The sequence below is a fragment of the Ochrobactrum sp. C6C9 genome (genome assembly GCF_022627935.1).
GTDB lineage: Bacteria > Pseudomonadota > Alphaproteobacteria > Rhizobiales > Rhizobiaceae > Brucella > Brucella teleogrylli.
In genome coordinates, this window is record NZ_JABXGB010000005.1 from 112,835 (window position 1) to 226,845 (window position 114,011).

The following is a 114,011-nucleotide window of genomic DNA, read 5'->3' on the forward strand; positions in this document are numbered from 1 at the left end:
CGGCCGGAGCGCGAGCATGAAGGCGGCACGATCTTCATCGACCCCGCCACGCGCGCCAGTCTGGAACTGGTGCGCACCATGTCGGGAAATCGCGATGGCAGCCTGCTCAAATCCATCGACCGCACGGTCACTGGCGGCGGGGCGCGGCTTCTGGCGGAGCGGCTCACCGCGCCGCTGACCGATCCCAAGGCAATCGCATTGCGGCTTGATTCCGTGTCATTCTTTCTCAGCGAGCAGACGCTTTGCAACGGAATGCGGGCAGAGCTGAAAGGCGTGCCCGACATGCCGCGCGCGCTGTCGCGTCTGGCAGTGGGGCGCGGTGGTCCACGTGATCTGGGCGCGTTGCAGCGCGGTTTTGAGGCAGCGGGCACGCTGGTCTCGCTGTTGGAAGGCGCGCTTTTGCCGGAAGAGCTGGCTGCGGCGCGGGATGCGCTCGACGCCATGCCTGCGGCTTTTGCCGTGCATATCGACCGGGCGCTGGCCGACGAGCTGCCGCTGTTGAAGCGCGACGGCGGTTTCGTGCGCGAGGGCTACAACACCGAACTGGATGAAATGCGCGCCTTGCGCGACCAGTCCCGCCGGGTGATCGCCGGTTTGCAGGCTGACTATATCGAGGAAACCGGCATCAAGTCGCTGAAGATCAAGCACAACAATGTGCTTGGCTATTTCATCGAAGTGACGGCGAATAATTCCGGCGCGATGACCGATACGGATGCCGCCAAGGGGCGCTTCATCCATCGTCAGACCATGGCCAATGCCATGCGTTTCACGACGACGGAACTGGCCGCGCTTGAAAGCAAAATCGCCAATGCCGCCGACCGCGCGCTTTCTATCGAACTCGCCATCTTCGAAGAACTGACGGCGGAAGCCGTCTCTCATGCCGATGCGATCCGCGCTGCTGCAGCCGCTCTTTCGGTCTTCGACGTTTCGGCAGCGCTTGCCGTGCTGGCCGAGGAACAGGGCTATTGCCGCCCGATGGTCGATGCCAGCCTGTCCTTCAACATCGTGGCCGGTCGCCATCCGGTGGTGGAACAGGCGCTGCGCCGTCAGGCGGCCAATCCATTTGTTGCCAATGATTGCGATCTCTCGCCGCAAAGCGACGCTGGCAATGGCGCGATCTGGTTGCTGACCGGGCCGAATATGGGCGGTAAATCGACCTTCCTGCGCCAGAATGCGCTGATCGCGATCCTCGCCCAGATGGGTTCCTTCGTGCCTGCGGGCGCCGCGCAGATTGGTGTGGTAGACCGGCTGTTCAGCCGCGTCGGCGCTTCCGACGATCTGGCGCGCGGACGCTCGACCTTCATGGTCGAAATGGTGGAAACGGCGGCAATCCTCAATCAGGCGGGCGAACGTTCGCTGGTCATCCTCGATGAGATCGGTCGTGGCACTGCCACCTTCGACGGGCTTTCCATCGCCTGGGCGGCGGTGGAATATCTGCATGAGAAGAACCGCTGCCGGGCTTTGTTCGCGACTCACTTCCACGAGATGACCGCACTTTCGGAAAAGCTGGAGAGGCTTTCCAATGTCACGATGCGGGTCAAGGAATGGGACAATGATGTCGTCTTCCTGCATGAAGTGGCCAAGGGGGCTGCCGACCGGTCCTATGGCGTTCAGGTGGCACGGCTGGCCGGTCTGCCGGAAGCAGTCGTCAACCGCGCGCGTGATGTGCTGCACCAGTTGGAAGCTGGCGAAACATCCGGCAAAGCCGACAAACTGATCGACGATCTGCCGCTCTTCTCCGTTGTGCTGCAACAGGAAAAGCCGAAGCCGCAGGCATCGGCAAAGGACAGCGAACTGGCAAGGGCGGTGGCAGGCATCAGCCCCGACGAGCTGACGCCCCGTGAAGCGCTCGACCTGATCTATAAGCTGAAGGAACTGGCCGGGAAGGCGTGAGGGCTTTCGGAAGCCTCGCCCTTCGATCCTTCGACGGGCTCAGGATCGAAGGGCGAGGGGAAATAGCTACAGACTACACGAAGCGGTTTGCTTCAGCGCCGTAATAGGTGATGTAGCGGCTGGAGATGCGCTCGATCGGCAGGATGATGAACACATCGGTTGTGCCGAAGGCCTCATCGATCACCGCGCCGTCGCCGATCATCGCGCCGAGGCGCAGATATCCCTTGACCAGTGGCGGCATGGAGAACAGCGCAACCTTGTTGTTGATCGCTTCCTTTGGCATCAGGTCCATCGGCTGATAGCGATGCGGCAGTGCGCGCACATCCCAGTCGGGCGTGGCGCGGCAATTCTGGTGCAGGAACGACAGGCCGAGCGCGTGGGCGGCAGGAACCGCGCCATGAAACGAAGCGCAGCCGAACATGACGTCAATCGAATGGCGGCGGCAATAGGCCCATGCGCCCTGCCACAGCAGCTCGACGGTGCGCTTTGAACGATATTCCGCCTTCACGCAGGAGCGGCCAAGCTCAAGCAGCTTGAGATTGGGGCGGGACAGCGCCAGGCGCTGCACGTCATATTCATCCGCCGAATAGAAACCGAGCGCCTTGTCGGCCTGATCGCTGCGCATCAGCCGGTAAGTGCCGACGATCTGCTGGTGCTCGGGGACTGGCAGGGCCGTGTCATAGACGAGAAGGTGATCGCAGATCGTGTCGAAACGGTCGGCATCGCGAAGCTCCACGGCCTCGATGGATTCCTTGCGCGCACCCATTTCCTCGAAGAACACGCGGAACCGAAGTTCCTGCGCGGCCTCGATGGCCTCACGGGAGTTTGCAAGTCGCACTTCCAGCGAGCCGATACGTCCGAGAACGATCGGGTCTTCACCGGTTGCGAATAGCGCCTGTTGTGCTTCTAAGCCTGACATGACCGTATCATCAATGATTTGCTGGCCCATTCCAAGCAGTACTGTCATGATGATTCGCTCCTGATTTGTCTATTCACGTATTCCTGAACCTTTTCCCACCGATTAGGCAGTGGAATTGGCCTTCTCATTTATAGGTCGGCGGCGCAACCTGAACTGCATCTGGCCGACGTACTAGAGAGCGAGTGCTACGTGAGGATGACAGAAGCGTGTCACCAATGTGTCATTTCGGCTGGGCGCCGCTTATCCCCTTCAAAAGTCTTTAAAATTACAGCCTTCACGTTATGCGAAAGCCCAATAACGATCAAGTTACCCGGGTGCCCGCAATATATTGGGGGTCATATGAGTGGCTTATCGGGCAGCGCGTTCGCGCCGCCAGCCGAGGAATTCTTCCAGAATGATCAGCGCCGCGCCGATGGTGATAAAGGTGTCAGCAAGATTGAAGACGGCAAACGACCATGTCGGCAGGTGGAACAGGATATAATCCACCACATAGCCATGCATCACGCGGTCGATCAGATTGCCGATGGCGCCGCCGATCACCAGCGCAAAACCATAGCGCGCAAAGACGCGGTCATGCGCATTCGTCCACCAGAGATAAAGCACGAAGACGATGACCGCAGCTGTCAACGCCAGCAGACCCCAGTCGTGCAGCCCGGCGAGCATGGAGAAGGCGATGCCTTCATTATGCGTGCGAAACAGCGCCAGAAACGGCAGCAGGTCGATCTGCTGGGCGTAGTCCATGCGGGTTTCGACCAGATGCTTGACGCCCTGATCAATCAGAAACGTGAGAATGACGACGAAAAGCGAGGACAGAACCGCGTGGCGCTTCATGACTAACCTCTTTCGTCGAGGGTAAGCGCCTCACGGCGGATTTCATAGAGCATGACGCCGGTGGCGATGGCGAGATTGAGCGAATCGGCGCGGCCTGCCTGCGGAATGCGCGCAAGCTTGTCGCATGCATTGGCGAGATTGTCCGGCAGGCCCTGCTGCTCATTGCCCATCATCAGCACGACAGGCTTGTTGGCATAGGGAATGGTGCGGTAATCGACAGCGCCCTTCAGATGCGTGCCGACGATCAGACCGGAGAAACCCTTGCGCCAGTTGAGGAAGTCATTTTCCGTCGTCTTGTAGAGCGGTACGGAAAAGACCGACCCCATGGTGGCGCGCACGGTTTCGAGCGAATAGGGATCGGTGGTGTCACCGATCAGGATGACGCCTTTTGCCCCGACTGCGTCGGCGGTGCGGATGACCGTGCCGAGATTGCCCGGATCGCGCACGCGGTCGAGCGCGATATAAACATCATTGTGCTTCGGTCTGAGGCTCGCCAAATGCTGGTATTGCTGTTCGAAAACGCCAACCACCACCTGGGGATTGTCGCGGCGGGTGATCGCGGCAATCACCTTTTCGGTCACTTCCAGCACCAGTCCGCCCTTGGCGAAGGTGCGGGCGGCGACCTGCTCGACCATTTTGTTGCCCTTGCCGGATTTGGCGAAAACCAGCGTCTTGATGCGCCAGTCCTGCTCCAGCGCGTCGATGACGAGCTTCAGCCCTTCGGCGAGGAACACGCCCTGCTGATCGCGGAATTTCTTCAGCGCCAGCGAGCGCAGATCCTTGACGATCGGGTTGGTCAGGCTGGTGACTTCCTTCACCTGACCGACTTTGGAGTGCTCACCTGAATGATTACCGCGCGAACCGCTGTTTCTGGAAAAATCGTCGTTACGGCTCATTTGGCTACCCAGCGGCTGAACATGGATGTTGAAAGCGCGCGCCCAGCAGAACGCTCACGCAGAATAAGTTCGCCCGATTCGACTGTGCCGCCAAGGCCGGTGAAGCGGTCGCGCATCAGCTCATGAATCGCGAAAAACGATGCGCGGATCGAATAGGCTGTCAGGATCACGGCGAGCGGCTTCGGCGTCAGGATCGAACGGCACGTATCGACCATGGCGGGCAGATGCTCGAACAGTTGCCAGACTTCGCCGCTCGGTCCGCGCCCGTAGGCGGGCGGGTCAAGCAGGATAATGTCGTAGAAACTGCCACGGCGTTCTTCGCGCGCCACAAATTTCATCGCGTCTTCGCAAATCCAGCGGATCGGCTTGTCCGACAGGCCCGCCATTTCCTGATTTTCGCGCGCCCAGATGATGGCTTTTTTCGACGCGTCCACATGAGTGACTTCCGCACCGGCGCGGGCTGCAACCAGCGAGGCAACGCCCGTATAGCCGAACAGGTTCAGCACCTTCACGTTGCGTCCGGATTTCACGCCATCGCGGATAAGGCCATCCATGAAAGACCAGTGCGCGGCCTGTTCGGGAAATACGCCGACATGGCGGAAAGAGGTGAAGCGACCGTGGAAGGAAATGCCGTCATGCTGCATCGGCCATGTTTCGCCGAGCGGCACTTTCGGGAACGCCCAGCGTCCGATGCCTTCCTCGTCCGTATTGCCGGTGAAGACCGCATCGGCCTGATCCCATTCCTTTTGCGGCAGGCTGGGCAGCCAGATCGCCTGACCTTCCGGGCGAACGATGCGGTAGAGACCGTATTGCTCAAGCTTCAGCCCGTTGCCGCTGTCGAGCAGCGCATAATCGGCGGACGGTTCTGTTTCGAGGATGACCGGGAGTTTTTCGCCCGGGCGAGGGCCGGTATAGGGCTTGATTTCGCGCTGCGGGGCGGCGGGACGTTCGCGTTCTTCGGCGGCTACCGGCTTTGGGCCTGCCTTGGCAAATTGCGGACGCGGCTTTTTGAACGCCTGGCCTTTACCCGGATTGGCGGATTCAAACTTGTTTTCATGACGCGGCGCATCATGCTTCGCGCGTTCAAAACCGCGATCCTGTTTGCCACCCGACGGCTTTTTGCCTTTTCCCTTTGGCGCTTTCACCCGAAACTCCAATCACAGTGATTGCGGTCTAGGTAGGATAAACAAGGCCGGTGTGGAAGGGGAAAACGACGTTCTTTCCCGTGCGCAGGCCTTTTCAGGGCCGGAAAACCCGGAAGTTTCGCTTCCGGGCTTGCGAAGAGGGGGCGTTTCAGGTGTTCGCGACCGATGTGTTGCGCCTCTCGGCGGCTTCTGCGCGTTCCAGCAGACGGGCTGCTTCCTGCTTGCTGTCACGAACGCGGCGGCGGTGCTTGCCCTGCGTTAGCCAGGTCACAGCAGAGCCGATCACCACGCCGACGAGCAGCGCGCCAAACAGCCAGACGAACAGCGGCGCGCTGTAGGACAAGGCCGGATTGCCCGGATTGAACGGATCAACCGTCAGGATCGTGGACGCACGATTGGCAACCGACAGCGCGATCAGAATGACCGCGAGCGGGACCAGAATGACGATTGCGACAATACGTTTTGCCAGCATGATCTTCTATCAGACGGCGCCGTTGAGACGGTCGCGCAGCTCCTTGCCGGTCTTGAAGAAGGGAACCCACTTTTCTTCCACATCCACCGTTTCACCGGTGCGCGGGTTGCGACCACTGCGGGCGGGGCGGTTCTTGACCGAGAAAGCGCCGAAGCCACGCAGCTCGACGCGGTTACCGTCCGCGAGTGCATTGGTGATCTCGTCGAAAACCGCGCCGACGATGTTTTCGACATCGCGCTGAAAGAGATGCGGATTGCGGCTGGCGATAATCTGAACGAGTTCCGATTTGATCACGGCTTTACCCCTGTTTCCTGTTATGTGCTGTCAGGCCTTGACGCCGGACATTGTTAGTTTGCTGAATTTGCATCTGGCGTTCCGTCAACGTGCCAAACCGAGAGAAGTCCGTCAAGAAAGATGCGATCCTTTGCTATCCCCTTGAGCATACTATCGGCTTCCTGCGGCAGACCGATCAGCCGCGCACCGGCATGGATGATGAGATCGCGCAGCGAAAAACCCGTTTCGGAATTGACCGGCTTCCATTCAAGGCGTGGCAAGGTGGTGGAAACGCCCTTGGTGCCAAGCCAGGCCACGGCTTCGTCCTCACCGCCAAGCCCATCGATAAGTTTTTTCTCCAGCGCCTGACGGCCTGTGAAAACCGCGCCATTGGCGAGCGCCAGCGCCTGTTCATGCGTAAACGAGCGGCGCTTTTCCACAATGTCCACGAACCAGGCATAGGAATCCATGATCATGTTGCGGATCATGCCCTTGGCTTCGTCGCTGGCCGGGCTGAAATAATTGGGTTCCGCTTTCAGCGGCGCGGATTTGATGGTTTCGACTTTGACGCCGATTGTGTCGAGAAGCTTCGAAAGGTCGGGATACTGGAACAGCACACCGATGGAGCCGATGATGGAGGTCTGCCGCGCCACGATATGGTCGGAAGCGCTGGCGATCATATAGCCGGCAGAGGCAGCCAGTGTGCCAACCTGCGTGACGACCGGCTTTTTCTCGGCGATCTTGCGCACGGCTTCAAAAATCGCTTCGCCGCCCACCGTTGTGCCGCCGGGCGAATCGAGAACCAGAATCACGCCCTTCACCGCATCGTTCTTGGCGATCCGGTCGAGACGCTTCAGAAGCTCCTCATTCTCGAAAATAGTGCCTTCGATGCGCACCTTGGCGATATGCGGCTGGGTGAGATTGGCGCCGCGCATCGACCATGAGGCGAAACCGGCGATCAGAACGGCGAGCAGAAGCAGAAAAGCCACGCGCCAGACGGTCAGCTTGCGGCGCAGCTTTCGTCTTTCTATCAGTGCTTCGGCGTCCTGGGCCATATTTGTCCATCCAATCGTCTTTATCAATATGAGCGGCCCCGAGGGGCGATCCCGAAAACTCTGGCGATCTTTGTGCCCCCAATTCAGTCGGGCGGCAAGAGCTTCGATCTTGCTACAGATTTCAAAGAGATAGTGCTGCAGAACTGCATTGTCATGACATGGGGACGAAAGATTCTGTCTTTGGTCAAAAAACCGGGCTCATTTGCAAGTTTAGCGGCCCTGCGACGCGCTGTAATTCAAGAGCAATTTGTGGTATCAAAGAGTTGATTAGCATTCTACCTAATTAAGGTAGGTGCTGATTGTGATGAAATATCAATGGGATAGGCGTGCTTGTCTTTCAGTTTGAGGCAGGTGCGATATTTTGTGTCGCCTTCTTGCTATTGAGCATCCGATCAAATTATCCCAAATAAACCATATTAAAATGAAAAAGCGCCTATTGATTGCAGGGAATGGACCTTACATCGGGCGTGCGCCTGTCTTCTGGGCGGGTGTTTCTCGACCGTAAGTTTATTGACCGGAAGTTTCTTGAATTGAGTGCCGTGGATTATCTGAAGGACGTCATGACAACCGACACCACAAACAGCCCCGTTGCGCAGACCGCAGCCCCTTCCGGGCGCGGCAAGGGCGGCGTGCGTTTTGGTGCGTCCCAGAAGGCCGAGTCGCTTTTTCATGCCGCGCAGCGCCATTCGATCCGGGTGCGGGTATTGAAAACCGCCCTGCCGGTCGCGGCCGTCGCGCTTGCAGCGGTGTTTTCCTGGTACACATTTCTGGCAACGCCGGCGACCCCGATCAAGGTCGAGATGAATACGGGCGGCGAGAACGGCAAGCTCGTCATGGCCAGCCCGCATCTCAACGGTTACACCAAGGACAACAAGCCCTATTCGATGACCGCCTCCAAGGCGACGCAGGATGCCAAAAATAGCGGCGTCATCACCCTGGAAGGCATTCAGGCGGAACTGCCGGTCGGTGAAAGAGGCACGGCAAAGGTCGAGGCGGCCTCCGGCATTTACGATAATGCCAATGGTCGTTTGCAACTTGATAAGGACTTTGTCGTAACCACGAATGAAGGTTTGCGTGCGGTGATGCGTTCGGCAGATGTCAATCTGAAGAGCGGACAGATCACAACCGACAAGCCGGTCGATATTCGCAGCGGAAATACGCGTATTCTGGCCGATACCATGCAGGTCAAGGACAACGGCAAGGTTCTGATTTTTGAGAACCGCGTTCAGATGACCGTTGACGGCAGCGTGGTTTCGGGAAACAAGGCGCCCTGACCGGGTGCAAAAGAACGGCATATCCGGCGTTCAGCCCCATTTTCGGGCCTGGCGCGGATTTGTTTTTTATACGCATTTTGCAAAGCCTTATGTTCCCATTTGGCGTCAAAGTGCTTAATGTTGCATCTGGAGGCAGGTTGTTTACATCATGACGCCTGCATTCGGGGACTGAATTTATGGAACGTGAGACGGGCAAGATGATCAAGGGCACTATGGCTCGCACGATGCGGGCAGGATTCGCAGTTCTGGCGCTTGGCATCGTTGCCGCTCCTTTTGCCGCTTCCGCACAGGAAGCCGCAGGCGGCGCAGTGAACGGCCTCAAGCTTTCCAACAGCAAGGCACCGGTCAAGATCGATGCCGACAAGCTGGAAATGCGCGACAAGGAAGGCGTTGCGGTTTTCACCGGCAATGTTTCTGTGGCGCAGGGCGACGCGCTGTTGAAGGCAGGTCTGATGACTGTCTATTACAACAAGGCGGCCAAGGACGGCGAAGCCCCGAAGGAACCGGCAAGCGCCGGTGTCGGTGGCCTCGATTCGTCGAGCATCGATCACATCGATATATCCGGCAAGGTTTACCTGAAGTCGGGCACGCAGGTCGCGACCGGCGATACCGGTCGTTACGACGCAAAAAACCAGATCATGATTCTCGAAGGCTCGAAGGTCGTTCTGACGGATGGTGACAATGTCGTCACCGGTTGCAAGCTGACGGCGCATCTCGATACGGGCCGCGCCAATGTCGAAAGCTGCAAGAGCGGCGCGAACAGCAAGGGCCGCGTGTCGATCATCATGGCGCCGAAGGATCAACAGCAGGGCGGTGCCGCGCCCAAGCAGAACTGACCGGAGCACGTGTGGGATTGTTCTGGAACAAGAAAGACGGCGAGCCGCAAGCGGTTGCCGAGAGTGTCGGCTCTTCGGGTGAACCTCATGGCGCCATGCCAGCACAGCCGGGCAAGACGGCGCGCCTGAAAGGCACGCTGGTCGCGCGCGGCCTCTGCAAGAGCTATCGTGGCCGTCAGGTCGTCAATGGCGTGTCGTTTGGCGTGCGCGCTGGCGAGGCGGTTGGCATCCTCGGCCCTAACGGTGCGGGCAAGACCACCTGTTTCTATATGGTGACGGGTCTGGTTCCAGCCGATGCCGGTTCTATCGAAATCGACGGTTTCGACGTGACATCCATGCCGATGTATCGCCGTTCGCGTCTTGGTATCGGCTATCTGCCGCAGGAAGCCTCGATTTTCCGTGGCCTTTCGGTCGAGAACAATATCAAGGCCGTGCTTGAAGTGGTCGAAAAGGACCGCAAGAAGCGCGCTTCCGAACTCGACGCGCTGCTGGAAGAGTTCCATATCGCGCATCTGCGCAAGGCGCCCGCCATCTCGCTGTCGGGCGGTGAGCGCCGTCGTCTGGAAATTGCGCGCGCGCTTGCCTCGCGCCCGAATTTCATGCTGCTCGATGAGCCTTTCGCGGGCGTCGATCCCATCGCGGTTTCGGATATTCAGCAGCTCGTGCGCCATCTGACCAGTCGCGGCATCGGTGTTCTCATCACCGACCACAATGTGCGTGAAACGCTCGGTCTGATCGACCGCGCCTATATTATTCACGCCGGTCAGGTGCTGACCCATGGCCGCCCGGCCGAGATCGTCGCCAATCCTGACGTCCGTCGTCTCTATCTTGGCGATCAGTTCACGCTCTAAGTTTTCCCTGACGACACAATAATCTGGCCCGAAAGCTTCGGCTTTCGGGTCTTTTAAAGCTGGCGCCGTTACAGCCGGTCTAAAAAATCCGTCAATATTGCGACTATTTTCCTCATTTGTCCCAAAACTGCACATTCTGAATTGACAAGCAAGGTTCATACCAGTTTTGATCGGGAAGAAGCGCCGGTCAGAAAGATCGGCTGAAAATAGCGGCTCAGGGTTCGGTCGACCAGTCGTTCGCAGGGGGAATTAACGCGTCGTATGGCTCTGTCGCCTAAGCTCGATTTTCGTCAGTCACAATCGCTGGTGATGACGCCTCAGCTGATGCAGTCGATCAAACTGCTGCAGATGACGCATCTTGAGCTTGAACATTTTCTCGATCTGGAAATCGAAAAAAATCCGCTGCTGGACAGAATAGAGGCAGCAAATGATGATTTTTCCGGCGCTGACGCGGCGCGGGATGATGACCGTTCTGCCGCAAGTGATGATGGAACGGATGATGGGGCCTTCGACGAAGCGCAGGCGGATTGGTTCAAGACCGACGCGCCGGACGCAGCTGAAAATCTCTCCACCACCTTCGACAGCTCGCTGGAGAATATCTTTCCCGATGATCCGGGGCGCTATGACGAGATCAATCCAGACCTCGCCGCCCAGTGGAAATCGTCGACCCTCGACGCCTATAGTGGCGGCAGCGGTGGCGGATATGATCTCGATCAGGTGACGGCGAGCCGGGTCTCGCTGGCTGACTTTGTGGGTGAACAGATTGCCCTGACTTTTCCGAAAACCTCCGACCGTTTCATCGCGATGGCTCTGGCCGATGCGCTGGACGAAAGCGGCTATCTGCGGGGCGATATTATCGGTCTGGCGCAAAATCTCGGCGTCGAGACCTCGGAGGTCGAACGGGTGCTGGCGATCCTGCAAAGCTTTGATCCGCCTGGAATTTTTGCACGCGATCTGCGCGAGTGCCTTGCGATTCAGCTGCGCCTGAAAGACCGTTTCGATCCGGCCATGGCAGCGCTGGTGGACAATCTCGACCTCCTGGCGCGACGGGATTTTGCGACGCTGAAAAAGCTCTGTGGGGTCGATCAGGCCGACATTCTCGACATGCTGTCTGAAATCCGTACGCTGGACCCGAAGCCCGGCGCTTTGTTCGAGGTCGCGGTGGCCGACGCCATCGTGCCGGATGCGGTGGTGACGCCTTCGCGTGACGGCGGCTGGGCGATTGAACTCAATCCGGCGGCCATGCCGAGGCTCATCGTCAACAATGAATATTATGCGGAAGTCAATGCTTCCGTGAAGGCTGAGGAAAAGACGTTTCTGGCCGATTGCATGCAGACGGCAAGCTGGCTGGTGCGCAGCCTCGATCAGCGCGCGCGAACCATATTGAAGGTGACGCAGGAAATTGTGCGCCAGCAGGACGGGTTTCTGCGCCACGGCGTGACCCATCTCAAGCCCTTGAACCTGCGCATGGTCGCCGATGCGGTGGGTATGCATGAATCCACCATCAGCCGCGTGACCGCCAACAAGTTCATGGAAACGCCGCGCGGCGTGTTCGAATTGCGCTATTTCTTCACGGCTTCCATCGCCTCTTCGGAGGGCGGTGACGCCCATTCTTCTGAAAGCGTGCGGCATCGTATTCGCCAGATGATCGACGCCGAAAAGCCCGATGATGTGCTGTCTGACGATGCAATTGTTGATGCCTTGAAGAAGGACGGTGTGGATATTGCGCGCAGAACGGTCGCAAAATATCGGGAATCGATGAATATTGCTTCATCGGTTCAGCGCAGGCGTGAAAAGAAAGCCAAGCTTTCTGTTTCTTAGAACGCATCCCGGAACGCGAAGCAGTTTTCGGAAAAGATGTGTGTCAAAACAACTGTTTAAACCACCGGTTCCCCGGTGGCCTGGAATAGACGATTGTACCTCCAGAGCGTTTTCGACCAGTTCAAGCCCCAGGAGAATGCTCTGAAATTTTGAACTTGAAGCACCGCACGATCAGAAAAAATCGATGATGATCGTGAGAACCGGCAGCGTTTCGAGTTGGCCTACTGGCAGGAGGACCAATTGACAAGCGCCATTTCAATCAATAGAAGCCCCGCTCGCGCTGCGACGCTGGCCCGAAAATGCCGGAATTCTTCGGTTTTGCGGGCTTATGCGTATGTGGCACGAAATATGCATCGGCTTTTTCTGAAAGAGAATGCGGATGTCCGATTGCTTAAAGGAAAGGCAGTTTAGCAGAAAGGGCAACGATCACGCGTTTGGGGCGTTGCATAAGACAAGGGATGTTCGGGGTGCCGTTTGACCGGTTTTAAACCGGAAAAGCGTGGATTTCGAAGGTGTTTCAAGGCTCTGACCGGCGATCCGGATCAAGGCTGAAAAACCCGTAGGATGAAAGCCATCTTTGATGACGGTTCGCTTTGCGCTTCGCTTGCCTTGTGATTAGACTAAGCCCTGTGGTGTAACGCAAATGAGGTGTGCCAATGACTCTGCGTGTATCTGGAAAGCATATGGACGTCGGTGAAGCTTTCACAACCCGGATCGTGGATCGGGTGAATGAAACGGTCGGCAAATATTTCGATCATGGCTTTTCCGGGCAGGTAACGGTCACGAAGTCCGGTTCACGATTCAGTGCGGATTGTACATTGCACCTCGACAGTGGTGCGACGCTACAAAGCACTGGCGATGCGCAGGATCCGCAGCTGGCTTTTGATGCGGCAGCGGACAAGATCGAAACCCGCCTTAGGCGCTACAAGCGCCGTCTGAAGTCGCGTACGGCTACCCAGCCAAATGCGATCTATGACGACGTGGCATATCGTGTTATGGCACCGCTGCCGGAGGAAGAGGAGGAGCTTCCGGCCGATTATGCGCCAACCATTGTGGCGGAAACGTCCGTCGCCCTGCGCACCATGTCGGTGGCTTCGGCGGTGGTCGAGCTTGATCTGATTGAAAATCCCGTTCTGGTTTTCCGGAACGCGGGCAATGATGAAGTAAACATCGTCTATCGTCGAGCGGACGGCAATATCGGCTGGGTTGACCCATCGACGGTTACCCGCCAGGCCGCGCCTCGCGTCTGACGGCAAACCCGAAGCGCACGTTACGCGTTATCGCCAGTGAAGGGCGAGCCCATTTATGGGTGGTTGCGTGCGCTTCCCAAAACCGGGCCGCAAACGGTCTGATTGAAGAAGGAACGGAGAGAATGGATCTTAGTGATCTGATTCAGCCGGGGGCGATTATCCCCGCGCTGAAAGCCAGCTCCAAAAAGCAGCTTTTGCAGATTTTGTCTGAAAAGGCTGCGGAACTGACCGGTCTCCCTGAGCGTGAAGTTTTCGAAACAATTCTCCAGCGTGAACGCCTCGGTTCAACCGGGGTGGGCAGCGGTGTGGCCATTCCACACGGCAAGCTGGCGAATATCGGCAAGATTGCCGGCATCTTCGCGCGCCTTGAAACGCCGGTTGATTTCGAGGCGCTGGACGATCAGCCTGTCGATCTCGTTTTCCTGCTGTTGGCTCCGGAAAATGCCGGGGCCGATCATCTGAAAGCCTTGTCGCGCATTGCGCGTATGCTCCGCGACCCGGATATGGTCGCCAAGCTGCGAGGCACCCATGATGCACAGGCGCTCTATTCATTTTTGACAGCCCAGCCGGCGTCCAACGCCGCCTGAGCCACTAAGCATAATCCGACCCGCATGAGATGACGGTCGGATTATGCTCCTAATAAGAGATTTTAGAGCGCCGGTCCGATGCAATCGGATTAAACGGCGCTCCACTATGCCGGATTTGTTTGTACCCGCGCTTTGAGAGTTGTTTTAAAAAAGCCGCCGCTCGGTCAGAGCGGTGGCCTTTCTGTTTCTGGCGGGGCAAAAAATACGTTTCAGTATTGATTGCTATGATGATCGCTTTGGGTGTCGTCTCCGCTGGAGAAACGGAAACACCTGTCTGGATCGCGTTTGCTGAATCCAAAGCCGTGCATGGCGCGGATTCCGGAATTTGGAGAGTAAAGCAACGTATAATGTTAGTTGTGCAATTGTTATTTTCGTTTATCTTCTTCAAGAAAGAGAACTAACAAAATATAGTATTTTCGAATCGGCGTATTTTTATATAGAATCAATCTCGTCAGAATATAAATTAGGAAGAATAAATTGAAGAAAGTCATTCTTGCATGGATTTCTTTGGCGTCTTTCACCAATGTTGCGCCGGCCGTCGACAATGAAGTTTGTAAAGAACGGGCAAGAAGTGATTGTACAAATAAGCCAGAGCTCGTAAAAACTACTTTTGATGCGTGTTTTCAAAATAAATATAAGTGGTGCATGGCAGAAAAATTTCAGCCAGGCCATGTAAAGTAAATAAGAGCGCGGTGGTGGAGGATTTTGTCGCGACGATCTTCTATCGCTTACATCGAGAATTGAAGCATAATCCGACCGGAGTGAAACGAGGATCGATAAGATTAGAGCCTGAATCAAAAAGCGGCATGTCTGTGCGAAAATGGTGATTTTCGAGTACCGGAGCGGAGCGTACTATTGGTACGAGAGCACCGGAATGGAGAAAACTGCCATTTGCAGCCACACAGGGCGACTTTTGGAACAGGCTCTTATGTTTGAAATATAAAAGCTTAGAGCGCCGACCTGATTCATTCAGATCGAAACGCGCCCTAGCATTACAGTTGCGTTTTTGATTTTAGATGAGCCCGTCTTGTTATGGCTTGGTGGCCCCTGCGCCAGCAAGACCATGCGATGACGTATGCCGGGTTTATACGTCGTTGGGCAAGTTTGTTTGCGATGCGTCGAATTTCTTGAACAGACCACCAGATCAAATCGTGATAGTCGGCATCCGCCGTCTTTTTGGGGTGTCGCGTCATTGGCCCGGTATCGGATCACCGCCATCATGGCGAAGGCGAGCATGACCAGGGAGACGTGGCGATGCCAGCCATGCCATGACCGGGTTTCGTTGTGATCAAGGCCAAGCTGGTTCTTGGTAAGCGCGATTTTCGATGCGCCTGGACGGCCTCTTCAGGCGTAATCGCGCACGGGTTCTAGCGGTACGCAGCTTTATTGGGCATTTGCCTTGGAGAAGTTGAACGGCAGCAGGTCGCCAATGTCGGCCGTTTCTTCGCGCTGAGGTAGCTCAGTAAGCACGTGGCGTAGCCAGGTGAGCGGGTCGACACCACAGGCGCGGCAAGTCAGCATCAGACTGTAGATCACAGCACTGGCCTTGGCCCCGTCAGCGGTATCGCTGAACAGCCACGATTTTCTTCCAGTGGCAAAAACTCTGATCTCGCGTTCCAGAATGTTGTTATCGATCGGCATCCTGCCGTCGCTGGTGTAACGCGTCAGGTAACTTCATTGGTTCAGGGTGTAGGACACCGCATCGCCGAGCTTGGTATCCGGCACGATCTTTGGCGCGATATTGTCGAGCCACGCCTTTAGGGCGTTCAGGATAGGCAGACTGTGCTGCTGGGGGAAACGGCGAATGCAATCGGCGTTTGTCTCCCTCGGATCTGGGGTCTTGTCTCTCGCCTGCCTTTCGATCCGGTAGAGCTGTTCGAAGAACCGGAGAGCTTGCTCCGGCGGGCCGCCACCATTCTTTCTCGCCTTGAGAGCATCAACGAAGCGCCGCCTGGAGTGAGCCATGCATCCGACATGGGTTGCGCCATTCAATGTGCGCCAGGCGGTGTAGCCATCAGTGACGAGTATCCCACGGTAGTCACCAAGGAAGGTCTGCGGGTAAATCTGACCGCGGCCGGGCTGGTAGTCGAGAAGCACGATCGGCTCGTCACTGTTCTCGCTGCTGCGGTACGCCCATATGTACGACGTGCTGGTGGCTTCCTTGTCCTTTTCCTTCAGCACCTGAACCGTCGTCTCATCGCCATGGATGAGAGACTGCGATTGCAGCCGCAGCTTCAAAGCATCGTAGATGCGATGTAAATGCTTCTCGCTCGAGCCGATGACCCAATGCGCAAGAGCGCCACGGCTAATCGGAACGCCGGCACGCTCGAATGTCTGAGCCACGCGGTAGAGCGGCGTGCCATCTACGTATTTGTGGACGAGAGCAAAGGCGAGCGTCGACGCGGTGGCGATGCTGCCCGGCAGGGGTTGCGTGGGCATGGGCGCGATTACGACGGGCGTGTTTATCCCCTTTTGGTCACAGTGCCGGCAGGCGTATTTGAACCGTACGTTCTGCAGGACCTTTGCCTTGATCTCGATATGGAGCTGCTCGCTAACGGCTTCTCCCATGCGATGCATTTGGCTTTTGCAGCACGGGCAAGCCTTCTGATCGTCAGCAAGGTCGTATTCGACACGCTCGCGCGGCAGGTCTGCTGGTAGGGGCCTGCGCCCCCGTTTTTGCCCGTAGCGCCCCCGGCCGCAGGCAAGCCAGTATCCGGAAGCTCGACGTCATCGTCTTCCTCGCTACCACCTTCGACCGCAGCCTCTTCGGCCTCGTTGAAGAGACGATCAATGTGCTTTTCACTGCGGGGGGCAAAGCGGTGCAGCTTTGCCAGTGCCAGTTCTTCTTCAAGCTTGATGACCCGCTGCGAGAGCGCTTCCTTCTCGGCTTTGAGTGCGGCGATTTCGGCAGCATTGGCTGCCAATTGCGCCATCAGTTCTGCAATGCTCGGTTCGCCGGTGCGCGTCATCAGATTCTTGAATCTGAACCGCCCCTGCGCGTCAATCGCAATTTGTCATCCTCAGCCAGCAATCTGATACTGCCGCACGGGATGGCGGACCATCGCATCTATATCGATGCCATCGAGGATCCAGTGGAGTTGCTCTGTCGTCAGCGTCACCACCGCAGTTTCCCGGCGGGGCCACCTGAACCGATCTTCTGGTAGCTTCTTCAGGACCATAACAAACCCGGACCGATCAAAGAACAAGAGCTTCACCCGGTCACGCCTGCGATTGCAGAAGGCAAACACCGATGGAGCAAACGGGTCCAGCTCCATCACCTCTTGCACAAGGACCGCGAGGCTGTTGATGCCCGCGCGGAAGTCGATGGTTCCCGATGGAGGTAGACCTTCAGATCAGCGCCCAGTCTGAACATGGCTCAACGCTCCTATGATTGCCGCCAGACCATCGACATCGCTGCATTCCAGCGTCAGGCTGATACCGTTCGGCAGCACCACGCTCAGCTTGGATGCATGACATCGCTTGCCGACCGGCTCCACATTCGTCGGTGGACCGCTGGCAGATGACGACTGCATATCCGTAGCTATCTGAACCGGCACGAACGTAGATACCGCAGGTAAAGCACTATCTTCTTTGGCTCTCTTTACCCACTTGCGAACGAGATTGGCGTTGACGCCGTGCTCCAGAGTTAGACGCGAAACCGAAACGCCGGGCTCTAAACACGCTGCGACAAGCCGATCTCGGGAGGCAGGGTCATATCGACGGCGGCCGTCGCGGCCAACAAGCCGCACCTGCAGTTTAGGAGTATCGTCCATGATTTGGTGTCCACCTGTTTTGGTGGACACTTCATGCATCAGAGCACTGTGCTTCAGAAGGTGCACAGAAATTCGCGCTTACGGTTCTTGGCGGTCTCGAAGCTGTCTTCGATTGCCCAGCGATGGCCTTCAACGGAAACGAGCGTCTGGATGTCCGTCCCGGCCGGACAGCATGTGGTGAAGAAGGCAAGCTCACCGTCGCTGATATTGCGCCGGATCAGCAGGCCACGGGTCCAAAGCCCGGAAGCTGTCTCATTATATTCGTCAGCATCAAGATCGGCGAGTTCACAATAGGCCCAGTCATGAAGTCGTGGGCCTTTCGTGCCTTCGCCAGCGGACAGACGCTGCCATGCATCTGAAGCCAAATCACAAGCGATCTTCTGCGCGGTGCCAGCAACCTGAGGCTTGCCAGCCCAGGATCCGAAGTGATGATCGGATTTTACACCAAGAACATAGCCTTTACAGGCACGGCGCAGACAACCTTCAATTTCCCCGACGCCATACACCGCATCGCCAGCCACCCATGAAAATGGCACATCCGCTGCCAGTGCACGCTGTATCATATCGATAGCCAGCCCTGGTTTGGTAGTGAAGGCTACATTCTCAGGAACATGGGTTGCTGCAAGCCTTGACGGATCGCCGGTCCAGCTCTTCGGCAAGTACAGGGCCCGATCGATAAAGGCATGACCGCGAACGGACACATAGGCGGCGAATACACCGATCTGGCAGTTCGTTATCTTGCCAGCCGAACCTGTATACTGACGGGCAACACCACATGATGTCTTGCCCTGCTTGAGGAAGCCTGTTTCGTCGATGACCAGGACCGCATCATCCGTGGCGAGGTTTTCTACGACATACTCTCGTACGATGTTGCGCAGCTCATCTGCATCCCAGCGCCCGCGTCCCAGAATGGCTTGTGCCGCCACGGACCGGGATCACCGGCCGCCTTAGCACGCATCCAACCAGTCTTCCGCCGCTCGTCACCCAGCAAACCGTCCAGGAAAAGGTTCGCAGAGGCTGCAACGCGCTCCTGCGTAAACAGTCCGCGCATACGAGCCTTCACGTCGCGCAACGATGATGCCCAAAGCTCAAGCGTCGTCTCGATTGATGCACCTGACATCCATGACCTCCGATTCATGGAGACCCATAGATTCAGACATTGAATAAAATAGGCAACTGTAATGCTAATGCATTTTGCGTGTAGATGACCATAAAAATAAGAGCCTGTTCCAAAAGTCGTCCTGTGTGGCTGCAAAGGGCAATTTTCTGCGTTCCGGTGCTCACGTACTTTGAGTACGCTCCGCTCCGGTCCTCGAAAATCACCATTTTCGCACAGACATGCCGCTTTTTGATTCAGGCTCTAAGAAAAGTATTTTTACGCTGATTGTTCTTATTGCTGCTTCCGGTTCTGCTTTAGCGGATATCAAGGCCTATGAAGAATGTGTCAGGAATGAGCAGGCGGCGGCTACCGAGGCTTATCAGCAAGAAGTTCAGAATGGGCATGGCTCTTGGGTTTACACGACATATGTAAAGCGCTTTAAAAACGCTCCGTTGTTTTGCTCAAAGCAATAAATATTAGCGGGCAGATTCTCTGCAATAACCGCACAATAATGACGATAGCGACTCTGCATGGGGGAGCCGCTCAAAACATGCTTTAAAAAAGGCTCGCTCATTATTAGGCTTTCATAATCTAAATATTTATATAGAGATATTTATGTGACTGAAATATGAAAGGAAAAATATAAATGAATAAGTATGCCTATGTATTGGTTTCTTTGATTGCTTCTTTTGGTGCTATAGTTTCGCCTGCTTCTGCGGCGGACAATCGGTTGATGTGCTGGAATAAGGCTAAGGAAACTTGTAAGAACCATCCGGAAGGTTCTGGTGCTTATAGGATATGTTTCAATCGGGAATACAATAACTGCTTGAAAAATAACCAAGATTAATTCCATTGTTATGACATGATCTATAATAATATAGGTATTGTATCAAAATGCGAACGGTTTTATATCAAATTACACTCAGCGTAAAATTTATTTTTATTTGAATTGTGCGTCATTCAGTGTAAATATTGTGATTTATAAAAATAAATCACTTATTTTTATGTAGAATCCGTTTCTGATATAGTTGCACTATTAATCTTGAGATCAATATTTCGTATCTGTTTGGAGTGATGATTTTTAGGGAAATATAGGTGAATATATGAAGAAATATGCTTTATTACGAGTGCCTCTTTTTGCTGCTTCCGGTTCTGCTTTCGTGGATACCAAGTCCTTTTAAGGATGTGTCAGGAATGAGCATGCGGCGGCCACCGAGGCTTATCAGCGAGAAGTTTAAAACGGGCATGGATCTTGGGTTTACACGGCACATGTAACGCGTTTTTAAAACGCTCCGGCGTTTTGCTCAAAGCAGTGAAGATTAGCGGGTAGCCTCTCGCTCTAACCGCGCAATGAGGACGATAGCGGCTTCCTTACAAGGCGGGCCGCTATCGCTACATATTCGACAGGGCTGCCATTTTAGTTGAGCAGCACCGTGCGTAATTCGTGTTCATGGGCGCCTTGCAGCGCGGTGGCGCGGACATCGGAGAGCACGATAGGCTCGCCGCTTGCGCCAAAGAGGGCCCAGAGCTCAAGGCCCGGCTCGATTGGTGGGAGGGCAGGGAAGCTGCGAGCAAGGTCGTCGGAGCGAATCTTGCGCACGTAGGCAATTTCACCTTCGCCCAGATGAGCGAATTCATTTTCGGTGAGAACCTGTTGTCTGTTCATGGTCTTAGCCTCCATTTGAGCGGCACACCATTCACGGCTATGCCGCACCAGAGCTTCACGATAGTTATCATAGCCTTAATGACTGAACGAAACCTGAACGTTTTTCAGTCTTTCACAGCTATGTTGATTTTCTTGATCAGCCGTTCCGGTTCCGGTCGGTCGAGATCGACAGCGAGAAGACCGTTTTTCAACTCGCAACCCAGCACCCGCATACCATCGGCCAGCACGAACACACGCTGAAACTGACGCGCCGCGATGCCGCGGTGCAGATATTCGCGTTCGGTGTCGTCGGTCTGTCGACCGCGGATGACAAGCTGGTTGTCTTCCGTCATGACGTCGAGATCGTCGCTGGCAAAACCTGCCACGGCAAGCGTGATGCGCAAGCGCTCAGAGCCTGTTTCGCCGCGCAGGCGTTCGATATTATAGGGTGGGTAGCCATCGCCGGATTTTGCAATCCGTTCGAGTGTCTTTTCCATCGTGTCGAATCCGAGCAAGAGAGGGCTCGAAAACGGAGTCATTCTTGTCATTGCATCAGTCCTTGATGAGAAGCGACCGTTATGAAGAGAACCCGTTCGGCGTATCTCTTCGCTAACTGATATGGCTTGTGAAAAGCCCGACTTCAAGGGCCAATGCCGGAATCCCCCTTCGTTCTATCGTAAAACGACGATGGGGAGGGCGATACCCGCCACTGTTGCGGGGCGGGCAGTGTCAAACTTAGCATATCGAGAAATGTGTTCTACCGTCTTGCTTCGGCAAGCGCTGCGCGAAAAGCGGTGGCGAAATCCTCACGGTCGTCGGGGTTCAGAAAGCTGCCGATGGCGACATGCTTGTCGCGGCTTTCAACGCTCATATCCGTGATGCCGATGTCCGGCTTTCGCGCCACGCGAAAGCGTGTCCAGAACGGATTGAACTGATGTGCGGTCAGTTTGCCGGATGGTGCGTATTGGCGGATGTGCAGGGCTGCACGCGAAACGGAAATCTCTTCGCGGGCCTGCGCCGCGCGATAATTCCAGCGAAATGCCAGATAGATCAACAGCACGTCGAGGCCGAAAAAGCCGAAGATCGGCCAAGCGCCGATGGACCAGAACAGAATGCCGACAGAAATCCAGCAGGCGATGAGGGCTGCCATCAGAACGGTAAAGCCCGTGCGCCCCAGCGAGCGATAGGGTCTCAGCAAGGCTTCAAAAATAGGGGTCTCGAACCTGTCCGGTTCCGCGCCATCTGGATGGTGCATGGGTGTCTGAGCCTTTGAACGCCGCCTGCGTCAAGCTGCGGGTTGTCTTCCAGGAACAGACCTCAGTATAGAGACAGAATGCAAAAGGCCAAAATCAAATCGCCCGTGACTGTTTCCGCCGCCCCGCCAGCACGGCGTCCGCGCCGCGTGGCTGGTACGCTCTATACGGCTGATGAGATTCACGAAATCTTTCGCCGCTTCTCCGTGCAGCGCCCGGAACCGAAGGGCGAACTGGAGCATGTGAACGCCTTCACCCTGCTGGTCGCGGTGGTGCTGTCGGCGCAGGCGACGGATGCGGGCGTCAACAAGGCCACGCGCGGCCTGTTTGCGGTTGCCGATACGCCGCAGAAAATGCTGGCGCTGGGCGAGGAAAAGGTCGGCAGTCACATTCGCACCATCGGCCTTTGGCGCAACAAGGCGAAGAATGTCATCCTGCTTTCGGAAGCACTGATCCGCGACTATGGCGGCGAGGTGCCAGGCGACCGTGACGAGCTGGTCAAACTGCCGGGCGTCGGGCGCAAGACCGCCAATGTTGTGCTCAACATGTCGTTCGGCCAGCCGACCATGGCGGTGGACACGCATATATTGCGTATCGGCAACCGGATCGGTCTGGCGCCCGGCAAGACGCCGGAAGCGGTCGAGGCGATATTGGTGCGGGTGATACCGGCGGAATATATGTTGCACGCCCATCACTGGCTGATCTTGCACGGGCGCTATACCTGCAAGGCGCGCAGGCCCGAATGCGAACACTGCGTCATCGCCGATATCTGCAAGTCGCCGGAAAAGACCTGCGACGTGCCCGCCGCACTGGTTCCGCTTCCGCCTCAGGCTTAAGTTCTGACAGGCTTTGCGGCCTCGCGCTGCGATATGGCCTTGTGCAGATGCACCATCATGGTTGCCGCAAAAAGCGGGGTCAGAAGATTGACCAGCGGAATGGCCATGAAACCGGCGATCAGCAAGCCTGCCAGAAAGACCGTCACGCCATAATGCGAGCGTAGCGCCCTGGCTTCCGCTTCGGTGCGATGGCGCATGGCGGCGAATTCGAAAAATTCGCGTCCGAGCAGATAGGCGTTGATGACGAAAAAGGCGATCAGGTTGATCCCCGGTACGAAAAGCAGAGCTAGCGCCAGCAGGTTGCCAAGGATCACCACGCCGAGGAATTTCAGCGACGTCACAATTGAACGTCCAAGCGGCAGGGCATTGCCCGCAGGATCGTTCGGATAATCCGTGCGCTCGACCACTTCCGCCACATCGTCGAGGAACAGACCGGCCACAAGAGCGGTCACCGGCGCGATCATCAGCGCCAGCACAAGCGCAAGCCCCAGTCCCGCCGCGACAGCGGCGACGATTCCGAGCCAGCCTGCCCATGCGGGCATGCCCGGCAGCAATTGCTCCATCCACGGCCAGGCATAGGTAAAAAAGATTTGACGAATGCTGACCCAGAGACCGGCCAGCAGCAAAAGCGTCAGACCCAGCGTTTTCCAGAAAACCGAGCGAAACTCCGGCGTCAGCAGGCGGGAGAGGGCTTTCAAGGCAGCGTCTATGATCATTCTTTTTCCGTTTTGCGCCTGTTTTGGCTGTGGACGAACTGAAAATAGGAACGAGCCGTGGGCTGTGCAAGCCGGACTACCCACATCCCGGGATTGGCGCGGGGTAGCCAAAAGGGCGGCAAAAGGCTAAACCCGCACGCGCATATTTGCATAAGCGTATCAATTCCACGATACGCAGCTGGCGCCAAAGCCTCCTCCTGCCATATCGAGGGCGGGCTGGAGAACTGAAAAAAGGGGAGCTTCTCGCGCTCATGGCCACATTCGACGTTCTTTGCATCGGCAATGCCATTGTCGATATTCTGTCGCGTACGGACGACTCATTTCTCGAAACCAACGGTATCGTCAAAGGCGCAATGAACCTGATCGATGCCGATCGTGCAGAATTGCTCTATAGCCGCATTGCAGGTCCGGCGACTGAAATGTCGGGCGGCAGCGCGGGCAACACGGCGGCAGGCGTCGCCAGCCTGGGCGGACGCTCCGCCTATTTCGGCAAGGTAGCGACTGACCATCTCGGACGTGTCTTCGCGCATGATATCCGCGCGCAGGGCGTGGCCTTCGATACGCGTCCGCTGGAAAAGGGGTCGCCGACCGCCCGCTCGATGATTTTCGTGACGCCGGATGGCGAACGCTCGATGAACACGTTTCTCGGCGCTTGCGTCGAGCTTGGACCGGAAGACGTCGAGACCTCCAAGGTCGCCGATGCCAAAGTCACCTATTTTGAAGGCTATTTGTGGGACCCGCCGCGCGCCAAGGAAGCCATCGTGATGGCGTCAAAGATCGCGCATGAGGCGGGCCATGAAATGGCCATGACGCTCTCCGATCCGTTCTGCGTGGACCGCTATCGCGAAGAGTTTCTCGACCTGATGCGCCAGCGCACGGTCGATATCGTCTTCGCCAATGAAGACGAAGCCAAATCGCTCTATCAGACCAAGTCGCTCGAAACGGCGATTGCCTCAATGCGGATGGATTGCAAGCTGTCGATCATCACGCGCTCGGAAAAGGGCGCTGTCATTGTGACGCCTGATCAGACGCTCGAAGTTCCAGCCATCGAGATCGACGAACTGGTCGATACGACCGGTGCGGGCGATCTTTATGCGGCGGGTTTCCTCTATGGCTATACCAAGGACCGCTCGCTGGAAGATTGCGCACGGCTTGGCTCGCTTGCCGCCGGTCTCATCATCCAGCAGATGGGCCCGCGTCCGCTGCTCAGCCTTGAGGCTGCTGCAAGTCAGGCTGGCCTGATTTGATCTGATCCGGTTATTCGGACCGAATGATCCGGTCGCGCTGGAGTTCTTCTTCGGTGCGACCGGGACGGCTTTTATATACCGGCAGGTTCCAGCCGAAATAAAGCGCCCCGCCGCGCACGGTAAAACTGGTCAGCGCCGCGACCACTGCCGAGAAGAACGGATCGACACCAAGGCGCGCCAGCCCGACATAGAGGCAGGCTCCCGCCAGTGCCGCCGTGATATAGATTTCCCGCCGCATGATCACCGATGGCTCTCCGGCCACCATATCGCGCAGGATACCGCCCAGCGTGGCGGTGAAAATGCCCGTGACGATGGCAACCGGCGCGCTGACGTCAAGCGCAAGCCCCTTGGCGGCACCCATCACCGTGTAGGCCGACATGCCGATGGCATCGAGCCAGAGCAGCACGCGATAGCGTGATTCCACCCTATGGGCGGTGAAATAGACCGCGAAGGCGGCCAGTGTGCCCGCCAGCAGATAGATCGGTTCCTGAACCCAGAAAACCGGCGTGCTCAGCATCAGATCGCGCAGCGTTCCGCCGCCGATGCCGGTGATATTGGCAAGAAAGATAAAGCCCACAATATCGAGCTGCCGCCGCGAGGCGGCAAGCGCGCCTGTTGCCGCGAAGACGAAGACACCCGCAAAGTTCAGAAACTGCACGACGGTCACGCGGGCTCCCCCCAGCAAGATACATGAAGCGATTTTCTATTGCTCTGCGCGCCTTGGCAATATGTGTGTATGAGCGCAGGTCAGCAGATACAAAAAAGCGGCGGATAAACCGCCGCTCTGATCGTCTATCTCAGTAGATAGGCTTTATCAGCTGTTGGCTTCCGCGCCGCCATTTTCGGCAGCAGCCTTGGGGCCACCCTTGGATACGCCGACCATGGCCGGGCGCAGCACGCGGTCGCCAATGGCGTAACCAGCCTGCACAACCTGCACGACGGTATTGTTCGGCAGATCCGGGTTCGGTACCTCGAACATGGCCTGGTGGAAATTCGGGTCGAATTTCTGGCCTTCCGGCTCAAGCTTGGTGACGCCGTGGCGTTCCAGCGCCTGCAGCATGGCGCGTTCGGTCATTTCCACGCCTTCGGCCAGCGACTTCAGGCTGGCATCGGCTTCCAGCATTTCGGCTGGAATGGTGTCGATGGCGCGGCGCAGATTGTCGGAAACCGACAGCATGTCGCGGGCGAAATTGGTCACCGCATAGGTGCGGGCATCCTGCACGTCGCGCTGGGTGCGCTTGCGCAGATTTTCCATTTCGGCAGCAACGCGCAGAACCTGGTCCTTGAGTTCCTTGTTATCGGCTTCGAGCGCGAGAATACGGTTTGCGGTTTCATCGACCGCATTGTCCGCTTCGTCTTCCGCAACTTCGGCGCTGGCTTCCGCCTTGCGCGCTTTCAGGAAATCGGCGGCAGCCCGGTTCAGCGCCTCACGATCCCGTGGATTGTTGATGTCGCGCTGCTCAAGATCGGGGTTCTCGGTTTTGTTCTTTTCGTCAGACATAATGCTTCTTCCGTCTTGAATATCTTCTGGGGCGGATATCGAGTTTCAGGCCATTAAAATCAAGGCTTAATTTCTGCTGACCCGGTAAGATTGACACCTCACCGCAACAGCCGCGACACGATCTGTGCCGTATAGTCCACCATCGGCACGATACGCGCATAATTGAGGCGGGTCGGGCCGATGACGCCAAGAGCCCCGACCACGCGCTGTTCGCTGTCGCGATAGGGCGCAACCACCAGCGACGAGCCGGACAGTGAAAACAGCTTGTTTTCCGAGCCGATGAAAATGCGCACGCCCGAACCGGTTTCGGCCAGATCGAGAAGCTGGACCATGCCGTCCTTGGTTTCCAGATCGTCGAAGAGATGGCGCAGGCGCTCGATATCTTCCTGCGCGTGAATATTTTCGAGAAGATTGGCGCGCCCCCGCACGATCAGCCGTGACGGCTGGTCGGAACCGGTGCCGCCCCAGACGGCGAGGCCCTGTTCGACAAGTTCCTGCGAAAGCTGGTCGAGTTCCTGACGGGTTTCCTCCATCAGCACTTTCAACTCGGCCTTGGCTTCGGAAAGCGTATGGCCGTGAATATGCGCGTTGAGGAAATTGGACGCTTCGACCAGCTGCGAAGCGCTGATGCCGACTGGCAGATTGATGACGCGGTTTTCCACATCGCCATTCTGCATCACCAGCACGGCCAGCGCGCGGGTCGGCTCAAGCCGCACAAACTCGATATGTTTCAGCGCGCCTTCGGTCTTGGTGGCGAGCACGAGACCAGCCCCCCGCGACAGGCCCGACAGGACCTGACTTGCCTCGGTCAGCACGTTTTCAACCGAATTGCTGTTTCCGGCGGCGCGCACCTGCGCCTCGATGGACGAGCGCTCGCCGGGCGCCAGATCGCCGACTTCCATAAAGGCATCGACGAAAAAGCGCAGGCCGATCTGCGTCGGCAGACGGCCCGCCGACACATGCGGCGCATAGATCAGGCCCAGATGCTCCAGATCGCTCATCACATTGCGAATGGTGGCGGGCGAGAGCGAATGTGGCAGAAGACGGGACAGATTGCGCGAACCAACCGGGTCGCCGTCGTTGAGATAGCTCTCGACGACCAGCCGGAAAATTTCGCGCGACCGCTGGTCGAGCGAATTCAAAAGCTGATGTTCAGGCGATTTCATCATGATAGAGCGGCGAACCTGTTGATTGCTTGCCTTGAATATAAGGTTGCTGCGCCAAGCGTCAAAGGCTTTAGCCTCACACTGGCAATCCTCTCAACATATCTTTGGCCCCGGAACGATGTGAAATGCCTTTCTATTTGTGCCCGGGGGGCCTAAAAAGCCGCACGGAAAACTTTGAATCCCAAAAAACTCGATCAAGGAATTTACTATATGCGTCCATCCAAGCGTGCTGCCGACGAAATGCGCGCCGTCTCTTTCGAGCGCGGCATCTCCAAACATGCGGAAGGCTCCTGCCTGGTCAAATTCGGCGACACCCATGTTCTGTGCACGGCAAGCCTTGAGGAAAAGGTGCCGGGCTGGATGCGCAATACCGGCAAGGGCTGGGTTACGGCGGAATACGGCATGCTGCCGCGTTCGACCGGCGACCGCATGCGCCGTGAAGCAGCCACCGGTAAGCAGGGCGGACGTACGCAGGAAATCCAGCGTCTGATCGGACGCTCCTTGCGCGCTGTTGTCGATATGCAAGCGCTGGGCGAAGTGCAGATCACGGTGGACTGCGATGTCATTCAGGCCGATGGCGGCACGCGCACGGCAGCCATTACCGGCGGCTGGGTGGCCCTGCATGAATGCCTGCGCTGGATGGAAGCGCGCCAGATGGTACGGGTCGAGAAGGTGCTGAAGGACCACGTTGCGGCTATTTCCTGCGGCATCTATGAAGGCGCTCCTGTTCTCGATCTCGATTATGCGGAAGATTCCGTCGCCCAGACCGACAGCAATTTCGTCATGACCGGCGCAGGCGGCATTGTTGAAATTCAGGGCACCGCCGAGGGTGCGCCTTTCTCGGAAGAAGAGTTCCTGAACCTGATGAAGCTGGCGCGCAGCGGTGTGGATCGTCTTGTGTCGTTGCAGAAAATGGCGGTCGCTTAAGAGCCTCACTCAAAAAAGCGTATTTGCAGCCGCACAAGACGACTTTTGGAACAGGCTCTGCTAGGACAGTGTCTGCTCCATCTGAATAAGGAGACCTGATCCATGCGCGCTGCACGTATTCTTGAAACGGCTCTCTATGTTCGCGACGTCGCCGAGGCGGTAGAATTCTATCGCGACACGATGGGGCTGGAGCCGGTGGGCCAGCTTAGCGAGCGCAACGCTTTCTTCCGCTGCGGCGAGGGCATTTTGCTGCTTTTCAAGGCGGAAGAAACCTTGAAGCCGCCTTTGCCCGGCCATCTGCCTGTGCCACCACATGGCACGACGGGGCCGGGTCATGTATGTTTTGCCGCAAGTCGTGCCGAGATCGACGACTGGCGGGAACATCTGCAACAACATGGCGTCGCCATTGAGGCCGGTTTCGATTGGCCCAATGGCGCACATTCGATTTACTTCCGCGATCCATCCGGCAATTCGCTGGAGATCGCCGAACCCAAACTATGGAACTGAAAATGAGAACGCTGGAAAAGGGCAAGCTGATTGTCGCCTCGCACAATGCGGGCAAGCTGAAGGAATTCGACGGGCTGATCGGCCCGTTCGGCTTCGATGTCAGCTCGGTCGCGGCACTTGGCCTGCCGGAGCCGGACGAGACCGGCACCACGTTTGAGGAAAACGCCTATATCAAGGCGCTTGCTGCGGCTGAAGCCACCGGCTTGCCCGCTCTTTCCGATGATTCCGGCCTGATGGTCGATGCGCTGGACGGCGAGCCGGGCGTCTATACCGCCAACTGGGCCGAGACCGAAGACGGCACGCGTGATTTCAACATGGCGATGCGCAAGGTCGAAGATCTGTTGCAGGAAAAGGGTGCGACGAGCCCGGACAAGCGCGGCGCACGTTTCGTCTCCGTCATCTGCCTTGCATGGCCGGATGGCGAAGCGGAATATTTCCGCGGCGAAGTGGAAGGGGTGCTGATCTGGCCGCCACGCGGCACGACCGGCTTCGGCTATGACCCGGTGTTCTTGCCGGATGGCCATGAGAAAACCTTTGGTGAAATGTCCGCCGACGAGAAGCACGGCTGGAAGCCCGGCGACGCCGAGGCCCTGTCGCACCGCGCCCGCGCCTTCAAGCTTTTTGCCGAAAAGGCGCTCAATGTGGAACAGGCTTCCGTGAAATGAACAGGCTCTTTCCCCCTTTGCAGGCGAAAAATGCTGCCAGCGCGATCCCCATCGCGCGTGCGAATGGGGAAACCGCGTTCGGCGTTTATGTGCACTGGCCGTTCTGTCTGGCCAAATGCCCGTATTGTGACTTCAACAGCCATGTCCGTCATAAGCCGGTGGATCAGGCGCGGTTTTCTGAAGCGTTTCGCCGCGAGATGGAAACGCTGCGCGAGCGCACCGGCCCACGCACGGTCACCAGCATTTTTCTGGGCGGCGGCACACCCTCGCTGATGCAGCCCGAAACAGTGGGTGCGCTTCTGGATAATATTGCGTCGCATTGGTCTGTCGTGCCCGACATCGAAGTGACGCTGGAGGCCAATCCGACCAGTGTGGAAGCCGACCGTTTTCGCGGCTATCGCGCCGCAGGCGTCAATCGCGTGTCGCTCGGCATTCAGGCGCTGAACGATGCCGATCTGCGCCGTCTGGGGCGTATGCATTCGGTCGATGAGGCAAAGGCGGCCATTCGCTTAGCGCGTGAGATTTTCCCGCGCCTGTCCTTCGATCTGATCTATGCGCGTCCGAACCAGAGCATCGAGGCATGGCGCGAAGAGCTGAAGGAGGCCATCGGACTGGCTGCCGATCACCTCTCGCTCTATCAGCTGACCATTGAGGAAGGCACGCAGTTCTATAATCTCTGGAAGGCTGGGAAGCTGACCACGCCGGAGCCGGACCACGCCGCAGCGCTCTATGAAGAAACGCAGCGGGTGACGGCAGAGCATGGTCTCCCGGCCTATGAAATTTCCAATCACGCAGTGCCGGGGCGCGAGTCGCAGCACAATCTGGTCTATTGGCGCTATGGGCAATATGTCGGCATCGGCCCCGGTGCACATGGGCGTTTCGTGGAAAACGACGTGCGCACGGTTACGATTACCGAAAAGCATCCGGAAACCTGGCTCGATCACGTTGAACGGCGCGGCCACGGTATTGTCGAGGAGGAATATCTCGATGGCGGGCAGGAGGGTGACGAGTTCCTGATGATGGGGCTTCGTTTGCGCGAAGGCATTGATCTGGATCGCTACAAGCGGCTGTCGGGCCAGAGCGTTGACCAGAAGCGTCTGGCGAAACTGATTGCCGAGGGCATGATCGAGCCGATGGGCAGTAGCATCATTCGCGCAACACCGGACGGTGCGCTGGTGCTGGATGCGCTGGTGGCCGATCTGGCCGCATGAGGGGTAAGCAATGACTGAGGATATGGGCGACGCACGGCGCGATTATGTGGTGGGTGGCACAGCCATGCGCGCCCGTCCGCTGGAACCCGCGCTTTATATCGTCTCGACGCCGATCGGCAATCTTGGCGATATGACGCTGCGCGGCATCGAAACGCTCGCCGCAGCCGATGTTTTGGCCTGCGAGGATACGCGTGTGACCCGTGTTCTCCTCGACCGCTACGGCATTTCCCGCCGCCCGATCAGCTATCACGAGCACAATGCCGCCGAAGCCGGAGAAAAGCTGATTGCCGCGCTGTCAGCGGGCAAAAGCGTTGCGCTGGTGTCGGATGCGGGCACGCCGCTCGTTTCCGATCCGGGCTTTCGTCTGGTCGGCGAAGCACGCGAGGCGGGTATTCGTGTCGTTCCCATTCCGGGTGCTTCCGCCGTTCTGGCCGCACTCGCCGCTTCGGGCCTGCCGACCGACGCCTTCATGTTCTGCGGCTTCCTGCCATCCAAGCATGGGCAAAAGCAGACGAAGCTGGAAAGCCTCAAGGGCATCGACGCAACGCTGGTCTTCTACGAATCGCCAAACCGGACAGCGGCGACGCTGGCCGAAATGGCCGAAGTGTTCGGGTCGGATCGTCTGGGCGCGCTCTGCCGCGAACTGACCAAGGCCTATGAAACCATTCGCACTGCTCCGTTGGGCGAACTGGCGAAGGAATTCGACGGTGAGGATCGCATTCGCGGCGAAGTGGTTCTGCTGGTCGGCCCGCCGACAGGCAACACAATTCCGCAAAGCAAGGAAGACATCGACAAGCTGCTTCTGTCGCTTGCCGCCGAACTGCCGCCATCCAAGGCTGCAGGCGAGGCGGCGCGCATGACAGGCGGGCAGAAATCGGTTCTCTATCAGCGTCTTATGCAACTGAAATCGGATCAGCGATGACAGACCTCCGCGAGAAAAAGCGCGTTGCTTTCTTTCGCGGACATAGCGCCGAACGCTTTGCGGCGATGGTGCTTCTTTTGAAAGGTTTTCGCATTGTCGCGCGGCGCTATCGGACACGGCTCGGCGAAATCGATCTGATCGCCCGGCGGGGCAATCTGGTGCTGATCGTCGAGGTCAAGGCGCGCAGCAGTCTCGAAGCAGCGCAATTGGCCGTCACGCCGCAGGCGATGCGCCGTATCGAAGCTGCAGCTGATCTCTGGCTGCAACGCCAGCCCGACCTTGACCGTCTGTCTCTTCGTTTCGACCTGATTGCCGTGCTGCCGCGCCGCTGGCCAAAACACGTTCCGGCCTTCTTCTCGAGTGGCGCTTATCGATAAGCCTATGTAAATCCTATAAAAATTGTGGGATATATTTCCGGCCTTACGGGAAATTAAAATCCCGCAAACGGCTGTTTTGAGAAAAAGTGATGCTCGCCATCATTTTCGCGCGCAAGCCCGTTTCTTATAAATCTCCCGCTCTCCATGGATAATGGCGCCAACTTTCACAAGACGCATTTCCGCACGCGAAAACGGTATCCGCGTTCGCTGGAAATGCTCTCAAGGATGGCATCGTGTCTCTACCGCAAAAGCGTTTACTGGCTGATTTTCCTGCCTTCTTCCGGGTGTCGGAAGAGGTGGTTGTCGTCGTTGGCGGCGGCGAGGAAGCTTTGAACAAGGCGCGCCTTGTGGCGCAGACATCCGCACGCCTTCGCATCGTTGCCGAGGAAACGGAACATCATCTGGCCGAGTTCATCGCAAGCCATGGTGTGGAGCATGTGGCGGCACCTTTTGCGCCGGAACATGTCGCGGGCGCAAAGCTTGTTTTCGTGGCGACTGGCGATGAAGCGCAGGATCGCGCCATTGCCGCTGTGGTCAAGGCCGAGAAGGTTCCGGTCAATGTCGTTGACCGTCCTGCCCTTTGCGATTTCCTGACGCCTGCCATCGTCAACCGCGCGCCGCTGACGATTGCCATCGGCTCGGAAGGAAGCGCTCCGGTTCTGGCGCAGATGGTTCGTGCACGTATCGATGCCGCCTTTTCGCCGCGCCTTGGCGAGCTTGCGCATTTCGCCGAAAGCTGGCGTCCGCTGGTCGAGCGCGCATTGCCCAAGGGGCTGGCGCGCCGCAGTTTCTGGCGCGGTTTCTTTTCGGGCCGTGTTGCCAGCGCCATTGAAAATGGCGACCGCGCGGAAGCTTATAAGGCTGCGAGCGACCTGATCGAGCAGCGCGACAATGCCGCCGGTTATGTCTGGCTGGTTGGTGCCGGACCGGGTGCTGAAGACCTGCTGACCTTGCGCGCCCACCGCGCTTTGATGGAAGCCGATGTCATTGTGCATGATGCGCTGGTGCCGGAAGGCGTGATTGCCATGGGCCGCCGCGATGCCGAACGCCTTGCCGTCGGCAAGCGCAAGGGCTGCCATTCCAAAAGCCAGGAAGAGATCAATCGCCTGTTGGTTTCGCTGGGGCGACAAGGCAAGCGCGTTGTGCGGCTGAAATCCGGCGATCCGCTGGTGTTCGGACGCGCAGGCGAGGAAATGGCGGCGCTGCGTGCCGCTGGTATCGGTTTCGAAATCGTGCCCGGTATCACCTCGGCCTTTGCCGCCGCTGCCGATATGGAATTGCCGCTGACGCTGCGCGGTGTCGCCTCGTCGCTGGTGTTCACCACTGGTCACGATATGACGGGCGATGTGCTGCCGGGCTGGGCCAAGCTTGCCGTCTCCGGCGCAACGATTGCCGTCTATATGGGCTCGACGGTCGCGGCATCGGTTGCCGCACGCCTGATTGGTGCGGGCCTGCATGAAGATACCGCCGTGGCGGTGGTGGAAAATGCGAGCCGGCAGGACAAGCGCCTGTTCCACGGCACGCTGAAGGATTTGCCGGATCTGGAAAGCCGCAAGGAGCTTTCCGGCCCGGTCATGGTGATCATTGGCGATGCGGTCGCCGGTGCCGCAATCGACAAAGCCGAAGCGCTGGCCCTCAAGCCGGTTTCCGTCGCAGCCTAAACCCGCAGGATGCGCGGTCAACAAAAGTTTGGAGTTTGGAAATGGTCGTAAAAGTTCTCACTGCAAACCGGCTGATCGACGGGCAGGCTGTGTGGCTCGGTGCCGACGGTTCGTGGCAGGAGACCATCGAAGGCGCGCTGGTTGCGCGCCACGCCGAAGCCGTGACGGCGCTGGAAGACGCGGGCAAGGTTGCAGCGAAAGCCAATCTGGTTGTCGATGTGAATGTGATCGATGTCGAGGAGCGCGAGGAGGGGCTTTACCCGATCCGCCTGCGCGAGCGCATCCGCCTTTCCGGCCCGACCATCGTAACCTTTGGTGATCTGCCCCTCGACAAGCCTGCTTTGAAGCGCGCCTCGTAATATCTGTTGACGCATTTCCGGACCCAAAACCGGTTCGCACTTTTGCTGGAAATGCTCTGATCTGGATTTAGACTATGTATCGTTATGATGAATTCGACCGCGATTTCGTTGCGGCCCGCGTTGCCCAGTTCAAGGATCAGGTCGAGCGCCGCCTGACCGGAGAGCTGACGGAAGAACAGTTCCGTCCGCTGCGCCTGATGAATGGCCTTTACCTGCAATTGCACGCCTATATGCTGCGCGTGGCCGTTCCCTATGGCACGCTGTCGAGCCGCCAGTTGCGAAAGCTCGGCCACATTGCGCGCGTCTATGATCGCGGCTTTGGCCATTTCACCACGCGCCAGAACATCCAGTATAACTGGCCTGCGCTGAAGGACGTGCCGCGCATTCTGGAAGAGCTGGCGGAAGTCGAGATGCACGCCATCCAGACCTCCGGCAATTGCATTCGCAACGTGACTGCCGATCACTTCGCAGGCGCTGCCGCCGACGAAGTGGCCGATCCGCGCCCCTTCGCCGAAATCCTGCGCCAATGGTCGTCGCTGCATCCGGAATTTTCCTATCTGCCGCGCAAGTTCAAGATCGCCATTGTCGGCTCGGACCATGACCGCGCCGCCATTCAGGTACATGACATCGGCTTGCAGCTGAAGAAGAACGAGGCGGGCGATCTGGGCCTTTCTGTCTATATCGGCGGCGGTCAGGGCCGCACGCCGATGGTGGCGAAGAAGATTCGTGACTTCCTGCCCATCGAGGACATGCTGACCTATGTGACGGCCATCGTGCGCGTCTATAATCTGCATGGCCGTCGCGACAACAAATATAAGGCGCGCATCAAGATCCTCGTCCATGAAACGGGCGTTGAAGAACTGACCCGCGAGATCGATGCTGAATGGGAAGAAATCCGCAATGGCGAGCTGAAGCTGCCGCAGCGCGATATCGACTCGATTGAAAGCTATTTCCGCATGCCGAAGTTGCCGCAACGGCCGGAAGGCTGGGAAGTGCTGGCTGTTACCCAGAAGGCCGATGCGGAATTTGCAAGCTGGGTGGCGCGCAATGTCACGCCGCACAAGAACCCGGATTATGCGGTCGTCACCATTTCGCTGAAGCCCATCGGCGGTATTCCCGGCGATGCGAGCGCCGAGCAGATGGAACTGGTGGCGGATATTGCCGAAACCTATTCGTTCGATGAAATCCGCGTCAGCCACGAGCAGAATCTGGTCCTGCCGCATGTGGCTAAGGCCGATCTTGCAGCCGTCTATGATCTGCTGCAATCGGATGGGCTGGTGACGCCGAATGCCGGTCTCATCACCGATATCATCGCCTGCCCCGGTCTCGACTATTGCGCCCTTGCCAATGCGCGCTCCATTCCGGTGGCGCAGCGCATTTCGGAGCGCTTCGGCGACCAGCAGCGTCAGCTCGAAATCGGCGATCTCAAGATCAAGATTTCCGGCTGCATCAATGCCTGCGGCCATCACCATGTCGGTCATATCGGCATTCTGGGCGTAGAGAAAAAGGGTGAGGAACTCTATCAGATCACGCTTGGCGGTTCGGCGGACGAGCATTCGACCATAGGAGAAATCACCGGTCGCGGCTTTTCGTCGGAAGAAGTGGTGGATGCCATCGAAACGGTGGTCGATACCTATCTCGCCTTGCGTGAAAGCCCGGAGGAAAACTTTCTGGCCGCCTATCGCCGCGTTGGCATGGAACCGTTCAAACGCGCGCTTTATGGAGAAATAAGCCGTGCAGCTTGATGCTGAAGAAAGTGCTGCCGCCGAAGCCCGCCTTCTGGAGGCAAGCCACGGCGCGTCTACCCCGCAGGAAGTGATCGCGCTCGTCACGCGCGAACTCTATGACGGGCAGATCGCGGTTGTGTCTTCCTTCGGGGCGGAATCGGCTGTGCTTTTGCATATGATCTCGGAAATCGATCCGGCGATACCGGTACTATTTCTCGATACGGGCAAGCATTTCCGGGCCACGCTCGATTATCGTCACGATCTGGTGGACCGGCTGGGGCTGACCGATGTGCGGGATATCCTGCCGCTTGAGGACAGTCTTAAAAGCGATGATCCGTTCGGCGCGCTGTCGATGACCGATAAGGACCGCTGCTGCTTCATCCGCAAAGTTGAGCCGATGGCGCGCGCCGTCGCGCCCTATCGCGCCTGGATGACGGGCCGCAAGCAGTTTCAGGCATCGACACGCGAAAGCTTGCCGGTGTTTGAATCGGTCGGCCCGCGCATTCGTATCAATCCGCTGGCGCGTTTGCAGGCAGCAGACCTCAAGGCCTACGCTGAAAAGCACGATCTGCCGCCGCATCCTCTGACTGCGCAGGGCTATCGTTCCATCGGCTGCATGCCTTGCACGCGGCCCGTGAACGACGGCGAAGACCAGCGTGCCGGACGCTGGGCGGGATCAGAAAAGACAGAATGCGGCATCCATCTGACTGGCCTTGCCGACAGCCTTAAAACATTGGGAGCCACCGAGCGGAAATGAGCGATATCAACGAAACCAAACTCTGGTCCTCCGATGGCTTTCGCGAAGACGATTATGTCTTTGCCGACGATCTTGAAGCTGCGGGCGATGCCCCGGCGATCATCATTCCGCTCGCCGTCTGGCTCGGCCTAGATGAAGAGCGCCGCCGCGCCTCCAACCGCCGCATCGGCGTTTCGGTTGCGCCGGGCGAAGCGATTGAACCGCTGTTGAATGATCTGGGCAGCCTGCCGCTGATCGCCTTGCAGTTCCCGGCTTTCAACGATGGTCGCTCCTATTCCAAGGCCGAGATTCTGCGCCGCGAAGGTTTTGCGGGTGAGTTGCGCGCCGTCGGCGATGTGCTGATCGATCAGGCGGCGCTGATGCTGCGCACCGGCTTCGACAGTCTTCAGGTGACCAACAAGGTCGCCCAGAGCCGTCTTGGCGAAAACCGTCTGGTCGATACACCCGGTTACTATCAGCCGGGGCGCGGTTCCATTCCGGCGGAAGGTGGGTTCGCCTGGCGGCGGGTAAAGGCTAGTTAGACACATCGCTCAAACTTGCCATTTTTTTGGCTGTCTTGATGCGCTAGATACGCCTTGTCATTTACAGGGAGTCGATGCGTGATCCGGCACATTGTTTTCTTCAGCGTCAAGCAAGGTCAGGATATCGAGACAGTCAGAAAAGGGCTGGAGCAGCTTGCCACCATCCCGCATTCCGAAGTCTTCGAAGTTCTGCCGAATTCCAGGGTCGATCCGATGTGCGACCGCATCGATCTCGTCGTCTATGCCGAGTTCAAGGATGAAGAAGCGCTTTTCGCTTTCAAGAAACATCCGACCTATGACGCCACGACGCAACTCGTGCGCCCGATGCGCGAATTGCGTTTTTCCGCTGATGTTGTCACTGATAAAGAGTAGTTACCACTCCGCCTGTGGTCGTTCCTGAAGTGGCAGGCCGCCGAATAGATCTGGCTCGCTGGAGATTTTGGCGCGCTCGATATTGAGAAGCTTGAGCTTCGTCGACGTACCGCCCGCCGCTGAAAACCCGCCGACCTTGCCGTTGGAACCGAGCACCCGGTGACAGGGCACGATGATCGGAAACGGGTTTTTGCCAAGTGCATAACCGACCGCTTGCGACAGGCTCACGTCACCAAGTCGTCTGGCAATCGCGCCATAGGTGGTGGTTTCGCCCGCCTTCAGTTCGAGAATAATCTCGTAAACCTGCCGGTTGAGGTCGGGGAGCGATTCGAACGCTAGCGGCGTTTGCGAGAAATCCGGCGATCCGCCGTCGAGAAGCGCGCGCACTTTTTCGATGGCTTGCGTTACAAAGGCTGGCACATCGGCCTGAGCATCGGAAAACTGTTCGCCCACCCGCTCACCAAGGCGGTAACGGGTTTCTTTCTCGTCCGTATCGCCGATTTCGACACCAATGACTTTTGCACCGCGCCAGGCAATGCCGCACGGGCCAATCGGCGTCTCAAAGATGGTGATTCCGGACGGTTCCATACGTATCAATATAGCACGGATTTCGCGACGAACGGCGACTGGAAACGATAAGTTGCAACATTTGCAGCGTATGGCGCTGCGAAATGGTTGAAGAACGTTCCGAATAATGATTGTGTGAGCGGGAAGGTCAGGATCGTGGCATGAGAGATTCCATGCCCTTAAATGGCCAAACGGGTCGATATAAGTTTCCGTCGCAGTTTTCGCGAGATCGGAACCGAGGAATTTAAATGGACGATTATGAGCGTTATGCCACGGGGTTAATGATCGTTTTCGGCGCGCTGATCATCGGCGGGCTGATGGCGGCAAACCTTTATCATGGCGACAAGCCGGGTTTTCTCTTCGCGCTTGGTGCTGCGGTCGTCGGCTGGTTTTCAGCTTTCGCCGTTCTTTTCGACAAGCCGCGCGTTTATGGCGTGATGATTGCCGTTGCAATCGGCCTTGTCGCGGCTTCTATCGGTGCCTACGTCACCTGAGAGCCATCAATATTTCGAAGCAGTTGAGAGAAAAGCCCCGCAATGCGGGGCTTTTTCGTTGGTCGCGGCCTTATAGATAAGGCGAATAGCACTGGCGGCGCGGACCGTAATTGGGTTGGAACGTATTGTCATAGGCGCGGTATGACCGATAGCGGCTGTAGCACCAGCGGGTATGCGGGTTGCGGCTGCGGTAAGTCGGTGCCGGACGGTAGGCAGGACCCGGACCCCAGTAACGCCGGTCATGTCTGTAATAGGGCCGGTAACGCGGACGGTCGTAGCGCCAATAGCGCCGGTCGTCGCGATAATCGTAATATTGCACCGTTTGCGCAGTAGGTGCCGATGCCTGAGCCGGTGCCGGGGTAGGGGCCGCCATCAGCGAGGGCTGCGCCGCATTGGCTGTTCCGGCAGCGGCGGACAGGCCCATGCCCAGCGACAGACACGCGGCAAAAACGGAATAACCAAACCTTTTCATAGGTCTCTCCTAATCAAAGCAATCGTTTATGTGCGTATTTTTGCTCGCCCATTGTGGCGGAGCGGTGGCTTTCACCAGTCACGATTTCTTCTGTGCTGCAACAGACCAGGGAGGGAACACAGAGCTGCCTGCAGCCCAAAGCGAGCAGTTTATAGCGGGTACATATAATGCTTCGAGAGCTGAACAATAATTGACATAAAGATATGTTTATGTCATTAAGCGACCTCCTGCGATTGTGCATATCAGAATACAGGCGGTACTCTTATGGCGTCTTCCCTCGACGATCTTTTCGGTGCAACGGCGGCTCAGCCGGATGGTTCGGAGGTGCTGGCCGCGCTGACCAAAGCGGCGCGCGAGCGTATTCTGATCCTCGACGGGGCGATGGGAACGCAGATTCAAGGGCTTGGCTTCCATGAAGAGCATTTCCGCGGTGAGCGTTTCGGCGCCTGTGATTGTCAGCTTCAGGGCAATAATGACCTTCTGACGCTGACGCAGCCAAAGGCCATTGAGGAAATCCACTACGCCTACGCCATTGCGGGCGCGGATATTCTCGAAACCAATACATTCTCCTCCACGACGATTGCCCAGGCCGATTACGGCATGGAAGAGCAGGTCTATGAGCTGAACCGCGACGGTGCGCGCCTTGCGCGTCGCGCTGCCCTGCGCGCCGAGCAGAAGGACGGTCGCCGCCGTTTCGTCGCAGGCGCTCTTGGACCGACAAACCGCACTGCATCGCTGTCGCCGGATGTCAATAATCCCGGCTTCCGCGCCGTCACCTTCGACGATCTGCGTGTTGCCTATGCCGAGCAGATCCGGGGGCTGATCGACGGCGGTTCCGACATCATCCTGATTGAAACCATCTTCGACACGCTGAATGCGAAGGCCGCCGTCTTCGCTTCGGAGCAAGTGTTCGAAGAGAAGGGCATTTTCCTGCCGGTGATGATTTCCGGCACGATCACCGATCTTTCCGGCCGCACCCTGTCCGGCCAGACGCCAACGGCATTCTGGCATTCGCTGCGTCACGCCAAGCCGTTCACCATCGGCCTCAACTGCGCACTCGGCGCCAATGCCATGCGCGCGCATCTGGACGAATTGTCGACCATCGCCGATACGTTCATCTGCGCCTATCCGAATGCCGGTCTGCCGAACGAGTTTGGCCAGTATGACGAAACGCCGGAGGCGATGGCTGCCCAGATCGAGGGCTTTGCCCGCGACGGCATGGTTAATGTGGTTGGCGGTTGCTGCGGCTCGACGCCGGATCATATCCGCGCTATTGCCGAGGCTGTTGCAAAGCACCCGCCGCGCAAACCTGCCAAGGTTGCGCCACTGATGCGCCTTTCCGGCCTCGAGCCTTTCACGCTGACCGAGGACATTCCCTTCGTCAATGTCGGGGAACGCACCAACGTGACCGGCTCCGCCCGGTTCCGTAAACTCATCAAGGCTGGTGACTTCGCCGCCGCCCTTGATGTGGCGCGCGATCAGGTCGCCAATGGCGCGCAGATCATCGACATCAATATGGATGAGGGCCTGATCGATTCCGAAAAGGCGATGGTCGAATTTCTCAATCTGATCGCCGCCGAGCCGGATATCGCCCGCGTGCCGATCATGATCGACAGCTCCAAATGGGAAGTGATTGAGGCTGGCCTGAAATGCGTTCAGGGCAAGCCGGTGGTCAACTCGATTTCGATGAAGGAAGGTGAGGAAGCCTTCATTCATCATGCGAAGCTCGTCCGTGCTTATGGTGCGGCGGTCGTGGTCATGGCGTTCGACGAAACCGGACAGGCCGATACCGAAGCGCGCAAGATCGAAATCTGTAGTCGGGCCTACAAGATTCTGACCGAGCAGGTTGGTTTTCCGCCGGAAGACATCATCTTCGATCCGAACATCTTCGCGGTGGCGACCGGCATCGACGAGCACAATAATTACGGCGTCGATTTCATCGAAGCGACCCGGAAAATCATGGCGACCCTGCCGCATGTCCATGTGTCGGGCGGCGTGTCGAACCTGTCCTTCTCGTTCCGCGGCAATGAGCCGGTGCGTGAGGCGATGCATGCCGTGTTCCTCTATCACGCCATTCAGGCGGGCATGGATATGGGCATCGTCAATGCGGGTCAGCTGGCGGTCTACGATGCCATTGATCCGGAACTGCGCGAAGCCTGCGAAGACGTGGTGCTGAACCGCCGTTCCGACGCGACCGAACGCCTGCTGGAGATTGCCGAACGTTTCCGCGATTCAGGCTCGAAGGAAGCCAAGGCGCAAGATCTGGCCTGGCGCGAATGGCCGGTGGCAAAGCGTCTCGAACATGCGCTGGTCAACGGCATTACCGAATATATCGAAGCCGACACGGAAGAAGCGCGCAAGGCTGCCGAACGGCCGCTGCACGTCATCGAAGGCCCGCTGATGGCCGGTATGAATGTGGTTGGCGATCTGTTCGGGGCGGGCAAGATGTTTCTGCCACAGGTGGTGAAATCCGCCCGCGTGATGAAACAGGCTGTGGCCGTCCTCCTGCCTTACATGGAAGAGGAAAAGCGCCGCAATGCCGAAAATGGCATTGAGGGCGGCGAGCGTCAGAGCGCCGGCAAGGTGCTGATGGCGACCGTGAAGGGCGACGTGCACGATATCGGGAAGAATATCGTCGGCGTCGTGCTGGCCTGCAACAATTACGAGATTATCGATCTCGGTGTCATGGTGCCTTCGCAGAAGATTTTGCAGGTGGCGCGTGAAGAGAAGGTCGATGTCATCGGCCTTTCCGGCCTCATCACGCCATCGCTTGATGAAATGGCACATGTGGCCGCGGAAATGGAACGCGAAGGATTCGACATTCCGCTTTTGATCGGCGGGGCGACCACGAGTCGCGTCCATACGGCGGTGAAAATTCATCCGCGTTACGAGCGCGGCCAGACGGTCTATGTGATCGATGCCAGCCGCGCGGTGGGTGTCGTGTCCAGCCTGCTGTCGCCGGAAGCCAAGGGCAATTATGTCGATGGCATCCGCGAGGAATATGCCAAGGTTGCAGCCGCCCATGCGCGTAGCGAAGCGGAAAAGCAGCGCCTGCCGCTTGCCCGCGCCCGCGCCAATGCGCACAAGCTCGACTGGGACGCATTTGCACCGGTGAAGCCAAGCTTTACCGGCACGAAGACATTCGACGATTACGATCTGGCCGAAATTGCGCGCTATATCGACTGGACGCCATTCTTCCAGACCTGGGAGCTGAAAGGGCGCTATCCGGCAATCCTTGAGGACGAAAAGCAGGGCGAGGCCGCGCGCCAGCTCTGGTCTGATGCGCAGGCTATGCTGACGAAGATCATCGACGAAAAATGGTTCACGCCGAAAGCCGTGGTTGGTTTCTGGCCCGCCAATGCGGTGGGCGACGATATCCGGCTGTTCACCGACGAGAGCCGGAAAGAGGAGCTGGCCACCTTCTTCACGCTGCGTCAGCAGCTTGGTAAGCGCGATGGCCGCCCGAATGTCGCCATGTCCGACTTCGTGGCGCCGGTCGAGAGCGGAAAGCAGGATTATGTCGGCGGCTTCGTCGTCACGGCGGGCATCGGCGAGGTGGCGATTGCCGAGCGTTTCGAGCGGGCCAATGACGACTATTCCGCTATTCTTGTGAAGGCGCTGGCCGACCGTTTTGCCGAAGCCTTCGCGGAACTGATGCATGAGCGCGTGCGCAAGGAATTCTGGGCCTATGCGACCGAAGAAACCTATACGCCGGAAGAACTGATCGGCGAACCTTACAAGGGCATCCGCCCGGCTCCGGGTTACCCGTCACAACCCGACCACACCGAAAAGACCACCCTGTTCCGTCTGCTCGATGCAACGGCGGAGACGGGTGTGGAACTGACCGAAAGCTATGCCATGTGGCCGGGCTCGTCGGTTTCGGGCCTCTATATCGGCCACCCGGAAAGCTATTATTTCGGTGTCGCCAAGGTGGAGCGCGATCAGGTCGAGGATTATGCAAACCGCAAGGGTATGAGCGTCGGGGAGGTGGAGCGCTGGCTCGCGCCGATTCTCAATTACACCCCCGGCAATGTTACGGACGAAGCGGCATAGCCGACGCAGCTGTCACAACCTCAAGAAGAAGGGCCTCGCACGTTGCGAGGCTTTTTTGTTTGCAATATTTCTTATCCCACGATGGCATAACTGTTTAAAAACAGAGGTTTTGCGAAATTCACGCTGCTTTTTGGAAGCAATCCTTCTGGAGAGAGTTACAGGAAAATGCTATTTAAGGCTGTGCGTTCGAAATTTTGTGAGCGTTAAAGTTGTATTGTGCGTAAGTTATTGAAAACAAAATATTAGGATGGCAGCAATGAAATGGGAATTGTTATGCGATGCCATGCAGTCCGCCGGTAATGCGGACAAATTGTTTGAATATGTAAAAAAATATGCCCGCGAAATCGGCTTTGATCATGTTTCTTATGTCATGTCGGTTCCGTCCTTGAATGGGGCGGTCAAATGGGTGCGTTACGAAGATATGCCGAAAGGCTGGACTGCACTCTATGCCAGCAAAAAATATGTTGAGATCGATCCCCTTGTCCGGCTGGGCCTGCACAGCATCGACCCGCTGGTCTGGTCGCCGAAGCTTTTTGCCGAAACGCCGCAATTATGGGCCGATCTGCAAGCGTTTGGCCTGAAGGTCGGTATTTCACAACCATGCTGGGCGGCACAGGGCGTGTTTGGAATGTTGACATTCCTGCGCAGCGGCCAGCCGCTGACCGCAGCCGAAGTCACCGCCCTGCGGCGTCAGTTGCAGATGGTGACCAATCTCCTGCATCTGTCGATGTTCGAACTGGTCAATGTGCCGCGTCTGAATTGCGCCGGTGAAGTCTGTCTGACGGCACGGGAGCGTGAAATCCTGCGTTGGACGAGTGAAGGAAAAACCGCCGAAATTATCGGTGCGATCCTCAATATTTCGACCCGTACCGTCAATTTTCATATCAGCAATGTACTGACGAAGCTTGTTGCAGTGAACAAGGTTCAGGCAGTCGCCAAGGCGCGTACCTTCGGCCTGCTCTGATCCACTCTAAGCCCCACGGCGGTTTGGCCCGTTGGGTGCTTTCAAAAATCTCCCTCCAAAAACCGTTCCATCCTTATCGCGCGCGGCAGAAGATGCCCGGCGGTGGCCGCTCTTTTGAGCAAGAATTTGCCCGGCGTGAACGCTCCAAAACTGCTAAATATCACAATTTTAGTAGGATTTTCCGACATTTACGCCAAATTTCACTTTTTGCCGGCGGCGCAAGTTTGTTCCGGCCTTGTGCGAAAGACTGCAAGTTTTTGGCGCAGGCAATCGCGAATACGCGAAAGCATTCTTTCACTTTTCGGCTTCTTTTCACGACAATGCGCGCAACTTAGCCAGGGTGCCGATTTCGCTCCGTCAGAACCGTAATCCTGCTTTCTCGTCTCTATCCGGTTTCCGGGAGTTAATGTCGTGCATCATGCATCCCTGACCAAGAATTTGACGCATCTGCAACGTCTCGAAGCAGAAGCGATCCATATCTTTCGCGAAGTCGCAGCAACCTTCTCCAATCCGGTGATGCTCTATTCGGTGGGCAAGGATTCGTCGGTCATGATGCATCTGGCGATGAAGGCGTTTTATCCCGCACCACCGCCCTTTCCCTTTCTCCATGTCGATACGACCTGGAAATTCCGCGAGATGATCGAATTCCGCGACGCACAGGCGCGCGAAAAGGGTTTCGAGCTGCTGGTACATATCAATGAGGATGGCGTGCGCGAGGGCGTCGGCCCATTCACCCATGGTTCGAATGTCCATACCCATGTCATGAAGACAGTCGGTCTGCGGCAGGCGCTCGACAAGTACAAGTTCGATGCGGCTTTTGGCGGCGCGCGTCGCGATGAGGAAAAATCCCGCGCCAAGGAGCGCATTTTCTCATTCCGCAATGCGCAGCATGGCTGGGACCCGAAGAACCAGCGGCCTGAAATGTGGAAGATTTACAATACGCGCGTTGCGGCGGGTGAATCGATCCGCGTCTTCCCGCTCTCCAACTGGACCGAGCTCGATATCTGGCAATATATCCTGCAGGAAAACATCCCCATCGTGCCGCTCTATTTCGCCGCCCGCCGTCCGGTGGTGGAGCGCGACGGCATGCTGATCATGGTCGATGACGACCGCATGAAGCTGCGCGATGGTGAAAAGGTGGAAGACCGGCTGGTGCGTTTCCGCACGCTTGGCTGCTATCCCCTGACCGGGGCAATTGAATCCAGCGCCTCCAGCCTTTCGGATATTGTCGAGGAAATGCTGATCGCCCGCACGTCGGAACGTCAGGGCCGTGCCATCGACCGCGATGAAGCCGGTTCCATGGAAAAGAAGAAGCGCGAGGGCTATTTCTGATGAATGCCGTGTTGAAGCCTTCCGTAACCAGCGCAGCGGTGACCGAGTTTCTGGCCGATCAGGAGCGCAAGACGCTCTTGCGGTTTCTCACCTGCGGCTCCGTCGATGATGGCAAATCCACGCTGATCGGGCGTCTGCTCTATGACACCAAGCTGATCTTCGAAGACCAGCTTGCAGCGCTTAAGAATGACAGCCGCAAATTCGGCACGACAGATGACGATTTCGACTTCGCGCTTCTGGTTGACGGTCTGGAGGCCGAGCGCGAACAGGGCATCACCATCGATGTCGCCTATCGGTTCTTTTCCACGCCGCGCCGCAAGTTCATCGTCGCCGATACGCCGGGCCATGCGCAATATACGCGCAATATGGCGACGGGGGCTTCGACCGCCGATCTGGCCGTGGTGCTGATCGATGCCCGGCAGGGCGTTCTGACGCAAACGCGCCGCCATTCCTTCATTGCCTCGGCGCTCGGCATTCGCAATATCGTGCTCGCGGTCAACAAGATCGACCTTGTCGATTTCTCGCAAGAGGCCTTCGACCGCATCGTTGCCGATTATATGAGCTTCGCCAAAGATCTCGGTTTTGCCAGTATCCAGCCGATCCCGCTTTCGGCCCGCTATGGCGACAATGTCACCAGCCTGTCGCCGCGTATCGACTGGTATGACGGCCCGCATCTGCTCGAACATCTGGAGACCGTGCGCATCGATACGGAAACAGCAGCCAGGCCATTCCGCTTTCCGGTGCAATATGTGAACCGGCCCAATCTCGATTTTCGCGGTTTTTCCGGCACGGTAGCTTCCGGCTCGATTGCGGCAGGCGACACGGTCGTCGTGGCTAAATCCGGCAAGCAGTCGCGGGTAAAGCGCATCGCGACCTATGATGGCGATCTGCCCCGCGCCTCGGAAGGACAGGCCGTCACGCTGGTGCTGGAAGACGAGATCGAAGTTTCACGCGGCAATATGCTGGTCGGCGCGGAAGCACGGCCGGAAGTGGCGGATCGTTTCGCAGCCAATATCGTCTGGTTCGGCGAGGACGCCTTGCAGCCCGGACGGTCCTATCTCCTGCGCACCGAAACCGACCAGACGCCGGTGACGGTCAGCGAGATCAAATATCGGACCGATGTGAACACATTCGCCCGTGAGGATGCGGCCCATCTGGACCTCAACGAGATCGGCTTGTGCCACCTCCAGACGGCCGACCCGATTGTGTTCGACGCTTACGCCGAGAACCGCGTCACCGGCGCTTTCGTGCTGATCGACCGGGTGTCCAACGCGACCGTTGGTGCCGGAATGATCGACAGCGCGCTGCGTCAGGCAACCAATGTGCATTTGCAGGCTTTCGACCTCGACGGAAAGGCGCGGGCCGCGCAGAAATTCCAGAAGCCAGCGGTGCTGTGGTTCACCGGCCTTTCGGGATCGGGCAAGTCCACCATCGCCAACCGGCTGGAACAGCGCCTGCACGCGCTGGGCAAGCACACCTATCTGCTCGATGGCGACAATGTCCGCCATGGCCTCAACAGCGATCTTGGTTTCTCCGATGCGGATCGGGCGGAAAACATCCGTCGCGTCGGCGAAGTGGCGCGGCTGATGGCCGATGCCGGGTTGATCACGCTGGTTTCGTTCATTTCCCCGTTCCGCTCGGAGCGCGACACGGTTCGCGCGCGGCTGCCGGAAGGGGAGTTCATTGAAATCTTCGTCGATACGCCGATTGAGGAATGCATTGCGCGTGACCCAAAGGGTCTTTATGCGCAGGCGCTGCGTGGCGAAATCAAGTCCTTCACGGGCATCGATTCGCCTTATGAAGCGCCAGCCTCGCCGGAACTGCGCCTCGATACGACGGGGCGCAATGTTGACGAACTGGTCGCGGAAGTAGAAAAGTATCTGGCCGAGCGTGGTATCATCGGCAGTTATGGTAGCGATTCCTGGTCGATCTGAGCGATGAACATTCCAGCCTCTCCCAAAGCAGACCCGAATGGCGCAGCCCTGCTGGCCGTTTTTGAACAAGCAGCGCTTGAGGCTGGCCGGGTCATCATGAAGCATTATGTCGATGGCTGCGCCGTCGAACATAAAAAGGATGAATCGCCCGTCACGGAAGCAGACCGCGCCGCCGAGGCGATCATCCTTGCCGCACTTTCGTCGGTCGCGCCCGATATTCCGGTCGTGGCCGAGGAGGAGGTTTCCGCGGGCCGCCTTCCAGCCCATATCGGACGGCGCTTTCTGCTGGTCGATCCTCTGGATGGCACGCGGGAGTTTCTGCTGCGCAACGGCGATTTCACAGTCAATATCGGCCTGATCGAAGATGGCGTGCCGGTCACGGGCATCGTCTATGCCCCGGCGCGCAATCTGCTTTTTACCGGCACGGGCAACCGCGCCGAGGAAGCGGAAACCACTGCGGATCACAAGATTGCCCGCCGGCGTGCAATCCGAGCGCGGGAAGGTGCCGCGGAACGCATTGCCGTGTGCAGCCGTTCGCACAACACGCCCGAAACCCAGCGCTTTTTGCAGGCAAATCAGATTTCCGGCCATGTTTCGGTCGGTTCGTCGTTGAAGTTCTGTCTGATCGCGCGCGGTGAGGCGGATATCTATCCGCGCTTTGCCCCGACCATGGAATGGGACACGGCGGCTGGCGACGCTGTGCTGCGTGCCGCAGGCGGCATGACCGCCACCCTTGACGGCAAGCCGTTCGCTTATGGCCAGCGCGCCGGACAGGGCGTGAAGGGCTTCGCCAACCCGCATTTCGTCGCCTATGGCGCGGGCTTTACGCCCGTCTTTCCGGCGGAAGTGCTCTGATCCTGTGACATTTATGAGCAGGTTTGAGTGTGGCGGCAAAAAAACTGCGTCATGCACTTGCGGCATCAAAAATGCAGCGTTATAAGCCGCCTCAACGGTTGCGCCACTGGCTGCGACCGACTGGTTCGGAGTGTAGCGCAGCCTGGTAGCGCACCTCGTTCGGGACGAGGGGGTCGGAGGTTCGAATCCTCTCACTCCGACCATTCAGATGCTGGAAGCTGTTCCCGATTTTTCCAGAAACTCTTCCCTTCGCACATATTTTTCTATTGCTGGCGACCGAAAACCGACATGCGCATGAATTCGCCGTCATATTCGGCAAGCGCCACCAGACGCGCGCGATCCAGAATCTCGACCCGGTTGGAACGGAACAGCACAAGCCCTTCCTCGCGCAGATCCCGCAACATGCGATTGAGGTGGATCGGCGTCAGGCCAAGCGCATCGGCCAGCTGATATTGCGTCAGCGGACAATAATAGGAATCGGGATCATCGACGCAGCTGGCCTTGACCCGGTCAGACAGTTCCAGGAGCAGATGCGCGGTGCGGACATAGGCGCTGCGGCGTCCGACATTGGTGAGATGCTCGATCAGCATGGCGCGCTGTCGTGACAAAAGCTCAATGAAGATCATCGCCAGACGTGGCACGCGCCGAATGGCGCTTTCAAGCGAAGCCACTGGAATTTCAATGACTTTCATCGGCGTAATGGCCGATATCGTATTGTAGCTATAGCCGTCGGCGGTGCGAAGGCCGATGAAATCGCACCGCATCGGAAAGTCGATGATCTGCCTTTGCCCGCCGGACAGGTCGCGATAGACACAGCCCCAGCCGGACACGACCATATGCACGTTTCTGACGCGCTCGCCCTGTTCGATGATGATGGTATCGGAGGTAAAACTGTTCTCGGTGACGACAAGCGAAGCCAAAGCACCAATGGCATGTGCGTCGAGGTCCGCCAGAATCGGCGAAGATTCCAACAAGTCGATCAGCGCCCCCACGGAAGGTGCCGCGATGCCTCTACCACTATGCATAACACTTCCGCACTAAACGAAAGATATAGTTTTATATCTTCCTATTGTTTAAGTCGCTCTTACGGACAAGATAAATTTTCGTACTTGCTAACATAAATTAATGACACGATTGCTGCGAGGTAGCAATATTGGGCCATTGGATGGGGGAATTTCGTTAATATAAGTCATAAGCATAATTTAAATACCGAACCTGTGACGGCGGGAACGGCGGATCACTGTGTAGGAGTAAGTAACCTTCGTGCCGGGGAGACGCGCCGATGTTGGATGCAAGGGGTGCCAGCCTGTGGGCTGTACCGGAAGATAGAGATAATGGAGCGGTCGGTGTCGGCGTTCTGCCGAACAGTGATCGCCATCTGCTGCTTGTGTGCAAGAGCAATCTGGAGCGGGAGTGCCTTTTCAACGGGCTCCTGATGAATGGGCTGAAAATGCCGGTGACGTGCTATGCGTCCATCGAGCAGGCAAAGCTTTTCAGCGGAAGCGCCGTCATTCTGCTGCATATCGGGGCCAAGCGGCTTGCCGATCCGTTCTTTTCCGAAGAAATTCGATCTCTCGTGGAGATGTGGGCGCCATCGCCGATTGTGCTTCTCGCCGAGCGGGAGGAATGGGCGCAGGTCGTGCGGGCCATGGAAATTGGCGCGAGGGGGTATATTCCAACCTCCGTCGATGTCAGGGTCTGCGTCGAGGCGATCCATCTGGCGAGCGCGGGCGGCATGTATATTCCAGCCTCCATGGCTGTCAAAGCGCCGCCGCCCGATATTGACGAGGATGCGCTGGGCGAATTGCTGACGGCGCGCGAAATCGAGGTGGTTCATGCGATTCGTATCGGTCGCTCCAACAAGGTGATCGCTTTCGAACTCGGCATGAGCGAAGGCACCGTGAAAGCGCATGTTCATAACATCATGCGCAAGATCGGCGCCGCCAACCGGACCGAAGTGGCCTGCAAGCTGCACAATATGTACAATAACGGCCTGGGAGACGATTGAGCGGTTTCAGACGTCCAGCATATGTGCAAGGCGGTTGCTTTCTCTTCGAAAACAGAGACATTACAGGCTCGCAATTCTAACAAACTCAGCGCGGGCAAAAAATGCAGCTTACCCCTCGTCACAATGCAATTCTGGAACTCGCCCGCCGACAGGGGCAGGTTCTGGTGGACGATCTGGCCGCGGCTTTTGACGTGACGCCGCAGACCGTGCGCAAGGATCTCAACGATCTGTGTCGCGCACGGCTGCTGCGCCGCATCCATGGCGGCGCGCTCTATCCGTCCGGCGTGGAAAATATGGAATATGAGGCGCGCCGCCGGATCGCCGCCCGCGAGAAGGAATCGATCGGCAAGGCCGCAGCCGATATCATTCCGGATGGCGCATCGCTGTTCATCAATATCGGCACTACGACCGAAGCGGTCAGCCATGCCCTGATCGATCACAGCGAGCTGATGGTCATCACCAACAATATCAACGTGGCCAACACGCTGCGCGTGCACACCTCTATCGAAGTGGTCATCGCCGGCGGCGTGGTCCGCTCGTCCGACGGCGGTATTGTGGGCGAGGCGGCGGTCGATTTCATCCGCCAGTTCAAGGTCGATTACGCCATCATCGGTGCGTCGGCGATGGATGAGGACGGCGCGCTGCTCGACTTCGATTTCCGCGAAGTGAAAGTCGCACAAGCGATTATCGCCAATGCGCGCCACGTCATTCTGGTGTCCGATTCCACCAAGCTGGAACGCACCGCACCGGTGCGCATCGGCCATATTTCGCAGATCAATACCTTCATCACCGACCGTTGCACCTCGCAGCAGCTGCGCGATCTTTGTTCAGAACATGAGGTTGAGCTGATCGAAACGCTCCCTGTCTGATCCAAAAGCCGCCATGCCGGGCTGCAAATGGCAATTTCTGCGCTTCCGGTGCTCACGTACAAAAAAGTACGCTGCGCTCCGGTTCTCGAAATCACCATTTTCGCCACGGCCTGCCGTTTTTTGATTCAGACAGTCAGCGAGAGAAGTCAAAGCACGGCGGTTTCGTTTATTTTCGCTTTGCTTTCATATTAAATAGTTTTATATTCGCTTTGGTGTTTCTGAGGCGCGTGCTGTCACGCGCCCTAAAATGAATGTTCGAGCGTCTGTCTGCTGCAAGCGCTCTGAAACCGCTTTTAAGGTTTGCCATGGCGCAGGAAGACATATTCGACATTTTCGTTATTGGTGGCGGCATCAATGGATGCGGCATTGCGCGTGATGCGGTTGGGCGCGGCTTTTCCGTCTTCCTGGCGGAAATGAACGATCTGGCGAGCGGCACCTCATCCCGTGCCACCAAGCTGATCCATGGCGGCCTGCGTTATCTGGAGCATTACGAGTTTCGTCTGGTGCGCGAGGCGCTGATGGAACGCGAGGTGCTGTGGGCGAATGCGCCGCATATCATCCATCCGATGCGCTTTGTGCTGCCCTATCACAAGGGCGGCGTGCGGCCCGCGTGGCTGTTGCGGCTGGGCCTGTTCCTCTACGATCATCTGGGCGGGCGCAAGAAACTTCCGGCGACACGCACATTGAATATGCGCACCGACGCCGCCGCCAAACCGCTGAAGCCGCTTTTCACCAAGGCATTTGAATATTCCGACTGCTGGGTCGATGATGCCCGTTTCGTGGCACTGACTGCGCGCGATGCTTCCGACCGTGGCGCGTCGATCCGTACGCGGACCAGAGTTGTGGCGGCGCGCCGCGACAGCCAGGGCTGGACGGTGACAGTCGAGGACACGGAGACTGGGCGTCGCGAAGAAATTCGCGCCCGCCTGCTGGTCAATGCCGCCGGTCCTTGGGCCGACAAGGTTTTGCAGGGCGTCGAGGGCGATCGCCAACTGCACAATGTCCGTCTCGTGCAGGGCAGCCATATCGTGGTGCGCAAGAAATTTGCCGATCCACGCTCCTATTTTTTCCAGAACAATGATGGGCGCATCATATTTGCAATCCCGTATGAAGATGATTTTACCCTGATCGGCACCACCGATCAGGATTACAAGGGTGACCCCGCCAAGGTGGCGATCACCGAGGCTGAAACCGATTATCTCTGCGCGGCGGCAAGCGAATATTTCGCGGAGCCGGTGCGGCGCGAAGATGTGGTCTGGACCTATTCCGGCGTGCGCCCGCTCTATGATGACGGCGCCAGCAAGGCGCAGGAAGCAACGCGCGACTATGTTCTGAAGGATGATGCGCCAGCCGGTCTTGCGCCGCTGATCAATGTCTTTGGCGGCAAGCTGACGACTGCGCGCAAACTTGCCGAGCACATGATGGAAAAAATCGAACATCATCTGGGCAAAAAGGGCGCGCCGTGGACCCATGGGGCAGCGCTGCCGGGCGGGGATTTTCAGGAAGTTGCTTTCGAAAGCGAGTTACGGAAAATACAGTCGGCTTATCCATTTCTGTCGCCAGACCATGCGCGTCGCCTGTTCCGGCTCTACGGAACGCGCGTCCATCACCTGCTTGGCAAGGCCGCATCACTTGCCGATCTTGGTCGCCATTTCGGCGCCGATCTCTATGAGGCGGAAGTCACCTATCTCATTGAAAATGAATGGGCTTGCACGGCAGAGGATATCCTTTGGCGGCGCACAAAACTCGGCCTTCGTCTGAATGCGGCAGAAGTAGAGGGACTGAATAATTACCTGCAAGACGAAGAAAAAATGCAATCCCGATTTGTTGCTGGCGCTTAATCGCAATCAAATGTTTGTAATTTTCAATTATTCTTTGACGTGATAGTTTACTAATGTACTTAAAGACTTTTTATACTTGAAAATTTTAAAACAGTACTTTATGAATGCGGTGCGGATGCTGATCGTTTCCTCCCGATACCACTCGGACTGGTGTATTTTTGTCCGGGTGTCATCACTTAGATTGGTTCCGCACCGTTCATGCAATCGTCTCTCACGAGGCGCATACCCCTGACAATACAGACCTCCCATCAGTTGACCTTGCGGCCCGGCGGCTATCTCCGCCGGGCCGTTTTTTCGTCGTTTCGATGATGCGCTTGCCAGTTGTGGGGGAAAAAGCCATTATTCATTGACGAGCATTCCGGCAAGACTGCGCAGCGGTGCTGCATTCGGGCATGTTCAAGACGAATTCAGCGGTTCCAGCCTTCCTGGGAGGAGAAAGATGGGTGCACCGCAAGAAAGGGTTCATGCGGACCGTATTCTGTCCGCAATCCACACCGGCGGGTCGGCCCGCTCGGCGCTGGTGGCGTCGTGGCAGCGTTCTGCCGAATTGCACAAGCTCGATCCTGCCGCCCCCGGTGCGGTGCGCACACTTTCCGAAGGCGAATTCCGCACCGCGCATGAGCGGGTGGAGCGGCTGGTCAGCGTGGCGCAGGCCAGCATGGATCGCCTTTACCTGGCGGTCGGCGGTGTCGGCTGCTGCGTGCTTCTGGCCGATAGCGAAGGCGTGCCGGTCGAGCGGCGCGGGGCGGCCAGCGATGACGACACCTTCTATCGCTGGGGCCTCTGGACGGGCGCGGTATGGAGCGAGGAAAGCGAAGGCACAAACGGTATCGGCACCTGTATTGTCGAACAGCGCGCGCTGACCATTCACCGCGACCAGCACTTTCATTCGCGCAATGTCGGACTGTCCTGCACGGTGGCCCCGATCCACGATCATCAGGGTCGCCTCATGGCCGCGCTCGATGTTTCATCCTGCCGCTCCGATCTGACGGAAGCCTTTGCGCAGCTCATTTCGGTGGCGGTGATCGACGCGGCGCGCCGGATAGAGGCGGAAAATTTCCGGCAGGCTTTTCCAAAGGCGCGCATCATGCTTGCGCCCAGTGTGGACCGCAGCGGCGGCGCCTTGATCGCGGTCGACAAGGACGATCTGGTAATCGGCGCGACACGAGCTGCGCGTCTGGCGCTCGGCCTTGACGATGCGGCGCTGGCGGGCCCGCTGCCTGCTGCCGATATTCTCGGCTGGAATGCCGATCCGCGCGAGGATATGGCGGAGTCGGAACGCGGCGTCATCCTGCGGGCGCTGGCCCGCGCGGAAGGGAATATTTCCGCCGCCGCAGGGCTTCTGGGCATCAGCCGGGCGACGCTGCATCGCAAGCTGAACCGTCTCAAGATCATTCGCCCTCATTGAACTGCTGGCAAAATCATCTGACGCAACTGTCTCAATATTGCGACACATGATCTTGCGAGCATGGAATGGCGGGATGACTCTTCCCCGCTATCGCGCGATCCTCCCTGTTGAAGCGCTGTAGGAGCGGCGTTAACTCGGGAGGAAGTCATGAATAAGGTTGAATTCAGCCGGACGGTGAAGCCGGCTTTTGCCAAACGTTATGGCAATTTCATCGGCGGCAAATGGGTCGAACCCAAGTCGGGTCGCTATTTTGAAAATACCTCACCGGTCAATGGCCAGGTTCTGTGCGAAGTCGCGCGTTCCGACGCGGCGGATGTTGAAGCCGCGCTCGATGCCGCTCATGCCGCCAAGGAAGCATGGGGTCGCACAAGCGTTGCCGAACGCGCGCTGATCCTCAACCGCATTGCTGATCGCATCGAGGAAAACCTGCCTGCGCTCGCTGCCGCCGAAACATGGGACAACGGCAAGCCGATCCGCGAAACCACCGCTGCCGATCTTCCGCTGGCCGTCGATCACTTCCGCTATTTCGCCGGTGTCATTCGCGCGCAGGAAGGCGGCATTTCGGAAATCGACCACGACACGGTCGCCTACCACTTCCATGAACCGCTGGGCGTTGTCGGCCAGATCATTCCGTGGAACTTCCCGATCCTGATGGCGGTGTGGAAACTGGCCCCGGCGCTGGCCGCTGGCAATTGCGTGGTGCTTAAGCCCGCAGAACAGACCCCGGCCTCTATCCTCGTCCTGATGGAACTGATCGGCGATCTGCTGCCCGCAGGCGTGGTCAATGTGGTCAATGGTTTCGGTCTCGAAGCAGGCAAGCCGCTGGCATCCAGCCCGCGCATTGCCAAGATCGCTTTCACCGGCGAAACCACGACTGGCCGCCTCATCATGCAATATGCCAGCCAGAACCTCATCCCGGTCACGCTGGAACTTGGTGGCAAGTCGCCCAACATCTTCTTCAAGGACGTCGCAGCCGAAGATGACGACTTCCTCGACAAGGCCATCGAAGGTTTTGTCATGTTCGCGCTCAATCAGGGTGAAGTCTGCACCTGTCCGAGCCGTGCGCTGGTTCATGAATCGATCTACGACAAGTTCATGGAAAAGGCGCTGAAGCGTGTGGAAGCCATCGTGCAGGGCGATCCGCTCGACCCGGCAACGATGATCGGCGCGCAGGCATCGAGCGAGCAGCTTGAGAAGATCCTCAGCTATCTCGATATCGGCCGTCAGGAAGGCGCCGAAGTGCTGACCGGCGGCGAGCGCAATGTCCTGCCGGGCGATCTGGCGGGCGGCTATTACGTCAAGCCGACCGTGTTCAAGGGCAACAACAAGATGCGCATCTTCCAGGAAGAAATTTTTGGACCGGTCGTGTCTGTTGCAACCTTCAAGGACGATGCGGAAGCGCTGTCGATTGCCAATGACACGCTCTATGGTCTGGGTGCCGGTATCTGGACCCGTGACGGTACACGCGCCTATCGCTTCGGTCGCGCCATTCAGGCGGGCCGCGTGTGGACCAACTGCTACCACGCCTATCCGGCCCATGCGGCCTTTGGCGGCTACAAGCAGTCGGGCATCGGTCGCGAAAATCACCTGAAGATGCTGGAGCATTATCAGAACACCAAGAACATGCTCGTCAGCTACAGCCCGAAAAAGCTTGGTTTTTTCTGAGGTCTGAATATCGCGCGTTTCAATGCGGAGAAGATGTCTCCGCATTGCGTCTAATCAAAGAGCATTCCCGTCTTCCATGTCAGTATTGCGTTGGAAGAACGGTATCAGTTCACCCTCCCAAGGGGACTGTCGAAGGGGCCTGGGCGAAAATGCCCGGGCGACCCTTTCGGCCCATAAGTGTCACGCGGCTGGCTGGACGCGGCAACAGGGTGCACCATATTTCCGACTACATTTCTTCCGTCCCGCATCGGGGAACAGCTTGAAAGAAACTCAATTCGATAACGAAGGAGAGACTTTATGGCCAAGACAATGAAAGCGGCAGTGGTACGAGAATTTGGCAAGCCGTTGACAATCGACGAAGTGCCGATACCTGAGCCGGGACCGGGTCAGATTCAGGTTGCCATTCAGGCTTCCGGCGTCTGCCATACCGATCTTCATGCCGCCGAAGGCGACTGGCCGGTGAAGCCCAATCCACCATTTATCCCGGGTCATGAAGGCGTTGGTTTCGTGTCGGGCGTGGGGGCTGGCGTCAAGCATGTGAAGGAAGGCGACCGCGTTGGCGTTCCATGGCTTTACACGGCCTGCGGTCATTGCCGCCACTGTCTCGGCGGCTGGGAAACACTCTGCGAGGAACAGCTCAATACGGGCTATTCGGTCAATGGCGGCTTTGGGCAATATGTGGTGGCCGATCCGAATTTCGTCGGCCATTTGCCAAAAAATATCGATTTCAACGAGATCGCCCCGGTGCTCTGTGCCGGTGTCACGGTCTATAAGGGCCTCAAGGTGACCGACACCAAACCGGGCGACTGGGTGGTGATTTCCGGTGTCGGCGGTCTTGGCCATATGGCGGTGCAATATGCCAAGGCCATGGGGATGAATGTTGCGGCCGTCGATATCGACGACAAGAAACTCGACCTTGCCCGCAAGCTTGGTGCGACGGTGACGGTCAATGCCAAGACGCACAATGATCCGGCAGCCTATATCAAGAAGGAAACCGATGGCGGCGCGCAAGGCGTACTGGTGACGGCAGTTTCGCCGATCGCCTTTGAACAGGCGCTCGGCATGGTGGCGCGCGGTGGCACGGTATCGCTGAACGGCCTGCCGCCGGGCGATTTTCCGCTGTCGATTTTCAACATGGTGCTGAACGGCGTCACCGTGCGCGGGTCCATCGTCGGCACTCGCCTTGATCTTCAGGAATCGCTCGACTTCGCCGCCGACGGCAAGGTCAAGGCAACCATCCGCACCGAGAAACTGGAAGATATCAACTCCATCTTCGATGACATGCGCAAGGGCAATATTGAAGGCCGTGTCGTGATGGATCTGACGCAATAAAGCGTGCAGGATCGACTCTGTAAGTTCCGAGCGGGCGGACCTGTTTCGCCCGCTTGCATGCGAGGGAGGAGAAAATGTTGCAAGAAAACCCGCAAAGGGGCGAGCAGGACAACGGCAAGGGGCAAGTCAGCGCCACCCCCGACGCTCTCAAGCTTATTCGTGAATTGCAGGCCGAATATGGGCCGATCATGTTCCATCAGTCGGGCGGCTGCTGCGATGGTTCTTCGCCAATGTGCTATCCGCAGGGCGAATTCGTCATTGGCGATACGGATGTGAAGCTGGGCGAGATTGGCGGCGCGCCGGTCTATATCAGCGGCCCGCAATATGAAGTTTGGAAGCACACCGAACTCATCATCGATGTTGTTCCGGGGCGCGGGGGCATGTTCTCGCTCGATAATGGGCGGGAGGTGCGTTTTCTGACGCGATCCCGCATATGTTCCGTTCCCTGAAAGCTTTGGCCTTTTCGTTATCCGGCGAACAAGATATCCAAAGCACATCCCGAAAAGTGTGAAACGGTTTTCGGATCAGATGTGCGCAGTAAAAATGTGCACATCCCGAAAAGTGTGAAGCGGTTTTCGGGCAAGATGTGCGTAAAATAAAAGCAGGCTCTTCGGGGAGGAAGTCGATTCTACATGGCCGCAACGGGTAAGAGAGCGACGATACACGATGTGGCGCGTCTGGCGGGCGTGTCGATCAAGACCGTTTCACGCGTTTATAACGACGAACCGAATGTGCGCGAGGCGATCCGCGAAAAGGTGCGCGAAGTGGGGCAGGAGCTGCGCTATCGGCCCAATGCGGCGGCGCGCAATCTGGTGGAACGCCGCTCGCATCTGATTGGTCTTTTCTTCGAAAATCCCAGTTCCAGCTATGTCGCCGAATTGCAGATGGGCGCGCTGGAACGCCTGCGCGGAACGCGCTATCGCCTGCTGATTTTTCCGGTCGAGAACCGCGCCGATATTCGCGGTGCACTGATAGAAACCGCCCATGCATCGGGCCTCGACGGCATCATCGTGACGCCGCCCATGTCGGACGATCCGGAAATTTTGCAGGAACTTTCCGCTTCGGCCATGCCCTTTGCGCGCGTGGCGGGCGATGTCAATGTACATCCAACCGACAGTATTTCAATCGATGACGAGGCCGCAGCCGTCGATTTGGTGAACTATCTTCTGAAACTCGGTCATCGGAAGATCGCCATCATCATCGGCGACCCGACCCACCGCTCCGCCGAATTGCGGCTTGCCGGATACCGGAAGGCGCTGGACGCGGCGGGGATCGAGCGCAATCCGGATTATGAGGCGCAGGGCGGGTTCAGCTTCGCCAGCGGTTTGGTCGCCGGAAAGAAGCTTCTGTCACTCGAAAATCGTCCAACGGCGATCTTCGCATCCAATGATGATATGGCGGCAGCCGTGGTGCAGATGGCGCATGACCACAAACTGTCTGTTCCGGGCGATATTACCGTGGTCGGTTTCGACGACAGTTCGATTGCCAGCATGGTATCGCCGCAGATCACCACCGTGCGCCAGCCGATTTTCGAAATGGCGCGCGGGGCGGCGGATATGCTGTTGAACCATATCGAAAATGGCCAGATTTCGCCTGCCCGGAAGATCGATTACAAGCTGATCATTCGTCAGTCAGCCGGCAAGGCCCCTGTATAGCTTTCAGCTTTGGGATGGCACGGGGAAAAACCGGTCTCGCGCGTAACTACTGCCGAAGATCATGTCATATTGCAGCATCTGGTAATCGCGCAGCAGGGGCGCAAAAGGCGGGCGCTGTTGCCAGCCTTCATCGGCATTTTCATCGCTATCGAACACGGCATGCGCATCGACGACGCGATACTGGTCATGCAGCTGGCGCAGGAAACCGGTGTAATAGGGATGCTGCATCCCGGCCATTTCGAGTATCTGCATTGGCAGGAATGCCGGGCTGATCGTGCCCGTACCGCGTTCCGCGCCGCGCTTGTTCGACCACAGCACCAGCGGCGTTTCATGCTGGAGAAGCATGTCGCGAGCAGGCGCGATGCGGCTTGCAACACGTTCCTGCATGAAGCCGGTTTCCGTATAGACGGGGCCGAGTGGCGGCAGGTGATCGCCGAAGAATACCAGAATGGTCTCGCGTTCGCGCTTTGACGCCCAGTCCATCAGGCGTGAGAGGCTGGCGTCGGCATCCATCGCGCCTTGTGAATAGGTGCGGATCGACTGGCGCACAGCGTCGCTGGCGTCGGCCTGCACGTCGAGCTTCGAATCCGGATAGCGGTTGGCCTCATAGGGACCGTGGCCTTGCAGCGAAACAGCAAAGAAGAAGAACGGATCTTCCTGCGCATCCGCCTCGCGAATGATCTCGCTGGTCAGCGCGTCGTCCGAGGCGAGCATGCCGCGCTTTTCCAGCGGCGGCATGTTTTCTTCGGACATGAACTTGTCAAAGCCCATATTTTCATAGACGGGACCGCGGTTCCAGAACCACTGGCGATAGGGGTGGATCGCCCGGGTTGCATAGCCCTGTTCCTTGAAGAAGCTCGCGAGCGAAGGCAGCGGACGCCGGACATATTGCTGATAGGGAATGCTGCCGGAAGGCAGGAATGCCTTGGAAAAACCGGTCAGCGCTTCGAACTCGACATTGGCGGTCATGCCGCCAAATTCCGGCGAGAACACATGGCCGGATTGTTCAGCGCGCACGGTCGGGATCGGATCAGCACTGAACGCCACGCCCGGCAGGCGGGTCGGGTCCCAGAAGGACTCGCTCATGATCATGATGACGTCGGGTTTGCCGGTTTCAAGTGCTGCGGGAATGAGCTGCGCGGGCGGCTCGATCGAGGCAATTGCTTCCGGCGAATAGCCTTCCGGCGCAAACACGGTTGCCATCGGCACATTCAGGATGAAGGCCATGGTGAAACCATTATGCGCGTAATTTTCCTTCTGATCCCACATGATGGGCAGAACGCGCAGGCGGTCACGCGCCAGCGAAAAGCTGGAATAATCGGAAATGAAGGCGAACCACGCCAGCAGCGGCAGCGCGAAGGCCAGACGAAGCACGCGGCCTTTCCACGGAATGCGGTCGAAACGACGCCACCAGAAAAGGCTCGCGGCAATCAAAAGTGCTGCGCTGGCAAGCAGGAGAAGGGCGATGCCGACAGCGCTCCACGGGCGTTCACGCACCAGAAGCGGCAGCAGATCGACGATCTGGCGGGCATAGAGAAAATCGCTCGGATAAAGCGGGTCGCCGAGATAAAGGCTTTTCTCCCGCGCAGTGGCGGCGGCGATCAGCGCCAGCGGCCCCACCACGAAAAGCCCGTAATGGATGCGCCCGAAAATCGCGTCGCTGGCGGTCAGCACCACAACGAAGAAGGCAACTGTCGTCCATGCAGGCTTGTGCGGCGTGCGGAAAAACGCAATCGTTTCGGCAAAGGAACCGCGAAAAATCCATTCAACGGAGAAAACCAGAAGAACGGACAGGACAATGGAAGCAAGAGCAACCCAGGCAACACGCGCAGGCCAGGAAACATGCGAAGCGCCGAAAATGGCAGCATCGCTCCAGCGACGTTCGCCCGCGTTTTCCACTACTCCAGACATGCCTTACTCGCTACCATTTCTTCCTGTGAGAAATTTCGTGTCACATTTCTGTCATGGAAATGTCAAGCCACGGTTGAGCGGCGGGTGATACCGGACGTGATCTGAACGCACAATGAATGGAAAAAGCCCAACAAAAATAGGGCCGGAATTGCTTCCGGCCCTATTCTTCAAGTGCTGACGATAATCGTCGTTTAAATGACGTCCTCAAGCCCCTTGGTCAGTTCCAGCGCCTGCCGTTCGAACAGACGGCGGTAGATGCCGCCCGGCTTGCGGATCAGCGCGTCGTGGTCGCCTTCCTCGATGATGCGACCCTTGTCGAAGACCAGCAGCCTGTCGAGTGCACGCACCGTCGAAAGTCGGTGCGCGATGACGAGCGTGGTGCGCCCGACCATCAGGCGTTCCATCGCCTGCTGGATCAGCACTTCCGATTCCGAATCGAGGCTGGACGTTGCCTCGTCGAGGATCAGAACCGGCGCATTGGCGAGAAACGCCCGGGCGATGGCCACGCGCTGGCGTTCGCCGCCCGACAATTTTACGCCGCGCTCACCCACCAGTGTCGCATAGCCCTTCGGCAGCCGCATGATGAAGTCATGCGCGCTGGCAAGGCGTGCCGCTTCCTCGATCTGACTTTGCGTCGCGCCGGGGCGGGCATAGGCGATGTTCTCGGCCAGCGTGCGGTGAAACAGGATCGGCTCCTGCTGCACGATGGCGATCTGCGAGCGCAGTGACGCCTGTGTCACGTCGGCGATGGTCTGGCCGTCAATGCGGATGGCGCCGTCATTAACGTCGTAAAGCCGCTGGATCAGCTTGACGAAGGTGGTCTTGCCGGAGCCGGAATGGCCGACAAGGCCAACCCGCTCGCCCGCATCGATCTTGACCGAGAAGTCGCGGTAAAGCGCGGCTTCATGGTTGCCATAATGGAAGGTGACGTGATCGAAGGTGATCTCGCCAGCGCCGATCCTGATAGCGGGCGCGCCAGACCTGTCGGCAATGCCATAGGTCTGTGCTTCGATCTCGACCAGTTCCTCCATGTCGTTGACCGACCGTTGCAGGTTGCGGATATGCATGCCGACATCGCGCAGATAGCCCTGCAGCATGAAGAACGCCGTCAGAACGAAGGTGATATCGCCTGCAGTGGCCTTGCCCTGGCTCCACAGATAGAGCGCAAAGGCAATAACAACGCCGCGCATAACCAAAAGGTTCGCGCCCTGGATGAAGCCGTTCAGCGTGCCGATCAGCCACGTGCGGCGCGTGCGACTGCGCCACTTGGTAACGACCTTCGAGAGACGAAGATCTTCGCGGCTTTCCGCGCCGAATGCCTTCACGACAGCGTTGCAGGAGATGGCATCGGCCAGCGAGCCGCCCATGCGCGTGTCCCAGCTATTGGCCAATGTTGCGGCAGGCGCAACGAAGCCGAGCGAAATCACAATCGTGCAGACGATGAATAGCACAGAGCCGATTGCAACCAGCAAGCCCATCAACGGCCAATACCACGACAGCAACGCAACCGAGCCAAGCAGCATCAGCAAGGATGGCAGCAGGGCGATGATCAGCGTGTCATTGAGCAGATCGAGCGCCCACATGGCACGCGAAACCTTGCGCACCGTCGATCCAGCAAAGGCATTGGCGTGCCAGTCGGTCGAAAACCGCTGCAACTTGTGGAACGAACTTGCCGCCATGTCGCTCATGATCTTCAAGGTAAAGTCGGTGATGACATAGAAGGTCAGCTGGCGGGTGATCAGCGCCAGCGCGCCGAGTGCAAGCAAGATCACCAGTGCTTCGATTGCACTGTTCCAGGCGCTGTCGCCGCTTAGCGAAAGCGCATCCACCAGCCGTCCGGAATAGAGCGGGGTCAAGACATCTGCGGCTGTTGCAAGCAGCATGCCGATTATCATCAGCGCCAGCCGCAAGGGCTGACTTCGCCAATGGCTGAAAGTGTAGCCGAGGACATTGCGGAACGCAGGCCCCCGGAAATCGAGACGAAACCGAGTCATATCCATATTACCAGCCTGTGCTCGCGCGCAGAAACTGGCCCTTGATTGAGAAAAACAAAACGATCGGCACCCGGAGGAGCCGCGAACAGCGATGGTTTGGAAAGATGCTCCGAAGGAGCGGACAGGTCAGCCTGCCGGGTGGGCCGCGGACCTAGCGGTTAGAAGCGCCCGCGAAAACACTGGGCACCATTGGGAACGGGTAATGGACACGCATCTCATACCTCTTGCCAGTGTTTCAGATGGTTGCACAATAAATGAGCAAACCCATTTGCCAAGGCCCAAAATGCAATTTCTAGTCTGCAAGGGGCGGGGTGTGGCAATTTTGCAAGTTTTCGAATTTCTGAATTTTAAAAGTAATACTTTTCAATTTTTCTGTTACAAGCGCTTGCGCCCTTGCATTCGCCTGTTCGCTGCGCGAATGGAGGTCAGATATATCAGTGCCGCACGGCCGATATCGGGAATTCACGGGAGAGTTACATGACAATTCATCAGAATCTGATCGCTGGCGAGTGGGTTGGCGGCGACGGCATTGCCAATATCAATCCGTCTGACACCAACGATGTGGTGGGCACCTATGCCCGGGCCACCGCCGACGACACCAAAGCTGCGATTGCCGCTGCAAAGGCCGCTTTCCCGGCCTGGTCGCGTTCCGGCATTCTGGAGCGCCACGCAATTTTGCGTAAGGCTGCCGACGAAATTCTGGCGCGCAAGGACGAGCTTGGCCGTCTCCTGTCGCGCGAAGAGGGCAAGACGCTGGCCGAAGGCATTGGTGAGACCACCCGCGCCAGCCAGATTTTCGATTTCTTCGCAGGTGAAGCCTTGCGCCTTGCCGGTGAAACGCTGCCTTCGGCGCGTCCGGGCATCGGTGTTGAAGTCACCCGTGAACCGGTCGGCGTCGTCGGCATCATCACGCCGTGGAATTTTCCGATCGCCATTCCGACCTGGAAGATTGCGCCCGCGCTCTGCTATGGCAACACCATTGTTTTCAAGCCAGCCGACCTCGTGCCGGGCTGCTCTTGGGCGATTGTCGATATCCTGCACCGCGCCGGACTGCCGAAGGGCGTTCTCAACCTCGTCATGGGCAAGGGCTCGGTTGTCGGTCAGACCATTCTGGACAGCGCCGATGTTCAGGCCGTGACCTTCACCGGCTCGACCGGCACGGGCAAGCGCGTTGCTGCCGCCTCCATCGAGCATAACCGCCGTTTCCAGCTGGAAATGGGCGGCAAGAACCCGGTCGTTGTTCTGGATGATGCCGATCTCAATGTCGCGGTCGAATCCGTCGTCAATTCAGCCTTCTTCTCGACCGGCCAGCGCTGCACGGCATCCTCGCGCATCATCGTGACGGAAGGCATCCACGACAAGTTCGTCGCCGCCGCCATCGAAAGGCTGAAGGGCGTCGTGGTCGATAATGCCCTGAAGCAGGGCACGCATATCGGCCCGGTCGTGGATGAAAGCCAGCTTCAGCAGGACATGGATTATATCGAGATCGGCCGCAAGGAAGGCGCGAAGCTTGCCTTTGGCGGCGAACGCCTCAACCGCGAAACGCCGGGCTTCTATCTCCAGCCAGCGCTCTTCACCGAGGCCACCAACCAGATGCGCATCAGCCGCGAGGAAATCTTTGGCCCGGTCGCTTCGGTCATCCGCGTCAAGGATTATGAAGAAGCGCTTGCCACCGCCAACGATACGAGCTTCGGCCTGTCGTCGGGCATCTGCACGACGAGCCTGAAATATGCGACCCATTTCAAGCGCAATTCGGAAGCGGGCATGGTGATGGTCAATCTGCCCACCGCCGGCGTCGATTTCCACGTGCCATTCGGCGGGCGCAAGGGTTCGAGCTACGGTCCGCGGGAGCAGGGCCGCTATGCCGCCGAGTTCTACACGACGGTCAAGACGGCCTATACGCTGGCCTGATAAAGCATGTCTCCCGAAAGTGGGAACCGGTTTCGGGATAAAGACATGCGTAAAAACAAAAGCTTTAGCGGTCTGAGAGAATGCGAAAACCGGCGGTTTCCCCGCCGGTTTTTTATGCGGCTTTTTTAGGCCATGCGGCCAACTTGCGGGCGAAATGCGATACCGTGCCATGCAGCAGCATGGTGAAAGCCGCCAGCACGAACAAACAGGCGAACATCAGATCCACCTTGGCGCGACCATTGGCGAGCAGCATCAGATAGCCGAGACCTTTCGATGCGCCGACCCATTCGCCCACCACCGCGCCGATGGGCGCATAGACGGCGGCAAGACTGAGGCCCGACGCCAGCGATGGAAAGGCGGACGGGATGCGGATGCGAAACAGGATCGCCATGCGTCCGGCCCCCAGAATTTCCGCTGCGTCGATCAGGCTCGTTTCGGTGCGCCGCATGCCGTCGAAGAAGGTCGAAACGATGGGGAAGAAAATCATCAGCACGGTGACCGCTATCTTCGATGCGGGACCATAGCCGAGCCACAAGGTCAAAATGGGGGCGAGTGCGAAGATCGGGATCGCCTGACTGAACACCATGGCGGGGATGACAAGCCGCTGCGCCAGCGGCGACATCATCAGGCAGATCGCGGTGGCAATGCCGACCGCACTGCCGAGGACAAGGCCGCCCAGCACTTCGCCGATGGTGGTGGTGGCGTTCTCAGCAATCAGCCCGGCATTGCCGATCAGCGCCTGCACCACATCGAGCGGGCCGGGCAGGATGAAGCGCGGCATTTGGCCAATGCTCACCACCGCCTGCCAGATGGCCAGCGCCACCGCCGCCGACAGCAAGCCGTCGGCGATGCGCCTTGTGCGGGAACGAGTCGAAATCGTGGCGTCCAACTAAGCCACTTTTCCTGAAACCGCTTTCAACCCCATCGACCAGAACTCGGCTTCGAGCCTGCTTGCGGTTGCAAAAATCTGGCAGAGTCTTGCCCAACGCGGGCTTTTCTCGAAGTCGTCGCCGATGCGGTCTTTGGCGGCCTGATCGAACAGCTTGCCGACCGTGTGGCACATGTCCTGATATTCAGGCCCCGCATAGGTGTCGATCCACTCCTGATAGGGTGTGCCGGGCAGGGCGGTCACGGCGAGGTTGAGGCCGATTTCACCATAGCCATGCGCGCAGGGCACAAGCGCGGTGAGAAGATCGAGGAAGTCGCCGGCCTGCCCGCAGTCGAGCACATAGCGCGTATAAGCGAGGTTTTCCGGCTCTTCCTCGGTCGCGTAAAGCTCGTCTTCGCTGATCCCCTCGCGGGCGCAGATGCTGACATGCAGCGGCAGTTCCATATGGGCAAGGCCGTGCATGATATCGGCGCAGAGCCGGGTTTCCTGCAATGTGTTGGCCTTGACCACGCCGAGCGCAAAAGCGCGGGCATAGTGGTGCAGATAGACATAATCCTGACGCAGATAATGCAGGAAGGCGGCTTTCGGCAGCGTGCCGTCGCCCAATCCCCGCACGAATTCATGCTCGATATAGGGCTTCCAGTCGGCAAGGGTCGCGGCGCGAAGCCGCGTGAACAGTTCGGATGAATAATGCGGCTGTGGCTGGCTCATGACTTGCTCCCTTCGGCGTTGACGTCGATGGCGAATTTCTCGACCGGCAGGATGGAAGGAACCAGATTGTTCTCCTTGAGATAGGCCTCGTAACGCTGCCAGCGACCATAATCGAGGCTTGCAGGCGCGCGGGAAAAGCGCGCTACGGTGTCTTTCCAGGCGCGCTGGTTCAGCTCGTCGTTGAGTTCGGTGCTGTAGGATGAAAACAGCTCAAAGCCCTTTTCCGGGTGATTGACGATATATTGCGCTGCCTTTTCGGTGGCTGCGAGGAAGCGCGAAATCTTACCCTTTTCCGCTGCATCCAGTTTGTCGGAAGCAGCGACATAGACCAGCTCGTCATAAACCGGCACGCCTTCTTCCTCGACGAAAAAGCATTTGCCGGGCACGCCTTCGACAGCCATCTGGTTCAGCTCGACATTGCGATAGGCACCCATCACCGCCTCGACCTGCTTCGACATAAGCGATGGCGCCAGCGAGAAATTCACATTGATGAGTTCAACGTCGGAGAGTTTGACGCCATGCTGGCCGAGAATGGTGCCAAGCAAGGTTTCTTCGGTTCCGGCGACCGAATAGCCGATCTTCTTGCCCTTGAGATCGGCAATGGCATTCACCGATCCGTCATCGCGGGTCATCAGGCAGTTGAGCGGCGAGTCGATCAGTGTCCCGACGCGGATCAGCGGAAGGCCTTCATGCACCTGAAGATGCACCTGCTGCTGATAGGAAATGGCAAGATCGGCCTGTCCTGCCGCCACCATTTTGGTGGGCGTCGACGCGTCGGCAGGCGCGACGATTTCCAGGTCCAGCCCGGCATCCTTGAAATAACCGAGCTTGTCAGCAACGATGATCGGGCCGTGATCGGGGTTCACATACCAGTCGAGAATGAGCTTCAGCTTGTCGTCAGCATGAGCCGAAGTGGCAGCCGTGAGGGCGAGGCCGAACAGGGCGGCGAAGACGGTCTTTTTCATAATGTCTGCTCCAGAGCATGGTCAGCATAAGCGCGCGTGGTTTCGATCCACTGGCGCAGGCGGCTTTCGGGGTCGGCATTAAGGGTGATGTCGGTGACGACGGACACGATATCGGCTCCCGCTTCGAATACGCCCGGTGCGCGTTCGACGCTCATGCCGCCGATGCCGACCAGCGGAATGTCGCCGATCCGTGCTTTCCATTGGCCAAGACGGGGCAGGCCCTGTTCGTGCCATTTCATCTTTTTCAAAATGGTCGGGTAGATGGGGCCAAGCGCGATATAGTCAGGCTTTACCGACAAAGCGCGGTCGAGTTCGGCCTCATCATGGCTCGAAACACCCAGTTTCAAACCACAGGCGCGAATGGCGTCGAGATCGGCATCGTCAAGGTCTTCCTGCCCCAGATGGATGAAGTCGCAGCCTTCCTCCAGCGCCAGCTTCCAGTAGTCGTTGACGATCAGCTGACAGTCATGGGCAAGGCAGATTTCTCGTGCGGCGCGGATTTCACTGCGCAGCTCCGCCTCGGTCTTGTCCTTGACGCGCAGTTGCACCAGCCTGACGCCGAGCGGCACCATGCGCTCAAGCCATTTGGCGCTGTCGAAGATCGGGTAGAACGGATCGAGGGCCATTACAAAAATGCCTTTCCGAGAAGAGGGGTGGATGGCGCGGCCATGTCTCGCGCTTCGATGGCGTCTGCCTCGAAAGCGAGCCGCCCGGCTTCAACCGCTAGCGCGAAACCGCGCGCCATGGCGACGGGATCGCCAGCCTTGGCTACAGCGGTGTTGATGAGCACGGCGTCATAGCCCAGCTCCATCGCCGCCGCCGCGTGGGACGGCACGCCGATGCCAGCATCGACCACCAGCGGAATATCGGGGAAATGCGCCCGCATGGTTTTCAGCGCGTAAGGATTGTTGAGGCCACGGCCCGAGCCGATGGGCGCGCCCCAGGGCATCAGCACCTTGCAGCCAGCCTCGATCAGCTTTTCCGCGACGACGAGATCGTCATTCATATAGGGAAAGACCTCAAAGCCATCGTCGCAGAGAATGCGCGCGGCTTCCACCAAGCCGAACGGGTCGGGCTGCAATGTGTCGTGGTCGCCGATCACCTCCAGCTTGATCCAGTTGGTGCCGAAGATTTCGCGCGCCATCTTGGCCGTGGTCACCGCTTCACGCGGCGTGTGGCAGCCTGCCGTATTGGGCAGAACGGCCACGCCCAGTTCGCGGATCAGCGCCCAGAAGTCCTGTCCGGCGCGCGCATCGCCGCTTTCACGGCGCAGCGACACGGTGACGATTCCGGCCCGCGAGGCGCGCACCGCATCTGCAAGAACAGCGGGCGATGGATATTGCGCCGTGCCGAGCAGCAGGTGGCTTTCAAACGTTTTTCCGTAGAATTCGAGCATCTCAGCCTCCCTGCATCGGGGCCAGAACTTCGATGCGGTCGCCAGAAGACAGGGTCGCGGTGGAGCGCTCATCGCTGGCCACGAATTCACCATTCAGCGCGGTTGCGACCACCGCTTCGTCCAGTTCGATTTCGGCGAGCAGCGCCGCCAGATTGGCTGCTGCCGTGGTGATGACTTCACCGTTCAGCACGATCGTCATGCATAGTCCTCCACAAATTCGGGCTTGGTTTCGGGCGTGGTCGCGCTCGCAACCGCCATCCGCGCTATCGCCGGCGAGAGCAGGAAGCCGTGGCGGTAAAGCCCGTTGACATAGATGGTTTTGCCGCGTCGCCTTACGCGGGGCAGATTGTCGGGAAAGGCGGGGCGCGCATCGACGCCGGTTTCGAGAATCTCCGCTTCGCCGAAGGCCGGATGGAGGGCGTAAGCAGCGCTCAAAAGCTCCAATGTCGAGCGCACGCTGATGCCACTGCGCTGATCGCTTTCGATCATCGTCGCGCCGATCATGTGCACACCGTCGCCGCGCGGCACGATGTAGAGCGGAATGCGCGGATGCAGCAGGCGCACGGGCCGCGAAAGGTTGATGTCACGCGAGCGGACAACCAGCATCTCACCCTTGACGCCGCGCAGATCCGGCAGCACATCGCGGGCGCTGAGGCCGCGTGCATCCACCACGATATCCGCATCGATCTTCGCTGCGTCCGCTTCCGTATTGAGGTGAAAGACGACACCCTTTCGTTGCAGGTTTCCGGCCAGCTGAACGAGTGTCTTGCGCGGATCGAGATGCCCTTCGCGCGCGAAGAACAGGCCCTGCCGGAAACGCCCGGCCAGATCAGGTTCCAGTGCATTGATGCGTTCATGATCGATTGTGTCGAAGGCTTTCGTCCGGCGGGCGAAACGGCGCAACTCGCTGGCGTCGCGGTTGTGCGACAGAACCAGTGTGCCTTCGCGCTTGACGCCGGAAACGTGTTTTTCCCACCAGCCGATGGATTCCTGACCAAGCCGCACCACAGGCTCTTCGGCGCTTTCGCCCTCGCACCATGGCGCCAGCATGCCGCCTGCCAACCACGAACAGCAATCGGAACCGATCTGCGGGCTGCGGGCAATCACTGTGACGGCATGGCCCTGATCGGTGAACTCTGCGGCGGTGGCAAGACCGGCGACACCCGCTCCGATGATGGTGACGCGCATCACGCAATCTCCTCCGCCCGGATTGTCCAGAGGTCATGGAAATGATGCACCGGCCCGTGGCCGTGTCCGATCTTCAATGTGTCGGCGGCGCGGATTGCCCCTTGCAGATAGGTATGCGCGTTCAGAACGGCTTTCTCCAGCGGCAGGTTTTTGGCAAGCTCTGCGGCTATGGCCGAGGAGAGCGTGCAGCCTGTGCCATGGGTGTTACCGGTCAAGATACGCGGTGCTTCAACCCGCAGCGTCGGCTGATCGGGGCGCACCAGCAGATCGACGCATGTTTCGCCTTCCGCGTGGCCGCCCTTCATCAGAACGGCTTTCGCGCCGAGTTCGAGCAATGCGCGGCCCTGTTGTTCGGCGTCTTCATCATCAAGCGCCAGGCCGCAACCAAGCAGGCAGGCCGCTTCTGGCCGGTTGGGCGTCAAAAGCGTGGCCAGCGGCACCAGTTTCTGGCGCAGAAGCGCTGTGGCGTTTTCGCTCAAAAGCCGGTCGCCCGACTTTGCCACCATCACCGGATCAACAACGACGGGACCGGAAAAATGCGCAAGGCCGCGCGCGATGGCGTCGATGGTTTCAGGCACGGAAACCATGCCGATCTTCACTGCCGCAACATCGAGATCGCTGAAAACGGCGTCGATCTGCCCTGCGACGATAGCGGGCGGGATATCGTGCACCGCGCTTACCGTGCAGGTGTTCTGCACGGTCACAGCGGCAATGACGCTTGCGCCATAAACGCCAAGTGCGGAAAATGTCTTGAGGTCGGCCTGAATGCCAGCGCCGCCACCGCTGTCGGAACCGGCAATGGTTACACAGATGGGCACAGACCGCATCTGGCCATTGTTGGTTTTGGTTCGGGAGAAACTATGTTTCTGGTTCATCGTGTCGTCTCTCATTCCGAACGGAAAGATGAGACGCCATGAACCTTTATGGAGCGTAAGCTCCTGTGGGGAATGAACCCCGTCCGCGACGCGTCAAACTCCGTTCCCTACGCAGGTATTACCCGGATCAGGTTCAATGGGTTAACGCGAGAACGCGCCTCTCAGCCTCTTGCAAGGCACCCCAACGAATTTTGCGTCCATAGGCATAGGCCGGAAGTTTTGAGTGGTCAAGCAATGTCTTCGCTGGTCGGGAAACAGTGTTGTCCCGTGTCTTGCACTGTGATTGGGCGCGATGAAAACGCCATCATCAGAAAAAACTTATATGAGCCTGTTTTTCATATATGGTTTGTTAAAACCATTGGTCGTAATCTATTTGCGGGGAAGTGTGTCTGGGTGGCGGTCCCCGCTTGTCTGTTTGTGAGCCTGTCTCATGAACACATGCGGAATATGATGTTCCAGTGAGAGGTTTTGTTGGCTAATTAAAACGACGGCATGTGTCGGCTTGGGCGAGGGGAATAAGAATGGCGAAGCGGAAAGCCGGTCCGGTACAGGCGGGAAGCTCCATGGCGAGCACGCCCCAGCAGGATTTCCGTATTCTGTTCACCACCCATCCGACGCCGATGTGGGTCTATGATCCACAAACATTGGGCTTCATCATCATGAATGATGCCGCCTATGCGCTTTACGGCTACACGCCCGATGAACTGCCCGGCATGACGGTCCTCGATATTCGTCCGCATACCGAGCGCGAGCGTATGCTGAGCGCTGTCCGGGATCGCAGCGATCTGGAGCGTCCGGAGCGCTGGCAGCACCGGCGCGCCGATGGCGAAATCATCGAAGTTCTGACCTATGGACGTGAGGTGCAGTTCGATGGCAGGGAAGCGATCCTCGCCATCGTGCAGGACCGGACGGAGCTGGCCAAGGCCAACCGGCAAGCAATCCATGCCCAGTCGCTGCTCGACAGCCTCGTCAGCAATCTGCCGCTCGGCGTGTTCATCAAGGACATGCAGGATGATGGCCGCTATGTCCTCTATAATCAGGCGGCGTCGCGGGCGAGCGGCAAGGCGGTCGATGCGGTTGTCGGCTTCACCGATGCGCAGCTGATGTCGGATCTGGAACGCCGCCAATATGCGCAGCAGGATCGTCAGGTGATGAGCAAGGGCGAGGCGCTCAGCGTCGAATATAAGTCCCAACATGACGACGGAACGCAGCGCATTCTGCGTGTCATCAAAAGTTCCATTCCGCCGGTTGAGGGCGGCACGCCGCGTTATCTGATCGGCCTGATCGAAGATGTCACCGAACGGCGCGAAATCGAGGAACGCATGGCCCATATCGCCATGCATGACAGCCTGACGCGCCTGCCCAACCGCGCCGCTTTCTCCCATCATGTGGAGGGATTGCTAAAAAAGCGCGGCGATGCGGAGCCTTTTGCGCTGTTTTGTATCGATATCGATCACTTCAAGAGCATCAACGACAATATCGGCCATCAGGCGGGCGACCAGCTTTTGCAACAGGTTGCAGAGCGTTTGCGCCAGATTACCACCTCCGACCAGTTCATCGCACGGCTTGGTGGCGACGAATTCGCCGTCATCTATCGCAGCGGCACCGTCGGCCAGATCGCCATGTTCGCAGACCGGGTGCTTTCGGCCTTTCAGGAACCGTTCCGGCTGGGTGACAATTCCGAATTCGTCACCTGCAGCATGGGCATCGCGCAGGCGCCGCTGCATGGCGACAATTCCGACGTGCTGATGCGCAATGCCGATCTGGCGCTCAATGCGTCAAAATCGAGCGGCAGGCGCACATTCCATTTCTACCAGCATTCGCTGCGTCTGGCCGCCGAAAAGCGCCACATCATGACGAGCGAACTGCGTCAGGCCTTGCTGTCCGAACAGTTCGAACTGCATTACCAGCCGATCTTCAATCTGGAGAGCGGACTGATTTCCGGCTTCGAAGCGCTGATCCGCTGGCGTCATCCCGAGCGCGGCATGGTATCGCCTGCGGAATTCATTCCGCTTGCCGAGGAAACCGGATTGATCGGCCCGATTGGCGATTGGGTGCTGTTGGCTGCCTGCCGCGAGGCGGTTTCCTGGCCGGAAGATATCAAGGTCTCGGTCAATCTGTCGCCGGTCCAGTTCAGCCAGACCTCGCTTCTGCGCTCTGTCACCGATGCGCTGGATGCAGCCCGCCTGTCGCCGAACCGGCTGGAACTGGAAATCACGGAATCGGTGTTTCTCTCCAACAGCAAGCACAATATCGAATTGCTGTTCGAGTTGCGCCGTCTGGGCGCCCGCATTGCTATGGACGATTTTGGCACCGGCTATTCCTCGCTCAGCTATCTGCGCTCCTTTCCGTTCGACAAGATCAAGATCGACCGCAGCTTCGTGTCCGGCATCGAAGCGGATACGCGCGATCTCGCCATCATCCAGGCGGTGGCGACGCTGGGTGCAGGCTTCAATATCGTCACCACCGCCGAGGGCGTGGAAACAGCGCAGCAGCTGGAACGCCTGAGAACCGAACGTTTCGGCGAAGTGCAGGGCTATCTGACCGGACGCCCGATGCCAGCCAGCGATGTGCATGCCTTCATCCAGAGCAATAACGGCACTGGTCTTGCCATGCCCGCAGCCCATAACCGCCTGCCGGTCTGACCCGGAAACTCCAGAAAAAACGCTGCCGCAATTCCGCTTTCAAAAAAGCACTTGACCTTCCAACGGTGGGAAGGACTACTTATATGGCAATTCAGAAATCTAGCCTCTGTTAGAGCGCATCCCGAAAAGTGTGAAACGGTTTTCGGACAAGATGCGCGCCCGAAGGCTGAAAAGGGACCGCTAAAGGTCACGAAGAGGATTGCCATGAACAAGCCCGTCGATCACGAATCCATCAGCTTTCCCGTTCCCGTGGAAGGCATGAGCTGCGCATCCTGTGTTTCCTCCGTCGAAAAGGCCGTGTCGAAGGTTGCGGGCGTCGACAAGGTTTCCGTCAATCTGGCCACCGAGCGCGCCGACGTAACCTTCAAAGGCGCGCCGGATCTGCCTGCCGTCATCGATGCCATTCGCAAGGCGGGCTATGAGGTTCCTTCCGGCAGCGTCGATCTTGCCATTGAGGGCATGAGCTGCGCTTCCTGCGTCAGCAAGGTCGAAAAGGCGTTGAATGCGGTGCCGGGCGTGACGCGGGCCAGCGTCAATCTGGCGACCGAACGCGCGCATGTGGAACTGGCGGGTGGGGTCGAGACATCCGAACTCGTCAAGGCCGTCGAGAAAGCTGGTTACGAAGCGCGGTCGCTGAACGATAGAAAAGATGAAGCGCCAGCCGAAACCCAAAGCGAAAAGCGCGATGCCGAAGCTGCGGAACTGAAGAAGAGCGTTCTGCTGGCCGCCGTCCTGACGCTTCCGGTCTTCGTGCTGGAAATGGGATCGCATCTCATTCCCGCTGTCCATATGTTCGTGATGGACCGGATCGGCATGCAGAACAGCTGGTATCTGCAATTCGTGCTGACCACGCTCGTCCTGTTCGGCCCCGGTCTGCGCTTCTTCAAGAAGGGCATTCCGGCGCTGCTGCGCGCCACACCGGATATGAACTCGTTGGTGGTCGTCGGCACGCTTGCGGCCTGGGGCTTCTCGCTTGTCGCAACCTTCCTGCCGGGCGTTTTGCCAGCGGGCACCGTCAATGTCTATTTCGAGGCGGCGGCGGTTATCGTCACGCTGATCCTGATCGGGCGCTATCTTGAAGCGCGCGCCAAGGGGCGCACCAGTGCGGCCATCAGCCGTCTGGTCGGCTTGCAGGCCAAGTCGGCCCGCGTGGTGCGCAATGGCGAGACGATCGATGTGCCGCTGGAAGACGTGCGCGCAGGCGATATCGTGCAGGTGCGGCCCGGCGAGAAAGTGCCGGTCGATGGCGAGGTGGTCGAAGGCTCGTCCTATGTCGATGAATCGATGATCACCGGCGAGCCCGTCCCTGTCGCCAAGGACGAGGGCGCGGAAGTGGTCGGCGGCACCATCAATAAAACCGGCGCTTTCACCTTCCGCGCCACCAAGGTGGGCCGTGATATGGTGATCTCGCAGATCATCCGCATGGTCGAGGATGCGCAAGCCGACAAGCTGCCCATTCAGGCCAAGGTCGACAAGGTGACGGGCTGGTTCGTGCCCGCCGTCATGGCCGCCGCCGCGCTGACCTTCATGCTCTGGCTTGCCATCGGAGGGACGGCCATGCTTGGCTACGCGCTGGTCAATGCCATTGCGGTGCTCATCATCGCGTGCCCTTGCGCCATGGGCCTTGCCACGCCGACCTCCATCATGGTTGGCACCGGTCGCGCCGCCGAGTTCGGCGTTCTGTTTCGCCGGGGCGATGCACTGCAAACCTTGCGCGATGCATCGATCATCGCCGTCGACAAGACCGGCACGCTGACCCAGGGCAAGCCTGCACTGGCGCATTTTGCAACGGTAGACGGTTTCGACAGGCACGAACTTCTGGCGCTGGTGGCAGCTGTCGAAGCTCGCTCGGAACATCCGATTGCCGACGCCATTGTGACGGCTGCAAAGGAAGAGGGCCTGAAGCTTGCCGATGTCTCGGCTTTCGAAGCAGTGCCGGGTTTCGGCCTCAAGGCGACCGTCTCGGGGCATGAAATCGCTATCGGCGCTGATCGCTATATGGCGAAGCTCGGCCATGATGTGGCGGTGTTTGCAGAGGATGCGACGCGCCTTGGCGATGAAGGGCAGTCGCCGCTTTATGCCGCCGTTGACGGAAAGCTTGCGGCTATCCTGACGGTCGCAGACCCGATGAAGGAGACAACGCCTGCCGCCATCGCCGCTCTACACGAACAGGGGCTCACCGTGGCGATGATTACCGGCGACAACCGCCGTACCGCACAGGCCATCGCCAAGCGGCTCGGCATTGATGAAGTGGTGGCGGAAGTACTGCCGGACGGCAAGGTCGAAGCGCTGAAGCGGCTTTCGGCTGGCGGCAAGCGGATCGCTTTCGTTGGCGATGGCATCAACGACGCTCCGGCACTGGCCGCGGCAGATGTTGGCATCGCCATCGGAACCGGAACGGATATTGCGATTGAAAGTGCGGATGTGGTGCTGATGTCGGGCGACCTGCGCGGTGTCGCCAATGCCATCGCCATATCCAAGGCGACGATCCGCAATATCAGCGAGAACCTCTTCTGGGCGTTCGCCTATAATGTGGCGCTCATTCCGGTCGCCGCCGGTGTTCTCTACCCCTTCACCGGCACTTTGCTGTCGCCGGTTCTGGCAGCGGGCGCCATGGCGCTGTCGAGCATTTTCGTGCTCAGCAATGCGTTGCGGTTGCGGCGGTTCAAGAGTCCCCTCGGCTGATTAACACGGCAATAGAGACTAAATCCCAAGCAAAGGCGACTCTCATGAGTCGCCTTTTTTCGTTTCCTCTGGTCTTTTTAGATTTCTGCCTAATTTTATTTGAAGGCAGAGAGTGTCGCGGCATCAGAAACGCAGCGGCGCTCCCACCCATCAGGACTTCTCGCATTCGATGTGTTCCGTGCATTTCTGTTCAGACACGGCGGGTCTGTAGTCACACTTGAAGGGGTAATATTTTGCTGATTTCCTTGACCTCCATCGTCCTTCTGCTGGTCGGGCTTGCGCTCGGCTGGGGCGGTATCGAGCTGATCACCCTGGGGGGCAGCTGGTACTACATCATTGCGGCTGTCGGCTTTTTGCTGACAGGCGCTCTTCTCTTCAAAAGAAGCGCTTCGGCCCTGTGGCTCTATGCGCTGATCGTGCTCGGGTCGCTCGGTTGGGCCGTCTATGAAGTCGGTTTTGACTGGTGGCAACTTGGCGCGCGTGGCGGCATCATCGTGCTGCTCGGCCTGTGGCTTTTGACCCCTTGGATCAGAAAGCCGCTCAATAGCGGCAAGGGCGGCGGCGGACTGCCGCTGACGGTCGCGAGCGTCATCGCGCTGGCCATTGCCGGCTATTCCATGACGCAGGACCCGTACAATATTACCGGCGACCTGCCGACAGAGAAGGTTGCGGCGACGCCGGACCTCGGCGGCAATGTGCCGGAAGGCGAATGGCACCAATATGGGCGCACGCCTTACGGCCAGCGTTATTCGCCGCTGGCGCAGATCACGCCAGACAATGTGTCCAAATTGCAGGTGGCCTGGCAGTACCAGACCGGCGACGTGAAGCAGCCACAGGATGTGGGCGAAACCACCTATCAGGTGACGCCGCTGAAGATCGGCGACTCGCTTTATCTCTGCACGCCGCATAATTGGGCCATTGCGCTCGACGCCGCGACCGGCAAGGAAAAGTGGAAGTTCGACCCGAAGGTCGGCTTCAACACCGACCGCCAGCACCAGACCTGCCGTGGCGTGAGCTACTGGAAGGACGCCAATGCAACGGCTGGCGCGAAATGTACAGAACGCGTTTATCTGCCGACCTCGGATGCGCGTCTGATCGCGCTCGACACGGCGACCGGTGAAATCTGCACCGATTTTGCCAATGGCGGTACGCTCGATCTCAGCCATGGCATGAAATATAACCCGGCCGGTTATTATTACTCGACGTCGCCTCCGGCTGTGGTCGGCGACAAGATCATCGTCGGCGGGGCCGTCAACGATAACTATTCGACGGAAGAGCAGTCGGGCGTCATCCGCGCCTTCGATATCCGCACGGGTGAACTGCTGTGGAACTGGGATTCGGGTAATCCGGACGTCACGACACCGCTGCCGGAAGGTCAGTTCTACACGACGAATTCGCCCAATAGCTGGTCGGTGTCCAGCGTGGACGAAAAGCTCGGCCTGATCTTCGTTCCGCTTGGCAATCAGGTGCCTGACCAGCTCGGCATGGGGCGCAGCGAAAATGTGGAGAAATATTCCTCCTCCATCGTCGCGCTCGATGTGAATACGGGTCAGGTGAAGTGGGTGCGCCAGACGGTCCACCATGATCTGTGGGACATGGACGTTCCGGCGCAGCCGGTGCTGCTCGATATCAATGGCACGCCTGCGCTGGTCGGCCCGACCAAGCAGGGTGACCTCTATGTGCTCGACCCCCGCACCGGCGAGCCGATCATTCCGGTCAAGGAAATCCCGGCTCCGACCGGCACTATCCCGGAAGATCATTCGTCGCCGACGCAGCCGATCTCCGATCTGACCTTCAGCCCGCCTGCATTGCGTGAAAGCGACATGTGGGGTGTGACGATGTTCGATCAACTGGCCTGCCGCATCAAGTTCCACCAGCTTGCCTATGAAGGCCGCTACACGCCACCTTCGCTGAAGGGCACCATTGTCTATCCGGGCAATTTCGGCGTCTTCAACTGGGGCAGTGTGGCGGTCGATCCGGTGCGTCAGGTCATGTTCGGCATGCCGACCTATCTGGCCTTCACCTCGCGCCTTGTCCCGCGTTCGGAAATTCCACCGAAGGGACAGGATGAGAAGGGCAGCGAACAGGGCTTGAACCGCAATGACGGCGCGCCTTATGGCGTCTTCATGGGACCGTTCCTCGGCCCGCTCGGCATTCCGTGCCAGACCCCGCCATGGGGCTATGTCACGGGCGTCGATCTGCGCACCGGCAAGACCGTCTACAAGCATCGCAACGGCACCATCCGCGATATGGCGCCGGTTCCGCTGCCGCTGAAAGTCGGCGTACCGGGCATAGGCGGACCGATGATCACGGCAGGCGGCGTTGCCTTCCTCGGTGCCGCCGTGGACAACTATCTGCGCGCCTATGACCTGACCAATGGCAAGGTTCTGTGGGAAGCACGTCTGCCCGCGGGCGGACAGGCGACACCAATGTCCTACACGGTCGGCGATCAGCAATTCGTGCTGATGGTGGCCGGTGGTCATGGCTCGATCGGCACCAAGCCGGGCGATTACGTTATCGCCTATACGCTGCCGAAGAGCTAACTCCCAACGGAAGTTGCAACAAAAACGCCGGGAGAAATCCCGGCGTTTTCTTCTGAATATGTGGGTTGGTCAAACCTTGCTGTGCAGCAATTCGCCCTTGCGCGCGGCAGGTCGTTTGCGCGGCTCGGCGACGTTTGCCGCGAGCTGGTGGATGATCGGGCAGTCGGGACGGTTATCGCCATGGCAGTTTTGCGCCAGATGGCGCAGCGTGTCGGCCATTTCCTGCAGTTGGAGCATCTTGGCTTCCAGTTCCTCGACATGAACGAGCGCAACCTTCTTCACATCGGAAGAAGCGCGGTTGCGATCACGCCAGAGCGCCAGAAGTTCCTTGATCTGCTCGACCTGAAAACCGAGATCGCGGCTGCGACGGATGAAGCGCAGCGTCTCGACATCTTTTTGCGTGTAGACGCGATAGCCGGAACCTGTGCGTTCGGCAGCCTCGATAAGCCCGATGGTTTCATAATGGCGGATCATCTTCGCCGATATGCCCGATGCTGTGGCTGCCTGCCCGATATTCATTCCGTTCCTCATCCAATGGTCATTTACGATGATATAGGAATGCAATGCGGCTATTCAAAGGGGGCTGGTGCGGTTCAGGCGTCGGTTCCGGCCTGTTTCATGAGATAATGTTCAAGGGCCTGAAATCCGTCGAAGATCAAAATGGCCAGCGCCGCGACGACAAGGCCGCCTTGCAGCACGAAAGCAAGATTGTTGGAGATGAGACCGGCGATGATGACTTCGCCAAGCGTCCGGGCGGCCACTGTCGAGCCGATGGTGGCGGTGGCAAGGCCGATCACCGCCGATAGCCTTATTCCGGCAAGAATGACCGGCATGGCAAGCGGCATTTCCACTTTGACCAGACGCTGCATTCCCGTCATGCCCATGCCGCGCGCCGCTTCCACGACAGGCGCAGGCAGGGTGGTGAGGCCGGTCAGCGTGTTTTCAAAGATCGGCAGCAGCCCATAGAGAAACAGCGCGATCAGCGTCGGCTTGTCGCCGAAACCGAAGATCGGCACGGCGAGCGCCAGCACCGCAACGGGCGGAAAGGTCTGGCCGATATTCACCAGACTGCGCGAAAGCGGCAGAAACTCCGCGCCCTGCCGTCTGGTCACGAAGATCGCCATGGCGACGGCCACCAGCGTGGATATCAGGGTCGCCAATGCCACCAGCCCCAAATGCTGCAAGGTCAGCGTCATCAGATTGGCGCGGTCATAGATGACGGGCGCGCCATCGCTGACCAATGGGCGGAAGACGGGTTCGAACAGATTCGGCTGCATCAGAAAGAGCAGCAGCATCGCCAGAAGCGCCAGCCGTGGAATGATGGAAATGAACAGCCTCATGCCGGGCGTTCCGCTTTTCGCAACAGCTTTTCCAGTGTGACGCGGCCAAGCGGTCTGCCGTCTGCGTCCAGAACCGGCAGAGCATTGCGACCCGACCATAAAAGCTCGGCCAGCGCATCGCGTTGCGAGGCGGAAACCGGCATGGCGTCGCCGCTGGCATCACCCGGTTGCAGGACCGTCTTGAGATCGGTGAGCGAGAGCAGGCGGAAAGGGCGTTCGCCGGTGCCGACCAGCCTTTCGACGAAGTCCGTCGCGGGTCGCGCCAGAATTTCCGCAGGCGGGCCATATTGCAAAAGCTTGCCGTCATCCATCACCGCAATATGGTCACCAAGCGAAATCGCTTCCTCCATATCATGCGTGACCAGCAGGATCGTGGTGCCGAAACGGCGCTGGATCGCCTTCAGGTCTTCCTGCGCCTTGGCACGGATGACCGGGTCGAGCGCGCCGAAAGGTTCATCCATCAGCAATATGTTCGGCTCCGCCGCCAGCGCCCGGGCGACGCCGACGCGCTGCTGTTGCCCGCCGGACAGTTCCTGCGGATAGCGGTCGCGATAATCCGCCGGTTCAAGCTGAAACAAATCGAGCAGTTCATCGACGCGGGCATCGATACGCTGTTTCGTCCAGCCGAGCAGAACCGGCACGGTGGCGATATTTTCTGCCACCGTGCGATGCGGGAAAAGCCCGTGCTGCTGGATCACGTAACCGATCCGCCGCCGCAAGGCGTGCCCCGGCTCGTCCATATTGCTGTGCCCGTCGATGCGGATTTCGCCCTCGGTCGGCTCGACAAGACGGTTGACCATGCGCAGCAGGGTCGTCTTGCCCGAACCGGAGGTTCCGACAATGGCCGCGATACTGTGCGGCTCAACGGAAAAGCTGACCGCATCCACGGCAGCCCGGCCATTATAGCGCTTGGTGATCTGGTCGAACTCGATCATGGCGCGGTTCCTTTCCCGGCGATTCCAATGGCGGCGTCGAGCAGAACGGCAGCACCGAAGGCCAGCAGAACCGTTGGCAGCGCGCCAAGCAGCACGAGGTCCATGGCCGTCTGTCCGATGCCCTGAAAGACGAATGTGCCGAAACCGCCACCGCCGATCAGGGCGGCAATGGTGGTCATGCCGATATTCTGCACCATCACGATGCGAATGCCGGTGAGGATCACCGGAAAGGCCAGTGGAAATTCGGTTTTGAACAGCCGTTGCAGCCGCGTCATGCCCATGCCGCGCGCGGCATCGCTGACCGGTGCTGGCACCTGCGCGAGCCCGGCCACCGTATTGGCGACGATGGGCAGCAGCGAATAGAGAAACAGCGCCACGAAAGCGGGAGCGGCCCCAATGCCGCGAATGCCGAGGCTTGCCGCCCATGGCGCGTTGGCCGCAAGCCAGCCGAGCGGTGCGATCAGAATGCCGAAGAGCGCCATGGAGGGAATGGTCTGCACGATGTTGAGGCTGTTCAGCACCAGTCCGCGCAGCCTTGGCACACGGTGGCAGACGAGGCCAAGCGGAATGCCGATGATCGTCGCTGCGACAAGCGAGCCGAGCGCCAGTTCCACATGACGGCGGGCTTCGTTCCAGAAACTGTCGGCGCGGCTGAGATATTCCTTCATGAAGGACAGATTGTCCCAAAATCCCGAGGCGAGCAGCGTATAGAGAAGAAGGGCAGCGAGTGTGAGCAAACCCACCCGCACCAGCGGTCGCACTTGCAAGCGCACCAGAGCATCGGCAACCGAAATGCCGCTGGCAAACAGCAGCAGCCAGAAGCCCGATGCAGGTGAAACGCGGGCATAATTATTGCCGCCGGGTGAAAGATGTGTTGCCGCAAGCCCGATCGCGATCAGGATGGCGGCAAGGCCGACAAGGCTTGCGCCAAGCCGCAGCATGGCTTTGGCCGAGAAGAGGCCAAAAAGCAGGACCGCTGCCATTATGCCAAGCAAAAACAAGGCTTCGGCCATCGGCAAGGCGTCGAGCACAAAGCGCGGCTCGCCCTGCACGATGCGGTTGGCGCGGAAATTGGCAAAGGGCAGCAGCAGCCCGGCAATGGACAAAACCGCGATGACGAAGCCAAGCTTGTCGACATGGCCGAACAGGCCATGCGAGACCTTGTCAGCATTCGCCGAATTGGAATGAGGGACTGCGATTCTATCCGGCAACGGGTCGCCTTTATCCGCCTATTTCAGAAAGCCGTTCTTCTTGAGGAAGTCTTCGGCGACCGCCTTGGCCGGTTCACCGCCCAACTGCACGCGACCGTTCAGTTCCTGCAGCGTGGTCAGGTCGAGCTTTGCGAAAACCGGCTTCAGCAGTTCTTCGATCTTCGGGTTCTTTTTCAGCACGTCCTCGCGGATGATGGGTGCGGGCTGATACACGGGCTGCACATGCTTGTCATCTTCCAGCACCACCAGCCCGGACGGCGCGATGCCGCCATCGGTGCCGTAGACCATGGCCGCATTCGCGCCATTGGTCTGGTTGGCGGCGGCGGCAATGGTCGCCGCCGTATCGCCGCCGGATAACGTGATCAATTGGTCCTGTTTCAGCGTGAAGCCATAGGCGGTTTGGAAAGCGGGCAGGGCGGCAGCCGAATTCACGAATTCCGACGAGGCGGCCAGAATGACCTTGCCGCCACCGGACGCATATTTGCCGAAATCGCTGAGGCTCGTGAGCTTGTTTTCGTCCGCCACATCCTTGCGCAGTGCAATGCCCCAGGTGTTGTTGGCGGGCGAAGGCGACAGCCAGACAATCTTGTTGGCGTCGTAATCGAGCTTCTTTGCCGTCTCAAACGCCTTGGCCGGGTCTTTCCAGAGCGGATCATCTGCCTTGTTGAAGAAGAAGGCCGCATTACCGGTATATTCGGGGTAAATATCGATCTCTCCGGCCACGATGGCCTTGCGCACCACTGGCGTCGCGCCGAGCTGAATACGGTCGGTCGTCTGAATGCCGTTGGCGTTGAGCATGGCGAGAATGATGTTGCCCAGCACGCCGCCTTCCGTATCGATCTTGGATGAAACGACAACCTGTGATTGTGCTGGATTTGAAAGTCCCGTCGCGCCCGCAATCAGGGTGACTGCGATGGCTGCGCCCTTCAGAAGACCTCGGTATGACATATTCCTCGTCCCATATTGCTTAATTGTGTTCATGATAAACTATAGCGCGACCGCAAAAAGGAAACCTTGGGTGGAACCGGCTCCTGACAGCTGTCTGTCAGGAGGACTGGCGGGCAGGAAAAAAGCCATCGTTATTGCGCGGGGCGTCATGTCGCGAAATGGTGCGCATGTCGTATTTATGGCGTCTTTTGACGCAAGCCTGCTGTCGGGTTTTCACAGGACACAATAGAAATATCATCAAAGGCTTCGCATGTGCCGTCAGGGTGCTTGCAGCCGCGAAACTGGTGGTTGTTCATGTCCCGCTTTTCTGCAGCTTCTATTATCAAAAACGCGCTTTCCGGTAACAAGAACTGGGACCCGCAATGGCCCAATGCCGAACCCAAGGCCGAGTATGATGTGATCATCGTCGGCGCGGGCGGTCATGGTCTGGGTGCCGCCTATTATCTGGCCAAGGAACACGGCATCACCAATGTCGCCGTGATCGAAAAGGGCTGGCTCGGCGGTGGCAATACGGGGCGCAACACCACCATCATTCGCTCCAACTATCTCTATGACGAGAGCGCGCATCTCTACGAACATGCGGTGAAGCTGTGGGAGGGGCTCAGTCAGGACCTCAACTACAACGTTATGTTCTCACAGCGCGGCGTCATGATGCTGGCGCATACGGTGCATGATGTGCAGAGCTTCAAGCGCCATATCCATGCCAACCGCCTCAACGGCATCGACAATGAATGGCTGTCGAAAGAAGAAGCCAAAGAATATTGCCCGCCGCTCGATATTTCGCCCAATGCCCGCTATCCGGTGGTTGGCGCAACCTTGCAGCGTCGCGGCGGCGTGGCCCGTCATGATGCGGTGGCCTGGGGCTATGCGCGCGGCGCGACCCAACGCGGCGTGGATATCATCCAGAATTGCCCGGTTCTATCGATCCGTCGTGATGCTTCTGGCCGTGTGACCGGCGTTGAAACCGCGCGCGGTTTCATCAAGGCCAAGAAGGTCGCCGTTTCGACCGCTGGCAACACCTCGGTCGTCATGGATACGGCTGGCGTGCGCATGCCGCTTGAAAGCTTCCCGCTGCAGGCGCTGGTGTCCGAGCCGGTCAAGCCGATCTTCCCCTGCGTGGTCATGTCCAACACCGTCCATGCCTATATCAGCCAGTCCGACAAGGGCGAGCTGGTGATCGGTTCGGGTACGGATCAGTACACTTCCTACAGCCAGCGCGGCGGCCTGCCGCTGATCGAGCATACGCTGGCGGCGATCTGCGAAATCTTCCCGATCTTCACCCGCATGCGTATGTTGCGCAAATGGGGCGGCATCGTCGACGTCACCCCGGATCGCTCGCCGATCATCGGCAAGACGCCGGTTCCGGGTCTCTATGTCAATTGCGGCTGGGGCACGGGCGGCTTTAAGGCAACGCCGGGTTCGGCGCATGTCTTTGCCCACACCATCGCTCGCGACGAGCCGCACTGGATCAACGCGCCGTTCACGCTCGACCGTTTCAAGACGGGTCGCCTGATCGACGAAGCGGCGGCTGCCGCAGTTGCGCACTGAGGAAATATCGACATGCTTTTGATCCGTTGCCCTTACTGCGACATGGAACGTCCGGAACTCGAATTCGCCTATGCGGGCGAAGCTCATATTGCGCGTCCTGCCGATCCTTCGACCAATTCCGACGATGAATGGCGCGATTTCCTGTTCATCCGCTCCAACCCGCGCGGGACGCATTTTGAACGCTGGCGGCACATCAACGGTTGCGGCCGCTTCTTCAATGCGGTGCGCGACACGGTGAGCGACAAATTCGTCATGACCTATAAGGCCGGTGAGCCGCGCCCTGTATTGGCAGAAACTCCCGCTGCGGAGACAAAATAATGACCGACATGCGTTTGAATAATAAAGGCCGCATCAACAAGGCGAAGCCCGTGCGCTTTTCCTTCAACGGCAAGACTTATAGCGGCTTTGAGGGCGATACGCTTGCATCCGCGCTTCTGGCCAATGGCGAGCATCTGGCGGGCCGTTCGTTCAAATATCACCGTCCGCGCGGCATTCTTTCTGCCGGATCCGAAGAGCCGAATGCACTGATGGGCGTTTCGCGTGGAGAGGGCCGTTACGAGCCGAACACCCGCGCCACGGTGCTGGAGCTTTATGACGGGCTGAAGGCGGAAAGCCAGAACCACTGGCCGTCGCTGAAGCACGATGTCGGCGCGGTCAACGACGCCTTCTACATGTTCTTCTCGGCAGGCTTCTACTACAAGACCTTCATGTGGCCGAAGAGCTTTTGGAACAAGGTCTATGAGCCTTTCATCCGGGGTGCTGCCGGTCTCGGCAAATCGCCGTCCGAAGCCGATCCCGACAGCTATGCCAGCCGTTATGCCTATTGCGACGTGCTGGTGGTGGGCGCCGGGCCTGCCGGTCTTGCCGCAGCCCTTGAAGCCGCCAAGAGCGGCGCGAAAGTTTTCCTCTGCGACGAGCAGGCGGAAATGGGGGGCTCGCTCCTGTCCGAGCCGGAGCCGGTCATCAATGGCCGCACCAGCTGGGACTGGCTGAACCAGACGCTGGCAGCACTGGGCGCGATGGCGAATGTCACGCTTTTGCCGCGCACCACGGCGATTGGCTATTATCATCAGAACATGGTCGGCCTTTGCCAGCGCCTGACCGACCATCAGGCAAAGCCCGCCGCCAATGCCCCGCGTGAGCGCATGTGGCGCGTGCGCGCCAAGCAGGTTGTGCTTGCGCAGGGTTCAATCGAAAAACCGCTGGTTTTTGCGGGCAATGACCGTCCGGGCGTGATGCTGGCCGGTGCCGCACGCACCTATCTTAATCGCTACGGCGTCAAGGTCGGCGAAAAGGCTGTCGTTGTTACCTCGCATGATTCCGCCTGGCTTGCGGCCTTCGATCTCGCGGTTGCGGGCGTCAAGGTACCGGCCATTATCGATGTGCGCGATCAGGTCGCCGACAGTCTGGTGAACCGCGCAAAAATGCTCGGCATTGAAACGCTGACCGGCTGGACCGTCAGCGATACGGCGGGTCGTCATCGTGTTTCCTCCGTTCGTGTCAATCCGGTCAAAAACGGTTCGGTCGGCGCGGCGCGCACCATTGCCTGCGATGTCGTGCTGATGTCTGGCGGCTGGAATCCGAGCGTGCATCTGTTCTCGCACACCAAGGGCTCGCTCATCTGGGATGAGGAACGCCAGATCTATCTGCCGGGCGAACGCACGGAAGAAAGCCGCTGCGCCGGTGCCGGTAACGGCAATTTCGATCTTCAGGCTGCGCTGCGCGAGGGTGCCGTCAGCGGTGCGGCTGCGGCAAGCGATGCCGGACACAAGGCGAAACCCGCCGAATATGCGGTGGCGGGCGATTTCGTCTGCGCGGGCGTCAATTGCCGTGAGCTGCCGACAGATCGCGATCCCGGCAAGGCAAAGGCCTTCATCGATTTCCAGAACGACGTGACCGCCAAGGATATTCGTCTGGCCGTGCGTGAGGGTTTCCGCTCCATCGAGCATATCAAGCGCTACACCACCAACGGCATGGCGACAGATCAGGGCAAGACCTCGAACATCAACGGTCTCGCCGTTGCGTCCGATGCGCTCAGCCGTCCCGCACCGCAGGTCGGCCTGACGACCTTCCGTCCGCCCTATACGCCGACGACCTTTGGCGCTTTCTGCGGCTACAATCGGGGCAAGCTGTTCGACGTGACGCGCAAGACGCCGATCGATTCATGGGCGGAAGAACAGGGCGCTGCTTTCGAGCCGGTCTCGCTGTGGCGTCGCGCCTGGTATTTCCCCAAGGCGGGCGAAGACATGCACAAGGCCGTCGCGCGCGAATGCAAGGCCGTGCGCACCAGCCTTGGTATGTTCGATGCATCGACGCTCGGCAAGATCGAAGTGGTCGGCCCGGATGCAGCCGAATTCATGAACCGCATGTACACCAATCCATGGACGAAGCTCGGTGTCGGGCGCTGCCGTTACGGTCTGCTGCTCGGTGAAGACGGCTTCATCCGCGATGACGGTGTCGTCGGCAGGCTGTCGCAGGACCGTTTCCACGTCACCACCACCACCGGCGGCGCGCCGCGTGTGCTGAACATGATGGAGGACTATCTCCAGACGGAATGGCCGGACCTCAAGGTTTCGCTGACCTCCACGACCGAACAATGGGCCGTGGTGGCGCTGAACGGACCGAATGCGCGCAAGCTCATCGAGCCGATGGTCGAGGGGCTGGACCTTTCCGACGAAGCCTTCCCGCATATGTCGGTGGCGGAATGCAAGTTCCTCGGCGTACCGGCGCGTCTATTCCGTATGAGCTTTACCGGCGAACTCGGCTTCGAAATCAATGTCCCGTCGCGTTACGGCCTGGCTTTGTGGAAGGCGCTTTATGAAGCGGGCCAGAAATACGACATCACGCCCTATGGCACCGAAACCATGCATGTCCTGCGTGCAGAAAAGGGCTATATCATCGTCGGTCAGGACACCGACGGCACGGTGACGCCGGACGATGCCGCGCTCGGCTGGGCCATCGGCAAGCAGAAGCCGGACTTTGTCGGCAAGCGTTCGCTGGCGCGCCCGGACATGCTGAAGAAGGATCGCAAGCATCTGGTCGGCCTGCTGCCGAAGGACCCGAAGCTGGTGCTGGAGGAAGGCGCGCAGATCGTCGCCGATCCGAAACAGGCCGTGCCGATGACCATGCTGGGCCATGTCACTTCGTCCTATTGGAGCGAGACGCTGGGCCGTTCGTTCGCCATGGCGCTGGTTGCTGGCGGCAAGGATCGCACGGGCGAAACCATCTATATGCCGATGCCGGATGGCAGTGTGCATGAGGCGGAAATCACTGGGCTCGTCTTTTATGACCCAGAAGGCAAGAAGCTGAACGGATAAGGATCGCATCATGCTGCAACAGACCAACCCTTTTGCGAGCCGCGCGGTTGCCATTCCGGGCAAGCTCGATATCCGTCCGGCTGCTGATGGTGCGCGCTTTGTCCTGCGCTTCAAGCCGGAAAAACTGGCGCTGGCGGAAAAGGCGCTTGGCGCAACAATCCCCGCCAAAATCGGCGGACTTGCGAAAACCGGCGAGATCGCCATTGCCTGCATCGGACCGGATGAATGGTATATCTGGGCCGATGACGGCAAGGCCGCGGAGATCGTCGCGGCCTTCGCGAGCCTTTACGAGACAGAACCACATGCGCTGGTCGAGGTAAGCCATCGCGAGACCGGCATCGACATCACCGGGCCGCAGGCCGAGTGGCTGCTCAATGCCGCTTCGCCGCTCGATCTGGCTTCGATGGCGGCACCCGGCGCTGCGCGCACCATCTTCGACCGCGTGCAGATCATCCTCCTGAAATGGGGTGCGGATCACTACCGGGTCGAAGTGTGGAACTCGCTCGCCGATCACGTCTGGACGCTGCTCGAAACCGCAAGCCGCGAAGTCGAACTCGAAGTCTGATCGTTCGACTTACGCCTTCACTTTCAATTCTCAAAAACGCCGTCCGTTTCGGGCGGCGTTTTTGTTTTTAGGGCAATTTCAGTCTTGCCTTCTATAAATCCATATGTGAAGACTATATTCACATAAGAAATTCATGAGGAGGGAATTTCCCGATGCCGGAAAATGAACTGCCGCTGAGCGGGCTCGTTGTTGTCGATATGAGCCAGTTTCTGTCGGGGCCTTATTGCTCGCTGCGGCTGATGGACCTTGGAGCGCGGGTCATCAAGATCGAGCGCCCGGACGGCGGCGACCTGTCGCGCAGGCTTTATCTGAGCGATACGGAGATCGGTGGCGATTCAACGATTTTCCACGCCATCAATCGCGGCAAGGACAGCCTGGCGCTCGACCTGAAAAATCCGGATGATGTGGAAGCGCTGAAGAAGCTCATCACCAAGGCCGATGTTCTGATCCAGAATTTCCGTCCCGGCGTCATCGAACGCCTCGGGCTTGATTATGAATCCGCCAAGGCGATCAATCCGCGCCTCGTCTATGCCTCCATCAGCGGCTATGGCGAGGAAGGTCCTTGGGTCAAGCGTCCCGGGCAGGATTTGCTGGCGCAGGCGCGTTCAGGCCTGATGTGGCTCAATGGTGATGAAGGGCAGGGACCGGTGCCGTTTGGTCTGGCTGTCGCCGACATGCTGGCAGGCGCTGCCGTGGCGCAGGGCATTCTCGCTGCACTGGTGCGGCGCGGCATTTCCGGCAAGGGGGCGCATGTGGAAACCAGCCTTTTGGAAGCGCTGGTCGATTTCCAGTTCGAAGTGCTGACCACCCATCTCAATGACGGACGCCGTTTACCAAAACGTTCCGATTTCCGCAGCGCGCATGCTTATCTCTCCGCACCTTACGGGGTCTATCAAGCGGCGGATGCCTATCTCGCCATTGCCATGACGCCGATCCCGAAACTGGCGGCGCTGCTGGAGGCCGACACGCTGGCGCCCTATGCCGACGATCCGTCGAGCTGGTTTACCAAGCGCGATGAAATCAAGCGCCTGATCGCCGACCGCATCGCCCAGAAGACGGTGGATGAATGGCTGGCCATTCTGGAACCGGCGGATATCTGGTGCGCCCGCGTTCTCAACTGGGAAGAGCTCTTGGCCAGCGACGGCTTTTCGGTTCTCGACATGCTGCAGACCGTCACGCGTGAGGATGACGTGTCCATCACCACCACCCGCTCGCCGCTGCGCATCAACGGGAAGCGGCACAAGGTGGAACGAGCAGCGCCGCGCGTCGGTGAAAACAGCAAGGCAATTCGTGAGGAGTTTGGTCTATGAGTGCGATCAAGCTGAAAGGCATGACCTGGAGCCACCCGCGCGGTTACGATCCGATGGTTGCCGGCGCCACGCAATGGCTGAGCGACCAGGGCGTCGAGATCGAATGGGAAAAGCGTTCCTTGCAGGATTTCGAGACCTTTCCGGTCGAGGAATTGGCGCGCAATTTCGATATGATCGTGATCGATCATCCCCATGTCGGCCAGATCACCAAGGAAGGCTGCCTGCTGCCGCTCGATGTGCCGGGCCGCGAAGCCGAGCTGGAGGCGCTGGCCGACGGTTCGGTCGGGCAGTCCTTCCCAAGCTATAAATGGCAGGGCCATCAATGGGCGTTTCCGCTCGATGCGGCCACGCAGGTTCAGGCATGGCGTCCGGACCTGATCAAAAAGCCCGCCACAAGTTGGGCCGAAGTGCTGGAACTGGCGCGCGCGGGCAAGGTGCTTTTGCCATTGCGCTCGCCGCATTCGCTGATGTGCTTCTATACATTCGCTGCCAATAACGGTTCGCCTTGTGCCACCGAGGGCGCGTTGATCCACCTTGAAGACGGCGTGACGGCTTTTGAACAGCTTCGGGAAATTGCTGCGCTGGTGAAGCCGGAATGTTTCAGCATGGACCCGATTGCGGTGTTCGAAGAAATGGCAAAGCCCGATTCCGGCATTGCCTGCGTGCCCCTGATCTATGGATATGTGAACTATGCCATGCCGGGTTTCCGCGACCGTCTGATCCGTTTTGCCGATATTCCGGCAGGCGTGAAAGGTGTTGCGGGTTCGGCGCTGGGTGGCACGGGCATTGCCGTTTCGGCCTTTACGAAGCACCCGCAAGCCGCCATCGACTTCGCCTATTGGATAGCAAGCGGCGCGGTGCAGAAGGGGCTTTATGCCGCCTCCAACGGCCAGCCCGGCCATGCGGAAGCATGGGAAGACGAGGGTGTGAATGCCGCTACATCAGGCTTCTATCTCGATACGCGCGCAACGCTTGAAGGGGCGTGGGTGCGCCCACGCCATGACGGCTATATGCCGTTTCAGGAAGCAGCGTCAGAGCGCATCAACAAGGGGCTTCAGGGCCATGAACCGGCAGAACAGGTGATCGCCGATCTGAACCGGCTGTTCCGCGAAAGCTTCTGACGGCTTGTATTGATCGACCTCTCCATCCCCTCATCCTGAGGAGCCTCCTGAGCTTGCGAAGGAGGCGTCTCGAAGGGTGAGGAGCCAGGCACTGTGTTTCTTCTCGTTTCCTATCCCTCGATCCTTCGAGACGTCTCCCCGAGCTTCGCTCAGGGAGCCTCCTCAGGATGAGGGTCGAGGAGAAAGCTATTCTCGTCTACTTAAAGGTTCCAGATACGGCGCGCGTTCTCAGACAGAAGGCGCGCTTTTTCGTCCTTGCCACAGCCTTCAAGCAGGGTGTGGGTCGTCGCCACCCATGTCGAAAGTCCGGCATCGATAGAGCTTGCAAGCGTGCAGACCGGCCAGTCGCTGCCCCATACCACTCGGTCCCAGCTGAACGCCTCGATGACATGTTCGACATAGGGGCGGATGGTTTCGGCAGTCCAGCTTTCAGCATCGGCATAGGCTACCACACCGGAAATCTTCGCCACCACATTCGGCCTGCGGGCAATCTCGGTGATGCCTTTCTGCCAGCTTTCCAGTGCGCCCGACTTGATGTCCGGCACGCCGCAATGGTCGAGCACGAATTGCAGGCCCGGCGCCAGATCGGCAAGCGCGATAACCTTGTCGATCTGATGCGGCAGGGTGCAGAGATCGAAGGTCAGACGCGTATTGTCCATGCGCTTGAGGTTTTCGCGGAAAAGCGCGCCTTCGGAAAGCTCGTCCGGCACGACATGCAGAACGCGGCGAAAGCCTTTGACAAAGGGATCAGCAAGCTGGCGCTCAAGATAGGCGGCAAAGCCGTCTTCTTCGGGGCGGCAGGATGCAATCGCGCCTTTGATGAAGCCGCCATTTGCGATGGAAAGCGCCCGAATATGGTCCGTTTCGGCCTGAATCGCTTCGGGCGCGACATCCACTTCCATATGCAGGGCGGCGGCGATGCCGCAGCGTTCCGCCTGCTGCCGGTAGGTGTCGAACAGAAAATCCCGATCAAGCGCTGGCACGTCGCCTAGCCATGGATAGGTGAGCGCGCTTTTGTCGATCAGGTGCAGATGGGTATCAATCAGCATAGAGATTCCTCCTATCCCGATATTTTCAAAAAAGAAGATAGTTTTCAAATAAGAATTTAGGGCGTGGTCCGACCCGGACGGAACCAGCCCTAATCGAGTGTGGAAAGATCTGCGCCCACCAGCTTGGACAATTCCTGCACCGTCTTTTGCAGCAGCGTGATGGTCTGGGTAATGTCGGGCGAGGCACCGGAATTGACCAGCGTGACATAGGGGCAGGTCAGCGCCGCGATGCAGGTGCCGTCTGGTCCGAGAATGGGCGCGGAGAGGTTATAAACGCCTGCAACCTGGGCACTTGGCATCATTTCATAGCCGCGCTCACGGATCTGGTCGAGCCGCTCATAGAAGCTTGGATCGAGATCGACGGTCTCGCCATCCTTGCCATATTCAGCGATCATCATCTTGCGCTCTTCCGGCGAACGGAAGGCAAGCAGCACATGGCCGGAACCCGTGTCGAACAGGCTGATATGCGAGCCGACGCGGATCGAAATGCCCCAATAGTCCGGCGCTTCCTGCTGGGCAATCACCACCACGGAACCGCGGTCGAACACGGCAAGCTGGTTTGCCTGCTTGGAACGGTCGGCAAGCTCACGCATGAAGGGCGTTGCGAACGAGGCGAGGCGGCGCACCGGCGCGTGCAACTGGGCAAGGCCGAACAGTTTCAGCGTCAGCGAATAGCGGTCACCCTCTAGCTTGGTGACATAGCCGCGTTTCACCAGCCGGTCGAGCATGCGGTAGAATTCGTTCGGGCTGCGATCCAGATGCTTGGCGATCTCGGCCTGCGTCAGTCCGCCGTCCACGCCTGCCAGCAATTCGAGGATATCAAGGCCCTTGTCGAGCGCGGGCGCGCGGTAGCGGTCATCGGTTTCCAAATGCGTTCCCCCAAGGTGGCTCTTCGTGAATTTCGTCATTCATATACAAACATTTCCGACTGCGAAAGTCGTATATCGGCGATAAAACGCCTTGACCGTTCTTGAATACTATGTTTGCATATAAATACAACCTTCACAACCGGGGGTGCGGGCAGGGAGTGCCCGTTTTAGGAGGAGAAGTGATGCAAAGTTTCAAGGCGCACATTTTGGCAGGTGTGGCGTGGCTCGCCGTGGGGATGGCCCCGGCAGTTGCAGCCGATCTGCCCGGCAAGTTCGAAGGCGTGACGATCAACGCCAAGCTGATCGGCGGTCAGCAATATGAGGCGCTCTATTCGCGTATCGGCGAATGGGAAAAGGCGACTGGCGCCAAGGTCAACATCCTGTCCAAGAAGAACCATTTCGAGCTGGACAAGGAAATCAAGTCCGACATCGCTTCGGGTTCGATCAACTGGTGCGTCGGTTCCAACCACTCGTCTTTCGCGCCGCAATATACCAGCCTCTATGTCGATCTGAACTCGCTGCTTCCGAAGGAAGAAATCGACGGTTTCGTGCCATCGGTCATCAAGGCGTCCACGCTTGACGGCAAGCTGATCATGCTGCCGCGTGCGCAGTTCGACGTTTCGGCACTCTATTATCAGAAGAGCCTCTTCAACGACGAAGCCAAGAAGAAGGCGTTCAAGGAGAAATACGGCTACGACCTCGCACCGGCCAAAACCTGGAAGGAAGTGTCGGATCAGGCAGTATTCTTCGCCGATCCGCCGAATTTCTACGGCACGCAGTTTGCGGGCAAGGAAGAAGCCATCAATGGCCGCTTCTATGAAATGCTGGTCGCCGAAGGCGGCGAATATCTCAAGGACGGCAAGCCTGCTTTCAATTCGGAAGCCGGTGTTCGCGCCCTCGACTGGTTCGTCAATCTCTACAAGGCCAAGGCTGTTCCGGCTGGCACCACCAACTATCTGTGGGATGAGCTGGGCGCTGGTTTTGCTTCCGGCACCATCGCGGTCAACCTGGATTGGCCGGGCTGGGCGACCTATTTCAACGATCCGAAGTCGTCGAAGGTCGCTGGCAATGTCGGCATCGCTCCGGCGCCAACCGGTTCTTCCGGCAAGCGCACCGGCTGGTCGGGTCATCACGGCTTCTCGGTAACGGAAGCTTGCGAAACCAAGGAAGCCGCCGCCTCGCTCGTCTGGTTCCTGACCAACGAAGATTCGCAGAAGCAGGAATCGGCTGCCGGTACGCTGCCGACCCGCACCGCTGTCTGGGATTACGTGATCGAGCAGGCCGCTTCCGACCCGTACAAAAAGGAAGTGCTGTCGGTGTTCCAGGAAACGGCAAAGACCGCTTTCCCGGTTCCGCAGACCCCATCCTGGATCGAAATCTCCAACGCGGTCTATCCTGAGCTTCAGGCTGCGATCCTTGGCGACAAGACCTCCCAGCAGGCCCTCGATGACGCTGCCAAGAAGGCAACGCAGATTCTTGAGGATGCAGGCGAGCTCTGATCCTGCCTGAACAAAATCATGGGCCCGCCCTGAAGCCTTTTTGGGGCGGGCCTTTTTTGCCAGTGGCGGCGCTGAGGCAGTTCCGCTGTTCGCCCGTTCCACTGTTTGCCAGTCCACTATTTGGAAGCGCAATGTTCAAGAGACTTTCCCCGCCGGTCCTGCTTCTGCTTCCGGCCTTCATCATTCTCGCAGCGGTGGTTCTGTTTCCTCTCGCGCTGTCGCTTTATTCGAGCTTCACGCCGTTCCGGCTGACGCGCCCCGAGAGCCTGTTCAACTTCATCGGTTTCCGCAACTATCAGCGCATCCTGACCGACTGGGTGTTCTGGGCGGCCTTCATTCGCACGGTGGTCTTCCTCACCATTGCGCTCAATCTGGAAATGCTGCTCGGCCTCGGCCTTGCCATGCTCGTCAACAAGGCGACGCACGGCCAGCGCGTGTTGCGCACGCTGATGATGTTCCCGATGATGTTCTCGCCGGTGCTTGTCGGCTTCCAGTTCAAGTTCATGTTCAATGACAATATCGGTCTGGTCAACAATGCGCTGCAGTCGCTGGGCCTGACCAATACCGCCATTCCATGGCTGATCGACGGCAATCTGGCGCTGATCGCCATCCTGCTGGCGGAAGTGTGGATGTCCACCTCGGTCTTCGCGATCCTTATTCTCGGCGGTCTTCTGTCCATGCCGCAGGACCCGGTCGAGGCTGCGCGCGTCGATGGCTGCACGCCGTGGCAGACCTTCCGCTACGTCATCTGGCCTTATCTGATGCCGTTTGCCTATATCGCGATGACCATCCGTTCGCTGGATGTGGCCCGCGCCTATGACATTGTGAAGATCATGACCGATGGCGGCCCGGCGCGCCGCACCGAACTGATCTGGACGCTGGTGGGCCGCACGGCCTATGCGGATGCGCAGATGGGCATGGCCAATGCCATGGCCTATGTCGCAATCCTGCTCTCGATCCTCTTCACCGTCCTGTTCTTCCGCAAACTTGCGTCCGCACGCACGCAGATTGGAGCGGAGTGGTAATCATGGCAACAACAACACTTTCCAACAGCCAGCATCGTCTGCTGCGCCGTTTCAAGAAAATCGCCTATCTGGTCGGTCTGTTTCTGGCGATGACCGTCATTTGCCTGCCCGGCCTGTGGATCGTGCTTTCGTCGCTGCGTCCGCCGGTCGAGATCATGGCAAAGCCACCGGTCTGGATTCCGCAGGAAATCACGTTGGAAGCCTATCGCGCCATGTTCTCGGGCGCAGGTGCGGGCGGCATTCCGGTCTGGGATTATTTCCGCAATTCGCTGATTATCTCGATCACCTCGACCGTGATTGCGCTGATCATCGGCGTATCTGGCGGCTATGCCTTCGCGCGCTTCCGCTTCTGGGGCAAGTCGGCAACCTTCCTCGGCTTCATGCTGACGCGCTCGGTGCCGGGCATTGCGCTCTCGCTACCGCTCTTCATGGTGTTTTCCCGCGTCGGCATCATCGACACGCATTTTGGCCTCATCCTGACCTATGTGGCGCTGAATGTGCCATTCACGATCTGGCTGATCGACGGCTTCTTCCGTCAGGTGCCGAAGGATCTTGCGGAAGCCGCCCAGATCGACGGCTGCACGCGCTGGCAGGCTTTCTGGCAGGTGGAGTTTCCGCTGGCCGGTCCCGGCATCGCGACGGCTGGCATCTTTGCCTTCCTCACCTCGTGGAACGAATATGCGCTGGCTTCCCAGCTCACCCGTTCCGTCAATTCCAAGACCCTTCCTGTCGGTCTTCTCGATTACACCGCTGAATTCACCATCGACTGGCGCGGCATGTGCGCGCTGGCGGTCGTGATGATTATTCCGGCGCTGACCCTCACATTCATCGTCCAGAAGCACCTTGTTGCTGGTCTGACGTTCGGCGCGGTTAAAGGTTGATAGAACAATGGCTCAGCTTTCCATCAAAAATCTCGTCAAGCGTTACGGCAATGTCGGCGTGGTGCATGGCATCAATCTCGAAATCGCGGACAAGGAATTTGTAGCACTTGTCGGTCCGTCCGGCTGCGGCAAGTCCACAACGCTGCGCATGATCGCGGGTCTGGAATCCATTTCCGGCGGTACGCTGGAAATCGGCGGCAGGCAAGTCAACGATCTGCCGCCGCGTGACCGCAACATCTCGATGGTGTTCCAGTCCTATGCGCTTTATCCGCATATGTCGGTGCGCGAGAACATGGGCTTCTCGCTGAAGATCGCCAAGCAGCCGCAGGCGGAAATCGACCGTCGCGTCAATGAAGCCTCGGCCATTCTCGGCCTCGAAGCACTGATGGAGCGTCGCCCAGCGCAGCTTTCGGGCGGCCAGCGCCAGCGCGTCGCCATGGGCCGCGCCATCGTGCGTAATCCCGAAGTGTTCCTGTTCGACGAACCATTGTCTAACCTTGACGCCAAGCTGCGCACCCAGATGCGCACCGAAATCAAGAAGCTGCACGCCAAGGTGCAGTCCACGGTCGTTTACGTGACGCATGATCAGGTCGAAGCCATGACGCTGGCCGACCGCATCGTCATCATGCGCGATGGTCATATTGAACAGGCCGGAACCCCGGATGAAGTCTTCAAGCGCCCGGCGACGCAGTTCGTTGCCGGTTTCATCGGCTCCCCGCCGATGAATATGGGCGAGGCGACGGTGACGGGCGGCGATCTGGTCTTCGCCAATGGCGACCGCCTGCCGCTGCCTGCACAGTTCCAGGGCAAGGCCAAGGATGGTTCCAAGGTGACGTTCGGTCTGCGCCCGGATGATGTCTTCCCGAAAGGTCATGGCATTTCCACCAGTGACGCCGTGTTTGAAAAGGACATGCGCGTTTCGATCACCGAGCCGCTCGGCAACGAAACGCTTGTCTTCGTGGAGTTCGCGGGCAAGGAGTGGGTGGCGCGCATGCTGAACCCGCGTCACCTGCAACCGGGCGAAACCATTACCATGCAACTCGATCTGTCGCAGGCGCATCTTTTCGATGCCGTAAGCGGCAAGACTTTGGCTATCTGACCATGGCACGTATTGAAAAAGTTGAACTGCGCATGGTTGACCTTCCGCCGAAGGTCAAGCGCACCGACGCGATCCAGAGCTTCGTCAGCCAGGAAACGCCGATTGTCACCATCACCGACAGCGACGGCGCGGTCGGCACCGGCTACAGCTATACGATCGGCACCGGCGGTTCGTCGGTCATGCGCCTGTTGAGCGACCATCTCGTGCCGCTCATCATCGGCGAGGATGCTGATTGCATCGAAGCCATCTGGCGCAAGCTGGAATTCGCAACCCATGCCACGACCATCGGCGCGATCACCGCGCTGGCGCTGGCTGCGGTCGATACCGCACTCTGGGATCTGCGCGCCAAGAAGCAGGGTCTGCCGCTGTGGAAGCTTGCGGGCGGGGCCAAGGAAAGCTGCCCGCTCTACACGACCGAAGGCGGCTGGCTGCATATCGAGAAGGAAGCGCTGGTCGAGGACGCGTTGCAGGCCAAGGCCAAGGGCTTCACCGGCTCCAAGGTCAAGATCGGCAAGCCGCACGGTTCTGAAGATTATGCGCGCCTGTCCGCCGTGCGTGCGGCGCTGGGCGACGGCTTCGAGATCATGACCGATTGCAATCAGGGTTTTACGGTTGATGAAGCCATTCGTCGTGCCGAGCGCCTGAAGGAGCTTGATCTGGCATGGATCGAAGAACCGCTTCCGGCCGACGATCTCGACGGTCATATCCGCCTGACGCGCTCCACCCCGACGCCGATTGCGGTGGGCGAGTCCATCTATTCGATCCGCCATTTCCGCGAATATATGCAGAAGGGTGCTTGCTCCATCGTGCAGGTGGATGTGGCGCGCATTGGCGGCATCACGCCCTGGCTGAAAGTCGCCCATGCGGCGGAAACATTCGACATTCCAGTCTGTCCGCACTTCCTGATGGAACTGCATGTCAGCCTCGTTTGCGCGGTGCAGAACGGTCGCTATGTCGAATATATTCCGCAGCTCGACGACCTCACCACCAAGGGCATGGAAATTCGCGACGGTCGCGCCATTGCCCCGTCCGAGCCGGGTATCGGCATCGAATGGGATTGGGATGCAGTGCGTAGCCGTTCGATTTCCGAGTTTACCCGCGAGATCGTGAGGTCGTAATGGCACAAAGAATGGGCATGGTGATCGGACTCAATGCGGAAAAGATCGCAGAATACAAGAAGCTGCACGCCGCCGTGTGGCCGGAAATTCTGGCTCTCATTACCGAGTGCAACATCACCAACTATACGATCTTTCTGAAAGAGCCGGAAAATCTCCTGTTCGGCACATGGGAATATGTCGGCACCGACTTTGAGGCCGACATGAAGAAGATGGCCGATAATCCGAAAAATCAGGAATGGTGGTCCTTCTGTATGCCCTGCCAGAAGCCGCTCGAAACCCGCAAAGAGGGCGAGTGGTGGGCCATGATGGAAGAGGTGTTCCATCATGACTGAGGCTTTCGATCCGACGCAGTTGCGCCAGTGGTGGGCAAAGCCCACCAAGCCAAAACCCATCGTGATCTTTGGCGCGGGCAGCATTGTCGGCGACGCGCACCTGCCCGCCTACAAGAAGGGCGGCTTTCCGGTTGCCGGTATTTTCGATCCCGATCTGGACAAGGCGCGGGAGCTTGCCGACCAGTGGGGCGTCAAGACTTTTGCCAGCGCCGAGGAAGCGATTGCCGTCGAAGGCGCGATCTTCGATCTGGCGACGCCGCCATCAGCCCATGCGAAAATCCTGTCGCAATTGCCGAAAGGTGCGGCTGTTCTGATCCAGAAGCCGATGGGCAGCGACCTCGCCGCCGCGACGGAAATTCTCAAAGTCTGCCGCGCGCGTAATCTGAAGGCGGCGGTGAATTTTCAGCTGCGTTTCGCGCCGATGATGCTCGCGCTTTATGACGCCGTCGATAAGGGCTTGCTGGGCGAAGTGGTGGATTTTGACGCCTGGCTGGCGCTTGCCACGCCATGGGGTCTGTGGCCTTTCCTGAAAGGTCTGCCACGCATCGAAATCGCCATGCACTCGATCCATTATCTGGATTTCGTCCGCGGTCTGCTGGGCGATCCTCTCGGCGTTCACGCCAAGACCATTGGCCATCCGAACCACGACGTAGCCCAGACGCGCACGGCTGCAATTCTGGATTATGGCGACCGCGTTCGCTGCGCGCTGTCGGTCAACCACGATCATGATTTCGGGCGCAAGTTTCAGGCCTGCGAATTCCGCATCTGCGGGACCGAGGGTGCGGCCTATGTGAAACTGGGCGTCAATCTCGACTATCCGCGCGGCGAACCGGACGAGCTTTGGATCAAGTCGAAGGGTGCCGAAGACTGGGTTTCCGTGCCGCTTGAAGGGGCCTGGTTCCCGGACGCTTTCCTCAATCGCATGGCGCAGTTGCAGCGTTTCGCTTGCGGCGAGGATGCCGAACTCCTCGGCTCGGTCGAAGATGCCTGGCACACCATGGCGCTTGTCGAGGCCGCCTATCAATCGAGCGCCGCGCCCGCCACGCCGCTTGCTGCAAAACCGGAGGTCTGACCATGGCCGAGCAGAAAATATATTACGAAGATTATGAAATGAACCATGTGCGCCTCACCACGGGCCGCACGATTACAGAGACGGATTTCGTGGTCCATGCCGGGCATACGGGCGATTTCTTCCCGCATCACATGGATGCGGAATTCGCCAAGACCTTGCCCGGCGGCCAGCGCATCGCGCATGGCACCATGATTTTTGCCATTGGCGTCGGCCTCACGGCGACGTTGATCAACCCGGTTGCTTTCTCCTATGGTTATGATCGCTTGCGGTTTATTCGTCCGGTGCATATCGGAGATACGATCCGCACGCGGGTTACGATCAGTGCGAAGGAAGACGATCCAAAACGCGCCACTATGGGACGCGTGACGGAACGTTGCGAAGTGCTTAATCAGCGGGACGAAGTGGTGCTCGCTTGTGACCACATCCTGCTTGTCGAACGGAAGGCTTGAAAATGACGATACGCTTTGATGGAAAAACCGCGCTGGTGACAGCCGCAGCACAAGGCATTGGCCGCGCCAGCGCGCTGGCCTTCGCAGAAGCGGGTGCCAAAGTCTATGCGACCGACATCAACACCGATGCCCTCAAGGAAATCGAAGGCGTCAACGGTATCATCACCCGCAAGCTCAATGTGCTTGACGAGGCGGAAGTGAACGCACTTGTAGCCGAAATCGGTCAGGTGGACATCCTGTTCAACTGCGCAGGCGTCGTTCATGGCGGTTCCATCCTCGAAATGAAGGACGAAGACCTCGACTTCGCCGTCAATCTCAACGTCAAGGCAATGATCCGCACCATCCGCGCCGTGCTGCCGGGCATGCTGGAGCGCAAGGACGGCGCCATCGTCAACATGGCTTCCGTCGCATCGAGCGTGAAGGGCGTGCCGAACCGTTTCGCCTATGGCGTCACCAAGGCCGCCGTTATCGGTCTCACCAAGGCAGTCGCTGCCGATTATGTTGCCAAGGGCATCCGCTGCAACGCGATCTGCCCCGGCACGGTCGAAAGCCCGTCCTTGCAGGACCGTCTGCGTTCGCAGGGCGATTACGAAGAGCAGCGCGCGGCGTTCATCGCCCGCCAGCCGATTGGCCGCATCGGCCAGCCGGAAGAAATCGCTGATCTCGCCGTTTATCTCGCTGGTGCGACCTACACGACCGGACAAGCTTATAACATTGATGGCGGCTGGACTATCTAAGTTCGCCCCAGCTACCCCCAAAGGAGTAAACTCATGAAATTTCTTCGTTACGGTGAAGCCGGTCAGGAAAAGCCCGGCATTCTCGATGCCGATGGTGCGATCCGCGATCTTTCCGCCCATGTAAGCGACCTTTCCGGTGCGGCTCTTGCCCCCGACGCGCTGGCCAAGCTTGGCGCGGTCGACGTCAATTCGCTGCCGAAGGTTGAAGGCAATCCGCGCCTCGGCCCCTGCGTTGCAGGCACCGGCAAGTTCATCTGCATCGGCCTCAACTATGCCGACCACGCAGCCGAATCCGGCATGGCTGTGCCGCCTGAGCCGGTCATCTTCATGAAGGCCACCTCGGCCATCGTCGGCCCGAATGATGACGTTCTCATCCCGCGCGGCTCGGAAAAGACCGATTGGGAAGTCGAGCTCGGCATCGTCATCGGCAAGACCGCGAAATACGTTTCGGAAGACGATGCGCTGGATTATGTCGCTGGCTACTGCACGCTGCATGACGTTTCCGAACGCGCTTTCCAGATCGAACGCGCCGGTCAGTGGACCAAGGGCAAGTCCTGCGACACATTCGGTCCGACCGGCCCATGGCTGGTGACGAAGGACGAAGTCGCTGACCCGCAGAACCTGAAAATGTGGCTCACTCTTAACGGTGAAACCATGCAGGACGGCTCGACCAAGACCATGGTTTACGGCGTTCGCTACCTCGTTTCCTATCTCTCGCAGTTCATGTCCCTGCAGCCGGGCGACATCATCTCCACCGGCACGCCTCCCGGCGTCGGCATGGGCATGAAGCCGCCGCGTTACCTCAAGGCTGGTGATGTCGTCGAACTCGGCATCGAAGGCCTCGGCTCGCAGAAGCAGAACGTGCGCGCTGACATCTAGGCTTTGTTTACGCATGGTCCCAAAACCGTTCCCATGTTTTGGGATCATGCCCTGATCACGGATATATCATGACGAAAATCACTGACCTGCGCGTCTTCGATCTGCGTTTCCCGACTTCGCAAAGTCTGGACGGTTCGGATGCCATGAACCCGGACCCGGATTATTCGGCGGCCTATGTCATCCTCGATACGGATGATGCCTCGCTGAAGGGCCACGGCCTTACCTTCACCATCGGACGCGGCAACGACATTTGCTGTCAGGCGATTCTCGCCATGCGTCATCTGGTCGTGGGTGCTTCGATGGATGATTTCCTCGCAGCCCCCGGCAAGTTCTGGCGTTACCTGACCGGCGACAGCCAGCTGCGCTGGATCGGCCCGGACAAGGGCGCCATGCATCTTGCCACCGGCGCTGTCGTCAACGCCTTCTGGGACCTGGCTGCAAAGCAGGCAGGCAAGCCGGTATGGCGGCTGGTCGCCGACATGTCACCGGAAGAAATCGCTGACATCGTCGATTATCGCTATCTCACCGATGCGCTGACGCGTGACGAAGCCGTCGCGATCCTGCGCAAGGCGGAAGCCGGCAAGGCCGAGCGTATCGCCACGCTCGAGGCCGAAGGCTATGCCTGCTACACGACCTCTGCCGGCTGGCTCGGCTATGACGACGACAAGCTGCGCCGTCTTTGCCAGGAAGCCATCGACGAGGGTTTCCACCACGTCAAGATGAAGGTCGGCCGTGATCTCGAAGACGATATCCGTCGCCTGACCATCGCGCGCGAAGTGATCGGTCCGGACCGCTATCTGATGATCGACGCCAATCAGGTCTGGGAAGTCGATCAGGCGATCGAATGGGTCAACAAGCTGGCCTTCTCGAAGCCGTTCTTCATTGAAGAACCGACCAGCCCGGACGATGTGGCAGGCCATCGCAAGATTCGCGAAGCCATTGGCGACGTGAAAGTCGCGACCGGTGAAATGTGCCAGAACCGCATCATGTTCAAGCAGTTCATCGCGGAAGGCGCCATCGACATCGTCCAGATCGATTCGTGCCGCATGGGCGGTCTGAATGAAGTTCTGGCCGTGCTGCTGATGGCCGCCAAGTTTGGCAAGCCGGTCTGGCCGCATGCGGGCGGCGTTGGCCTGTGCGAATATGTGCAGCATCTGTCGATGATCGACTATGTGGCCGTTTCGGGCACCAAGGAAGGCCGTGTGATCGAATATGTCGATCATCTGCACGAGCATTTCATCGACCCGTGCGTGATCAAGAACGCGGCCTATATGCCGCCGTCGCTGCCGGGCTTCTCCATCGAGATGAAGCCGCAGTCGATTGCGGACTATACTTTCAAGGGTTGAGCCAGTTTCAATGCCTTAACGAATACGAAAACGCCGCGCTTTGAAGCGCGGCGTTTTCTTTTACAGAAAGCGGATCATCAGGGCACCGGTAAGCAGGAGCACGGCGCCTGCGACACGTCCGGCGGTGATCTCTCGCACGGCGACGCCCATGAAGCCGATGCGGTCAGCAAGTAGACCGGCCATCAACTGCCCGGCCACGGCAAGGCCCATCACGGCTGCTGCGCCGATGCGCGGTGTCAGCAGGATCGATGCGGTGACATAGATACAGCCCAGCGCGCCGCCCGCGACGAACAGCCAGCCTGCGGGTACATTGAATGTGGGAAGGTTGCCGGTCGCCTTTGCGGTTATGGTCGAGACGATGGCGAGAATGACTGCACCTGCCAGAAATGAAATCGCAGCGGCAGTCGGTGGGGAGCCAAGTCCGCGCGCAAGAGCTGCATTGATCGGCGCCTGAATGGCGATGCAGGCACCCGAAAGAATGCCGAACAAGGTCCACAGCATAAAATATCCTCTCCTGAGTTTCCCATTTCTTCAAAGGCTGGACGCCAATGTTTCACCGGCGATCTTCGACCATCCGATGAAAAAACAACGGGTAAGAATGCGCTAAAATGCTATCGCACAAAGCCGTGACATTCGTGATCAATTTTCAGGGAAAATTTGCCAAATCAAAGAGATGAATGGTGCTGCGAGAGAGGATTGAACTCTCGACCTCTCCATTACCAATGGAGTGCTCTACCACTGAGCTACCGCAGCATTCTCTTGAGTGCGGCGGACTTCTGACACATCATTGCGCAAATCGCAAGCGACCAAATGCATTTCTTTTCACATAATGTGGAAATCTGCGTATAGCTGCGCTTCAAGCCGCTTTTCCGGCGCTTTTTCTCGTAGTAAACACGGCTCATGAGCGAAAAACCGATCAATCAGGAACGACAAAACCAGCTGGACCGCCAAAAAAAGCGGCTGGCCGATCAGCTGCGCGCGAATCTGATGCGCCGCAAGGAACAGTCACGCTCGCGACGCTCCGGCGAAGCGGATGAGCGCACCGACGGCATTGCCAGCGCCGGGAAAGAAGCGGGGCAAGAAAAGGAATAGGGCATCATCCGACCAAATAAGAGTTCGCTTTAGCTTGGAAAGCCTTTCTTGAAGAGAAACGTCGGCTAAGGTAAAAGCGCTTTTCTGTTCTCGGTTGCCATTGTCGTTCGAAAGCGATTCGCCTTCGAACGTAATTCCGCCGCAAGACTCGTCATTTGTCATGTATCGCCGTCGCGCCGTTCAGGTAGCAGCAACAGCACATCCCGAAAAGGGTGAACCGGTTTTCGGATAAGATGTGCTTGAAAACAAACAGTTGGAGTGTCGATCCGATTATCCCGATCGAAACGCGTTCCAACGGCTTCAAATCGATTACCGGGGGAGAAGCCCCGGCCCAGAAGGGGAAACAGCATGGATCGCATCAAAATCGTCGGCGGTAATAAGCTGAATGGAATCATTCCGATCTCGGGCGCAAAAAATGCCGCGCTGCCCTTGATGATCGCTTCGCTCCTGACCGACGATACGCTGACGCTCGAAAACGTGCCGCATCTGGCCGATGTCGAGCAGCTGATCCGCATTCTGAGCAATCATGGCGTTGATTATTCGGTCAATGGCCGCCGCGAACACCAGAACGGCGCTTATTCCCGCACCATCCATTTCACAGCCCGCAACATCGTCGATACCACCGCGCCTTATGAGCTGGTCTCGAAAATGCGTGCAAGCTTCTGGGTCATAGGCCCGCTTCTGGCGCGTATGGGCGAAGCAACCGTGTCCCTGCCGGGCGGTTGCGCTATTGGTACGCGTCCCGTCGATCTGCTGCTCGATTGCCTGCAGGCGCTGGGTGCCGAAATCGACATCGAAAACGGCTATGCCAAGGCGCGTGCGCCGAAGGGCGGTCTTGTCGGTGGGCGCTATCGCTTCCCGAAAGTTTCGGTCGGCGCAACGCATGTCATGCTGATGGCCGCAGTTCTCGCCAAGGGCGAAACGATCATCGAAAACCCGGCGCGTGAGCCTGAAGTCGTCAATCTTGCCGACTGCCTCAATGCAATGGGCGCGAAGATCACGGGTGCAGGCACCGGCACGATCCATGTGCAGGGCGTAACCAGCCTTTCCGGCGCGCGTGTGCGCGTCATTCCTGACCGTATCGAAACCGGCACCTATGCCATGGCTGTCGCCATGACCGGCGGTGACGTGCTGCTCGAAGGCGCACAAGAAAGCCTGCTTTCCTCGGCGCTCGATACGCTGCGTCAGGCCGGTGCGGAAATCACCGAGACCAATAGCGGCCTGCGCGTTGTGCGCAACGGCCATGGCATCCATCCGGTCGATGTCACGACCGATCCGTTCCCGGGTTTCCCGACCGACCTTCAGGCGCAGTTCATGGGCCTGATGACCAAGGCCAAGGGCACGTCGCACATCACCGAAACGATCTTTGAAAACCGTTTCATGCATGTGCAGGAACTGGCGCGTCTTGGCGCGAAGATTTCGCTGTCTGGCCAGACGGCGACCGTTGAAGGCGTGGAACGCCTCAAGGGCGCTCAGGTCATGGCGACCGATCTGCGCGCATCGGTATCGCTGGTTATTGCGGGCCTTGCCGCTGAAGGCGAAACCGTCGTCAACCGCGTCTATCATCTGGATCGCGGGTTCGAGCGTTTGGAAGAAAAGCTTTCGCGTTGCGGCGCGAATGTCGAACGCATCAGCGGATAATCGGCAAGGGCCGGAGCTTAAATCAAGCTCCGGCTTTTTCATTCTGGCACGCTGATTGATCACAGGCTTGAAAAGCCTGTCGATTTTTTTCTGCCGACATGCAAAGTTATTGGGCAAAGTTGTCTCAAACCATTGAGCAAAGTTGCTTCGTGAACCAACCATGTCGCCAATCTGGATGCGATGTCGGGCGGTTGTTTTGAACATGACAGGAAATCGGTGCGGACCATGGATATGTTGAAGCTTGTGGCGTTGGATGAAGAGGATTTACAGGTCCTGTCCGCCCATCTTCAGGACGCGGTTCTCAAAGTCTCCGATCTGCAATTTATCGCCAAAGAGCAGCGCTTTTTATTGACGGCGAACCGTTTCGTCTGGGAAGAGGCGCGGCCGAAATTCCTGCGCAAGCCGCAATATCAGCGCCGCCGCGCCGCTCTGCATTTCAACCGCGTCACTGCCGCCAAGGCTACTGGCATCGACCGCCAGAAGCAGGATGATGTCCTGTCGCTGCTGACGATCGGTTTTGTCCCCGGCGAAGCGCCTGCAGGCACAATAGAACTGACATTCTCGGCAAATGCCGCTATCCGTCTTTCGGTGGAATGCATCGAAGCGCAGCTGACGGATCTGGGCGCGGCCTGGGAAACGGAATCGCTCCCGCGTCACGGCGTATGACAATGTAACTTCGATGCATCGCGTCTGCTGCCATGCGGGCGATTGCTCTTATCTGGACTATTTAGAGGAATAAAAGCGTGGTCACGACGCTCAGACAAACCGATCCGAACTTCGAACAGCAATTCGCAGCCTTTCTGTCCGGCAAGCGCGAAGTTTCGGAAGACGTGGACCGCGCAGCCCGCGAAATCGTCGAGCGCGTGCGTCGCGAAGGTGATGCGGCGCTGATCGACTATTCGCGCCGCTTCGACCGTATCGATCTGGAAAAGACCGGCATTGCCATCACGGAAGCTGAAATCGACGCGGCTTTTGAAGTTGCGCCCGCATCCACCGTCGAAGCGCTGAAACTGGCGCATGAGCGCATTGAAAGCCACCATGCGCGACAGTTGCCCAAGGATGACCGTTACACGGATGCGCTTGGCGTCGAGCTTGGTTCGCGCTGGACGGCAATCGAGGCGGTTGGCCTCTATGTGCCGGGCGGCACGGCCAGTTACCCAAGCTCGGTTCTGATGAATGCCGTGCCCGCCAAGGTGGCGGGCGTCGAGCGCATCGTCATGGTTGTTCCCGCACCCGACGGTATTCTCAATCCGCTGGTGCTGGTTGCAGCGCGTCTCGCAGGCGTCTCGGAAATCTACCGCGTCGGCGGGGCACAGGCCGTTGCCGCGCTTGCCTATGGCACGCAAACCATCAAGCCGGTCGCCAAGATCGTCGGCCCCGGTAATGCCTATGTCGCGGCTGCCAAGCGTATTGTTTTCGGTACGGTCGGCATCGACATGATCGCTGGTCCGTCGGAAGTTCTGGTGATTGCCGACAAGGACAACAATCCGGACTGGATCGCTGCCGATCTGCTTGCGCAGGCAGAGCATGACACTGCCGCACAATCCATCCTCATGACCAATGACGAAGCGCTGGCCAAGGATGTGGAAGCGGCGGTTGAGCGTCAGTTGTTGACGCTGCCGCGTGCTGAAACTGCCACGGCAAGCTGGCGCGATTTCGGCGCGGTCATTCTCGTGGAGGATTTCGAGGCGGCGGTTCCGCTCGCCAACCGTATCGCTGCCGAACATCTGGAAATCGCCGTCGCCGACCCGGAAGCGCTGCTGCCGAAAATCCGCAATGCCGGTTCCATTTTTATCGGCGCGCACACGCCGGAAGTGATCGGCGATTATGTGGGCGGCTGCAATCACGTGCTGCCGACGGCGCGCTCGGCCCGCTTCTCGTCGGGCCTGAATGTGCTTGATTATATGAAGCGCACCTCGCTTTTGAAGCTTGGCCCGGACCAGTTGCGGGTTCTCGGCCCTGCTGCCATCGAAATCGCGCGCGCCGAAGGTCTTGACGCGCACGCCAAGTCAGTCGCCATCCGGCTCAATCTATGAGGCATCATGACCGCTGGCGTTCCCAATGCCCGTCTTGTTGATGTCGAGCTCGATGAATCCATCGGGCGGTCGACGCCTGACGTCGAGCATGAACGCGCGGTCGCGATTTTCGATCTGATCGAGGAGAATTCCTTTCACCCGATTGGCGACGAGACCGGCGGTCCCTACAGGCTGAAGCTGTCGCTGATGGAAACGCGGCTGATCTTTGCCATAAGCCGCGAAAGCGGGGACGATGTGGCGACGCATATATTGTCGCTGACCCCGCTGCGCCGCGTGGTGCGCGATTATTTCATGATTTGCGAAAGCTATTATCAGGCGATCCGCTCGGCCACGCCAAGCAAGATCGAAGCCATCGATATGGGCAGGCGCGGACTGCATAATGAAGGGTCGCAAACCTTGCAGGCGCGGCTGAAGGGCAAGATCGAAGTCGATTTTGACACGGCGCGGCGACTGTTCACGCTTGTCTGCGTGCTGCATTGGCGAGGTTGAGCCTGCATGGTCGCCGTTGATGTTGAAAGCGCGCAGGATGATGGAGAGGGCGATGGCGGCCCGAAACAGAAACTGCCGTCATCCCTGCTTTTCGTCTGCGGCAAGAACGCGATCCGCTCGCCGATGGCCGAACTTCTTGCAAGAAAGCTGCTGCCGCCCAATATATATGTGGCTTCTGCAGGTGTGAAACGGGGCGAACGCGATCCATTCGTGGATGCGGTGCTTTCGGAAGAGGGTCTTTCGCTCGACGACCGCCAGCCGCGGGGCATTGAAGAACTGGCCGACGGCTATTTCGATCTCATTGTGACGCTGACACCGCTTGCCCACCATACGGTGCTGGAGCGCATGCGCGGTTTCTCCGTGGATGTGGAATATTGGCCGACACCAGACCCCACGCTGGTCACCGGCAGCCGCGAGCAGATCATGAATGCTTATCGCGATGTGCGGGATCGGTTGAAGACGCAGATTTTGCAGCGTTTCAGCCCGAAATAAGTTCACGGAATTCCGTTGTTCACAAATGCCGCCTAATCATATAGGTTCCGGCCAAATTTAGGATCAGAGTCCATTTTCGGACGCTTTTATCGAAGAAAGAAACAGGTATCGCATGGCGAAAGAAGAAGTCCTCGAATTTCCGGGTGTTGTTACGGAACTGCTGCCGAATGCAATGTTCCGCGTGAAGCTCGAAAACGAACATGAAATCATCGCTCATACGGCTGGCCGTATGCGTAAGAACCGTATCCGCGTTCTGGCTGGTGACAAGGTTCTGGTCGAAATGACCCCTTACGATCTGACCAAGGGTCGCATCACCTACCGCTTCAAGTAAGCTTATCACGCACGGGCAGCCGTTTCGGGGGTGTTCTTGACGACAGTTGCGCAACATAAGCTGGTTCTGGCTTCCGGGTCTCCTCGCAGGATCGAACTGCTTGGGCAGGCCGGTATCGAGCCGGATCATATCCAGCCTGCGGACATAGACGAGACGCCGCAGCGTGGCGAGCATCCCCGCTCGCTGGCGCGTCGTCTGTCGCGTGAAAAGGCTGAAGCGGCGTTGGCGCAACTGAAAAGCGACGCCAATTTCGTCAAGCCCTTCCTGCTCGCGGCCGATACGGTCGTCGCGGTCGGGCGGCGTATTCTGCCCAAGGCGGAAACCGCCGATGAGGCGCGTGAATGTCTGCGTCTTCTGTCGGGCCGTACCCATAAGGTCTTTACGGGCGTCTGCCTCTTTTTGCCGAACGGCAATCTGCGCCAGACCCTGGTGGAAACACGCCTGCGCTTTGAGCGCCTGTCGCGCCAGCAGATCGACGCCTATCTCTCTTCCGGGGAATGGCGCGGCAAGGCTGGCGGCTACGCCATACAGGGCCTTGCAGGCAGTTTTGTCGTCAAGCTGGTCGGCTCCTACAGCAATGTGGTCGGCCTGCCGCTTCAGGAAACCGTAAGCCTGCTGGCTGACGGTGATTATCCGGTCTATGCCAACTGGAGCACCGGAAAAGTTTAAGGTTCAGCCATGAACGGCAAGAAGGACATATCCGCAGCAGCAGGCGCACGCGTGACGCCGCTGCGCCCGACACGACCTTGCCCGGAATGCGGCAAGCCTTCGGCGCGTGACAGCTATCCGTTCTGTTCGCCGCGCTGCAAAAGCATCGATCTCAATCGTTGGCTTTCGGGAAGCTATGTCATCCCCGGCAAGCCTCTGGGCGACGAGGATGAGGGCGAGAATTAGGGTTTTTGGCGCTTTTTCTGATGTGAAATCAAAACATTAGAGAAACTGTGAGAAAAGCGCATAAAAAATGCGATACGGTGCTGGACAGCGCGAAATTTAATGCTATAACCCACCCACTTCCGGCGGACACCAACACCGCCACAAGCAAGACCAAGTGCTTGCGACAGGATGCCCGGATAGCTCAGTTGGTAGAGCAGCGGATTGAAAATCCGCGTGTCGGTGGTTCGAATCCGCCTCCGGGCACCATTTAAATATTTGAAAATTTTGATGTTTTTAATCATTTAGAGTTTCCTTTTAATTCTGGTTTGACAGATTTAGCTGAAGGTTTGACGGCTTTTGTTCTCCGCTCGATTTCTATGTCGTAAATCGTCATCGTCTTACGGTTGCGTTCCGCAAGTTGTGCATCGCGAGAATACCAGTTTGCCATACTCTCCGTTTTTTGCCCCAATAGGTCAGCAATCTGTCGTAAGTCGGTCCCGGCTTCCCGCAAGATGGTAGCCATGGTGTGGCGCAATCCCTTAAGGGTCACATCGACCGACAACAAGCCGTCGTTAGCCTGCTTCCGCTTCCAGCGCCCCCAAACAGTTGAAAATCCATTATAAGTCCATGGCTTATCTTTTGTGCTGGCCAGCACCGTAATTGAGTTATGATTAAGAGCAGTATTCAGGATGGTTTGCAGACGTTCCGGCACAGGAATTGCAACTGGATTGCCTGTTTTTCCTCTATCCGCCCATATAACTCCATCTTTGATTGCATCTCTGCGCAATTTTAACGCGTCGGAAGGATCAAGGCCGGTATTCGCAATAAGGGCGACGGCAGCAGCAATTTGAGGGGGAGCATTTTCCAAGACAAAGAGTAATTCTGATATATCCCACGGTCGATTTGCGCGAGGTCGATTCTTTGGCCGCCGTTTTGGTATTACGTCTGTCGCGTAATTACCATCGATCAATCCTGCAGGTTTGCAAAAGCGAAAAACTTCACTCAGGAACGTCCGAAGCATATTGGCTTGACGCCAGCCTCTTTTTTCTGAAGCTCGGTCGTGAATACCAGCGATTAATGGCGTATCGATCAAATGGGCAGGCGTATCGAGTATTGGAGATAGAAAAGAAACTTGCTTACGATAATCAGTTTTGGTTCTATCACTGAGAGAGTGAAAGTGATCTGTGTGCATATAAAAAGATATTAACCCCCCTAATGTTCCAGGTTTAGGCGTATTGCTCTGCTTTGCGAGAGCGAGATCCCTTATTTTCTCGCATTCTACGAAGAATTCAGCGGTGCCTAAAGGGGAGTGTTCAAGATCAACTTTATAGCCAGTTTTACGATGATAACATCGCATCTTTCCATGGCGGTCTTTGAAGATTTTAAACCCTTTAACGTCAATTTTTGTCATCAAAGGCGCCTAATAATTCTATGCCGATCTGTCTGTAATGTGCTTTCTTTGAGGCTGTCGAGCCATGAATCTAAATCCCGCTTGTCCCATCGGAGTCCTCCATCGCTTAACAAAACAGGTACCACTGGACACATATTTTTAAACTTGGATGCAGGACACCCGGTATAATGAGCGGCTTCAGAAACTTTCATCATCCGCTTCTCAACAACTGAAATATTCAAGTTTGTAGTAGCCAAAGTGCACTCCATTAGGCAGAATAGCGTCAAACTGTTAAAATAATGCCTATTTGGACACTTTAATGCATAAACGTTCACTTGAGTCAAGTTCTAAAGAAGCCATTGGTTTGCGATTACTGGAAATGAGGCGCAAGCTAGGCTTCACTCAGGGTGTGATGGCCGCAAAACTTGGAATTTCTGATCGTACCTACAAATATTATGAGCAGGGCCAGCGTGAATCTCCAATTGGCCTTCTCATCCAATCGGCTGCATTAGCCTCAACGGATCTTCTTTGGCTTTTGACAGGTGAAAAACAGCAAACTGTAGACCTAGAAACTTACGATCAAGCGGTAGTTTCCGTTCTAGAAGAATTATCAAAACGAGAAATATACCTAGAGCCAGATAAAATTATGAAGTTATCTCGTCAAATATATGACAATATAATTTTAAAAAATACATCATTACAGGATGAAGTTAAAAATCTAGTCGATATCTTTGGTGTGAGGAAATAATGGAATACGATCTTTCTAAGCTTATGAGAGCCTTAAGAATATTTGGAACTATGAGTATTACTGTTTCAGGTACTGGAATTCTTGCTCGAAGTGATATTCAAGAAAACATTTTTGATGTGTACATTGTGACGATGCTTTGCCTAGCATGCGTTGGTATAAGCTGCCTCACATTGGCTCATCGTATTAGACAGATTTTAAGAGTCCATACCGGAAAAGAACCAGAAATTTATTAGTTCTTGAGAAAATTTATTCGGGTGCATAATTCCTGATCGTTACAAAAAAAGAACAGGATAACTTTCCCCTACGAGAATGCTTAGTTAAGAATTTTGTTCGTGTCAGGCTTTAAGCGTAAGCGATGTCTCGGTATCACCTTGACCGTATCTCGCCCAGAAGTCGCATTTAGGGGTGTCTGGAGGAAGTCATCTCACATGCCTCTCAAGGTAACCTCGACACATGATCACGAGCTGTCGGCGTAGGTCCTCGGCAACATCGCCGGAATGGCCTCGCTCGAAGGAATTTCGCACCGCTCCGAAGATGATGGTGACCAGCGTGCGCGTATTCGACCTTGCATCGGAACCGTCGTTGTCGGAAGCGCTTGCGAGCATGGTGGTAACTGCCGCGTCGGTCCGTGCCGCGAAGGCAGATATCAATGCCTCGTTGTCCATCTCCACGACAGATCGGTACAGGGCCCGCGTAACATCCGGTTTATCGGTTTTGGCTTCCCAGTAGGTTTCGATTAGCGCTTCGATCATGTCGCCTGAACGGTTGCCCTGACATTCGCGGCAAGTGGCTTCGATCCTTTCGGCCAGCAGCTCCAGATAACGTTCGTTGACGGCATAGATCAGAGCCTGTTTGTGGGGGAAATATTGGTACATCGTGCCGACCGACACTCCCGCCCGCTCGGCGACGCGTGTGGTGGTAAGTTGCGAAAGACCGTTTTTTACCAAAAGCTGAATGGTTGCCTCGAAAATTGCGTCGAGGGTGGCCGAAGCGCGTCGTTGCTGCGGTCGTTTCCGGGGCTTCAAGGCTTGTGGTGCGGAAGAGATCAAAAGCGAATCCTCAAACTGAACAATTCTTCATATCATGACTGAAAATGCAGATTAAGAAAGGCTTTAGGCATGAAGGAAGAACGCGTCGCGCTCGTAACTGGCGGCAATAAGGGCATTGGTCTGGAAGTCTCGCGTCAACTCGGCATGGCTGGTGTCAGGGTCGTGATCGGTGCACGGGATGTGGATCGTGGCACTACGGCGGCCGCAGAATTGAAGTCGCAGGGCATTGATGCCTTCTGCGTCCAGCTCGACGTCACGGACGAACGGAGCATCACTGCTGCAGCCCAGATTATTGCAGAGACGTATGGCCGCCTGGACATCCTGGTCAATAATGCTGGCATCTTTGATTTTGCAGACGCTCCTCCCAGCCGTGCGGCCATTGATGCTGTTCGCAGAGTGATGGAAGTCAACTTCATCGGCGCATTGGCTGTGACACAGGCGGTGCTGCCGCTGCTGAGTACGTCACCAGCCGGGCGCATCGTAAACGTGTCCAGCTCGCTTGGTTCGCTAACACTGAACGGCGATCCGACATCGACATACTATTCGCAGCAGTTCATCGGCTACAACGCATCGAAGGCATCTCTGAACATGCTGACGATCCAGTTGCACCAGGAACTGAAAGAGACCGGCGTTATCGTGAATTCGGTCAGCCCCGGCTTCGTCAAGACCGACCTGACCGGCTACGGCAATATGACTCCCGAGGAAGGAGCAAG

108 protein-coding genes, 3 tRNA genes, 3 pseudogenes and 1 riboswitch (2 of these 115 running past the window's edge) are annotated in these 114,011 nt (G+C 58.1%); of the genes and pseudogenes, 71 read left to right on the forward strand and 43 right to left on the reverse strand.

Annotated features, from left to right (window positions below; translation table 11 throughout):
* Positions 1-1,893, forward strand: the 3' portion of a protein-coding gene (gene mutS, locus HWD97_RS05510) for a DNA mismatch repair protein MutS (protein WP_121537112.1). Its footprint begins 840 nt before the window's first position; the window shows 1,893 of its 2,733 coding nt (coding positions 841-2,733); its start codon lies beyond the left edge, outside the window; the stop codon is at positions 1,891-1,893.
* Positions 1,894-1,966: 73 nt separating this feature from the next.
* Here mutS and HWD97_RS05515 read toward each other — a convergent pair whose 3' ends face one another.
* The 7 genes from HWD97_RS05515 to sppA form a co-directional block, all read right to left on the reverse strand.
* Positions 1,967-2,860 (reverse strand): GNAT family N-acetyltransferase, encoded by an 894-nt coding sequence (locus HWD97_RS05515; RefSeq protein WP_180917927.1) that lies wholly within the window; start codon positions 2,858-2,860, stop codon positions 1,967-1,969.
* Positions 2,861-3,160: 300 nt separating this feature from the next.
* Positions 3,161-3,643 (reverse strand): signal peptidase II, encoded by a 483-nt coding sequence (lspA, locus tag HWD97_RS05520; protein ID WP_371834859.1) that lies wholly within the window; start codon positions 3,641-3,643, stop codon positions 3,161-3,163.
* Between the two features lie 2 nt (positions 3,644-3,645).
* On the reverse strand, positions 3,646-4,539 hold the full coding sequence (locus HWD97_RS05525) for an RNA methyltransferase (RefSeq protein ID WP_121537116.1): 894 nt from the start codon (positions 4,537-4,539) through the stop codon (positions 3,646-3,648).
* Positions 4,536-5,684, reverse strand: coding sequence for a class I SAM-dependent methyltransferase (locus HWD97_RS05530; RefSeq protein WP_371834860.1), 1,149 nt, complete (start codon positions 5,682-5,684; stop codon positions 4,536-4,538). Before HWD97_RS05530 ends, HWD97_RS05525 begins: the two co-directional genes overlap by 4 nt.
* A 148-nt stretch (positions 5,685-5,832) precedes the next feature.
* Positions 5,833-6,156 (reverse strand): lipopolysaccharide assembly protein LapA domain-containing protein, encoded by a 324-nt coding sequence (locus tag HWD97_RS05535; RefSeq protein ID WP_121537120.1) that lies wholly within the window; start codon positions 6,154-6,156, stop codon positions 5,833-5,835.
* Positions 6,157-6,165: 9 nt separating this feature from the next.
* Positions 6,166-6,450, reverse strand: coding sequence for an integration host factor subunit beta (locus tag HWD97_RS05540; RefSeq protein WP_061344837.1), 285 nt, complete (start codon positions 6,448-6,450; stop codon positions 6,166-6,168).
* A gap of 53 nt (positions 6,451-6,503) precedes the next feature.
* Positions 6,504-7,484, reverse strand: a complete 981-nt coding sequence (sppA, locus tag HWD97_RS05545) for a signal peptide peptidase SppA (protein ID WP_109368181.1) — start codon at positions 7,482-7,484, stop codon at positions 6,504-6,506.
* Positions 7,485-8,044: 560 nt separating this feature from the next.
* On the opposite strand from sppA, the gene lptC reads away from it, so the two are divergent.
* The 6 genes from lptC to ptsN all read left to right on the forward strand — a co-directional run bounded on the left by lptC (position 8,045) and on the right by ptsN (position 14,103).
* Positions 8,045-8,758 carry an LPS export ABC transporter periplasmic protein LptC gene (gene lptC, locus HWD97_RS05550; protein ID WP_371834874.1) on the forward strand — a complete coding sequence of 238 codons (714 nt, stop codon included), beginning with the start codon at positions 8,045-8,047 and terminating at the stop codon, positions 8,756-8,758.
* A 176-nt stretch (positions 8,759-8,934) separates the two neighbouring features.
* Complete coding sequence (locus HWD97_RS05555) at positions 8,935-9,594, forward strand: LptA/OstA family protein (RefSeq protein ID WP_109368182.1); 660 nt, start codon at positions 8,935-8,937, stop codon at positions 9,592-9,594.
* A gap of 11 nt (positions 9,595-9,605) precedes the next feature.
* Positions 9,606-10,445: an LPS export ABC transporter ATP-binding protein gene (lptB, locus tag HWD97_RS05560; RefSeq protein WP_109368183.1), complete on the forward strand. Its 840-nt coding sequence runs from the start codon at positions 9,606-9,608 to the stop codon at positions 10,443-10,445.
* Between the two features lie 261 nt (positions 10,446-10,706).
* Positions 10,707-12,266, forward strand: a complete 1,560-nt coding sequence (rpoN, locus tag HWD97_RS05565; protein ID WP_121537122.1) for an RNA polymerase factor sigma-54 — start codon at positions 10,707-10,709, stop codon at positions 12,264-12,266.
* Between the two features lie 656 nt (positions 12,267-12,922).
* Positions 12,923-13,516, forward strand: coding sequence for a ribosome hibernation-promoting factor, HPF/YfiA family (gene hpf / locus HWD97_RS05570; RefSeq protein ID WP_109368185.1), 594 nt, complete (start codon positions 12,923-12,925; stop codon positions 13,514-13,516).
* A gap of 122 nt (positions 13,517-13,638) precedes the next feature.
* Positions 13,639-14,103, forward strand: a complete 465-nt coding sequence (gene ptsN / locus HWD97_RS05575; protein WP_078339638.1) for a PTS IIA-like nitrogen regulatory protein PtsN — start codon at positions 13,639-13,641, stop codon at positions 14,101-14,103.
* 969 nt (positions 14,104-15,072) lie between these two features.
* On the opposite strand, the pseudogene HWD97_RS05580 reads toward ptsN, so the two are convergent.
* The 5 genes and pseudogenes from HWD97_RS05580 to HWD97_RS05600 form a co-directional block, all read right to left on the reverse strand.
* Positions 15,073-15,411 (reverse strand): annotated as a pseudogene (locus tag HWD97_RS05580) (hypothetical protein); the annotation flags it as partial.
* A gap of 75 nt (positions 15,412-15,486) precedes the next feature.
* Positions 15,487-17,072: pseudogene (locus HWD97_RS05585) on the reverse strand (IS66 family transposase).
* A 51-nt stretch (positions 17,073-17,123) separates the two neighbouring features.
* Positions 17,124-17,429, reverse strand: coding sequence for an IS66 family insertion sequence element accessory protein TnpB (gene tnpB / locus HWD97_RS05590; RefSeq protein ID WP_121537126.1), 306 nt, complete (start codon positions 17,427-17,429; stop codon positions 17,124-17,126).
* Positions 17,430-17,456: 27 nt separating this feature from the next.
* The gene (locus tag HWD97_RS05595) at positions 17,457-17,876 is read right to left on the reverse strand and encodes a transposase (protein ID WP_371830794.1); all 420 of its coding nucleotides are present in this window, start codon (positions 17,874-17,876) and stop codon (positions 17,457-17,459) included.
* Between the two features lie 86 nt (positions 17,877-17,962).
* A pseudogene (locus tag HWD97_RS05600) lies at positions 17,963-19,014 on the reverse strand (IS701 family transposase); the annotation flags it as partial.
* 200 nt (positions 19,015-19,214) lie between these two features.
* Here HWD97_RS05600 and HWD97_RS05605 point away from each other — a divergent pair.
* The gene (locus HWD97_RS05605) at positions 19,215-19,448 is read left to right on the forward strand and encodes a hypothetical protein (RefSeq protein WP_167836044.1); all 234 of its coding nucleotides are present in this window, start codon (positions 19,215-19,217) and stop codon (positions 19,446-19,448) included.
* Positions 19,449-19,621: 173 nt separating this feature from the next.
* On the forward strand, positions 19,622-19,822 hold the full coding sequence (locus HWD97_RS05610) for a hypothetical protein (protein WP_147437990.1): 201 nt from the start codon (positions 19,622-19,624) through the stop codon (positions 19,820-19,822).
* A 570-nt stretch (positions 19,823-20,392) separates the two neighbouring features.
* Here the strand turns inward: HWD97_RS05610 and HWD97_RS05615 are convergent.
* The 3 genes from HWD97_RS05615 to HWD97_RS05625 all read right to left on the reverse strand — a co-directional run bounded on the left by HWD97_RS05615 (position 20,393) and on the right by HWD97_RS05625 (position 21,875).
* Positions 20,393-20,656 (reverse strand): DUF1150 family protein, encoded by a 264-nt coding sequence (locus HWD97_RS05615; protein WP_371830795.1) that lies wholly within the window; start codon positions 20,654-20,656, stop codon positions 20,393-20,395.
* A gap of 89 nt (positions 20,657-20,745) precedes the next feature.
* Positions 20,746-21,168 carry an Hsp20 family protein gene (locus tag HWD97_RS05620; protein ID WP_109368187.1) on the reverse strand — a complete coding sequence of 141 codons (423 nt, stop codon included), beginning with the start codon at positions 21,166-21,168 and terminating at the stop codon, positions 20,746-20,748.
* Positions 21,169-21,377: 209 nt separating this feature from the next.
* The gene (locus tag HWD97_RS05625) at positions 21,378-21,875 is read right to left on the reverse strand and encodes a DUF2244 domain-containing protein (protein WP_121537130.1); all 498 of its coding nucleotides are present in this window, start codon (positions 21,873-21,875) and stop codon (positions 21,378-21,380) included.
* Between the two features lie 78 nt (positions 21,876-21,953).
* On the opposite strand from HWD97_RS05625, the gene nth reads away from it, so the two are divergent.
* On the forward strand, positions 21,954-22,709 hold the full coding sequence (nth, locus tag HWD97_RS05630) for an endonuclease III (RefSeq protein WP_109368189.1): 756 nt from the start codon (positions 21,954-21,956) through the stop codon (positions 22,707-22,709).
* On the opposite strand, the gene HWD97_RS05635 is transcribed toward nth, so the two are convergent.
* Positions 22,706-23,425: a sulfate transporter family protein gene (locus tag HWD97_RS05635; RefSeq protein ID WP_109368190.1), complete on the reverse strand. Its 720-nt coding sequence runs from the start codon at positions 23,423-23,425 to the stop codon at positions 22,706-22,708. The genes nth and HWD97_RS05635 overlap by 4 nt on opposite strands.
* A 251-nt stretch (positions 23,426-23,676) precedes the next feature.
* Between HWD97_RS05635 and HWD97_RS05640 the strand changes: the two genes are divergently transcribed.
* The gene (locus HWD97_RS05640) at positions 23,677-24,672 is read left to right on the forward strand and encodes an adenosine kinase (protein WP_109368191.1); all 996 of its coding nucleotides are present in this window, start codon (positions 23,677-23,679) and stop codon (positions 24,670-24,672) included.
* Between the two features lie 10 nt (positions 24,673-24,682).
* Here HWD97_RS05640 and HWD97_RS05645 read toward each other — a convergent pair whose 3' ends face one another.
* From HWD97_RS05645 to hrcA, 3 genes are all read right to left on the reverse strand, one after another.
* Complete coding sequence (locus HWD97_RS05645) at positions 24,683-25,339, reverse strand: trimeric intracellular cation channel family protein (protein WP_121537132.1); 657 nt, start codon at positions 25,337-25,339, stop codon at positions 24,683-24,685.
* Positions 25,340-25,486: 147 nt separating this feature from the next.
* The gene (grpE, locus tag HWD97_RS05650; protein ID WP_109368193.1) at positions 25,487-26,173 is read right to left on the reverse strand and encodes a nucleotide exchange factor GrpE; all 687 of its coding nucleotides are present in this window, start codon (positions 26,171-26,173) and stop codon (positions 25,487-25,489) included.
* 98 nt (positions 26,174-26,271) lie between these two features.
* Complete coding sequence (hrcA, locus tag HWD97_RS05655) at positions 26,272-27,342, reverse strand: heat-inducible transcriptional repressor HrcA (RefSeq protein WP_109368194.1); 1,071 nt, start codon at positions 27,340-27,342, stop codon at positions 26,272-26,274.
* 207 nt (positions 27,343-27,549) lie between these two features.
* Between hrcA and rph the strand changes: the two genes are divergently transcribed.
* The 12 genes from rph to HWD97_RS05715 all read left to right on the forward strand — a co-directional run bounded on the left by rph (position 27,550) and on the right by HWD97_RS05715 (position 37,345).
* Complete coding sequence (gene rph, locus HWD97_RS05660) at positions 27,550-28,266, forward strand: ribonuclease PH (RefSeq protein ID WP_078339626.1); 717 nt, start codon at positions 27,550-27,552, stop codon at positions 28,264-28,266.
* A 102-nt stretch (positions 28,267-28,368) separates the two neighbouring features.
* Complete coding sequence (locus tag HWD97_RS05665) at positions 28,369-28,773, forward strand: VOC family protein (RefSeq protein WP_109368195.1); 405 nt, start codon at positions 28,369-28,371, stop codon at positions 28,771-28,773.
* Positions 28,774-28,775: 2 nt separating this feature from the next.
* A complete protein-coding gene (gene rdgB, locus HWD97_RS05670; protein WP_121537446.1) occupies positions 28,776-29,438 on the forward strand; it encodes an RdgB/HAM1 family non-canonical purine NTP pyrophosphatase in 663 nt (220 codons plus the stop codon).
* On the forward strand, positions 29,435-30,649 hold the full coding sequence (gene hemW, locus HWD97_RS05675) for a radical SAM family heme chaperone HemW (RefSeq protein WP_121537134.1): 1,215 nt from the start codon (positions 29,435-29,437) through the stop codon (positions 30,647-30,649). The genes rdgB and hemW overlap by 4 nt, the downstream gene beginning before the upstream one ends.
* Before the next feature lie 10 nt (positions 30,650-30,659).
* Complete coding sequence (rsmI, locus tag HWD97_RS05680; RefSeq protein ID WP_121537136.1) at positions 30,660-31,571, forward strand: 16S rRNA (cytidine(1402)-2'-O)-methyltransferase; 912 nt, start codon at positions 30,660-30,662, stop codon at positions 31,569-31,571.
* The gene (locus tag HWD97_RS05685) at positions 31,568-31,948 is read left to right on the forward strand and encodes a YraN family protein (protein WP_109368198.1); all 381 of its coding nucleotides are present in this window, start codon (positions 31,568-31,570) and stop codon (positions 31,946-31,948) included. Before rsmI ends, HWD97_RS05685 begins: the two co-directional genes overlap by 4 nt.
* A gap of 233 nt (positions 31,949-32,181) precedes the next feature.
* The gene (cysG, locus tag HWD97_RS05690; RefSeq protein ID WP_121537138.1) at positions 32,182-33,609 is read left to right on the forward strand and encodes a siroheme synthase CysG; all 1,428 of its coding nucleotides are present in this window, start codon (positions 32,182-32,184) and stop codon (positions 33,607-33,609) included.
* Positions 33,610-33,650: 41 nt separating this feature from the next.
* Entirely contained in the window at positions 33,651-33,968 is a 318-nt protein-coding gene (locus tag HWD97_RS05695) for a DUF2849 domain-containing protein (protein ID WP_121537140.1), read from the forward strand.
* Between the two features lie 74 nt (positions 33,969-34,042).
* Positions 34,043-35,713, forward strand: a complete 1,671-nt coding sequence (locus HWD97_RS05700; RefSeq protein WP_121537142.1) for a nitrite/sulfite reductase — start codon at positions 34,043-34,045, stop codon at positions 35,711-35,713.
* Positions 35,703-36,452 (forward strand): phosphoadenylyl-sulfate reductase, encoded by a 750-nt coding sequence (locus tag HWD97_RS05705; protein WP_121537144.1) that lies wholly within the window; start codon positions 35,703-35,705, stop codon positions 36,450-36,452. Before HWD97_RS05700 ends, HWD97_RS05705 begins: the two co-directional genes overlap by 11 nt.
* Positions 36,449-36,973 carry a DUF934 domain-containing protein gene (locus HWD97_RS05710; protein WP_109368203.1) on the forward strand — a complete coding sequence of 175 codons (525 nt, stop codon included), beginning with the start codon at positions 36,449-36,451 and terminating at the stop codon, positions 36,971-36,973. The genes HWD97_RS05705 and HWD97_RS05710 overlap by 4 nt, the downstream gene beginning before the upstream one ends.
* A 78-nt stretch (positions 36,974-37,051) precedes the next feature.
* A complete protein-coding gene (locus HWD97_RS05715; protein WP_109368204.1) occupies positions 37,052-37,345 on the forward strand; it encodes a Dabb family protein in 294 nt (97 codons plus the stop codon).
* Here HWD97_RS05715 and HWD97_RS05720 read toward each other — a convergent pair whose 3' ends face one another.
* Complete coding sequence (locus tag HWD97_RS05720) at positions 37,346-37,933, reverse strand: methylated-DNA--[protein]-cysteine S-methyltransferase (RefSeq protein ID WP_371834861.1); 588 nt, start codon at positions 37,931-37,933, stop codon at positions 37,346-37,348. It abuts the gene before it with no gap.
* 227 nt (positions 37,934-38,160) lie between these two features.
* Between HWD97_RS05720 and HWD97_RS05725 the strand changes: the two genes are divergently transcribed.
* Entirely contained in the window at positions 38,161-38,406 is a 246-nt protein-coding gene (locus tag HWD97_RS05725; RefSeq protein WP_006465911.1) for a hypothetical protein, read from the forward strand.
* A gap of 70 nt (positions 38,407-38,476) precedes the next feature.
* Here the strand turns inward: HWD97_RS05725 and HWD97_RS05730 are convergent, their stop codons facing one another.
* Positions 38,477-38,878: a BA14K family protein gene (locus HWD97_RS05730; RefSeq protein WP_121537146.1), complete on the reverse strand. Its 402-nt coding sequence runs from the start codon at positions 38,876-38,878 to the stop codon at positions 38,477-38,479.
* Positions 38,879-39,142: 264 nt separating this feature from the next.
* Here HWD97_RS05730 and metH point away from each other — a divergent pair, with 264 nt between their 5' ends.
* From metH to HWD97_RS05760, 6 genes are all read left to right on the forward strand, one after another.
* Complete coding sequence (metH, locus tag HWD97_RS05735) at positions 39,143-42,931, forward strand: methionine synthase (protein ID WP_371834862.1); 3,789 nt, start codon at positions 39,143-39,145, stop codon at positions 42,929-42,931.
* 256 nt (positions 42,932-43,187) lie between these two features.
* Positions 43,188-43,895: a LuxR family transcriptional regulator gene (locus tag HWD97_RS05740; protein WP_121537448.1), complete on the forward strand. Its 708-nt coding sequence runs from the start codon at positions 43,188-43,190 to the stop codon at positions 43,893-43,895.
* A gap of 411 nt (positions 43,896-44,306) precedes the next feature.
* Positions 44,307-45,227, forward strand: a complete 921-nt coding sequence (cysD, locus tag HWD97_RS05745; RefSeq protein WP_140024441.1) for a sulfate adenylyltransferase subunit CysD — start codon at positions 44,307-44,309, stop codon at positions 45,225-45,227.
* A complete protein-coding gene (gene cysN / locus HWD97_RS05750; RefSeq protein WP_371834863.1) occupies positions 45,227-47,161 on the forward strand; it encodes a sulfate adenylyltransferase subunit CysN in 1,935 nt (644 codons plus the stop codon). The genes cysD and cysN overlap by 1 nt, the downstream gene beginning before the upstream one ends.
* A 3-nt stretch (positions 47,162-47,164) precedes the next feature.
* Positions 47,165-48,016, forward strand: coding sequence for a 3'(2'),5'-bisphosphate nucleotidase CysQ (gene cysQ / locus HWD97_RS05755; protein ID WP_121537154.1), 852 nt, complete (start codon positions 47,165-47,167; stop codon positions 48,014-48,016).
* 126 nt (positions 48,017-48,142) lie between these two features.
* Positions 48,143-48,219 (forward strand) — tRNA-Pro (locus HWD97_RS05760).
* 60 nt (positions 48,220-48,279) lie between these two features.
* Here the strand turns inward: HWD97_RS05760 and HWD97_RS05765 are convergent.
* Positions 48,280-49,041 (reverse strand): Crp/Fnr family transcriptional regulator, encoded by a 762-nt coding sequence (locus HWD97_RS05765; protein WP_371834864.1) that lies wholly within the window; start codon positions 49,039-49,041, stop codon positions 48,280-48,282.
* Positions 49,042-49,298: 257 nt separating this feature from the next.
* On the opposite strand from HWD97_RS05765, the gene HWD97_RS05770 reads away from it, so the two are divergent.
* From HWD97_RS05770 to HWD97_RS05805, 8 genes are all read left to right on the forward strand, one after another.
* Positions 49,299-50,024 (forward strand): response regulator transcription factor, encoded by a 726-nt coding sequence (locus HWD97_RS05770; RefSeq protein ID WP_109368211.1) that lies wholly within the window; start codon positions 49,299-49,301, stop codon positions 50,022-50,024.
* A gap of 101 nt (positions 50,025-50,125) precedes the next feature.
* Positions 50,126-50,893, forward strand: a complete 768-nt coding sequence (locus HWD97_RS05775; RefSeq protein WP_109368212.1) for a DeoR/GlpR family DNA-binding transcription regulator — start codon at positions 50,126-50,128, stop codon at positions 50,891-50,893.
* A 305-nt stretch (positions 50,894-51,198) separates the two neighbouring features.
* Positions 51,199-52,734, forward strand: a complete 1,536-nt coding sequence (glpD, locus tag HWD97_RS05780; RefSeq protein WP_121537450.1) for a glycerol-3-phosphate dehydrogenase — start codon at positions 51,199-51,201, stop codon at positions 52,732-52,734.
* Between the two features lie 439 nt (positions 52,735-53,173).
* A complete protein-coding gene (locus HWD97_RS05785; RefSeq protein ID WP_109368213.1) occupies positions 53,174-54,142 on the forward strand; it encodes a GAF domain-containing protein in 969 nt (322 codons plus the stop codon).
* 147 nt (positions 54,143-54,289) lie between these two features.
* Positions 54,290-55,807 carry an aldehyde dehydrogenase gene (gene adh / locus HWD97_RS05790; RefSeq protein WP_109368214.1) on the forward strand — a complete coding sequence of 506 codons (1,518 nt, stop codon included), beginning with the start codon at positions 54,290-54,292 and terminating at the stop codon, positions 55,805-55,807.
* 297 nt (positions 55,808-56,104) lie between these two features.
* On the forward strand, positions 56,105-57,139 hold the full coding sequence (gene adhP / locus HWD97_RS05795) for an alcohol dehydrogenase AdhP (protein ID WP_121537158.1): 1,035 nt from the start codon (positions 56,105-56,107) through the stop codon (positions 57,137-57,139).
* 74 nt (positions 57,140-57,213) lie between these two features.
* On the forward strand, positions 57,214-57,588 hold the full coding sequence (locus tag HWD97_RS05800) for a DUF779 domain-containing protein (RefSeq protein WP_109368216.1): 375 nt from the start codon (positions 57,214-57,216) through the stop codon (positions 57,586-57,588).
* Between the two features lie 183 nt (positions 57,589-57,771).
* Complete coding sequence (locus tag HWD97_RS05805; protein WP_109368217.1) at positions 57,772-58,794, forward strand: LacI family DNA-binding transcriptional regulator; 1,023 nt, start codon at positions 57,772-57,774, stop codon at positions 58,792-58,794.
* A gap of 3 nt (positions 58,795-58,797) precedes the next feature.
* Here the strand turns inward: HWD97_RS05805 and HWD97_RS05810 are convergent, their stop codons facing one another.
* Together HWD97_RS05810 and HWD97_RS05815 are read right to left on the reverse strand one after the other, a co-directional pair.
* A complete protein-coding gene (locus HWD97_RS05810; protein WP_121537160.1) occupies positions 58,798-60,705 on the reverse strand; it encodes an LTA synthase family protein in 1,908 nt (635 codons plus the stop codon).
* Between the two features lie 191 nt (positions 60,706-60,896).
* Positions 60,897-62,699 carry an ABC transporter ATP-binding protein gene (locus tag HWD97_RS05815; RefSeq protein WP_121537452.1) on the reverse strand — a complete coding sequence of 601 codons (1,803 nt, stop codon included), beginning with the start codon at positions 62,697-62,699 and terminating at the stop codon, positions 60,897-60,899.
* Between the two features lie 477 nt (positions 62,700-63,176).
* Between HWD97_RS05815 and HWD97_RS05820 the strand changes: the two genes are divergently transcribed.
* Positions 63,177-64,610 (forward strand): aldehyde dehydrogenase family protein, encoded by a 1,434-nt coding sequence (locus HWD97_RS05820; protein ID WP_371834865.1) that lies wholly within the window; start codon positions 63,177-63,179, stop codon positions 64,608-64,610.
* Positions 64,611-64,722: 112 nt separating this feature from the next.
* Here the strand turns inward: HWD97_RS05820 and HWD97_RS05825 are convergent, their stop codons facing one another.
* Genes HWD97_RS05825 through thiD form a run of 8 tightly spaced genes read right to left on the reverse strand, consistent with a single transcriptional unit; the run spans position 64,723 to position 70,634 of the window.
* Complete coding sequence (locus HWD97_RS05825) at positions 64,723-65,499, reverse strand: ABC transporter permease (RefSeq protein ID WP_121537166.1); 777 nt, start codon at positions 65,497-65,499, stop codon at positions 64,723-64,725.
* Entirely contained in the window at positions 65,500-66,210 is a 711-nt protein-coding gene (tenA, locus tag HWD97_RS05830; RefSeq protein WP_121537168.1) for a thiaminase II, read from the reverse strand. It abuts the gene before it with no gap.
* Positions 66,207-67,175, reverse strand: coding sequence for an ABC transporter substrate-binding protein (locus tag HWD97_RS05835; RefSeq protein ID WP_121537170.1), 969 nt, complete (start codon positions 67,173-67,175; stop codon positions 66,207-66,209). Before HWD97_RS05835 ends, tenA begins: the two co-directional genes overlap by 4 nt.
* A complete protein-coding gene (locus tag HWD97_RS05840; RefSeq protein WP_121537172.1) occupies positions 67,172-67,801 on the reverse strand; it encodes a thiamine phosphate synthase in 630 nt (209 codons plus the stop codon). Before HWD97_RS05840 ends, HWD97_RS05835 begins: the two co-directional genes overlap by 4 nt.
* The gene (locus HWD97_RS05845) at positions 67,801-68,571 is read right to left on the reverse strand and encodes a thiazole synthase (RefSeq protein ID WP_121537174.1); all 771 of its coding nucleotides are present in this window, start codon (positions 68,569-68,571) and stop codon (positions 67,801-67,803) included. Before HWD97_RS05845 ends, HWD97_RS05840 begins: the two co-directional genes overlap by 1 nt.
* 1 nt (position 68,572) lies before the next feature.
* Complete coding sequence (gene thiS, locus HWD97_RS05850) at positions 68,573-68,770, reverse strand: sulfur carrier protein ThiS (RefSeq protein WP_121537176.1); 198 nt, start codon at positions 68,768-68,770, stop codon at positions 68,573-68,575.
* Complete coding sequence (gene thiO / locus HWD97_RS05855) at positions 68,767-69,759, reverse strand: glycine oxidase ThiO (protein ID WP_121537178.1); 993 nt, start codon at positions 69,757-69,759, stop codon at positions 68,767-68,769. The genes thiS and thiO overlap by 4 nt, the downstream gene beginning before the upstream one ends.
* On the reverse strand, positions 69,759-70,634 hold the full coding sequence (gene thiD, locus HWD97_RS05860; RefSeq protein ID WP_121537180.1) for a bifunctional hydroxymethylpyrimidine kinase/phosphomethylpyrimidine kinase: 876 nt from the start codon (positions 70,632-70,634) through the stop codon (positions 69,759-69,761). Before thiD ends, thiO begins: the two co-directional genes overlap by 1 nt.
* An 87-nt stretch (positions 70,635-70,721) precedes the next feature.
* Positions 70,722-70,828: riboswitch (TPP riboswitch) on the reverse strand.
* Positions 70,829-71,155: 327 nt separating this feature from the next.
* Here thiD and HWD97_RS05865 point away from each other — a divergent pair.
* The 3 genes from HWD97_RS05865 (at position 71,156) to HWD97_RS05875 (ending at position 78,507) form a co-directional block, all read left to right on the forward strand.
* Positions 71,156-73,279 (forward strand): bifunctional diguanylate cyclase/phosphodiesterase, encoded by a 2,124-nt coding sequence (locus HWD97_RS05865; RefSeq protein WP_235858901.1) that lies wholly within the window; start codon positions 71,156-71,158, stop codon positions 73,277-73,279.
* Between the two features lie 204 nt (positions 73,280-73,483).
* On the forward strand, positions 73,484-75,964 hold the full coding sequence (locus tag HWD97_RS05870; protein ID WP_371834866.1) for a heavy metal translocating P-type ATPase: 2,481 nt from the start codon (positions 73,484-73,486) through the stop codon (positions 75,962-75,964).
* A 233-nt stretch (positions 75,965-76,197) separates the two neighbouring features.
* A complete protein-coding gene (locus tag HWD97_RS05875) occupies positions 76,198-78,507 on the forward strand; it encodes a glucose/quinate/shikimate family membrane-bound PQQ-dependent dehydrogenase (protein WP_371834867.1) in 2,310 nt (769 codons plus the stop codon).
* A 69-nt stretch (positions 78,508-78,576) separates the two neighbouring features.
* On the opposite strand, the gene cueR is transcribed toward HWD97_RS05875, so the two are convergent.
* The 5 genes from cueR to HWD97_RS05900 form a co-directional block, all read right to left on the reverse strand.
* Positions 78,577-79,026 (reverse strand): Cu(I)-responsive transcriptional regulator, encoded by a 450-nt coding sequence (cueR, locus tag HWD97_RS05880; RefSeq protein WP_109368231.1) that lies wholly within the window; start codon positions 79,024-79,026, stop codon positions 78,577-78,579.
* 74 nt (positions 79,027-79,100) lie between these two features.
* The gene (locus HWD97_RS05885; protein WP_121537186.1) at positions 79,101-79,847 is read right to left on the reverse strand and encodes an ABC transporter permease; all 747 of its coding nucleotides are present in this window, start codon (positions 79,845-79,847) and stop codon (positions 79,101-79,103) included.
* The gene (locus HWD97_RS05890; RefSeq protein WP_121537188.1) at positions 79,844-80,782 is read right to left on the reverse strand and encodes an ABC transporter ATP-binding protein; all 939 of its coding nucleotides are present in this window, start codon (positions 80,780-80,782) and stop codon (positions 79,844-79,846) included. Before HWD97_RS05890 ends, HWD97_RS05885 begins: the two co-directional genes overlap by 4 nt.
* Positions 80,779-81,981 carry an ABC transporter permease gene (locus HWD97_RS05895; protein ID WP_371834875.1) on the reverse strand — a complete coding sequence of 401 codons (1,203 nt, stop codon included), beginning with the start codon at positions 81,979-81,981 and terminating at the stop codon, positions 80,779-80,781. Before HWD97_RS05895 ends, HWD97_RS05890 begins: the two co-directional genes overlap by 4 nt.
* 30 nt (positions 81,982-82,011) lie before the next feature.
* Positions 82,012-82,941 carry an ABC transporter substrate-binding protein gene (locus HWD97_RS05900; RefSeq protein WP_121537192.1) on the reverse strand — a complete coding sequence of 310 codons (930 nt, stop codon included), beginning with the start codon at positions 82,939-82,941 and terminating at the stop codon, positions 82,012-82,014.
* 294 nt (positions 82,942-83,235) lie between these two features.
* On the opposite strand from HWD97_RS05900, the gene HWD97_RS05905 reads away from it, so the two are divergent.
* The 6 genes from HWD97_RS05905 to HWD97_RS05930 all read left to right on the forward strand — a co-directional run bounded on the left by HWD97_RS05905 (position 83,236) and on the right by HWD97_RS05930 (position 90,802).
* A complete protein-coding gene (locus HWD97_RS05905; RefSeq protein WP_109368235.1) occupies positions 83,236-84,489 on the forward strand; it encodes a sarcosine oxidase subunit beta family protein in 1,254 nt (417 codons plus the stop codon).
* Between the two features lie 12 nt (positions 84,490-84,501).
* Positions 84,502-84,807, forward strand: coding sequence for a sarcosine oxidase subunit delta (locus HWD97_RS05910; RefSeq protein WP_371834868.1), 306 nt, complete (start codon positions 84,502-84,504; stop codon positions 84,805-84,807).
* A complete protein-coding gene (locus HWD97_RS05915; protein ID WP_339440034.1) occupies positions 84,807-87,806 on the forward strand; it encodes a sarcosine oxidase subunit alpha in 3,000 nt (999 codons plus the stop codon). Before HWD97_RS05910 ends, HWD97_RS05915 begins: the two co-directional genes overlap by 1 nt.
* Before the next feature lie 10 nt (positions 87,807-87,816).
* Positions 87,817-88,371: a sarcosine oxidase subunit gamma gene (locus HWD97_RS05920; protein WP_109368238.1), complete on the forward strand. Its 555-nt coding sequence runs from the start codon at positions 87,817-87,819 to the stop codon at positions 88,369-88,371.
* 152 nt (positions 88,372-88,523) lie between these two features.
* A complete protein-coding gene (locus HWD97_RS05925; RefSeq protein ID WP_109368239.1) occupies positions 88,524-89,681 on the forward strand; it encodes a CaiB/BaiF CoA-transferase family protein in 1,158 nt (385 codons plus the stop codon).
* Complete coding sequence (locus tag HWD97_RS05930; protein ID WP_109368240.1) at positions 89,678-90,802, forward strand: ABC transporter substrate-binding protein; 1,125 nt, start codon at positions 89,678-89,680, stop codon at positions 90,800-90,802. The genes HWD97_RS05925 and HWD97_RS05930 overlap by 4 nt, the downstream gene beginning before the upstream one ends.
* A gap of 200 nt (positions 90,803-91,002) precedes the next feature.
* On the opposite strand, the gene HWD97_RS05935 is transcribed toward HWD97_RS05930, so the two are convergent.
* Together HWD97_RS05935 and HWD97_RS05940 are read right to left on the reverse strand one after the other, a co-directional pair.
* On the reverse strand, positions 91,003-91,851 hold the full coding sequence (locus HWD97_RS05935; protein ID WP_109368241.1) for an amidohydrolase: 849 nt from the start codon (positions 91,849-91,851) through the stop codon (positions 91,003-91,005).
* Positions 91,852-91,940: 89 nt separating this feature from the next.
* A complete protein-coding gene (locus tag HWD97_RS05940) occupies positions 91,941-92,759 on the reverse strand; it encodes an IclR family transcriptional regulator (RefSeq protein ID WP_171316747.1) in 819 nt (272 codons plus the stop codon).
* 143 nt (positions 92,760-92,902) lie between these two features.
* Here HWD97_RS05940 and HWD97_RS05945 point away from each other — a divergent pair, with 143 nt between their 5' ends.
* From HWD97_RS05945 to HWD97_RS05995, 11 genes are all read left to right on the forward strand, one after another.
* Positions 92,903-94,219: a sugar ABC transporter substrate-binding protein gene (locus tag HWD97_RS05945; protein WP_109368242.1), complete on the forward strand. Its 1,317-nt coding sequence runs from the start codon at positions 92,903-92,905 to the stop codon at positions 94,217-94,219.
* Positions 94,220-94,350: 131 nt separating this feature from the next.
* Entirely contained in the window at positions 94,351-95,244 is an 894-nt protein-coding gene (locus HWD97_RS05950) for a carbohydrate ABC transporter permease (RefSeq protein WP_109368243.1), read from the forward strand.
* Between the two features lie 2 nt (positions 95,245-95,246).
* Entirely contained in the window at positions 95,247-96,125 is an 879-nt protein-coding gene (locus HWD97_RS05955; RefSeq protein WP_109368244.1) for a carbohydrate ABC transporter permease, read from the forward strand.
* A 7-nt stretch (positions 96,126-96,132) separates the two neighbouring features.
* Positions 96,133-97,224: an ABC transporter ATP-binding protein gene (locus tag HWD97_RS05960; protein WP_109368245.1), complete on the forward strand. Its 1,092-nt coding sequence runs from the start codon at positions 96,133-96,135 to the stop codon at positions 97,222-97,224.
* A 2-nt stretch (positions 97,225-97,226) separates the two neighbouring features.
* Positions 97,227-98,342 carry a mandelate racemase/muconate lactonizing enzyme family protein gene (locus HWD97_RS05965; protein WP_109368246.1) on the forward strand — a complete coding sequence of 372 codons (1,116 nt, stop codon included), beginning with the start codon at positions 97,227-97,229 and terminating at the stop codon, positions 98,340-98,342.
* On the forward strand, positions 98,342-98,674 hold the full coding sequence (locus tag HWD97_RS05970) for an L-rhamnose mutarotase (RefSeq protein WP_109368247.1): 333 nt from the start codon (positions 98,342-98,344) through the stop codon (positions 98,672-98,674). Before HWD97_RS05965 ends, HWD97_RS05970 begins: the two co-directional genes overlap by 1 nt.
* Positions 98,667-99,746 carry a Gfo/Idh/MocA family protein gene (locus HWD97_RS05975; RefSeq protein WP_109368248.1) on the forward strand — a complete coding sequence of 360 codons (1,080 nt, stop codon included), beginning with the start codon at positions 98,667-98,669 and terminating at the stop codon, positions 99,744-99,746. The genes HWD97_RS05970 and HWD97_RS05975 overlap by 8 nt, the downstream gene beginning before the upstream one ends.
* A 2-nt stretch (positions 99,747-99,748) precedes the next feature.
* Positions 99,749-100,195, forward strand: a complete 447-nt coding sequence (locus HWD97_RS05980; protein ID WP_078337859.1) for a MaoC/PaaZ C-terminal domain-containing protein — start codon at positions 99,749-99,751, stop codon at positions 100,193-100,195.
* A 2-nt stretch (positions 100,196-100,197) separates the two neighbouring features.
* Entirely contained in the window at positions 100,198-100,932 is a 735-nt protein-coding gene (locus HWD97_RS05985; RefSeq protein ID WP_121537202.1) for an SDR family oxidoreductase, read from the forward strand.
* A gap of 33 nt (positions 100,933-100,965) precedes the next feature.
* On the forward strand, positions 100,966-101,811 hold the full coding sequence (locus HWD97_RS05990; protein WP_121537204.1) for a fumarylacetoacetate hydrolase family protein: 846 nt from the start codon (positions 100,966-100,968) through the stop codon (positions 101,809-101,811).
* Between the two features lie 68 nt (positions 101,812-101,879).
* Positions 101,880-103,157 (forward strand): L-fuconate dehydratase, encoded by a 1,278-nt coding sequence (locus HWD97_RS05995; protein WP_121537206.1) that lies wholly within the window; start codon positions 101,880-101,882, stop codon positions 103,155-103,157.
* Between the two features lie 60 nt (positions 103,158-103,217).
* Here HWD97_RS05995 and HWD97_RS06000 read toward each other — a convergent pair whose 3' ends face one another.
* Both HWD97_RS06000 and HWD97_RS06005 read right to left on the reverse strand, forming a co-directional pair.
* On the reverse strand, positions 103,218-103,658 hold the full coding sequence (locus HWD97_RS06000; protein WP_109368252.1) for a DMT family transporter: 441 nt from the start codon (positions 103,656-103,658) through the stop codon (positions 103,218-103,220).
* Between the two features lie 177 nt (positions 103,659-103,835).
* A tRNA-Thr gene (locus HWD97_RS06005) sits at positions 103,836-103,910 on the reverse strand.
* Between the two features lie 147 nt (positions 103,911-104,057).
* Between HWD97_RS06005 and HWD97_RS06010 the strand changes: the two genes are divergently transcribed.
* The 10 genes from HWD97_RS06010 to HWD97_RS06055 all read left to right on the forward strand — a co-directional run bounded on the left by HWD97_RS06010 (position 104,058) and on the right by HWD97_RS06055 (position 110,378).
* The gene (locus HWD97_RS06010) at positions 104,058-104,249 is read left to right on the forward strand and encodes a hypothetical protein (RefSeq protein ID WP_109368253.1); all 192 of its coding nucleotides are present in this window, start codon (positions 104,058-104,060) and stop codon (positions 104,247-104,249) included.
* Positions 104,250-104,597: 348 nt separating this feature from the next.
* A complete protein-coding gene (gene murA / locus HWD97_RS06015) occupies positions 104,598-105,890 on the forward strand; it encodes a UDP-N-acetylglucosamine 1-carboxyvinyltransferase (protein WP_078337866.1) in 1,293 nt (430 codons plus the stop codon).
* 225 nt (positions 105,891-106,115) lie between these two features.
* Positions 106,116-106,556 (forward strand): DUF2948 family protein, encoded by a 441-nt coding sequence (locus tag HWD97_RS06020; protein ID WP_109368256.1) that lies wholly within the window; start codon positions 106,116-106,118, stop codon positions 106,554-106,556.
* A gap of 77 nt (positions 106,557-106,633) precedes the next feature.
* Positions 106,634-107,926 carry a histidinol dehydrogenase gene (gene hisD, locus HWD97_RS06025; protein WP_121537210.1) on the forward strand — a complete coding sequence of 431 codons (1,293 nt, stop codon included), beginning with the start codon at positions 106,634-106,636 and terminating at the stop codon, positions 107,924-107,926.
* 6 nt (positions 107,927-107,932) lie between these two features.
* Positions 107,933-108,415, forward strand: coding sequence for a UPF0262 family protein (locus tag HWD97_RS06030; RefSeq protein ID WP_109368258.1), 483 nt, complete (start codon positions 107,933-107,935; stop codon positions 108,413-108,415).
* A gap of 6 nt (positions 108,416-108,421) precedes the next feature.
* Positions 108,422-108,907: a low molecular weight phosphatase family protein gene (locus HWD97_RS06035; protein ID WP_235858902.1), complete on the forward strand. Its 486-nt coding sequence runs from the start codon at positions 108,422-108,424 to the stop codon at positions 108,905-108,907.
* 112 nt (positions 108,908-109,019) lie between these two features.
* Positions 109,020-109,238 (forward strand): translation initiation factor IF-1, encoded by a 219-nt coding sequence (infA, locus tag HWD97_RS06040; protein WP_002965531.1) that lies wholly within the window; start codon positions 109,020-109,022, stop codon positions 109,236-109,238.
* Positions 109,239-109,274: 36 nt separating this feature from the next.
* Positions 109,275-109,907: a Maf-like protein gene (locus HWD97_RS06045; RefSeq protein WP_109370155.1), complete on the forward strand. Its 633-nt coding sequence runs from the start codon at positions 109,275-109,277 to the stop codon at positions 109,905-109,907.
* Positions 109,908-109,916: 9 nt separating this feature from the next.
* A complete protein-coding gene (gene yacG, locus HWD97_RS06050) occupies positions 109,917-110,132 on the forward strand; it encodes a DNA gyrase inhibitor YacG (protein WP_109368259.1) in 216 nt (71 codons plus the stop codon).
* 170 nt (positions 110,133-110,302) lie between these two features.
* Positions 110,303-110,378, forward strand: a tRNA-Phe gene (locus tag HWD97_RS06055).
* Positions 110,379-110,409: 31 nt separating this feature from the next.
* On the opposite strand, the gene HWD97_RS06060 is transcribed toward HWD97_RS06055, so the two are convergent.
* Positions 110,410-111,522, reverse strand: coding sequence for a tyrosine-type recombinase/integrase (locus HWD97_RS06060; RefSeq protein ID WP_371834869.1), 1,113 nt, complete (start codon positions 111,520-111,522; stop codon positions 110,410-110,412).
* A 298-nt stretch (positions 111,523-111,820) separates the two neighbouring features.
* Here HWD97_RS06060 and HWD97_RS06065 point away from each other — a divergent pair, with 298 nt between their 5' ends.
* Positions 111,821-112,249 (forward strand): helix-turn-helix domain-containing protein, encoded by a 429-nt coding sequence (locus HWD97_RS06065; protein ID WP_371834870.1) that lies wholly within the window; start codon positions 111,821-111,823, stop codon positions 112,247-112,249.
* Positions 112,250-112,668: 419 nt separating this feature from the next.
* On the opposite strand, the gene HWD97_RS06070 is transcribed toward HWD97_RS06065, so the two are convergent.
* Entirely contained in the window at positions 112,669-113,298 is a 630-nt protein-coding gene (locus HWD97_RS06070; protein WP_371834871.1) for a TetR/AcrR family transcriptional regulator, read from the reverse strand.
* A gap of 69 nt (positions 113,299-113,367) precedes the next feature.
* On the opposite strand from HWD97_RS06070, the gene HWD97_RS06075 reads away from it, so the two are divergent.
* A protein-coding gene (locus HWD97_RS06075) for an SDR family oxidoreductase (RefSeq protein ID WP_151558793.1) crosses the window boundary here: on the forward strand, positions 113,368-114,011 show its 5' portion. Its footprint extends 76 nt past the window's final position; the window shows 644 of its 720 coding nt (coding positions 1-644); its start codon is at positions 113,368-113,370; the stop codon falls past the right edge of the window.

Excerpts from the sequence above, each read along its gene's own strand:
- HWD97_RS05665 (WP_109368195.1), top strand. The coding sequence starts at position 28,369 with ATGCGCGCTGCACGTATTCTTGAAACGGCTCTCTATGTTCGCGACGTC.
- HWD97_RS05635 (WP_109368190.1), bottom strand. The coding sequence starts at position 23,425 with ATGATCATAGACGCTGCCTTGAAAGCCCTCTCCCGCCTGCTGACGCCG.
- lspA (WP_371834859.1), bottom strand. The coding sequence starts at position 3,643 with ATGAAGCGCCACGCGGTTCTGTCCTCGCTTTTCGTCGTCATTCTCACG.
- HWD97_RS06065 (WP_371834870.1), top strand. The coding sequence starts at position 111,821 with ATGCATAAACGTTCACTTGAGTCAAGTTCTAAAGAAGCCATTGGTTTG.
- HWD97_RS05770 (WP_109368211.1), top strand. The coding sequence starts at position 49,299 with ATGTTGGATGCAAGGGGTGCCAGCCTGTGGGCTGTACCGGAAGATAGA.
- HWD97_RS05785 (WP_109368213.1), top strand. The coding sequence starts at position 53,174 with ATGGGTGCACCGCAAGAAAGGGTTCATGCGGACCGTATTCTGTCCGCA.
- HWD97_RS05985 (WP_121537202.1), top strand. The coding sequence starts at position 100,198 with ATGACGATACGCTTTGATGGAAAAACCGCGCTGGTGACAGCCGCAGCA.
- HWD97_RS05865 (WP_235858901.1), top strand. The coding sequence starts at position 71,156 with ATGGCGAAGCGGAAAGCCGGTCCGGTACAGGCGGGAAGCTCCATGGCG.
- glpD (WP_121537450.1), top strand. The coding sequence starts at position 51,199 with ATGGCGCAGGAAGACATATTCGACATTTTCGTTATTGGTGGCGGCATC.
- HWD97_RS06020 (WP_109368256.1), top strand. The coding sequence starts at position 106,116 with ATGGATATGTTGAAGCTTGTGGCGTTGGATGAAGAGGATTTACAGGTC.
- HWD97_RS05835 (WP_121537170.1), bottom strand. The coding sequence starts at position 67,175 with ATGAAAAAGACCGTCTTCGCCGCCCTGTTCGGCCTCGCCCTCACGGCT.
- HWD97_RS05920 (WP_109368238.1), top strand. The coding sequence starts at position 87,817 with ATGCTGCAACAGACCAACCCTTTTGCGAGCCGCGCGGTTGCCATTCCG.
- HWD97_RS05960 (WP_109368245.1), top strand. The coding sequence starts at position 96,133 with ATGGCTCAGCTTTCCATCAAAAATCTCGTCAAGCGTTACGGCAATGTC.
- HWD97_RS06060 (WP_371834869.1), bottom strand. The coding sequence starts at position 111,522 with ATGACAAAAATTGACGTTAAAGGGTTTAAAATCTTCAAAGACCGCCAT.
- infA (WP_002965531.1), top strand. The coding sequence starts at position 109,020 with ATGGCGAAAGAAGAAGTCCTCGAATTTCCGGGTGTTGTTACGGAACTG.
- HWD97_RS05955 (WP_109368244.1), top strand. The coding sequence starts at position 95,247 with ATGGCAACAACAACACTTTCCAACAGCCAGCATCGTCTGCTGCGCCGT.
- ptsN (WP_078339638.1), top strand. The coding sequence starts at position 13,639 with ATGGATCTTAGTGATCTGATTCAGCCGGGGGCGATTATCCCCGCGCTG.
- cysQ (WP_121537154.1), top strand. The coding sequence starts at position 47,165 with ATGAACATTCCAGCCTCTCCCAAAGCAGACCCGAATGGCGCAGCCCTG.
- HWD97_RS05870 (WP_371834866.1), top strand. The coding sequence starts at position 73,484 with ATGAACAAGCCCGTCGATCACGAATCCATCAGCTTTCCCGTTCCCGTG.
- HWD97_RS05890 (WP_121537188.1), bottom strand. The coding sequence starts at position 80,782 with ATGATCGAGTTCGACCAGATCACCAAGCGCTATAATGGCCGGGCTGCC.
- HWD97_RS05640 (WP_109368191.1), top strand. The coding sequence starts at position 23,677 with ATGGCCACATTCGACGTTCTTTGCATCGGCAATGCCATTGTCGATATT.
- tenA (WP_121537168.1), bottom strand. The coding sequence starts at position 66,210 with ATGAGCCAGCCACAGCCGCATTATTCATCCGAACTGTTCACGCGGCTT.
- HWD97_RS05695 (WP_121537140.1), top strand. The coding sequence starts at position 33,651 with ATGGTCGTAAAAGTTCTCACTGCAAACCGGCTGATCGACGGGCAGGCT.
- hpf (WP_109368185.1), top strand. The coding sequence starts at position 12,923 with ATGACTCTGCGTGTATCTGGAAAGCATATGGACGTCGGTGAAGCTTTC.
- HWD97_RS05980 (WP_078337859.1), top strand. The coding sequence starts at position 99,749 with ATGGCCGAGCAGAAAATATATTACGAAGATTATGAAATGAACCATGTG.
- HWD97_RS05515 (WP_180917927.1), bottom strand. The coding sequence starts at position 2,860 with ATGACAGTACTGCTTGGAATGGGCCAGCAAATCATTGATGATACGGTC.
- HWD97_RS05725 (WP_006465911.1), top strand. The coding sequence starts at position 38,161 with ATGGACGATTATGAGCGTTATGCCACGGGGTTAATGATCGTTTTCGGC.
- nth (WP_109368189.1), top strand. The coding sequence starts at position 21,954 with ATGCAAAAGGCCAAAATCAAATCGCCCGTGACTGTTTCCGCCGCCCCG.
- HWD97_RS05700 (WP_121537142.1), top strand. The coding sequence starts at position 34,043 with ATGTATCGTTATGATGAATTCGACCGCGATTTCGTTGCGGCCCGCGTT.
- HWD97_RS05820 (WP_371834865.1), top strand. The coding sequence starts at position 63,177 with ATGACAATTCATCAGAATCTGATCGCTGGCGAGTGGGTTGGCGGCGAC.
- thiS (WP_121537176.1), bottom strand. The coding sequence starts at position 68,770 with ATGACGATCGTGCTGAACGGTGAAGTCATCACCACGGCAGCAGCCAAT.
- HWD97_RS05535 (WP_121537120.1), bottom strand. The coding sequence starts at position 6,156 with ATGCTGGCAAAACGTATTGTCGCAATCGTCATTCTGGTCCCGCTCGCG.
- HWD97_RS05595 (WP_371830794.1), bottom strand. The coding sequence starts at position 17,876 with ATGGACGATACTCCTAAACTGCAGGTGCGGCTTGTTGGCCGCGACGGC.
- HWD97_RS05620 (WP_109368187.1), bottom strand. The coding sequence starts at position 21,168 with ATGACAAGAATGACTCCGTTTTCGAGCCCTCTCTTGCTCGGATTCGAC.
- rpoN (WP_121537122.1), top strand. The coding sequence starts at position 10,707 with ATGGCTCTGTCGCCTAAGCTCGATTTTCGTCAGTCACAATCGCTGGTG.
- HWD97_RS05525 (WP_121537116.1), bottom strand. The coding sequence starts at position 4,539 with ATGAGCCGTAACGACGATTTTTCCAGAAACAGCGGTTCGCGCGGTAAT.
- adh (WP_109368214.1), top strand. The coding sequence starts at position 54,290 with ATGAATAAGGTTGAATTCAGCCGGACGGTGAAGCCGGCTTTTGCCAAA.
- thiD (WP_121537180.1), bottom strand. The coding sequence starts at position 70,634 with ATGAACCAGAAACATAGTTTCTCCCGAACCAAAACCAACAATGGCCAG.
- HWD97_RS05710 (WP_109368203.1), top strand. The coding sequence starts at position 36,449 with ATGAGCGATATCAACGAAACCAAACTCTGGTCCTCCGATGGCTTTCGC.
- HWD97_RS05775 (WP_109368212.1), top strand. The coding sequence starts at position 50,126 with ATGCAGCTTACCCCTCGTCACAATGCAATTCTGGAACTCGCCCGCCGA.
- sppA (WP_109368181.1), bottom strand. The coding sequence starts at position 7,484 with ATGGCCCAGGACGCCGAAGCACTGATAGAAAGACGAAAGCTGCGCCGC.
- hemW (WP_121537134.1), top strand. The coding sequence starts at position 29,435 with ATGAACAGGCTCTTTCCCCCTTTGCAGGCGAAAAATGCTGCCAGCGCG.
- HWD97_RS05975 (WP_109368248.1), top strand. The coding sequence starts at position 98,667 with ATGACTGAGGCTTTCGATCCGACGCAGTTGCGCCAGTGGTGGGCAAAG.
- HWD97_RS05555 (WP_109368182.1), top strand. The coding sequence starts at position 8,935 with ATGGAACGTGAGACGGGCAAGATGATCAAGGGCACTATGGCTCGCACG.
- HWD97_RS05935 (WP_109368241.1), bottom strand. The coding sequence starts at position 91,851 with ATGCTGATTGATACCCATCTGCACCTGATCGACAAAAGCGCGCTCACC.
- HWD97_RS05965 (WP_109368246.1), top strand. The coding sequence starts at position 97,227 with ATGGCACGTATTGAAAAAGTTGAACTGCGCATGGTTGACCTTCCGCCG.
- HWD97_RS06030 (WP_109368258.1), top strand. The coding sequence starts at position 107,933 with ATGACCGCTGGCGTTCCCAATGCCCGTCTTGTTGATGTCGAGCTCGAT.
- murA (WP_078337866.1), top strand. The coding sequence starts at position 104,598 with ATGGATCGCATCAAAATCGTCGGCGGTAATAAGCTGAATGGAATCATT.
- HWD97_RS05840 (WP_121537172.1), bottom strand. The coding sequence starts at position 67,801 with ATGGCCCTCGATCCGTTCTACCCGATCTTCGACAGCGCCAAATGGCTT.
- HWD97_RS05815 (WP_121537452.1), bottom strand. The coding sequence starts at position 62,699 with ATGACTCGGTTTCGTCTCGATTTCCGGGGGCCTGCGTTCCGCAATGTC.
- HWD97_RS05910 (WP_371834868.1), top strand. The coding sequence starts at position 84,502 with ATGCTTTTGATCCGTTGCCCTTACTGCGACATGGAACGTCCGGAACTC.
- yacG (WP_109368259.1), top strand. The coding sequence starts at position 109,917 with ATGAACGGCAAGAAGGACATATCCGCAGCAGCAGGCGCACGCGTGACG.
- HWD97_RS05995 (WP_121537206.1), top strand. The coding sequence starts at position 101,880 with ATGACGAAAATCACTGACCTGCGCGTCTTCGATCTGCGTTTCCCGACT.
- HWD97_RS06035 (WP_235858902.1), top strand. The coding sequence starts at position 108,422 with ATGGTCGCCGTTGATGTTGAAAGCGCGCAGGATGATGGAGAGGGCGAT.
- cueR (WP_109368231.1), bottom strand. The coding sequence starts at position 79,026 with ATGAATATCGGGCAGGCAGCCACAGCATCGGGCATATCGGCGAAGATG.
- HWD97_RS05940 (WP_171316747.1), bottom strand. The coding sequence starts at position 92,759 with ATGACGAAATTCACGAAGAGCCACCTTGGGGGAACGCATTTGGAAACC.
- HWD97_RS05990 (WP_121537204.1), top strand. The coding sequence starts at position 100,966 with ATGAAATTTCTTCGTTACGGTGAAGCCGGTCAGGAAAAGCCCGGCATT.
- HWD97_RS05720 (WP_371834861.1), bottom strand. The coding sequence starts at position 37,933 with ATGGAACCGTCCGGAATCACCATCTTTGAGACGCCGATTGGCCCGTGC.
- HWD97_RS06010 (WP_109368253.1), top strand. The coding sequence starts at position 104,058 with ATGAGCGAAAAACCGATCAATCAGGAACGACAAAACCAGCTGGACCGC.
- HWD97_RS05610 (WP_147437990.1), top strand. The coding sequence starts at position 19,622 with ATGAATAAGTATGCCTATGTATTGGTTTCTTTGATTGCTTCTTTTGGT.
- HWD97_RS05605 (WP_167836044.1), top strand. The coding sequence starts at position 19,215 with ATGCCGCTTTTTGATTCAGGCTCTAAGAAAAGTATTTTTACGCTGATT.
- HWD97_RS05945 (WP_109368242.1), top strand. The coding sequence starts at position 92,903 with ATGCAAAGTTTCAAGGCGCACATTTTGGCAGGTGTGGCGTGGCTCGCC.
- cysN (WP_371834863.1), top strand. The coding sequence starts at position 45,227 with ATGAATGCCGTGTTGAAGCCTTCCGTAACCAGCGCAGCGGTGACCGAG.
- rph (WP_078339626.1), top strand. The coding sequence starts at position 27,550 with ATGCGTCCATCCAAGCGTGCTGCCGACGAAATGCGCGCCGTCTCTTTC.
- HWD97_RS05930 (WP_109368240.1), top strand. The coding sequence starts at position 89,678 with ATGAGTGCGATCAAGCTGAAAGGCATGACCTGGAGCCACCCGCGCGGT.
- HWD97_RS05885 (WP_121537186.1), bottom strand. The coding sequence starts at position 79,847 with ATGAGGCTGTTCATTTCCATCATTCCACGGCTGGCGCTTCTGGCGATG.
- rdgB (WP_121537446.1), top strand. The coding sequence starts at position 28,776 with ATGAGAACGCTGGAAAAGGGCAAGCTGATTGTCGCCTCGCACAATGCG.
- HWD97_RS05810 (WP_121537160.1), bottom strand. The coding sequence starts at position 60,705 with ATGTCTGGAGTAGTGGAAAACGCGGGCGAACGTCGCTGGAGCGATGCT.
- HWD97_RS05730 (WP_121537146.1), bottom strand. The coding sequence starts at position 38,878 with ATGAAAAGGTTTGGTTATTCCGTTTTTGCCGCGTGTCTGTCGCTGGGC.
- HWD97_RS05950 (WP_109368243.1), top strand. The coding sequence starts at position 94,351 with ATGTTCAAGAGACTTTCCCCGCCGGTCCTGCTTCTGCTTCCGGCCTTC.
- hrcA (WP_109368194.1), bottom strand. The coding sequence starts at position 27,342 with ATGATGAAATCGCCTGAACATCAGCTTTTGAATTCGCTCGACCAGCGG.
- HWD97_RS05905 (WP_109368235.1), top strand. The coding sequence starts at position 83,236 with ATGTCCCGCTTTTCTGCAGCTTCTATTATCAAAAACGCGCTTTCCGGT.
- HWD97_RS05845 (WP_121537174.1), bottom strand. The coding sequence starts at position 68,571 with ATGCTCGAATTCTACGGAAAAACGTTTGAAAGCCACCTGCTGCTCGGC.
- HWD97_RS05685 (WP_109368198.1), top strand. The coding sequence starts at position 31,568 with ATGACAGACCTCCGCGAGAAAAAGCGCGTTGCTTTCTTTCGCGGACAT.
- HWD97_RS05925 (WP_109368239.1), top strand. The coding sequence starts at position 88,524 with ATGCCGGAAAATGAACTGCCGCTGAGCGGGCTCGTTGTTGTCGATATG.
- HWD97_RS06000 (WP_109368252.1), bottom strand. The coding sequence starts at position 103,658 with ATGCTGTGGACCTTGTTCGGCATTCTTTCGGGTGCCTGCATCGCCATT.
- lptC (WP_371834874.1), top strand. The coding sequence starts at position 8,045 with ATGACAACCGACACCACAAACAGCCCCGTTGCGCAGACCGCAGCCCCT.
- rsmI (WP_121537136.1), top strand. The coding sequence starts at position 30,660 with ATGACTGAGGATATGGGCGACGCACGGCGCGATTATGTGGTGGGTGGC.
- adhP (WP_121537158.1), top strand. The coding sequence starts at position 56,105 with ATGGCCAAGACAATGAAAGCGGCAGTGGTACGAGAATTTGGCAAGCCG.
- HWD97_RS05900 (WP_121537192.1), bottom strand. The coding sequence starts at position 82,941 with ATGTCATACCGAGGTCTTCTGAAGGGCGCAGCCATCGCAGTCACCCTG.
- HWD97_RS05915 (WP_339440034.1), top strand. The coding sequence starts at position 84,807 with ATGACCGACATGCGTTTGAATAATAAAGGCCGCATCAACAAGGCGAAG.
- grpE (WP_109368193.1), bottom strand. The coding sequence starts at position 26,173 with ATGTCTGACGAAAAGAACAAAACCGAGAACCCCGATCTTGAGCAGCGC.
- thiO (WP_121537178.1), bottom strand. The coding sequence starts at position 69,759 with ATGCGCGTCACCATCATCGGAGCGGGTGTCGCCGGTCTTGCCACCGCC.
- HWD97_RS05740 (WP_121537448.1), top strand. The coding sequence starts at position 43,188 with ATGAAATGGGAATTGTTATGCGATGCCATGCAGTCCGCCGGTAATGCG.
- HWD97_RS05615 (WP_371830795.1), bottom strand. The coding sequence starts at position 20,656 with ATGGAGGCTAAGACCATGAACAGACAACAGGTTCTCACCGAAAATGAA.
- HWD97_RS05970 (WP_109368247.1), top strand. The coding sequence starts at position 98,342 with ATGGCACAAAGAATGGGCATGGTGATCGGACTCAATGCGGAAAAGATC.
- HWD97_RS05625 (WP_121537130.1), bottom strand. The coding sequence starts at position 21,875 with ATGCACCATCCAGATGGCGCGGAACCGGACAGGTTCGAGACCCCTATT.
- metH (WP_371834862.1), top strand. The coding sequence starts at position 39,143 with ATGGCGTCTTCCCTCGACGATCTTTTCGGTGCAACGGCGGCTCAGCCG.
- HWD97_RS05765 (WP_371834864.1), bottom strand. The coding sequence starts at position 49,041 with ATGCATAGTGGTAGAGGCATCGCGGCACCTTCCGTGGGGGCGCTGATC.
- HWD97_RS05805 (WP_109368217.1), top strand. The coding sequence starts at position 57,772 with ATGGCCGCAACGGGTAAGAGAGCGACGATACACGATGTGGCGCGTCTG.
- HWD97_RS05800 (WP_109368216.1), top strand. The coding sequence starts at position 57,214 with ATGTTGCAAGAAAACCCGCAAAGGGGCGAGCAGGACAACGGCAAGGGG.